At 64.7% G+C, this 114,782-nt stretch carries 103 protein-coding genes and 1 tRNA gene (2 of these 104 cut by a window edge); 55 read left to right on the top strand and 49 right to left on the bottom strand.

The features are described 5' to 3' along the window. The 4 genes from AC1DSD_RS01770 to AC1DSD_RS01755 all read left to right on the top strand — a co-directional run. A protein-coding gene (locus AC1DSD_RS01770) for an O-antigen ligase family protein (RefSeq protein ID WP_478027985.1) crosses the window boundary here: on the top strand, positions 1-1,368 show its 3' portion. Its footprint begins 105 nt before the window's first position; only the last 1,368 of its 1,473 coding nucleotides appear in the window; its start codon lies beyond the left edge, outside the window; its stop codon occupies positions 1,366-1,368. Positions 1,369-1,435: 67 nt separating this feature from the next. Further along, positions 1,436-2,062: a polysaccharide biosynthesis/export family protein gene (locus tag AC1DSD_RS01765; RefSeq protein ID WP_478027983.1), complete on the top strand. Its 627-nt coding sequence runs from the start codon at positions 1,436-1,438 to the stop codon at positions 2,060-2,062. A 9-nt stretch (positions 2,063-2,071) separates the two neighbouring features. Continuing rightward, positions 2,072-4,300 (top strand): GumC family protein, encoded by a 2,229-nt coding sequence (locus AC1DSD_RS01760; protein WP_478027981.1) that lies wholly within the window; start codon positions 2,072-2,074, stop codon positions 4,298-4,300. A gap of 19 nt (positions 4,301-4,319) precedes the next feature. Then, a complete protein-coding gene (locus tag AC1DSD_RS01755; protein WP_478027980.1) occupies positions 4,320-5,567 on the top strand; it encodes a hypothetical protein in 1,248 nt (415 codons plus the stop codon). A 33-nt stretch (positions 5,568-5,600) separates the two neighbouring features. Here the strand turns inward: AC1DSD_RS01755 and AC1DSD_RS01750 are convergent, their stop codons facing one another. Together AC1DSD_RS01750 and AC1DSD_RS01745 are read right to left on the bottom strand one after the other, a co-directional pair. Further along, positions 5,601-6,299 carry a class I SAM-dependent methyltransferase gene (locus tag AC1DSD_RS01750; RefSeq protein ID WP_478027978.1) on the bottom strand — a complete coding sequence of 233 codons (699 nt, stop codon included), beginning with the start codon at positions 6,297-6,299 and terminating at the stop codon, positions 5,601-5,603. Between the two features lie 207 nt (positions 6,300-6,506). Further along, on the bottom strand, positions 6,507-6,758 hold the full coding sequence (locus tag AC1DSD_RS01745) for a hypothetical protein (RefSeq protein ID WP_478027976.1): 252 nt from the start codon (positions 6,756-6,758) through the stop codon (positions 6,507-6,509). A 365-nt stretch (positions 6,759-7,123) separates the two neighbouring features. Between AC1DSD_RS01745 and wecB the strand changes: the two genes are divergently transcribed. Continuing rightward, the gene (gene wecB / locus AC1DSD_RS01740) at positions 7,124-8,257 is read left to right on the top strand and encodes a non-hydrolyzing UDP-N-acetylglucosamine 2-epimerase (RefSeq protein WP_478027974.1); all 1,134 of its coding nucleotides are present in this window, start codon (positions 7,124-7,126) and stop codon (positions 8,255-8,257) included. Further along, the gene (gene wecC, locus AC1DSD_RS01735; RefSeq protein ID WP_478028251.1) at positions 8,244-9,497 is read left to right on the top strand and encodes a UDP-N-acetyl-D-mannosamine dehydrogenase; all 1,254 of its coding nucleotides are present in this window, start codon (positions 8,244-8,246) and stop codon (positions 9,495-9,497) included. Before wecB ends, wecC begins: the two co-directional genes overlap by 14 nt. 22 nt (positions 9,498-9,519) lie before the next feature. On the opposite strand, the gene AC1DSD_RS01730 is transcribed toward wecC, so the two are convergent. Beyond that, the gene (locus AC1DSD_RS01730) at positions 9,520-10,818 is read right to left on the bottom strand and encodes a sugar transferase (protein WP_478027972.1); all 1,299 of its coding nucleotides are present in this window, start codon (positions 10,816-10,818) and stop codon (positions 9,520-9,522) included. 92 nt (positions 10,819-10,910) lie between these two features. Beyond that, a complete protein-coding gene (locus AC1DSD_RS01725; RefSeq protein WP_478027971.1) occupies positions 10,911-11,849 on the bottom strand; it encodes a M48 family metalloprotease in 939 nt (312 codons plus the stop codon). Between the two features lie 132 nt (positions 11,850-11,981). Between AC1DSD_RS01725 and AC1DSD_RS01720 the strand changes: the two genes are divergently transcribed. Beyond that, on the top strand, positions 11,982-13,229 hold the full coding sequence (locus AC1DSD_RS01720; protein WP_478027970.1) for a nucleotide sugar dehydrogenase: 1,248 nt from the start codon (positions 11,982-11,984) through the stop codon (positions 13,227-13,229). 10 nt (positions 13,230-13,239) lie between these two features. Beyond that, positions 13,240-14,238, top strand: coding sequence for an NAD-dependent epimerase/dehydratase family protein (locus AC1DSD_RS01715; protein ID WP_478027968.1), 999 nt, complete (start codon positions 13,240-13,242; stop codon positions 14,236-14,238). 3 nt (positions 14,239-14,241) lie between these two features. Here AC1DSD_RS01715 and AC1DSD_RS01710 read toward each other — a convergent pair whose 3' ends face one another. Then, the gene (locus AC1DSD_RS01710) at positions 14,242-15,045 is read right to left on the bottom strand and encodes an FkbM family methyltransferase (RefSeq protein ID WP_478027967.1); all 804 of its coding nucleotides are present in this window, start codon (positions 15,043-15,045) and stop codon (positions 14,242-14,244) included. Further along, a complete protein-coding gene (locus AC1DSD_RS01705; protein ID WP_478027965.1) occupies positions 15,042-15,698 on the bottom strand; it encodes an aspartyl/asparaginyl beta-hydroxylase domain-containing protein in 657 nt (218 codons plus the stop codon). The genes AC1DSD_RS01710 and AC1DSD_RS01705 overlap by 4 nt, the downstream gene beginning before the upstream one ends. 54 nt (positions 15,699-15,752) lie before the next feature. On the opposite strand from AC1DSD_RS01705, the gene AC1DSD_RS01700 reads away from it, so the two are divergent. The 9 genes from AC1DSD_RS01700 (at position 15,753) to AC1DSD_RS01660 (ending at position 23,707) form a co-directional block, all read left to right on the top strand. Then, the gene (locus tag AC1DSD_RS01700) at positions 15,753-16,907 is read left to right on the top strand and encodes a sulfotransferase (protein WP_478027964.1); all 1,155 of its coding nucleotides are present in this window, start codon (positions 15,753-15,755) and stop codon (positions 16,905-16,907) included. A 62-nt stretch (positions 16,908-16,969) separates the two neighbouring features. After that, positions 16,970-17,884 (top strand): HPr kinase/phosphorylase, encoded by a 915-nt coding sequence (locus tag AC1DSD_RS01695; RefSeq protein WP_478027962.1) that lies wholly within the window; start codon positions 16,970-16,972, stop codon positions 17,882-17,884. Between the two features lie 5 nt (positions 17,885-17,889). Beyond that, positions 17,890-18,786 carry a sulfotransferase domain-containing protein gene (locus tag AC1DSD_RS01690; RefSeq protein ID WP_478027960.1) on the top strand — a complete coding sequence of 299 codons (897 nt, stop codon included), beginning with the start codon at positions 17,890-17,892 and terminating at the stop codon, positions 18,784-18,786. Beyond that, positions 18,786-19,052: a PqqD family peptide modification chaperone gene (locus AC1DSD_RS01685; RefSeq protein WP_478027959.1), complete on the top strand. Its 267-nt coding sequence runs from the start codon at positions 18,786-18,788 to the stop codon at positions 19,050-19,052. The genes AC1DSD_RS01690 and AC1DSD_RS01685 overlap by 1 nt, the downstream gene beginning before the upstream one ends. 47 nt (positions 19,053-19,099) lie before the next feature. After that, positions 19,100-21,004, top strand: a complete 1,905-nt coding sequence (locus AC1DSD_RS01680) for an asparagine synthase-related protein (protein WP_478027957.1) — start codon at positions 19,100-19,102, stop codon at positions 21,002-21,004. A gap of 465 nt (positions 21,005-21,469) precedes the next feature. After that, on the top strand, positions 21,470-22,009 hold the full coding sequence (locus tag AC1DSD_RS01675) for a phage tail protein (protein WP_478027956.1): 540 nt from the start codon (positions 21,470-21,472) through the stop codon (positions 22,007-22,009). Between the two features lie 35 nt (positions 22,010-22,044). Then, positions 22,045-22,602 (top strand): phage tail protein, encoded by a 558-nt coding sequence (locus AC1DSD_RS01670; protein WP_478027954.1) that lies wholly within the window; start codon positions 22,045-22,047, stop codon positions 22,600-22,602. A 29-nt stretch (positions 22,603-22,631) separates the two neighbouring features. Beyond that, complete coding sequence (locus tag AC1DSD_RS01665; protein ID WP_478027953.1) at positions 22,632-23,165, top strand: phage tail protein; 534 nt, start codon at positions 22,632-22,634, stop codon at positions 23,163-23,165. Between the two features lie 11 nt (positions 23,166-23,176). Beyond that, complete coding sequence (locus tag AC1DSD_RS01660; protein WP_478027951.1) at positions 23,177-23,707, top strand: GNAT family N-acetyltransferase; 531 nt, start codon at positions 23,177-23,179, stop codon at positions 23,705-23,707. Here the strand turns inward: AC1DSD_RS01660 and AC1DSD_RS01655 are convergent. Genes AC1DSD_RS01655 through AC1DSD_RS01640 form a run of 4 tightly spaced genes read right to left on the bottom strand, consistent with a single transcriptional unit; the run spans position 23,700 to position 26,662 of the window. Next, positions 23,700-24,005 (bottom strand): DUF6916 family protein, encoded by a 306-nt coding sequence (locus AC1DSD_RS01655; protein WP_478027949.1) that lies wholly within the window; start codon positions 24,003-24,005, stop codon positions 23,700-23,702. The two genes, AC1DSD_RS01660 and AC1DSD_RS01655, sit on opposite strands and share 8 nt — an antisense overlap. 49 nt (positions 24,006-24,054) lie before the next feature. After that, the gene (locus AC1DSD_RS01650; RefSeq protein WP_478027948.1) at positions 24,055-24,174 is read right to left on the bottom strand and encodes a DUF2474 family protein; all 120 of its coding nucleotides are present in this window, start codon (positions 24,172-24,174) and stop codon (positions 24,055-24,057) included. Continuing rightward, a complete protein-coding gene (gene cydB, locus AC1DSD_RS01645; RefSeq protein ID WP_478027946.1) occupies positions 24,174-25,184 on the bottom strand; it encodes a cytochrome d ubiquinol oxidase subunit II in 1,011 nt (336 codons plus the stop codon). Before cydB ends, AC1DSD_RS01650 begins: the two co-directional genes overlap by 1 nt. Then, positions 25,181-26,662: a cytochrome ubiquinol oxidase subunit I gene (locus AC1DSD_RS01640; protein ID WP_478027945.1), complete on the bottom strand. Its 1,482-nt coding sequence runs from the start codon at positions 26,660-26,662 to the stop codon at positions 25,181-25,183. Before AC1DSD_RS01640 ends, cydB begins: the two co-directional genes overlap by 4 nt. 207 nt (positions 26,663-26,869) lie before the next feature. On the opposite strand from AC1DSD_RS01640, the gene AC1DSD_RS01635 reads away from it, so the two are divergent. Next, positions 26,870-28,066, top strand: a complete 1,197-nt coding sequence (locus AC1DSD_RS01635) for an MFS transporter (protein ID WP_478027943.1) — start codon at positions 26,870-26,872, stop codon at positions 28,064-28,066. Positions 28,067-28,139: 73 nt separating this feature from the next. On the opposite strand, the gene AC1DSD_RS01630 is transcribed toward AC1DSD_RS01635, so the two are convergent. The 4 genes from AC1DSD_RS01630 to rpsU form a co-directional block, all read right to left on the bottom strand. Beyond that, the gene (locus tag AC1DSD_RS01630) at positions 28,140-28,682 is read right to left on the bottom strand and encodes an FKBP-type peptidyl-prolyl cis-trans isomerase (protein ID WP_478027941.1); all 543 of its coding nucleotides are present in this window, start codon (positions 28,680-28,682) and stop codon (positions 28,140-28,142) included. 11 nt (positions 28,683-28,693) lie between these two features. Further along, a complete protein-coding gene (locus AC1DSD_RS01625; protein WP_478027940.1) occupies positions 28,694-29,371 on the bottom strand; it encodes an FKBP-type peptidyl-prolyl cis-trans isomerase in 678 nt (225 codons plus the stop codon). 11 nt (positions 29,372-29,382) lie between these two features. Beyond that, positions 29,383-30,000, bottom strand: a complete 618-nt coding sequence (locus AC1DSD_RS01620) for an FKBP-type peptidyl-prolyl cis-trans isomerase (RefSeq protein WP_478027938.1) — start codon at positions 29,998-30,000, stop codon at positions 29,383-29,385. 112 nt (positions 30,001-30,112) lie between these two features. Next, on the bottom strand, positions 30,113-30,319 hold the full coding sequence (rpsU, locus tag AC1DSD_RS01615; RefSeq protein WP_056428702.1) for a 30S ribosomal protein S21: 207 nt from the start codon (positions 30,317-30,319) through the stop codon (positions 30,113-30,115). A 195-nt stretch (positions 30,320-30,514) separates the two neighbouring features. On the opposite strand from rpsU, the gene AC1DSD_RS01610 reads away from it, so the two are divergent. The 3 genes from AC1DSD_RS01610 (at position 30,515) to AC1DSD_RS01600 (ending at position 33,545) form a co-directional block, all read left to right on the top strand. Then, positions 30,515-31,252 carry a response regulator gene (locus AC1DSD_RS01610; protein ID WP_478027936.1) on the top strand — a complete coding sequence of 246 codons (738 nt, stop codon included), beginning with the start codon at positions 30,515-30,517 and terminating at the stop codon, positions 31,250-31,252. After that, positions 31,236-32,537, top strand: coding sequence for a sensor histidine kinase (locus tag AC1DSD_RS01605; protein WP_478027934.1), 1,302 nt, complete (start codon positions 31,236-31,238; stop codon positions 32,535-32,537). Before AC1DSD_RS01610 ends, AC1DSD_RS01605 begins: the two co-directional genes overlap by 17 nt. Before the next feature lie 87 nt (positions 32,538-32,624). Further along, entirely contained in the window at positions 32,625-33,545 is a 921-nt protein-coding gene (locus tag AC1DSD_RS01600) for a peptidase associated/transthyretin-like domain-containing protein (protein WP_478027932.1), read from the top strand. Positions 33,546-33,643: 98 nt separating this feature from the next. On the opposite strand, the gene AC1DSD_RS01595 is transcribed toward AC1DSD_RS01600, so the two are convergent. The 4 genes from AC1DSD_RS01595 to AC1DSD_RS01580 all read right to left on the bottom strand — a co-directional run bounded on the left by AC1DSD_RS01595 (position 33,644) and on the right by AC1DSD_RS01580 (position 39,757). Then, entirely contained in the window at positions 33,644-33,910 is a 267-nt protein-coding gene (locus AC1DSD_RS01595) for a hypothetical protein (protein ID WP_066807197.1), read from the bottom strand. A 72-nt stretch (positions 33,911-33,982) separates the two neighbouring features. Continuing rightward, on the bottom strand, positions 33,983-35,410 hold the full coding sequence (locus AC1DSD_RS01590) for an efflux transporter outer membrane subunit (protein WP_478027930.1): 1,428 nt from the start codon (positions 35,408-35,410) through the stop codon (positions 33,983-33,985). A 3-nt stretch (positions 35,411-35,413) separates the two neighbouring features. After that, a complete protein-coding gene (locus tag AC1DSD_RS01585) occupies positions 35,414-38,581 on the bottom strand; it encodes an efflux RND transporter permease subunit (protein ID WP_478027928.1) in 3,168 nt (1,055 codons plus the stop codon). A gap of 6 nt (positions 38,582-38,587) precedes the next feature. Next, a complete protein-coding gene (locus tag AC1DSD_RS01580) occupies positions 38,588-39,757 on the bottom strand; it encodes an efflux RND transporter periplasmic adaptor subunit (protein ID WP_478027926.1) in 1,170 nt (389 codons plus the stop codon). A 96-nt stretch (positions 39,758-39,853) separates the two neighbouring features. Between AC1DSD_RS01580 and AC1DSD_RS01575 the strand changes: the two genes are divergently transcribed. The 5 genes from AC1DSD_RS01575 to AC1DSD_RS01555 all read left to right on the top strand — a co-directional run bounded on the left by AC1DSD_RS01575 (position 39,854) and on the right by AC1DSD_RS01555 (position 44,551). Next, positions 39,854-40,516 (top strand): TetR/AcrR family transcriptional regulator, encoded by a 663-nt coding sequence (locus tag AC1DSD_RS01575; RefSeq protein ID WP_478027924.1) that lies wholly within the window; start codon positions 39,854-39,856, stop codon positions 40,514-40,516. 109 nt (positions 40,517-40,625) lie between these two features. After that, positions 40,626-41,483, top strand: a complete 858-nt coding sequence (locus AC1DSD_RS01570; protein ID WP_478027922.1) for a hypothetical protein — start codon at positions 40,626-40,628, stop codon at positions 41,481-41,483. 173 nt (positions 41,484-41,656) lie between these two features. Continuing rightward, a complete protein-coding gene (gene cysS / locus AC1DSD_RS01565) occupies positions 41,657-43,093 on the top strand; it encodes a cysteine--tRNA ligase (RefSeq protein ID WP_478027920.1) in 1,437 nt (478 codons plus the stop codon). A 56-nt stretch (positions 43,094-43,149) separates the two neighbouring features. Continuing rightward, a complete protein-coding gene (locus AC1DSD_RS01560; RefSeq protein ID WP_478027918.1) occupies positions 43,150-43,611 on the top strand; it encodes a TM2 domain-containing protein in 462 nt (153 codons plus the stop codon). Between the two features lie 4 nt (positions 43,612-43,615). After that, positions 43,616-44,551 (top strand): D-2-hydroxyacid dehydrogenase, encoded by a 936-nt coding sequence (locus AC1DSD_RS01555; RefSeq protein WP_478027916.1) that lies wholly within the window; start codon positions 43,616-43,618, stop codon positions 44,549-44,551. A gap of 4 nt (positions 44,552-44,555) precedes the next feature. Here AC1DSD_RS01555 and AC1DSD_RS01550 read toward each other — a convergent pair whose 3' ends face one another. The 5 genes from AC1DSD_RS01550 to AC1DSD_RS01530 are packed head-to-tail and all read right to left on the bottom strand — an operon-like array spanning position 44,556 to position 49,552. Beyond that, positions 44,556-45,509: a WxcM-like domain-containing protein gene (locus tag AC1DSD_RS01550; protein ID WP_478027914.1), complete on the bottom strand. Its 954-nt coding sequence runs from the start codon at positions 45,507-45,509 to the stop codon at positions 44,556-44,558. After that, positions 45,506-46,492 carry a glycosyltransferase family 2 protein gene (locus AC1DSD_RS01545; protein ID WP_478027912.1) on the bottom strand — a complete coding sequence of 329 codons (987 nt, stop codon included), beginning with the start codon at positions 46,490-46,492 and terminating at the stop codon, positions 45,506-45,508. The genes AC1DSD_RS01550 and AC1DSD_RS01545 overlap by 4 nt, the downstream gene beginning before the upstream one ends. Then, positions 46,489-47,604 (bottom strand): DegT/DnrJ/EryC1/StrS family aminotransferase, encoded by a 1,116-nt coding sequence (locus AC1DSD_RS01540; protein WP_478027910.1) that lies wholly within the window; start codon positions 47,602-47,604, stop codon positions 46,489-46,491. The genes AC1DSD_RS01545 and AC1DSD_RS01540 overlap by 4 nt, the downstream gene beginning before the upstream one ends. Beyond that, on the bottom strand, positions 47,601-49,145 hold the full coding sequence (locus AC1DSD_RS01535; RefSeq protein ID WP_478027908.1) for a hypothetical protein: 1,545 nt from the start codon (positions 49,143-49,145) through the stop codon (positions 47,601-47,603). Before AC1DSD_RS01535 ends, AC1DSD_RS01540 begins: the two co-directional genes overlap by 4 nt. Then, a complete protein-coding gene (locus tag AC1DSD_RS01530) occupies positions 49,142-49,552 on the bottom strand; it encodes a GtrA family protein (RefSeq protein WP_478027906.1) in 411 nt (136 codons plus the stop codon). The genes AC1DSD_RS01535 and AC1DSD_RS01530 overlap by 4 nt, the downstream gene beginning before the upstream one ends. A gap of 321 nt (positions 49,553-49,873) precedes the next feature. On the opposite strand from AC1DSD_RS01530, the gene rfbA reads away from it, so the two are divergent. Together rfbA and rfbB are read left to right on the top strand one after the other, a co-directional pair. After that, positions 49,874-50,749, top strand: coding sequence for a glucose-1-phosphate thymidylyltransferase RfbA (rfbA, locus tag AC1DSD_RS01525; RefSeq protein ID WP_478027905.1), 876 nt, complete (start codon positions 49,874-49,876; stop codon positions 50,747-50,749). Beyond that, positions 50,743-51,801 (top strand): dTDP-glucose 4,6-dehydratase, encoded by a 1,059-nt coding sequence (gene rfbB, locus AC1DSD_RS01520; protein ID WP_478027903.1) that lies wholly within the window; start codon positions 50,743-50,745, stop codon positions 51,799-51,801. Before rfbA ends, rfbB begins: the two co-directional genes overlap by 7 nt. Before the next feature lie 15 nt (positions 51,802-51,816). On the opposite strand, the gene AC1DSD_RS01515 is transcribed toward rfbB, so the two are convergent. Further along, positions 51,817-52,707, bottom strand: coding sequence for an alpha/beta fold hydrolase (locus tag AC1DSD_RS01515; protein ID WP_478027901.1), 891 nt, complete (start codon positions 52,705-52,707; stop codon positions 51,817-51,819). After that, the gene (locus AC1DSD_RS01510; RefSeq protein WP_478027899.1) at positions 52,704-53,285 is read right to left on the bottom strand and encodes a TetR/AcrR family transcriptional regulator; all 582 of its coding nucleotides are present in this window, start codon (positions 53,283-53,285) and stop codon (positions 52,704-52,706) included. The genes AC1DSD_RS01515 and AC1DSD_RS01510 overlap by 4 nt, the downstream gene beginning before the upstream one ends. Before the next feature lie 95 nt (positions 53,286-53,380). On the opposite strand from AC1DSD_RS01510, the gene AC1DSD_RS01505 reads away from it, so the two are divergent. Continuing rightward, positions 53,381-54,808 carry an 8'-apo-carotenoid 13,14-cleaving dioxygenase gene (locus AC1DSD_RS01505; protein ID WP_478027897.1) on the top strand — a complete coding sequence of 476 codons (1,428 nt, stop codon included), beginning with the start codon at positions 53,381-53,383 and terminating at the stop codon, positions 54,806-54,808. Between the two features lie 92 nt (positions 54,809-54,900). On the opposite strand, the gene AC1DSD_RS01500 is transcribed toward AC1DSD_RS01505, so the two are convergent. Continuing rightward, the gene (locus AC1DSD_RS01500) at positions 54,901-55,413 is read right to left on the bottom strand and encodes a MarR family transcriptional regulator (RefSeq protein ID WP_478027895.1); all 513 of its coding nucleotides are present in this window, start codon (positions 55,411-55,413) and stop codon (positions 54,901-54,903) included. An 86-nt stretch (positions 55,414-55,499) separates the two neighbouring features. Here AC1DSD_RS01500 and AC1DSD_RS01495 point away from each other — a divergent pair, with 86 nt between their 5' ends. Continuing rightward, complete coding sequence (locus tag AC1DSD_RS01495) at positions 55,500-57,008, top strand: alpha/beta hydrolase (RefSeq protein ID WP_478027893.1); 1,509 nt, start codon at positions 55,500-55,502, stop codon at positions 57,006-57,008. A 98-nt stretch (positions 57,009-57,106) separates the two neighbouring features. Here the strand turns inward: AC1DSD_RS01495 and AC1DSD_RS01490 are convergent, their stop codons facing one another. Next, positions 57,107-57,841: an SDR family NAD(P)-dependent oxidoreductase gene (locus AC1DSD_RS01490; RefSeq protein WP_478027891.1), complete on the bottom strand. Its 735-nt coding sequence runs from the start codon at positions 57,839-57,841 to the stop codon at positions 57,107-57,109. Positions 57,842-57,928: 87 nt separating this feature from the next. Between AC1DSD_RS01490 and AC1DSD_RS01485 the strand changes: the two genes are divergently transcribed. Further along, positions 57,929-58,309, top strand: coding sequence for a winged helix-turn-helix transcriptional regulator (locus tag AC1DSD_RS01485; protein WP_478027889.1), 381 nt, complete (start codon positions 57,929-57,931; stop codon positions 58,307-58,309). A 27-nt stretch (positions 58,310-58,336) separates the two neighbouring features. On the opposite strand, the gene AC1DSD_RS01480 is transcribed toward AC1DSD_RS01485, so the two are convergent. Next, positions 58,337-58,975 carry a DUF2490 domain-containing protein gene (locus tag AC1DSD_RS01480; protein ID WP_478027887.1) on the bottom strand — a complete coding sequence of 213 codons (639 nt, stop codon included), beginning with the start codon at positions 58,973-58,975 and terminating at the stop codon, positions 58,337-58,339. 76 nt (positions 58,976-59,051) lie between these two features. Further along, positions 59,052-59,636: an alpha-ketoglutarate-dependent dioxygenase AlkB gene (locus AC1DSD_RS01475; RefSeq protein WP_478027886.1), complete on the bottom strand. Its 585-nt coding sequence runs from the start codon at positions 59,634-59,636 to the stop codon at positions 59,052-59,054. Positions 59,637-59,887: 251 nt separating this feature from the next. On the opposite strand from AC1DSD_RS01475, the gene AC1DSD_RS01470 reads away from it, so the two are divergent. From AC1DSD_RS01470 to AC1DSD_RS01450, 5 genes are all read left to right on the top strand, one after another. Further along, positions 59,888-61,261, top strand: coding sequence for a class II 3-deoxy-7-phosphoheptulonate synthase (locus AC1DSD_RS01470; protein WP_478027885.1), 1,374 nt, complete (start codon positions 59,888-59,890; stop codon positions 61,259-61,261). Between the two features lie 384 nt (positions 61,262-61,645). Next, positions 61,646-62,098, top strand: a complete 453-nt coding sequence (locus AC1DSD_RS01465) for a (2Fe-2S)-binding protein (protein ID WP_478027884.1) — start codon at positions 61,646-61,648, stop codon at positions 62,096-62,098. Then, the gene (locus AC1DSD_RS01460) at positions 62,082-64,271 is read left to right on the top strand and encodes a xanthine dehydrogenase family protein molybdopterin-binding subunit (protein WP_478027882.1); all 2,190 of its coding nucleotides are present in this window, start codon (positions 62,082-62,084) and stop codon (positions 64,269-64,271) included. The genes AC1DSD_RS01465 and AC1DSD_RS01460 overlap by 17 nt, the downstream gene beginning before the upstream one ends. A 2-nt stretch (positions 64,272-64,273) precedes the next feature. Further along, positions 64,274-65,599, top strand: a complete 1,326-nt coding sequence (locus AC1DSD_RS01455; RefSeq protein ID WP_478027881.1) for a c-type cytochrome — start codon at positions 64,274-64,276, stop codon at positions 65,597-65,599. 235 nt (positions 65,600-65,834) lie between these two features. Further along, positions 65,835-66,677, top strand: coding sequence for a DUF485 domain-containing protein (locus AC1DSD_RS01450; RefSeq protein WP_478027880.1), 843 nt, complete (start codon positions 65,835-65,837; stop codon positions 66,675-66,677). Positions 66,678-66,749: 72 nt separating this feature from the next. On the opposite strand, the gene AC1DSD_RS01445 is transcribed toward AC1DSD_RS01450, so the two are convergent. Further along, a complete protein-coding gene (locus tag AC1DSD_RS01445; RefSeq protein ID WP_478027879.1) occupies positions 66,750-67,415 on the bottom strand; it encodes an O-methyltransferase in 666 nt (221 codons plus the stop codon). Between the two features lie 109 nt (positions 67,416-67,524). Here AC1DSD_RS01445 and AC1DSD_RS01440 point away from each other — a divergent pair, with 109 nt between their 5' ends. Further along, positions 67,525-68,175 (top strand): TetR/AcrR family transcriptional regulator, encoded by a 651-nt coding sequence (locus AC1DSD_RS01440; RefSeq protein WP_478027878.1) that lies wholly within the window; start codon positions 67,525-67,527, stop codon positions 68,173-68,175. A gap of 24 nt (positions 68,176-68,199) precedes the next feature. Here the strand turns inward: AC1DSD_RS01440 and AC1DSD_RS01435 are convergent, their stop codons facing one another. From AC1DSD_RS01435 to AC1DSD_RS01420, 4 genes are all read right to left on the bottom strand, one after another. Continuing rightward, entirely contained in the window at positions 68,200-68,898 is a 699-nt protein-coding gene (locus tag AC1DSD_RS01435; protein WP_478027877.1) for a hypothetical protein, read from the bottom strand. Positions 68,899-69,021: 123 nt separating this feature from the next. Further along, positions 69,022-69,324 carry a hypothetical protein gene (locus AC1DSD_RS01430; RefSeq protein WP_478027876.1) on the bottom strand — a complete coding sequence of 101 codons (303 nt, stop codon included), beginning with the start codon at positions 69,322-69,324 and terminating at the stop codon, positions 69,022-69,024. A 128-nt stretch (positions 69,325-69,452) separates the two neighbouring features. Next, a complete protein-coding gene (locus AC1DSD_RS01425; protein ID WP_478027875.1) occupies positions 69,453-69,776 on the bottom strand; it encodes a hypothetical protein in 324 nt (107 codons plus the stop codon). A 457-nt stretch (positions 69,777-70,233) separates the two neighbouring features. Next, the gene (locus AC1DSD_RS01420; protein ID WP_478027874.1) at positions 70,234-71,388 is read right to left on the bottom strand and encodes a winged helix-turn-helix domain-containing protein; all 1,155 of its coding nucleotides are present in this window, start codon (positions 71,386-71,388) and stop codon (positions 70,234-70,236) included. Positions 71,389-71,402: 14 nt separating this feature from the next. On the opposite strand from AC1DSD_RS01420, the gene AC1DSD_RS01415 reads away from it, so the two are divergent. Both AC1DSD_RS01415 and AC1DSD_RS01410 read left to right on the top strand, forming a co-directional pair. Beyond that, entirely contained in the window at positions 71,403-71,669 is a 267-nt protein-coding gene (locus AC1DSD_RS01415; protein ID WP_478027872.1) for a hypothetical protein, read from the top strand. A gap of 272 nt (positions 71,670-71,941) precedes the next feature. Next, positions 71,942-72,358, top strand: a complete 417-nt coding sequence (locus tag AC1DSD_RS01410; protein ID WP_478027870.1) for a response regulator — start codon at positions 71,942-71,944, stop codon at positions 72,356-72,358. A 51-nt stretch (positions 72,359-72,409) separates the two neighbouring features. On the opposite strand, the gene AC1DSD_RS01405 is transcribed toward AC1DSD_RS01410, so the two are convergent. Together AC1DSD_RS01405 and AC1DSD_RS01400 are read right to left on the bottom strand one after the other, a co-directional pair. Beyond that, positions 72,410-72,691 carry a hypothetical protein gene (locus AC1DSD_RS01405; protein WP_478027868.1) on the bottom strand — a complete coding sequence of 94 codons (282 nt, stop codon included), beginning with the start codon at positions 72,689-72,691 and terminating at the stop codon, positions 72,410-72,412. A 339-nt stretch (positions 72,692-73,030) separates the two neighbouring features. Next, positions 73,031-73,177, bottom strand: coding sequence for a lmo0937 family membrane protein (locus AC1DSD_RS01400; RefSeq protein ID WP_157082372.1), 147 nt, complete (start codon positions 73,175-73,177; stop codon positions 73,031-73,033). Between the two features lie 245 nt (positions 73,178-73,422). Between AC1DSD_RS01400 and AC1DSD_RS01395 the strand changes: the two genes are divergently transcribed. From AC1DSD_RS01395 to AC1DSD_RS01360, 8 genes are all read left to right on the top strand, one after another. Beyond that, positions 73,423-73,498: transfer RNA gene (locus tag AC1DSD_RS01395), tRNA-Glu, on the top strand. Positions 73,499-73,948: 450 nt separating this feature from the next. After that, a complete protein-coding gene (locus AC1DSD_RS01390) occupies positions 73,949-75,601 on the top strand; it encodes a B12-binding domain-containing radical SAM protein (RefSeq protein WP_478027865.1) in 1,653 nt (550 codons plus the stop codon). Continuing rightward, the gene (locus AC1DSD_RS01385; protein WP_478027863.1) at positions 75,598-77,247 is read left to right on the top strand and encodes an AMP-binding protein; all 1,650 of its coding nucleotides are present in this window, start codon (positions 75,598-75,600) and stop codon (positions 77,245-77,247) included. The genes AC1DSD_RS01390 and AC1DSD_RS01385 overlap by 4 nt, the downstream gene beginning before the upstream one ends. Next, the gene (locus AC1DSD_RS01380; RefSeq protein ID WP_478027861.1) at positions 77,247-79,451 is read left to right on the top strand and encodes a cytochrome P450; all 2,205 of its coding nucleotides are present in this window, start codon (positions 77,247-77,249) and stop codon (positions 79,449-79,451) included. Before AC1DSD_RS01385 ends, AC1DSD_RS01380 begins: the two co-directional genes overlap by 1 nt. Next, positions 79,448-79,702, top strand: a complete 255-nt coding sequence (locus AC1DSD_RS01375) for an acyl carrier protein (RefSeq protein ID WP_478027859.1) — start codon at positions 79,448-79,450, stop codon at positions 79,700-79,702. The genes AC1DSD_RS01380 and AC1DSD_RS01375 overlap by 4 nt, the downstream gene beginning before the upstream one ends. Beyond that, the gene (locus AC1DSD_RS01370) at positions 79,699-81,399 is read left to right on the top strand and encodes a carbamoyltransferase family protein (RefSeq protein WP_478027858.1); all 1,701 of its coding nucleotides are present in this window, start codon (positions 79,699-79,701) and stop codon (positions 81,397-81,399) included. The genes AC1DSD_RS01375 and AC1DSD_RS01370 overlap by 4 nt, the downstream gene beginning before the upstream one ends. Before the next feature lie 45 nt (positions 81,400-81,444). After that, the gene (locus AC1DSD_RS01365) at positions 81,445-82,944 is read left to right on the top strand and encodes an MBOAT family O-acyltransferase (protein ID WP_478028239.1); all 1,500 of its coding nucleotides are present in this window, start codon (positions 81,445-81,447) and stop codon (positions 82,942-82,944) included. A gap of 97 nt (positions 82,945-83,041) precedes the next feature. Beyond that, positions 83,042-83,935 (top strand): hypothetical protein, encoded by an 894-nt coding sequence (locus AC1DSD_RS01360; RefSeq protein ID WP_478027856.1) that lies wholly within the window; start codon positions 83,042-83,044, stop codon positions 83,933-83,935. Between the two features lies 1 nt (position 83,936). Here AC1DSD_RS01360 and AC1DSD_RS01355 read toward each other — a convergent pair whose 3' ends face one another. Continuing rightward, the gene (locus AC1DSD_RS01355; protein WP_478027854.1) at positions 83,937-84,746 is read right to left on the bottom strand and encodes an amidohydrolase family protein; all 810 of its coding nucleotides are present in this window, start codon (positions 84,744-84,746) and stop codon (positions 83,937-83,939) included. Further along, positions 84,743-86,008, bottom strand: a complete 1,266-nt coding sequence (gene fucP, locus AC1DSD_RS01350; RefSeq protein ID WP_478027852.1) for an L-fucose:H+ symporter permease — start codon at positions 86,006-86,008, stop codon at positions 84,743-84,745. The genes AC1DSD_RS01355 and fucP overlap by 4 nt, the downstream gene beginning before the upstream one ends. A gap of 173 nt (positions 86,009-86,181) precedes the next feature. On the opposite strand from fucP, the gene AC1DSD_RS01345 reads away from it, so the two are divergent. Next, positions 86,182-86,967 carry an IclR family transcriptional regulator gene (locus AC1DSD_RS01345; protein WP_478027850.1) on the top strand — a complete coding sequence of 262 codons (786 nt, stop codon included), beginning with the start codon at positions 86,182-86,184 and terminating at the stop codon, positions 86,965-86,967. A 34-nt stretch (positions 86,968-87,001) separates the two neighbouring features. On the opposite strand, the gene AC1DSD_RS01340 is transcribed toward AC1DSD_RS01345, so the two are convergent. After that, positions 87,002-87,997, bottom strand: coding sequence for an aldo/keto reductase (locus AC1DSD_RS01340; protein WP_478027848.1), 996 nt, complete (start codon positions 87,995-87,997; stop codon positions 87,002-87,004). Then, positions 87,994-88,362: an L-rhamnose mutarotase gene (locus AC1DSD_RS01335; protein WP_478027847.1), complete on the bottom strand. Its 369-nt coding sequence runs from the start codon at positions 88,360-88,362 to the stop codon at positions 87,994-87,996. The genes AC1DSD_RS01340 and AC1DSD_RS01335 overlap by 4 nt, the downstream gene beginning before the upstream one ends. A 137-nt stretch (positions 88,363-88,499) precedes the next feature. Between AC1DSD_RS01335 and AC1DSD_RS01330 the strand changes: the two genes are divergently transcribed. Beyond that, on the top strand, positions 88,500-89,792 hold the full coding sequence (locus AC1DSD_RS01330) for an L-fuconate dehydratase (protein ID WP_478027845.1): 1,293 nt from the start codon (positions 88,500-88,502) through the stop codon (positions 89,790-89,792). Here AC1DSD_RS01330 and AC1DSD_RS01325 read toward each other — a convergent pair whose 3' ends face one another. From AC1DSD_RS01325 to AC1DSD_RS01300, 6 genes are all read right to left on the bottom strand, one after another. Further along, complete coding sequence (locus AC1DSD_RS01325) at positions 89,793-91,982, bottom strand: WD40/YVTN/BNR-like repeat-containing protein (RefSeq protein WP_478027843.1); 2,190 nt, start codon at positions 91,980-91,982, stop codon at positions 89,793-89,795. A gap of 3 nt (positions 91,983-91,985) precedes the next feature. Further along, on the bottom strand, positions 91,986-92,828 hold the full coding sequence (locus AC1DSD_RS01320) for an aldose 1-epimerase (RefSeq protein WP_478027841.1): 843 nt from the start codon (positions 92,826-92,828) through the stop codon (positions 91,986-91,988). 21 nt (positions 92,829-92,849) lie between these two features. Continuing rightward, positions 92,850-93,503 (bottom strand): hypothetical protein, encoded by a 654-nt coding sequence (locus AC1DSD_RS01315; RefSeq protein WP_478027839.1) that lies wholly within the window; start codon positions 93,501-93,503, stop codon positions 92,850-92,852. Between the two features lie 13 nt (positions 93,504-93,516). Further along, positions 93,517-95,037 carry a tryptophan halogenase family protein gene (locus AC1DSD_RS01310; RefSeq protein WP_478027837.1) on the bottom strand — a complete coding sequence of 507 codons (1,521 nt, stop codon included), beginning with the start codon at positions 95,035-95,037 and terminating at the stop codon, positions 93,517-93,519. Next, positions 95,034-96,539 carry a tryptophan halogenase family protein gene (locus AC1DSD_RS01305; RefSeq protein WP_478027836.1) on the bottom strand — a complete coding sequence of 502 codons (1,506 nt, stop codon included), beginning with the start codon at positions 96,537-96,539 and terminating at the stop codon, positions 95,034-95,036. The genes AC1DSD_RS01310 and AC1DSD_RS01305 overlap by 4 nt, the downstream gene beginning before the upstream one ends. A 93-nt stretch (positions 96,540-96,632) precedes the next feature. Further along, the gene (locus AC1DSD_RS01300) at positions 96,633-99,713 is read right to left on the bottom strand and encodes a TonB-dependent receptor (RefSeq protein ID WP_478027834.1); all 3,081 of its coding nucleotides are present in this window, start codon (positions 99,711-99,713) and stop codon (positions 96,633-96,635) included. A 317-nt stretch (positions 99,714-100,030) separates the two neighbouring features. Here AC1DSD_RS01300 and AC1DSD_RS01295 point away from each other — a divergent pair, with 317 nt between their 5' ends. Both AC1DSD_RS01295 and AC1DSD_RS01290 read left to right on the top strand, forming a co-directional pair. Next, positions 100,031-101,047 carry a cupin-like domain-containing protein gene (locus tag AC1DSD_RS01295; protein ID WP_478027833.1) on the top strand — a complete coding sequence of 339 codons (1,017 nt, stop codon included), beginning with the start codon at positions 100,031-100,033 and terminating at the stop codon, positions 101,045-101,047. 14 nt (positions 101,048-101,061) lie between these two features. Then, entirely contained in the window at positions 101,062-102,951 is a 1,890-nt protein-coding gene (locus AC1DSD_RS01290; RefSeq protein ID WP_478027832.1) for a sialate O-acetylesterase, read from the top strand. 10 nt (positions 102,952-102,961) lie between these two features. Here AC1DSD_RS01290 and AC1DSD_RS01285 read toward each other — a convergent pair whose 3' ends face one another. Continuing rightward, positions 102,962-104,023, bottom strand: a complete 1,062-nt coding sequence (locus AC1DSD_RS01285; protein WP_478028235.1) for a LacI family DNA-binding transcriptional regulator — start codon at positions 104,021-104,023, stop codon at positions 102,962-102,964. A 146-nt stretch (positions 104,024-104,169) separates the two neighbouring features. Here AC1DSD_RS01285 and AC1DSD_RS01280 point away from each other — a divergent pair, with 146 nt between their 5' ends. Genes AC1DSD_RS01280 through AC1DSD_RS01265 form a run of 4 tightly spaced genes read left to right on the top strand, consistent with a single transcriptional unit; the run spans position 104,170 to position 113,127 of the window. Continuing rightward, positions 104,170-106,131, top strand: coding sequence for a hypothetical protein (locus AC1DSD_RS01280; RefSeq protein WP_478027830.1), 1,962 nt, complete (start codon positions 104,170-104,172; stop codon positions 106,129-106,131). A gap of 35 nt (positions 106,132-106,166) precedes the next feature. Continuing rightward, a complete protein-coding gene (locus AC1DSD_RS01275) occupies positions 106,167-108,611 on the top strand; it encodes a glycoside hydrolase family 3 protein (RefSeq protein WP_478027829.1) in 2,445 nt (814 codons plus the stop codon). After that, positions 108,608-110,221, top strand: a complete 1,614-nt coding sequence (locus AC1DSD_RS01270) for a DUF5597 domain-containing protein (protein ID WP_478027827.1) — start codon at positions 108,608-108,610, stop codon at positions 110,219-110,221. The genes AC1DSD_RS01275 and AC1DSD_RS01270 overlap by 4 nt, the downstream gene beginning before the upstream one ends. Continuing rightward, on the top strand, positions 110,218-113,127 hold the full coding sequence (locus tag AC1DSD_RS01265) for a glycoside hydrolase family 31 protein (protein ID WP_478027826.1): 2,910 nt from the start codon (positions 110,218-110,220) through the stop codon (positions 113,125-113,127). Before AC1DSD_RS01270 ends, AC1DSD_RS01265 begins: the two co-directional genes overlap by 4 nt. A 72-nt stretch (positions 113,128-113,199) precedes the next feature. Here the strand turns inward: AC1DSD_RS01265 and AC1DSD_RS01260 are convergent, their stop codons facing one another. Next, positions 113,200-114,603 (bottom strand): sugar porter family MFS transporter, encoded by a 1,404-nt coding sequence (locus tag AC1DSD_RS01260; RefSeq protein ID WP_478027824.1) that lies wholly within the window; start codon positions 114,601-114,603, stop codon positions 113,200-113,202. A 24-nt stretch (positions 114,604-114,627) separates the two neighbouring features. Beyond that, on the bottom strand, positions 114,628-114,782 hold the end of the coding sequence (locus AC1DSD_RS01255) for an SMP-30/gluconolactonase/LRE family protein (protein WP_478027822.1). 709 nt of this gene lie beyond the right edge of the window; 155 of the gene's 864 nt are visible here — the last part of the coding sequence; the start codon falls outside the window, past its right edge; its stop codon occupies positions 114,628-114,630.

The following is a 114,782-nucleotide window of genomic DNA, read 5'->3' as shown; positions in this document are numbered from 1 at the left end:
ACGACGATCCTGCCCCGCCTCGCGGCACTGGCAGCGATCGTCTACCTGTTCTGGCCGCGCAATCGCTCGCCGCTTCGCGTCGAACGCGGTGCGTTGTTCTTCTGGGCGGCGCTGTTCGCGTTGCCGCTGGTCCAGCTCATTCCGCTCCCATGGTCGGTTTGGACCGCGCTGCCAGGCCGCGGGCTCGCACAACAGGTCTATACCGCGCTGGGCGACAAGCCATGGCTGCCGATCAGCCTGTCGCCCAGCCGTACACTCGACTTTCTGCTCGCACTGGTCGTGCCGCTGGCCGCCTGGCTGCTCGGCAAGCATCTCGATTATGCCGGCCGTGTCGTGGTGTTGCGAGCGATGCTGCTGCTCGCGCTCGCCAGCGCGACCCTCGGGCTCATCCAGCTGACGATGGGGGCCGACAGCCCGGCCTATTTCTATCATGTGACCAACGACGATTCGAGCGTCGGCTTCTTTTCCAACGCCAACCATCTGGCGCTGTTTCTGGCGGGCGCTATCGTCATCGCGCTTGCCTGGCTGGCCGACGCGATGACGGTAAGCGGTCGCATCCCGGCCCCGGCGGCGGTCGTCTGCGGACTGGCGATCGGCGTATTGCTGTTCGGCATCGCCGGAACAAGTTCGCGCGCGGGAGCGATCTTTTCCGTGGCCGGCCTGCTCGGCGGGCTGGCGATGCTCCCGCTCGAACGGATCGGCCTGAAGCGCAGCTACGTGCTGGGTGGCTCCGCCGTCGTGACGTTGGCGCTCGCCGGCGGCCTGGGCCTGGTGCTCAGCGGCCGCGTCTTGTCGGATCGTTTTCAGATCGACGACGGCACGCACGAACGGATCGGGCTTTTGCCGAAGTTTGCCCATGTCGCGCACGATTTCTTTCCATTCGGTTCCGGCCTGGGCAGCTTCGAGCCGGTGTACAAGAGCTATGAACGGGCCAGCGAGCTGAGCTTCGGCTATTGGAACCAGGCGCACCAGGATTACTTGCAGGTCGCGATCGAAGGCGGCCTGGTCGGGATGCTGTTGATCCTGGCGTTCCTCGTCTGGTTCGTGATCCGCGTCGTGCGCATCTGGTATCGTGGCGACGATTCCTCGCGCATGCGGCGGCAACAAGCGACGGCGGCGCTGTTCATGACGATGATCATGGCGCACGGCATGGGCGATTATCCGATGCGGACGGGAACGATCGCCTGCATATTCGGTTTTCTCGCCGCGTTCCTGACCGTCCCGGAGGAAGCCGGTGCGAGCCGCTCAAGATCGCGCAGCGATTTGGGCGAGGACGCTTTTGGGGTATATGGGCAAAATCAGGATGTGGTACCCGTCAGGGCAATCGACCGCGGACTCGCGGCGCAGGGAGGCGAACATTACTCGTAAGCTTATCGTAGCGTGCGCGCTCGCGGCTGGCCTGGGCGCATGCGCAGGCCCCAATTACAAGCCCGACGTGGCAACCGCGGCTACTCCCCAGACGACGCTGCCCGTCCCGTCGGTCGAGGATATGACGCGCGACCAGGCCGATTACCGCATCGGCCCGCTCGACAAGCTGACCGTCACGGTGTTCGGCGTGCCGGATTTGACGACGAACGGCCAGGTCGACGGCGCGGGCAATCTCGCCATGCCGCTGATCGGCCAGGTCAAGGCGATTGGCGAGACGCCCAATTCACTGTCGTCCAAGATCGCGGCCGCGCTCGACCAGCGCTACGTCCGCAATCCGCAGGTATCGGTCAGCGTGACCGAAGCGGTGAGCGCGATGGTCACGGTCGAAGGCAGTGTGATGAAGCCCGGCCAATATGCGGTCGTCGGCCGCACCACCCTGCTGCGCATGCTCGCAGCCGCTGGTGGCCCGTCCGACTATGCGCGGCTGAGCGAGGCGGTAGTATTCCGCACAATCAACGGGCAGAAGATGGTCGCCCGGTTCAATATCAAGGATATCCGTGGCGCACGCACGGTCGATCCCGAAATCTACGGCAACGACGTGATCGTGATCGGCAACAACGCTGGGCGTGCGCTGTTCAAGGACATCATCTCCGTCGCGCCGGTCCTCGGCATCTTCTATCAGATCACAAGATAAGGCTTTCCCTTGGCAACCAATACCCTTCCGCTCGATCTCGGCGGCCCCGCGGCGGACCGCGGCCCCGATTCGCGGCTGGCGCTCGAACATTTCCTGCAGCAGCAGGACGCGGAAAGCCCGCTGACCCAGTATCTTCAGATACTGATTCGGCAGCGCTGGATCGTCCTGGCGATCATCGCCGCGGGCGTGCTGGCGGCGGTGTTCGTCAACGCGACGACGGTAAAACTGTATCGCTCGACTGGGTCGATGGAGATTGCGCGCGAGGCGGCACGGGTAGTCAATACCGACGATGCCCAACCTCGCCAAGCGGCGGCTGCCCAGGAATTCTACCAGACGCAATATGGCCTGCTGCGCAGCCGCGCTCTGGCCGAACAGACGGTTGCGTCGCTGCGCCTCGCCGACAACCCGACCTTCCTCTACGGCTATACCGGCAAGAAAGCGCCGGCCGATGCACTTGGTGGCGATCGCAAACGTCGCGAATTGACTGCCGCTCGACTGCTGATGGGACATTTGACGGTCGAACCGGTCCGCGGCTCGAGCCTGGTCCAACTTAGCTTCGATAGTCCGGATCCGGCGTTGTCGGCCACGATCGTCAATTCGATCGCCAAGAACTTCATCGCATCCAATCTCAATCGCCGGTTCCAGGCGACCGCTTATGCGCGCCAGTTCCTGCAGCAGCAGATCGAAAACACCCGCCAGAAGCTCGAGGCGTCCGAACGCGCGCTGGTCGCTTATGCCGGCCAGCAGCGGATCATCAACTACGAGAACGGCACGTCGGGCAAGGATCAGGACGCATCGAACGGTGCGTCGGTCGAATCGACCGACCTGCGCGCGCTTAACGACGCGCTCAACGCCGCCAAGATCGATCGCGCTCAAGCCGAATCGCACTATCAGCAAGCCGCGCGCAGCCAGGGGTTGAACGCGCCCGAGAGCTTGCAAGACGGCACCGTCGCCGCACTGCGCAGCCAGCGCTCGCAGTTGCAGGCCGAATATCAGCGCCTGTCGGCGCAATTCCGCTCGGACTATCCGCAGATGGTCGCGCTTCGCCAGCAGATCAGCGAACTCGACAGGCAGCTCGGCAAGCAGGGTGCGGTGGTGCTCGATTCACTCCGCGCCGCTTATCAGGCGGCGGCCCAGCGCCAGGGCGAACTTCAAGGACAAGTCGACAAGCTCAAGACCAATGTGATCGACCTGCGCGGCCGTACCGTCCAGTACAACACGCTGCAGCGCGACGCCGACACCAACCGCGCGCTCTATGACGCGCTGCTCCAGCGCTACAAGGAGATCGGCATCGCCGGCGGCGTCGGGACCAACAACGTTTCGGTGGTCGACACCGCGCTCCCGTCGGGCAGCCCGGTAACGCCGCGCACCTCGATGAATCTCCTGCTCGGGCTGTTGCTCGGCACGCTGGTCGGTGGCGCGGTCGCGTTCATCCTCGAACAGCTCGACGAGTCGATCATCGCGCCGCACGATCTCGAACGGAAGCTGGGCGTGCCGCTGTTGGGCAGCGTACCACGCGTGCCCGATTCCGACGTCTCGATCGACCTGCTCGAGGATAGCAAGACGCCACTCGCCGAAGCCTATCTTTCACTCCAGACAGCGCTCCGGCTCACCACCAGCAAGGGTGCGCCGCGCGTCCTGTTCGTGACGAGTTCGCGGCCGTCCGAAGGCAAGTCGACCACGGCGATGGCGGTGGCGCGCAACTTCGCGTCGCTCGGCAAGAAGACGATCCTGATCGACGCCGATTTGCGCAACCCGTCGGTGCACAAGATGATGGGCTTCGCCAATACGGGCGGGCTCACCAACATCCTTGCCGGTGCGACCGACATCGACACTTATATCCGCAAGGGCCCAGTCGATCGCCTGTGGATCATGAGCTCGGGGCCGATCCCGCCCAACCCGGCCGAATTGCTGGCGGGCTCCAACCTGTCGCAGACCTTCGATCGACTGCTCAAAGAGGGCTATGACCATATCGTCGTCGACGGCCCGCCGGTGCTCGGCCTCGCCGACGCGCCGCTGATCGCGAGCTATGCCGAAGCGACAATGTTCGTGATCGCCGCGCGCAACACCCATACTCGGACCGCACGCGTGTCGCTGCGCCGCCTTGCCGACGTCCATGCCAATATCCTCGGCGCGGTGCTGACCAAGTTCGACGCCAAGAAGATCGGCTACGATTACGGCTATAATTACGATTATGGCGACAAGCGGATCGGCTTCATGAAACGCGTGACGGGCTGAGCCCCGAGGCGGGCGCGTAATGGCAATGATCGCCCTGCGCCGTGGCACGGTGACCGTTCGGGTCGTCGTGCTGACGCTCGCGCTCGTCGCCGGCGTCTTCACGCTGCGGTCGGGGCTGGCGTTCCTGCTCGCCACGCCGACTACCGCCCGACTCGCGCTCCGCATCGATCCGACCAATACCAACGCGCTCAGCACGGATGCCAATGAACGGCTGAAGACGGTCGAACTCGGTGCGCCGGCAGCAAAGCTCGCCGCCGACAGCAAGAGGCTCCTCGAACATTCGCCCTATGAGGTCGTGGCACTCCGCAACATCGGCATCATCGCCGCGTCGAACGACGATGAGAAAGGCGCGGCCAAGCTGCTCGACATCGCCGCGCGGCTGTCGTTGCGCGATTACCTGACTCATGCCTGGCTGCTTGACTATCGGTTCCGCACGAACCAGGTCGCGCCGGCCGTGACCGAAGCGGACATCCTGCTCCGCCAGGACGACCAGAACTGGCCGGTCATCCTTCCCGCGTTGATCGCGCTGACCCGCGACCCCAGGATCATCGATCCACTGGCAAGGGTGCTCGCCACGCGGCCCTATTGGAGGAGTACGTTCCTCACCCGGCTCGGCAGCGACAATCCCTATCCCGATGCGACCTTGGCGCTGTTGACCCGACTGAAGGCGATCGGCTCGCCGGCCGCCAAGGAAGAGCTCGATCCCTATTTCATCAAGATGGCCGATCGCCTGTCGCCGACCCAGCTGTTCGCGCAATGGGTCGCTTTGCTGCCACCCAGCGCGCAATCGGCGGGTAAGGGCTTGCTGCGCGAAGGGGACTTTACCGGGCTCGATGCGTCGCCGCCGTTCGGATGGCGGCTTTACCCCGCCGACGGCGTCTACGCGGAGCGGAGCACCGGCCCGGCGGGTATGGGCAGCGCGCTGTATGTCTCCTATTCGGGCGAGCGCGAGACGGTCTTCGCCAACCAGGAACTGGTGCTCCCGGCCGGTCGCTATCGATTCGTGGGGCGTGCCTATGCCGAGGACGCGATCGACGCGGGGGTCTTTCGCTGGTCGATCGTCTGCATGACCAAGGGCGCAACAGGGGTGCTCGCTACCGCGCCGGTCAATCCAGTGCCCGGCCAACTCGGCCGTTATGCGGTCGAATTCGATGTGCCGTCGAAATGCGACCAGCAACAGCTGGCGTTGACGGGGACCGCACGCGACACGACGTTCGACACGCTCGCGCTTTATATCGACGGGCTCGACATCACGCGGCTGCGCTGAATATCCGTTCGTCCCGAGGTTTAACCCGGTCGATCAATCGCGCGCTGCGACCATCGCGAACATGGTCTTGCGATAGCGTGGACCGCCGGCCAGACGGTTGACGAAACGCGGCAATGGCGGATCGGCGTAATAGACCGTCTCCAGCACATTAAGGCCGAGGCCTCGCAGGATCTCGCGGACCTCGGTCGAGGCCGGAACATGGCGGACATGCCGATAGTAACGCGGCCGCCCGGTCAGTCGCCAGGCAAGCGCTTCGAATCGGCGATAGTGCGACCGTCCGTTGGGCAGCGACAAGATCAGTCGACCGCCCGGGCGGAGCAAGGCCGCCAGTCGAGCTATCTCGGTCGCGAGGTCGGGGAGATATTCGAGCACGCTGGAACACAATGCCAAATCATATCGCCCCGCGCGATCGGACAATGTTTCGAACAACGCCACCTGGAACGACACATTCGTAATCCCCCGCTCGTCGGCACCAGCGCGCGCCAGGTCGATCATCCGTTCCGCGCCATCGATGCCGTCGACATAAGCGGCGATCCTAGCCGCCTCGAACGACAAGGTGCCGGCCCCGCACCCCGCATCGACCACTTGGTCGCCTGGCCGGGCATAACGTTCAATGAGCGTGCCCCAGGCGCGCAGGCGATCGCGAAAGCCGCGCGACCGGACATACCCGTCGCGAAATGCAGGCGCGATCGAATCGTGCCAGCTGATGGCGGTTTCGGATCCGTCGGCCACTGTCGCTTCCTTGGCAATCGCCCGGGTCCTTCGGGCACGTGTCGGTATGGGCCTAGCGTGGCAGGACCCTGGATGCACCACGCGATGGTCGGCTCAGCGCACTAAAAAACCCGGCTCGGCGCACCGCCGTCCGGGAAGTTCAGCACAAATAAGAAGGGCGCGAAGTCCGAAAAACTCCGCGCCCCGCAATATCCGGTTAGAAACCGATCACGGGCTCTTCGGCTTCGAGCTACCCGAGGTGGCGGCAACGATGCCGCCGATGATGGCAATCACCGCGAGGACCGCAACGATGGTGCCGCTGCCATTGAGGTGATTGGCATCCTTGGCATCGGCGCCAGCGCGCACGGTGCTGACCTTGGCCATGACCGTACCCTTGGCGGGCGCAGCCTGAGCCAGCGCCGGGGTCGCCGCGAGCGCCACCGACGCGAGCGCCGCAACAGCGGACTTAAACAGCACCATTAGCAAACTCCCTTGGTTATCTGTTCCAATTTCTCAACGCGCTTGCCACACAAACGCGCCAACTGTCAACCATAGTGCCGATCGTTCCGGGATCGTTCCCAGCCCCAATTCGGCCTCACCGCCAACACTCCGCAAACGTCGATAGGCGGGATTCGTTGCGTTGCGAAAGCCTTTTTATCCGACTGTGGCTTCTATGCACCGCCTTCACCCCGAACGGTTAAATTTTGATGACGATAGGCCAGGATTTTTTGGCGCAATCGGGACGGATCGCCGCTTCCTCTTGATGATCCGTATCACTGTGGCGCCATAGGCACACCAAACGAATGGGGCTTGTCTGGCGTCACCCAATCCGGGAAAGGGCGTTCATGCCTTCTGCCGCTCGTCCCCGTATCCTAGTGGTCTTCGGGACGCGCCCCGAAGCGATCAAGCTCTTTCCCTTGGTCCATGCGCTTCGCCGCACCGATGCCGAGGTGCGCGTGTGCGTCACCGGACAGCACCGCGAGATGCTCGACCAGGTCCTTGAGATAGCGCGCATTACGCCCGAACACGATCTCGACCTGATGCTGCCCAACCAGTCGCTCGACACGCTCAGCGCGCGACTGCTGACCGAGCTGGGCAAGGTCATGGACGCCGACCGGCCCGACCGCGTCATCGTCCAGGGCGACACCGCGACAGCAATGATCGGCGCGCTGACCGCTTATTATCGCAAGATCCCGGTCGGCCATGTCGAGGCCGGCTTGCGCAGCGGCAACATCTATCACCCCTGGCCCGAAGAGGTGAATCGCAAGGTCGTAGGCGCGATCGCCGACCTGCATTTTGCGCCCACCGAAACCTCACGCGACGCCTTGCTCGCCGAAAATGTTCCGGCCGAGCGGATCCATGTCACCGGCAACACCGTGATCGACGCATTGATCGAGACGCGCGCGCGAGTCGATTCGGATCCCGCGCTTGCTTCGACGATCGCGCCGATCGCCGCGCGCTTTGCCGGCAAACGCATAGTTGCCGTAACGACACACCGACGGGAAAATTTCGGCGATGGGCTGAAATCGGTGGCCCAGGCGGTCCGCCGAATCGCCGATCGCCCGGACGTCGCGGTGATCTTCCCGGTCCATCCCAATCCCAATGTCCGCGCACCGATGGCCGAGGTGCTTGGAGGCATCGACAACGTGGCGATGATCGACCCGCTCGATTATCCCAATTTCGTCCGCCTGCTGTCGCTGTGCCATTTCGTGATGACCGACAGCGGGGGCGTACAGGAAGAAGCGCCGGCGCTCGCGAAGCCGGTGCTGGTGATGCGCGAGACGACCGAGCGGCCGGAAGGTGTCGCCGCCGGCACCGCCAAATTGGTCGGCAATGATGAGGAAGTCATCGTTACCGAAGCTTCACGCCTTTTGGACGATAAGGCCGCCTATGAAGCAATGGCCCGCGCCCACAACCCGTTCGGGGATGGCAAAAGCAGCGAGCGGATCGCCCGCATCATCCTCGATTCGGCCGCCTGACGTGGCGACAGTCTGCGTCGTCGGTCTCGGCTATATCGGCCTGCCCACTGCCGCGGTGATCGCGCGCAGCGGCGCGTCGGTGCTCGGCATCGATATCAGCCCGCATGTCGTCGAGACGATCAATGCCGGCCGCATCCATATCGAGGAAGCCAATCTAGAATCTTTGGTGCACGAGATGGTCGCCAGCGGCTCGCTGCGCGCGGCGCTCGCGCCAGAACCCAGCGACGTGTTCGTGATCGCAGTGCCGACGCCGTTCACCGATCATCATGCGCCCGACATCAAATATGTGCTCGCCGCAACGCGCTCGATCGCCCCGGCAGTGCGCAAGGGCAGCCTGGTGATCGTCGAATCGACGTGCCCGGTCGGCACCACCGAGGCGGTGCGCGACGTGCTCAAGGAAGCGCGCCCCGATCTCAGCTTCCCCGACGGTGGCGATGCAGCGACCGACGTCTGCGTCGCTTATTGCCCTGAACGCGTGCTACCCGGAAAGATCCTCGAGGAATTGGTCAGCAACGACCGGTCGATCGGCGGCCTCAGCGCCATTTGTGCCGAACGCGCGGTGGACTTCTACAAGGGCTTCGTCGCCGGCGAGTGTATCGCGACCACCGCGCGCGCCGCCGAAATGTGCAAATTGGTCGAAAACTCGTTCCGCGACGTCAACATCGCGTTCGCCAACGAATTGTCGATCGTCTGCGACACGCTCAACCTCGACGTCTGGGAAGTCATCCGGCTGGCCAATCGCCATCCCCGCGTCAACATCCTCCAGCCCGGCCCCGGTGTCGGCGGGCATTGCATCGCGGTCGATCCCTGGTTCATCGTCGATAGCGACCCTGAGAATGCTCGGCTGATCCGCACCGCGCGCGAGGTCAATGACGGCAAGGCGCATTACGTCTTCGCGCGCACGACGGCACTCGCGGACGCGCACCCGGACGCCGCGATCGCGTGTCTAGGCCTGTCGTTCAAAGCCAATATCGACGATCTGCGCGAAAGCCCCGCGCTCGAAATCGCGATCGAACTGGCAAAGAAATATGGCGACCGCGTCCGCGTCGTCGAGCCGCATGTCGACGCACTGCCGCCGGCGTTCGACGGCACCGGTGCGACCAAGGTGACGCTCGACCAGGCACTCGACGACTGCGAGGTGCTCGTCGTGCTGGTCGATCATCATGAATTCCGTGGGGTCGCCGCCAGCCGGCGGGCAGGCAAGGCGATCTACGACACGCGCGGGCTCTGGCCGGCCTAGGGTCTGTACTCGCTAGCGGCGGCTATTTCGCCCCGAACCCGCTGACCACGGTCCCGACCGTCTTCAACAGGATCAGCAGGTCGAGCCAGCCCGAAAAATGCTTGATGTAGAAGAAGTCGTAATTGAGCTTGTAATGGACCGAGGCAAGGTCGGCGACATGCCCCTGGTTGACCTGCGCCCAGCCGCTGATCCCCGGCCGCACGATGTGGCGATATGAATAGAACGGGATTTCCTGCTCGTACCAGGTCGATAGCGCTACGGCTTCGGGGCGCGGGCCGATCCAGCTCATCTCGCCCTTGATGATGTTCCACATCTGCGGCAGCTCGTCGATCCGCGTCCGGCGCAGGAAGCGACCCAGGCGGGTCACGCGCTGATCGTCATCGGTGGTGATGAAGCCGTCGCGCGCCGCTTCCTCGGGCGTGCATTCACGCATCGTGCGGAACTTCCACACCATGAACGGCCGGCCACGATAGCCCATTCGTTCCTGTTTGAAGAGCACCGGCCCCTTCGAGTCGATCTTCACCAGCAACGCGATCAACAGCATCGGCACGATCAGGACCGGGAGGGCGACGAGCGTCAGCAACAGATCGAAACCCCGCTTCATCTTGCGATAGGCGAGATTGGGGAGCAGCGACCCGAAGCTGTTTTCCGACAGATGCTCGATCGATACGCGCCCGGTCAGTGATTCGCGGATCTGCTTGACGTGATAGACAGGATGGCCGTTGACCGCGGCCTCGGCGAGCATGCGTTCCCAATCGTCGTCATGGTCGTACCGCAGATCGGCGACGATCACCGTCTCGCGCCCCGGCGGCATGACCGGCTCGGTCAGCGGAATCCATTCGACATTGGGCAATTCGGTCAGCGCCGAGGTCTTGCCGAACGGGACGATGTAAAAGGGTTTGGTCGTGGCGCGCAGCAGATAGAAATGGATCGTGTAGGAGGTTACCGCCGCCAGCGCGGCGGAAGTACCTAGGTAGGCGCGGCTATAGTCGAGTCGGAGAAAGAAGAAGGCCGCGAACACCAGCCCATACGACGTCGCATAAGTCGGAATGATATAGCTGAACACGCGTGACCCGGGGAACGCGGTCACCCGACGCAACAGGAACAGCCCGAGGATGGCGCCGATCGCCGCGCCGAGAATGACATTGTCGACTCCCCCCACCAGCGTTGCCGCATTGGGATTGTCGAGCAGGATCGGACGGCTGATCAGCATGCTGGGCACGAGCACGGCGAGCACCAGCACCGCGAAAGCTTCGACGCGGAAGGACTCGAAGATGCTCGATCGCGGGCGCGTCGCTGCCTTGGCCCGGCTCATCAGCATGTGACCAAATTCCCCTTAAAGTCGCTGCGGCACGGTTGTTACAGCGCGTTACACCCAGACAGCGGCCCGAGTCTATTGATCTGGCGCAACATTCATCGCGACTTCAAATCGTCCGGTGGAACGATCGTATCGCCTCGGGACACCAGGCCGGTGATCCGCGCGCGTTCGATTTCGACTGCGCGCACGCGGTCCGACCATGAAGGGTGCGTCACACTCGGAAACAAGCCGCCCAGCCGCTGCGCCTGAAATCGTCGCCACAGCACGACAGCCGCACCGGGATCGAACCCCGCCCGCGCCATTAGATAGGGCATCAGCCGGTCGGCCTGAAGCTCTTGCAAACGCTGGACTTTCGCCTTGGCCTTGCGATGTCCGAGGGCGTTGTGTGCGAGTTCATGCGCGAGGATCGCAGCCAGTTCGTCGGGTGTCTTTGCGAACCCCGCCATCCGCGTCGACAATTGCACCCATGTGCCGTTCGCCACGGCATCGGCATAGTCGCCCGGCACCAATTGAAACCGTGCCTTGCAGGCCGCGACGCCGATCAGGTCGACCGTCATCCGCTGCCCATTGCGCACGATCGTCAGCCGCGCTTTGCCGTCGGCCAGCGCCGTATCGAGCGCGGTCATCGCCGCCTCGACGCCAGCGAATCGCCCGTCGGCCGAGCTAGGCGGTGCCGCCGCGAACGGCACGCCGTCGGCATCGACGAGCACGTCTCCCGGCTTGAGCCCAGCGCGCTCGGCGGGTGATCCCGCCACGACCAGCGCGACGGTCGGGCCATCGCTCAGCCCCAGCACCTGTCGTGCGGCGGGCCGGAACGTCGCGCCATACTGACCCAAAGTCTCGATCAGCATGCCGCTCTCGACCATGTGCTCGACGCACAGATCGACATTGGCGGTCGCCAACCGATAGCCGATCGTCGCCACCGCTACGTCCTGCTGCAGTAAGGCACGGACGACCAGGGTCGCCTGGTCGTCGGCGGACGGCCCGGCGGCGATCAGGGCAAAAGCAAGCAATGGCCTTAACGACTTGATCATCCTCGGGTCGCTAGCCGAGACGCGGGAGTCAAGCCAGCTTGGCCGTTGTCGGCTTCGCCGCTAAGGGCCGGTGGTCCGGGGGAGGCGGGTGCCGGGCGCGCCCATCCGATCCGGCGTTACGAAGGAGCGCGTGTGAAGCTTGTCGTCGTCGGCCTGGGGTATGTCGGCCTGCCTTTGGCCATCGCGCTCGCCCGCCATTTCGAAGTCTGGGGCGTCGACATCGACGCCGGCCGCATCGCCGAGCTGACTCAAGGCCATGACCGGACCGGCGAAATCGACCAGGCCACGCTCGGCGCCTCAACCCTCAATTACACGTCCGACCCATCGGCCTGCCCCGCGGCGAGCGCCTATATCGTCACCGTCCCCACCCCGATCGACGCCAACAAACGTCCCGATCTCGGCGCGGTGATGGGCGCGACGCGGATGGTCGCCAGGATGATCGACGCCGCCGAACGCCCGACGATCATTTACGAGAGCACTGTTTATCCCGGCGTCACCGAACAGATTTGCGGACCGGAGATTGAAAAGGTCTCCGGCCTCGCGCGCGGCCGCGACTTCACGCTCGGTTATTCGCCCGAGCGGATCAATCCCGGCGACCGCGAACATACCGTCGACCGTATCGTCAAGGTCATCGCCGGCGAGGACGAGGCGACTACCGACCGGCTTGAGGCGATCTACGGCAAGGTCACCTCGGCCGGCGTGTTCCGCGCCGCGTCGATCAAGGCCGCCGAGGCCGCCAAGGCGATCGAGAACGCGCAGCGCGACATCAACATCGCCTTCATGAACGAGATCGCGCGAATCTTCGGCGCGATCGATCTGTCGGTATGGGACGTGCTGGCCGCAGCACAAACCAAGTGGAATTTCCTGCCCTTTCAGCCCGGGCTGGTCGGCGGTCACTGTATCGGCGTCGACCCCTATTATCTCAGCCACCTGGCGGAAGAGGTCGGCCACGATCCGCGCGTCATCCTGGCGGGGCGCGGCACCAATGACGGCATGTCGAGCTGGATCGCCGGGCAAATTCACGCTCGCGCCGGCAAGACGGGTTCGGCCTTGGTGCTTGGCCTGACCTTCAAGGAAAATGTCCCCGATCTGCGCAACTCCAAGGTCGCCGAACTGGTGACTGCGCTCGATGCGCACGGTCATGACGTCACCGTCCACGACCCGATGGCCGACCCCGCCGAGGCGACGCACGAATATGGCATCACGCTCGACGGCGACGCGCTGAGTCGCAGCTATGACCTCGTCGTGCTCGCGGTGCCGCATCAGGCCTATCTCGACATGGACGGCGGATTGGCTCGACTGGTCGCCCCAGGCGGTCTGTTCGCCGATATCAAGAATGGCGTTCCCGAAATGACCGGCACAGCGCGCTGGACGCTTTAGGAGTAATTTGATGCGCGTACTCGTGACCGGCGCGGCCGGATTCATCGGCAGTTGGGTGATCCGGCGATTGCTCGACCGCGGCGACATCGTGATCGGCATCGACAACCTCAACGATTATTATTCGGTCGACCTCAAGCGTGACCGCATCGCGCTGATCCACGGGCTCAATACCAACCGATTCGAGTTCATCCAGGTGGACTTCGCCGATCACGAAGCGCTCGAGGCGTCGCTGGCGAGCAAGGAGTTCGACCGCATCGTCCACCTGGGCGCACAAGCGGGCGTCCGTTATTCAATCGACAACCCCCGCGCCTATGTCCAGTCGAACCTGGTCGGGCATCTCAACGTGATGGAGATCGCGCGGCATCGAAAGCTCCAGCACCTCGTCTACGCCTCGTCCTCGTCAGTCTATGGCGGCAACGACCAACTCCCCTTCCGGGTCGAGGACCGCGTCGACCATCCGCTGTCGCTCTATGCCGCGACCAAGAAGGCCGACGAGCTGATGAGCGAGACCTATGCCAGCCTCTACCGGTTGCCGCAGACCGGCCTGCGCTTCTTCACCGTCTATGGCCCCTGGGGCCGCCCCGACATGGCGATGTGGATCTTCACCAAGGCGATCCTCGAAGGCCGCCCGATTCCGGTGTTCAACAATGGCGATATGCGCCGCGACTTCACCTATATCGACGACATCGTCACCGGCGTGGTGTCGTGCCTCGATTCGGCGCCCAAGGACGATGGCGAGGAAAAGGCCGGTGGCAGCCGCACCCCGCACGCCATCTACAATATCGGCAACCATCGCTCCGAAGAGCTCGGCAAGATGATCGACCTGATCGAGAATGCCTGCGGGGTGAAGGCGATCCGCGACTATCAGCCGATGCAGCCCGGCGACGTCCCCGCCACCTATGCCGATATCAGCGCGATCGAACGCGATTTGGGGTTCAGCCCGGCGACGCCGATCGAGGTTGGCGTACCCAATTTCGTGTCATGGTACCGCGAATATCACGGGGTCTGACGATCAGCCCTCGCGGCGGATGGCGAACAGCGCGCGGCAGCGGGGGGCGAACGCGTTAAGGCGCGATGGTGCCATCAGGTCGAATCCATATCCGGAGAGGAAATCGAGCACCGCCTCTTTGTCGTCGAACTCGTCGAGATAGACGGCCGCGACTCGCCCCGCCACGAACAGTCCGCGGGCGCCTTCGAGCACCTCCAACTCCATTTGCTCGACGTCGATCTTGATCACCAACTTGCCCGGCAGATCGAAACTGTCCAGCCGCCGCGCCGCGACGGCGAAGCCGCGCCCGGCGATATGCGCGCGGCCCGCACGGTCGCGGCGCGTCGCGATCCCCGACACCGCGCCGGTCGCGAAGTCGAGCTCGCCCGTTTCCGCCGCCAGCGCGACGTTGACCGCGTCGAACCCGAAGCGTTCGGCATTGACCGCGAGCCGCGCGAACGTTGCAGGGTCGGCCTCGAAGGCGACCACGCGAAAATCGCGGAACAGTCGCTGCGCATCGGCAATGACCGCGGAGAAAATGCCGATATTGGCGCCGACATCGACAAAGGTGACACCGTCGCCCAGCATCATGCTGACCCGCTGCATCACCAATGTCTCATCGCGTAACAGGCTGTTGGCATGCGCCAGCCGCGCGGCGCGGTAATAGCCATTCTCGCGCAACGCGTTGATCCTGAGCTTGCGCTTGAACAGCACGACGTCCACGTCGCGCGCGCCGTGGCGCAGCCACGTCAGCCATTCGCGCAGCCGCGGCCGCTCGTTAATCTGTGTCTGGATCAGCCGCAGCCGGTCGAAGCGGTGCCGCGTCACGCCGCGATCTGCTCGATCAGCCAATCGTTCGTCGCGCAATCGATCACCAGATGGACGCGGTCGGTCTCGCCGTCATTGGTCACCGCGTGCGGATCGGACAAACGCAGATACCAGGCCTCGCCGGGCGCCATCGCAACGGGCACGCGGTTGAGCAGGAATGTGACGCCGGCATTGGTCGTGATCGGGATATGCAACCGTGCCTGGCCCCAATCGGCGGCAAGGTCGTGGTCCGCATGCTCCTTGATCCTCGATCCCGGTGTGAGGCGCATCAGCCGGACCGCTTTCAGCGGGCAGGGAATCGTTGCCAGTACGTCACGGAAATAGGGCGTCCGGTCCAGGATGGCGGCATCGACGAAGTCGGTCACCTCGGGCGGGGTATAAGCCTGCATGATGGGATGCGTTGCCCCTGCCTGATGCCTGAGCGGCAGGACGTCCCATTGGCCCTCGTAATTCTGCCGGACGAAATGGTCGGTCCAGGTCATCGCCTCGACCGCCGCCAGATCGGCCTGCAACCGCGCCGGATCGAACGCCAGTGCCAACCGGGCGCGGTCGGGCAGCGTCAAGGCCGGTTGTTGCGTCCATTCGGTCAGGATAAGGCTCCCCTCGGCCGCGTGTTCCTGCGCGGCCGGTATCGATCCTATTCCTCCTCCCATCCGATTGCCAAGCGCCCGATGTCCGATCCCGACGCCCTAGCCCGCCTCCGAGCGATGATTCTGGCCGACGAAGCGCTCGCCGACCGACTGGCATTGATCCTCGGCGCCGATGCCTTTGCGGTGGCAGCTGCCAGCGTCGCGGCAGGCAGAGGCATCACGATCACGCCCGAGGCGATCCTTGCCGGCAGCAAGCGCGATCCGTTGGGAATCGAGCGCTTTACCGGGCAGCAAATAACGACGGCTGATTGGCCCGGCCGCAACTGGCTACCCGCCGCACTGGTCCCCGCACCCGGTCAGCTCGCAATCGACTGGGTCCATTTCGGGGACGCCCCGCTCCACGAGTCATTCTTCGAGGACTCGCTGCGTCGCGCCAAGCGCCGGCCGATCAACGCGCTGCTCAAAGTCTGCACCCCCCTTGGCATTCTCGGCAAACTGGCTCCGCCGGACGCTGCGACGGCACCCGATGGCCTGATCTTCCACATGTCGCGTTGCGGCTCCACCCTGGTGTCGCAGATGCTCGCGGCGATGGCGGACGGCATCGTGGTGTCAGAGGCCCCGCCGCTGGATGCGATCGTGCAAATGACGCACAGCCATCCCGAGGCTCCGCTCGAACAACGCGTCGCGCTGTTGCGCGGCATGGCCGCGGCGCTCGGCCGCGACCGCTTCGGCAATCGCCGTCATTACGTCATCAAGACCGACAGCTGGCACAGCCTGGCACTGCCGCTGTTCCGCGCCGCCTTTCCCGACACGCCGTGGGTCTTCCTGTTCCGCGATCCCACCGAGGTGATGGTATCGCAAATGCGCATCCGCGGATCGCAGACAGTGCCGGGCACAGAGCTCGATCCGGTTTTCGCGATTCCGGATCCGCTCAGCCACTCGAGAGAGGATTATATCGCCCGCGTGCTCAATCGGGTGACCCAGGCGGCGATCGACCACGCCGAAATCGGTGGGGGGCTGTTCGTCGATTATGCCGACCTGCCCCATGCCGTCGAACGGCGAATCCTGCCCCATTTCGGGATCGCGCCCGATGCCGATGCTCTCACCGCTGCTCGCATGGCATCGCAGTGGGACGCCAAATCTCCGTCTTTCGCCTTTGAACCCGATGCCGAGAACAAGCGTCGCGAGGCGGGGGACGCCGTCCGGGCCGCCAGTGCAGTGCACCTCGACGCGGTCCATCGTAAGCTTACGGTATTGGCGGCACGCGGCTAATGACTTGAACGGGTTCCTGGTCCTTCGTATGCCCTGACCGCAATCGCCGGGGGGATGTCGGGGTGTATTCGTATCGCGTATCGGGCCTCGAAGTCGCCAGTGAAGTGGACCTTCCCGGTCTGATTCCGGGCGACCCGGACGGCACCCCTGACGTGACGATTCGCCGCGCAGCCGTACCCAGGTCACTCGATGGCGCGAGCGCGATCGGTCCGACCTGGCAGCGCGCCGACGGGCGTTTCCTGATGCATGTCCCACATGTCGCGCGCTTCCTGCTGGAGGGCGGGCATTCGATCGCTTTCGAGGCGGAGGAGGATGCCGAATTGCAGGATGTGGCGGTGTTCCTTTCGGGCAGCGTGTTCGGCGTGCTCCTCCACCAGCGCAACCATATCGTCCTCCATGCCAGCGCAGTGCTGGTCGGCGGCAAGGCGGTGCTGTTTTGTGGGCAGTCCGGTGCGGGCAAGTCAACACTGGCCGCGGCGCTGGGCGAGCACGGCTATTCGCTCATTGCCGATGACCAATGCGCGATCGAGGTCGGCAATGACGGCATCCCGCGGATCCAGGCCGACGGCCGCCAGCTTCGACTGTGGGAAAAGAGTATCAACGAGCTCGGACTCGACGATCGGCGCGGCGATCCGATGCGCAATCGACTGCGCAAATTCTATGTCGAGCCCGTTACGGCGAGCGATGCCGCGGTGCCGATCGGCGCGGTCTACGCGCTGCTCGAGATACGCGGGCAGCAGCAGCCCGATATCGAGCGGCCCAATGTCGTCGATGCGACCAGATTGCTTGTCGCCAACGCTTATCGACCGTTGCTCGTCCATAAGCTGGATCAGCGGGAAATCTATTTCCGCGCCGCCGCTGCCCTCGCCGCGACCTCGGGCATTTTCCGGCTGAAGCGGCAATTCGAGTTCGATGAGATGTCGGCGACGATCGCGATGCTGCGGACGCACTGGGCGGATATCGGATTGGGGGACTAGGCACCGTGATCCCGACCATCTGGCTGGCTTCCTATCCGAAGTCGGGCAACACCTGGTTCCGCATTCTGGTCGCGAATTTGTGGTCGAACAGCGATAGTCCGGTCGACATCAATCTGATTGAAAGCACCGATCCAATTGCCAGCGCTCGCAATCCCTTCGACCAGCAGACGCTGATCGATTCGTCGCTGATGACGAACGACGAGATCGACCGGCTACGTCCCACCACCTACGCCTATGCCGCTTCGGGCGAAACCTTGGCCGACCCCGACGAGCCGTGTTTTCCGGTGCGCTTCGTCAAAACGCACGACGCCTACACGCTAACCGATGACGGCGAGCCGGTCATGGCAGGCGCGCGGGGTGGGGCCGGTGCGATCTTGTTCGTCCGCGATCCGCGCGATGTCGCCCCCTCCTTCGCTCACCACATGCACTGTTCGATCGACCAGGCGATCAGCCGCATGGGAGACGTCGATTTCTGCTTGGCCTCGTCGTCGGACCAACTCGACCGCCAATTTCGTCAGCGCTTGCTTGGCTGGAGCGGTTTTGTCCGTAGCTGGCTCGACCAGCATGACATCCCCATCCATCTGATCCGCTACGAGGACATGCTCTCCGATACCGCGGCGACCTTACTCGCCGCGCTTCGCTTTGCCGGCGCCGAACCCAACCAGGCGCAGATCGACCGTGCGATCGCATTCGCGTCGATCGACGAGTTGCGGCGTCAGGAAGCAGAAAGCGGCTTTCGCGAAGCGCCACGCAAGGTCAGCAGCTTTTTCCGCCGCGGGACCGCCGGAGGATGGCGCGACGACCTTTCACATAATCAGGTCGCCCAAATCGAACGCGATCATGGCATCATGATGGACCGACTGGGCTATAGCCGGTCGGCCGTCCAAACGGAGAAGGAATGATGATCCATCGCGACGGCGATTGGCTCGCCGCCAAGGTCGGCGACGAGCTTGTAATGATGAGCGCTGCCCAAGGCAATTATATCGGCCTGTCGGCGGTCGGCGCGCGGATCTGGGAATTGATCGAAACCCCACACACGGTCGAATCACTGTGCGCCGCCCTGGTCGCCGAATATGACGTCGACCCCGCGACCTGTCGTGCGGAGGTCGACTCCTTCCTCGCCACGCTCGGCCAGCACAATGCGATCCGCATCGACGAAGGCGCATAGCCGATGGTCGCCGACAGCGCCGGGCGCACAATGATAGCAGCCGCCGCATGAGTGCGATCTGCGGCATCGTGCGATTCGACGGCGCCGACGTCGCGCCGCGCAGCATCGATCGCATGGCGCAGGCGATGAAGCATCGCGGTGCCGACGGCATCGAGACCGTCGAGCTCGGCCGTCTCGTGCTCGGTCATTGCCTGATGCGGGTCAACCGCGAGGACGTGCACGAGGCGCAGCCGATCATCGCCCGTGACGCCGTGCTCGTCGCCGACCTGCGGCTGGACAATCGCGAGGAACTCGCCGCCGCGCTCGGCATCGCCGACGCCGATCTTGCGGAGCTTCCCGACAGCGAATTATTGCTCGCCGCCTGGCGCCGCTGGGGTGACGATTGCGCGCGCCACCTGCTCGGCGATTTCGCTTTTGCGATCTGGGATCGTGCGAGGGGTACCCTATTGCTCGGCCGCGATCACATGGGCCAGCGCGTGATCCATTATCACCTGGGAGATGGCTTCCTGGCGTTCGCAACCGAACTTGGCGGACTATTCGCAGCGGACGACGTTCCGCGTCGGCTGAACGAGGACGAGCTGGCTCGCCGACTGTTGATGTCGACGGAGCGAATCGAAGGCGAACTAATCTACACCGACATCCACGTGCTTCCCGGCGGCACGACGCTGTCTCTGACCGCTGACGGTAGTGTCACGCTCGACCGTTACTGGGAGCCGCACGCCGCCCCCATACATCTCGACCGTGACGACGCATATTATCTCGCGACCTATCGCGCGACGATCGAGGAGGCAGTGGCGTGCCGGCTAAGGCGGCTGACCGACGCACCATCTTTGCTGTTCAGCGGCGGCTTCGACAGCGGCATCATCGCCGCGATTGCCGGGCCGATCGTCGCAGCTCGCGGATGGATGCTCACGTGCATCGCGTCGGTCCTCAAGGAAGACGACCCGCGGCGCGATGCCCGCCCTGCGGTGGAGGCTTTTCGAGGGCTGCCGGGCCTCGATCTGCGCTTCTACGTGCGAGGCGAGGAAACCAGCTACGACGATCTCGAAGCGACCTTCGGCCGGACCTTTCGTCACCAACCGCCGAGTGTCGTTCGGTGCCGGATGGGCGAGATGGCGCGGGCCGCGGGGTCTCGTCTAATCCTCGACGGCCATGGTGGCGACTACACGGTCAATGCCTATGATGTCGCAATGCTCGGCGCCATTCTTCGTGGCGGTAACATCCGCCGCTTCGTGCGCGAATATCGCGCGCGAATGCGTTTCACCGGTTGGTCGGCCTTGCGCGTATTTGGCCGCGATGTGCTCAGTGCGTTGGTGCCGCAATGGGTCCGCCGGCCATGGCGAGTTGCGGTTAACGGCTTTCGTCCGGCTTGGCAGCGACGCGGAGTACAGCGCGACTTTGCATTGCGAGCTTTCGCCAGCGGTGTCGTCAGCCGCCGCCGGTTGCGGGACGGGTTTCGCCCCGGTCCTCGCTGGCGCGGGCTATGGTTGGAAATCTGCAAATGGATCTCGGCCGAAGGTGGCGGCAATTACATCGCCATGACACCGGATCTCGATTTGACCCGCCCGTTCCACGACAAGCGCATCGTAGAACTGGGCTGTGCCCTCCCCGATCATTTGCTGTTTCGCGACGGTCGCGAAAGATGGCTTGCGCGCACTGCCTTCGCCGACCGGCTTCCCGCCACTTTGATCCGACGGATGCCGGGCAATGATCGCGAGCAACCCGATTTGCTGTCAATGGATTTTCAGGCCGTCCCCGCGATGCTCGCGGCGCTCAATGAAGTTCGGCATAATGACGCAGTCGCGCGTTACATCGACGTGGATGCGCTCGCCGCATTGGTGCGCGACGAGGTATCGGAAGAACGGCTAAGCGAGCGTATCCGGCTGGGCTTTGCGATGAAGGCGCTGACGACGGCGCGGTTCTTGGCGTGGCTCGACCGCAGCAATCGCTGACGTCAAGTCCGCGCCGTTACGATCCCTGGCTCGCCGATGTAGCGGACGCATCTGGGATGGCGGTGTTGAAGCTCGTCAATGTTTCGCGTGCTGCCGCGGCGAGGATCACCACCGGCGTCTCCCACCGCTTGCGCTCGTTTGAGGGCGCCAGATCGAAAGAAGGTGAGTCGACAGACGACATCGCAAAAGTCCCCCGAATAATGCGCATGGCGGTAACGCCATGTTCAGCTGGCATTCTTCGCCGAATGGAGCCGGCTGGTCAAGTCGGATGACATTTCGGCGAAGAAATTACATGCCATTTTGAACCAAATTTAAGATCGCCGCCGTTCCGGAGGCAATTTTTTTGCTTGGTCAGCTAGAAATCCCCGAAAAATCCCCCTAGTGATTGCAACAGATGCCGCCGGGGGGGAAAGAGCATCGACTCGTTTGCCCCCCGCGTACCGAATAAAAGCGAGAGGCTGGAACATGTCGGACCAATACCTTGCGGAAATCCGGATCTTCGGATTCAACTTCGCGCCGAAGGGCTGGGCGACGTGCAGCGGTCAGATCGTGTCGATTGCGCAGAATACCGCATTATTCTCGCTTCTCGGCACAACTTATGGTGGCAACGGGCAGACGACCTTCGCCCTTCCCGACCTGCGGGGACGTGCGCCGATTCATTGGGGAACGGGTTCCGGCCTACCTCCCGTGAATCAGGGCCAGACTGGCGGCGAGGAAAACCACCTGCTGCTCCAGACTGAAATGCCGAGCCATAACCACACTTTCAGCGCGACGACGGCGGCGGCGACCAAGAGGGCGGTCCTTGGCGACGTTTTCGCGGACGATGTCGACGCGCAGCAGGTCGATTATTTCGCGGCGTTCAACGCGCCCAATTCGTCCTACGTCAATCTCAACCCGCTCAGCATGCCGCCGGCGGGCGGCTCGCAGCCGCACAACAATATGCAGCCCTATCTGGTGGTCAATATCTGTATCGCCATGTCCGGCCTTTACCCGTCGCGCAACTGATCAGCTCCACGGACCATCGCTATTGAGAGGCTAATATGTCGAACCCCTATCTCGGCGAAATCAAAATGTTCGGCGGCAACTTCGCGCCGGCCGGCTTTGCGATGTGTAATGGGCAGTTGGTATCGATCGCGCAGGAAACCGCGCTGTTCTCGCTGCTCGGCACCACTTATGGCGGCGACGGCGTCAACACGTTCGCGCTTCCCAACCTGCAAGGCCGCATTCCGCTCAACCAGGGCCAAGGCCCTGGGCTGACCAACCGCGTGATCGGCGAGTCGTCGGGCACCAACAGTGTGACGCTGACGACGAACACGATGCCGCAGCACCAGCACCTGCCGGTCGCCAACAATGTCGATCCGACCAACGACGCGCCGGCGACGAACACGATGCCGTGCCGGCCGAAACAGGCCGTAGGCGGCAATTCGGCACAGCTTTATACCGATCCGACCAAGACTCCGGTCGCAGGCGATCTGAAGCCGATGCTCGCGGGTATCATCGGCAACGTGGGCAACAACCTGCCGCACGACAATATGATGCCCTATCTGGTTATAACGTTCATCATCTCGCTGCAGGGGATCTTCCCCTCCCGGAATTGATGCTCAATTTGATTCAGGAAGGATGAGAGATGGCGACACCCTACATCGCCGAAATCAAGATGTTCGGCGGCAACTTCGCCCCCAAGGGCTACGCCCTGTGCAACGGCCAGATCGTGGCGATCTCGCAGAACACGGCGTTGTTCTCGCTGCTCGGCACGACCTATGGCGGCAATGGTACAACGACTTTCGCGCTTCCCAACATGCAAGGGCGCGCGCCGGTGCATCAGGGCAATGGAGCCGGTATCGACCCCGTGTCCCTGGGAGAGATGGCGGGCGGGCCCAGCGTCACGCTGACTACGGGTAATCTGCCGCAACATACCCATCCTATCTCGGGCGCGATAATCGCCAACTCGAACCCGGGTGAGACGCCGGCAAGCAACACATTGTTCACCAATTCGGCGCCTAACCAGCTTTATGCCGCCGCGCTGGGTACCGGCGGACTCAACCTCGCGCCGCAAACGATCACGATGGCCGGCGGGTCACTGCCGCACAACAACATGCAGCCCTATCTCGCGGTAAGCTTCATCATCGCGCTGCAGGGCGTTTTCCCGGCACGCAACTGACCGAGCCTTCCATGACCGATATCCAAGGGCCTCCGGCATTCGTGCTGCCGGAGGCTTTGCTGTCCCGAGGCCTCGCGCTGCGTCCGGAAACCGATGCTGACCTCCCCTTTCTGATGCAAGTCTTTGCCGCCAGTCGTGCCGATGAACTGGCCCTCGTGCCATGGACCGAGGATCAGAAGCGCGGCTTCCTGATCCACCAGTTCGGCGCGCAGCGTAAACATTATTACAGCCATTTCCCCGACACCGCGTTCGACATCATTGAACTCGACGGCAAGCCGATCGGGCGCCTCTATCTCGACGAACGCGAGACCCGCGTTCACATCATCGACATCGCGTTGATGCCTGGCAGCCGCGACGGCGGTATCGGCACCGCGTTGCTCACCGCGATCCAGGATTATGCCCGCGCGCGGGGCAAGGGCGTCGATATCTTCGTCGAACGCATCAATCCGGCCAAATCGCTCTACGACCGGCTGGGCTTCACGGTGGTCCGCGAAGAGGATGTCTATCTGGAAATGGACTGGGCGCCCGACGGCGTCAGTTGAAGGTCGCGCAATAATCGACCCCCGCATCGGTGCTGGCTGCAGGCACCAGGAAAATGTCGTGCTCACCCATCGTTGGATGGGTCAGGCGATACGTGCCTTGCGGATAGACGTCCTGCGCCGCGACCCGGAAAAACAGCTGGAACGGTGCGCGGACTTGTCCCGGATAAGCGCGGTTGCTGAGCGCCGTCGCCCCGGTCAGCGTGAAGTCGATCGGTGCCGATTCCTCGCTCCCCGGGAGCGTGAAGGCTGTGCCGACATGCGGCGCGAAATCCTCGAGAACCAGTATTCCGTCCGGCATTGTCACCTCTCCGCTACCCGGCTTTCACTGGCCCAAGCGCGACTGGCGATCAAGCGTGCAGAACACTACGAATCGCCATCGCCACCACGGCCAACGCCGCGACGCTAGCCGCCCAGATCGCCGCCATCCAGCCGAGACGTTTCCATAATGGACCGGCTTCGTCAGGCATCAATGATAACCCGCCGAGTCGCCAACCTTGCCGCGGAACACCCAATAGGACCAGGCGGTGTAGGTCAGGATCAGCGGCACCATGATCGCGGTGCCGATCAGCATGAAGGTCTGGCTGATCGCTGGCGACGCCGCCTGCACGATCGACACCGATCCGGGCACGATGTCGGGAAACATGCTGATCCCCAACCCGATGAAGCAGAGCAGATAGAGACCGAGTGTCAGCAGGAACGGCAGCAATTCCTTCCTCCTGAGCAATGCCCACCAGAAAGCAAGCGACAGGACGGCTACCACCAACGGCACTTGTGCTGCGACCAGCACGTTCGGAAAGGTGAACCAGCGCTGGTAATAGCGATGCTCTAGGAACGGCGTGGCCGCGCTCACCGCGATCACCGCCAGCGCCGCCGCGACTCCGGCGATTTTCGCCAGCCGATAGGCATGCGCTTGCGTCCCGCCCTCGGTCTTGAAGATCAGCCAGCAACTGCCGAGCAGCGCATAAGCCGCGACCGTCCCGACGCCGGTCAGCAGCGAGAAGGGCGACAGCCAGTCGAGCCAGCCGCCGCCATAAGCGCGGCCAGTTACCTGCACGCCCTGGAGCAGCGCACCGAGCACGATCCCCTGCGCCATCGCCGCGGTGACCGATCCCGCGGTAAACGCGAAATCCCAAAAGGCGCGGTGCCGCGGATCGCGCCAGCGGAACTCGAACGCGACACCGCGAAATACCAGGCCGAGCAGCATCGCGATGATCGGCGGATACATTGCCGGCATCAGGATCGCGAAGGCGAGCGGGAACGCCGCCATCAGCCCGCCGCCGCCCAGCACCAGCCAGGTTTCGTTACCGTCCCATACCGGCGCGATCGCGTTCATTGCCTGATCGCGCTCCTCGCCGACGCCGAACGCCGGGAACAGGATGCCAATGCCCAGGTCGAATCCGTCCATCACGACGTACATGAACACCGCGAACGCGATGACGAACGCCCAGATATAAGCGAGCGTGGGATCGACGGTCATGATTCGCCTCCCATCTGCGCGGCGGGGGTGATCCCGGCGGTCCTGATCGGCGCGTCGGGCAATTCGGGTTCGTGCGCCTCGGGGCCCTTCTGCATCAGCTTCAGGATGTACCAGACGCCGATCCCGAACACCGCGAAATAGACGATGACGAACGCCGCCAGCGACGTCGCGACGGCGGGAGTCGCCAGCGGCGATGCCGACTGGCTGGTCCTGAGCAGGCCATAGATCGTCCAGGGCTGGCGCCCGACCTCGGTCGTGATCCAGCCCGCTATCACCGCGACGAAGCCGGAAGGCCCCATCACCAGCGCCGCCCGGTGGAGCCACGTCCAATCGTACAGCTTGCGCCGCATCCGCGCGACCAGGCTCCACAGCCCCAACCCGAGCATGGCGAGGCCCAGCCCGACCATCACCCGGAACGACCAGAACACCACCGCCACCGGCGCCCATTGATCGCGCGGGAAATCCTTCAGCCCCTGCAGCGGCGCATGGGGATCATGCTTCAGGATCAGCGAGCCCGCATAGGGGATCTCGACCTTGTAATGGACCTTGCCATCGGCGTTGGAGGGTAGGCCGAACAGCACCAATGGCGCGCCGTTCGGGCTCGGATCGAAATCGCCTTCCATCGCCAGCACCTTGGCCGGCTGGTGCTCGAGCGTGTTGAGACCCTGTTGGTCGCCGGCCAAAATCTGTACCGGCGCGACGAGCGCAGCCATCCACATCGCCATACTAAACATGGTGCGAGCAGCCTGGAGCGACGAAGTCGCTCCAGGACTCGCTGCGGCGGCCGGCGAGCCGCCAGGCTCGTCCGACGGCGCGGCTTTGCCGCGGCGTCCGGCAGCGTCCCGCAGCAAATGCCAGGCCCCGCACGCCCCCACCACCAACGACGTCGTCAGATACGCCGCGATCACCGTATGCACCAACCGGTACGGAAAGCTCGGGTTGAAGATCACCGCCGCCCAGGATCCGGCAACGACGAACTGCCCTTGCGCGTTCATCGCGAACCCGGTCGGCGTCTGCATCCAGCTGTTGACGCTGAGGATCCAGAAGGCGGAGATGAAGGTACCGAGCGCGACCATGCAGGTCGCGGCGAAGTGCAGCGTCTTGCCCACGCGCTTCATCCCGAACAGCATCACACCCAGGAAGCCGGCTTCGAGGAAGAAGGCGGTCAGCACTTCATAAGCCATCAGCGGTCCGATCACCGGCCCTGCTCTGTCCGAGAAGACCGACCAGTTGGTCCCGAACTGGTAGGACATGACGATTCCCGACACGACGCCCATGGCGAACGCGACGGCGAAGATCTTCACCCAGAACCGGAACAGGTCGAGATAGACCGGCTTTCCCGTGCGCAGCCACAGCCCTTCGAGCACCATCAGGTAACTCGCCAGACCGATCGAGAAACTGGGGAAAATGAAATGAAAGCTGACGGTGAACCCGAACTGGATCCGGGCAAGCAGCAAGGCAGTCTCAGCGGCAGTCATCGCCACCTCCTTGCCCGCCGCCGATGCTCCCGGATCGATCGCAATGCAAGTGCGCGATATGCAGGTGCGACTGCGCGGGATAGTAAGAACCCGATCAAGTCGAAGGGGAAAAAGGAGGCTCGCGCCGCACGACGCGAGCCTCTTCCCTGCTCCTTGAAGGTTTCGAACGACTCGGGAAGCGATGCCGCCGATGGGAAGATTTCAACCATGACCAATCCCTACGGAGCGATCTTTCGCGTTCGCGGAACGAAGGGCTTCGCCGCGGCCGCGTTCATCGCCCGGCTCCCGGTGGCCATGGTTCCGATCGGCATCGTCACGATGCTGTCCGAACTGCGCGGCGAATATTGGCTGGCCGGCGCAGTCGCGGCGACGGTAACGCTCACCAACGCCGCCATCGCACCGCAAATTTCGCGACTGGTCGACCGGCTCGGGCAATTCCGCCTGATCGTCCCGACCACGACGATATCGGTCCTGGCCTTCGTCGTGCTGATGATCGCCGCGCATCGGAACTGGCCGGCCTGGACCCTGTTCGCCGCTGCATTGCCAGCCGCCGTCATGCCCAGCATGTCGGCGATGGTCCGCGCCCGATGGACCGAATTGTTCCGCGACCGCCCTGAGCTCAACACCGCCTTCGCGTTCGAGTCGGCGGCCGACGAACTGGTTTATATCGCCGGAGCATCGCTGTCGGTGGGGTTGAGCGTCGCGCTGTTTCCCGAAGCCGGCATCCTGGTCTCGACCCTGCTTCTCGCTGTCGGGACGACGGCATTCGTCCTGCAACGGCGCACCGAACCGCCGGCGCGCTCCGCCGATTCCGGTCGAAACGTTTCCGCGATCTTCTTGCCGCCCGTACAGATCATCACCCTGATCCTGGTCTTCGTCGGCGCGATCTTCGCGACCGCGGAGGTTAGCACCGTCGCGCTTACCCGCGACCTCGGCCAACCCGGCGCCGCCAGCCTGGTCATCGGCCTGTATGCGGCGGGGTCATTCGTCGTCGGGGTCGTCATCGGCGCATTGAAGCGCACGCTGCCGCTGCACAGGCAGCTGCTCGTGGTGCTGGTCGCACTATTGGTCACGACATTGCCGTTGCTGCTGGCGAATTCCGTACCGACGCTGGCCGCGGCGATCCTATTGAGTGGTGTTGCGGTTTCGCCGACCTTCATCACGGCGTTCGGTCTGGTCGAGCGGCGCGTTCCACCGGGAGTTCTGACCGAAGGCGTGACCTGGGTGACGACGGGCATCGGCATCGGGATGGCGCTCGGCGCTTTCCTGTCGGGCTGGGTGGTCGATGCGTTCGGCGCCCGCAGCGGCTTTCTGGTGTCGGCAGGCGCAGCGACTGCCGCTTTGTCGATCGCGCTTGTCGGCCAGCGAGTGTTGGCTCGGCGCATCGCGCCTGTGGAGGCTTGACCGCCACGTCTTGCGGAAAGAAACCGGGAAACAACGCGCACTCACCGAGCCTTGGCTCGGGCTGCTGCCGCGATCAGGATTGCGGCTGGAAGTCGATCAGTTCGATGTCGAACACCAGGGTCGACTTGCCGGGAATTACCACCTTCCCCTGCTCGTCGCGCTGATCCTCAGGGCCATAAGCCAGGCGCGACGGGATCCACACGCGCAGCGTCTCGCCCTTGGCCATCAGCTTCAGCGCTTCGCTGAAGCCCGGCACCACCCCCGAAACCGGCATCGGCGTCGGCTGGGTCGATTTGTCGAAACTCGTGCCGTCGACCAGCTTGCCCTCGTAATTGACCAAAGCGACATCCGTATCGGTCGGGTGCGCGCCGGTCGCCGGCTTGATCACGCGATATTGCACGCCCGACGCAGTCTGGATCACGCCGCGCAGCTTGCGGTTCTTGGCGAGAAAGGCGTCCTCGGGCGAGAGCGGGGCCACCGGCGCCTTGGCGGCAGCAGCCCGCTTGGCGGCTGTCGCCCGTTTGGCAACCGGCACCTTCTTTGCGAGCACGGGCATGGCGCCGATAGTGATCGCCGTCGCGCCGATCAGGCAAGCCGCCGCAACCTTCAGGCCCATGGCGCTGTCGCCTACTTGCCCGTCGGCGCGGCAGGCGCCGGGGCGGGCTCGCCGCCCGGAACCGTGCCACCAGCTCCCGGAGGACCACCGGCTCCCGAAGGGCCGCCCGCGCCGCCAGCACCGCCCATGCTCTGCATCATCTGCTGCTGCTGCATCATGATCTGCTGATATTGTGCAAGCGGGATGAAATCGATCAGTTCGATGTCGAACACCAAAGTCGCATTGGCCGGGATCGGCCCCGCGCCCTTGTCGCCATAACCGAGCTTGGCCGGGATCCAGACGCGGAACTTCGCGCCCTTGCTCATCAGCTTGAGCGCTTCGCTGAAGCCCGGGACGACGCCCTTGATCGGCATCGGGGTCGGCTGCTGCGACTTGTCGAAGGTCGTGCCGTCGAGCAATTTGCCTTCGTAATTGACCAGCGCGACGTCCGTGTCGGTCGGGTTCTTGCCCTTGCCCGGGGTCAGCACCTTGTACTGCAGCCCCGACGCGGTGGTCTTCACCCCCGGTGACCACGAATTGAACGTCATCGACAGCGAGTCGCGCGCGCTGCCGCCCCACCACATGAACATGCTGAACAGCAACGCGCCGGCGCCCAGCACAGCGAGCACGATGCCCAGCCACAGGACGCGCTTCGCGCGCGGATCGAGCGGCGCCTTTGCGGGCGCCTTGGGAGCAATCGTGTCAGCCATGTTTTATCTTTTCACTGTCCTGGAGGAGGGACGAGGCTCTCGCCGCCGCCCGGGGGCGGACCACCGGCACCGCCAGGCGCACCGCCGGGCCCGCCCATGCCGCCGGCGCCGCCGCCGTTCATCATCTGCATCTGCCGCTGATATTGTTCGACCACCGATTGCGGCAAGAAATCGATCAGCTCGATGTCGAACGCCAGGGTCGCGTTGGCCGGGATCGGTCCAGCACCCTTCTCGCCATAGCCGAGCTTGGCAGGAATCCAGACGTGATATTTCGCGCCCTTGCTCATCAGCTTCAACGCTTCGCTGAAGCCAGGCACGACGCCCTTGATCGGCATCGGAGTAGGCTGCTGGGATTTGTCGAACGTCTTCCCGTCGAGCAGCTTGCCTTCGTAATTGACTAGCGCCACGTCGGCATCGGTCGGGTGCGCACCCTTGCCGGGCGTGATCACTTTGTACTGCAACCCGGACGCTGTCGTGATCACACCGGAAGCCCGCGCGTTGCGCGCCAGGAAATCATCGCCCTGTCGCGCGAGCAGGAACGCGCCGATTACGGCGACGGCAATGCCGATCCACAGCAGCCAGATATAGCTGCGCTTGACGGGCTGCAGGGGAACGGCGGTCACGGACATGGGAGCAAGCCTCGACGGGAAGGCCGCGTACGACCGCGGCCGGGACACGCTGTTCTCGGTAGGTCCGGGGGCCGCGGCTCGCAAGCCCCCATGCAACACGACGATAAAGGCCTTACTTGGCCCCGTCGCGCTCCATCCGCTTACGCTCGAGCTTACGCGCGCGGCGGACGGCGGCGGCACGCTCGCGCGCACGCTTCTCGCTGGGCTTCTCGTAATGGCGGCGCAGCTTCATCTCGCGATACACGCCTTCGCGCTGGAGCTTCTTCTTGAGAGCCCGAAGCGCCTGATCGACATTGTTATCGCGCACGATGATTTGCATAAAACCCGTCAACTCCAGATCAAATGATTATGGCCGCCCCAGACAAAGTCCGGGCGTGAAGGCGCGGCTCCTAACAGCGGGTCGGGCAAAACGCAAGCCAATCGCGCTGTTGCATCTGCGTCACAGGTCGCCGCCAATCCGCCAATGTTGCAGCGATGCAATGTGGCGGATACGCTTCGCCCGCACCCGAGACGAATGCTTTTGACCGCGCCCAGAGTGGATTTGCAGACCCGCCTTCTCATCGTCGACGACGATCCCGGCATTCGCGAGCTGACCGCCGCGTTCCTGTCGGGGCACGGCTATGTCGTCGACACTGCGGGCAATGGCGCGGAAATGCGCGCGGCGATGGCCGTCGGCGATTATGGCCTGGTCGTGCTCGACGTGATGATGCCGGGAGAGGACGGGCTTACCATCCTGCGCAGCCTCGACCCCGCGACCGCGCCGCCGGTGATCATCGTCTCGGTGGTCGGCACCGACATCGACCGCGTCGTCGGTCTCGAAATGGGCGCGGACGACTATCTCGCCAAGCCAGCCAATCCGCGTGAATTGCTGGCGCGCGTGCGCTCGGTGCTCCGGCGGAAGGCGCAAGGAGGCGAAATACGGCCGCGCGACGGGCGCACGCTTTACCGATTCGCAGGATGGCAGCTCGATCCAGTGGCGCGCGAACTGGTCGATCCCGAGAATGTGTTGATCAACCTGTCCGATGGCGAGTTCCGCCTGCTACTGACCTTTGTCGAGCGCCCGCGTCGCGTGCTGACCCGCGATCAGCTGCTCGATCTGTCGCGCGGAGTGAATGCCGAGCATTTCGACCGGGCGATCGACGTCCAGATCAGCCGTCTGCGCCGCAAGCTGTCGCGCACGAACGAGGACGAGTTGATCCGCACCGTCCGCAACGAAGGCTATCTGTTCGGCGCCGATGTCGACCGCCGTTAGCCTCGAGTCCGCCAGGCGCCAATCGATCGTCGTCCCCATCCTCGCTCTGGTCGTGGCGTCGGTTGCGGTCGCGACGATCGCGCTGTTCGCGGTCACTTTTTCCGGCCCGCCCGCCAGGCCGGCGCCTCAGCCCGTTGCCTCGATCGCCGCCTTGCTGCGCGGCGGCAATGCGCCCGCCGCGATGGCCGAATGGCAGCTCAACGTCGTGACCAGCCAGGAACCGCCGCGCCCGCATGCGCGCGAGCAGCGCGATCCGATCTTCTCGCATCAGCTCGCACGGGAACTCGGCGTGCCGGAGAGCGACGCAGTGATCTATCGTGATCCTGGTCACGACGCCCCACCCGACGGCATATCCGCTCCCTTCGTCGCGGGCGCGCGGCTGAACGGCGTCTGGCGGATTGCGCTCACCCCGCCGCCGTCATTCCTCAGCCGCTGGCATTGGGTCACGCTGGCGACGATGGCGGGGCTGCTCGCCGGCCTGTCGGTGTTGGGCTGGCTGATCGCGCGCGCCATCTCGCGGCCCCTGCGCGAGCTCGCCACCGCGGCATCCCGAGCGCACGCCGGTGCTCCGCTGGCGGCACTTCCCGCTCGGGCGCCACGCGAAGTGGCCCAGCTTGGCGAGGCGCTGACGGCGATGCACGCACGGCTTGCCGGCCACGCCGAAGGGCGCACCGCGATGCTCGCGGCGATCGCCCACGACCTCGGCACGCCCTTGTCGCGACTCGCTTTCTGGGTCGAGCAATTGCCCGACGATGCGCGCGCGCGCGCCGAAAGCGACGTCGACGAAATGCGCGCGATGATCGCCGCCGCGATCGGCTATGCCCGCGACGAGATGCATATGCGCGCCGATGCGCGGGTCGATCTTGGCAGCCTGCTCGACAGCCTGGTCGAGGACATGGCAGTCGCCGGCGTTCCGGTGACGGTCGCTTCCGGCCCGCGCGCGGTCGTGCGCGGGGACCCAAGCGCGTTACGGCGGTTGTTCGCCAATCTGATCGACAACGCCGCCCGCTACGGTACCAGCGCTGCGCTCGACTGGAGCATTATCGGCGATATGGCGATCATCCATATCGACGATCGCGGGCCGGGCGTCGACCCGAGCCAGGCCGAATGGCTGTTCGAGCCGTTCGTCCGCGGCGACCCGTCGCGCAACCGCGCCACCGGAGGCAGCGGGCTCGGCCTCGCCATCGTACGGTCGATCGCACGGCGGCATGGCGGCGATGCAACGCTCGCCAATCGCGCCGACGGTGGCGCGCGTGCCACGGTGACGCTTCCCGTCGACCGCTGAAACACGCCGAAACAATTCCGCGACGCGGCGACATATCGCGGCGAGGCGGGCAGCGCATCCGGGCCCAATCTTATGGGGAGTTCACCGATGCCCGCTCACGACGACCATTACCACGATCATGGCCACAGCCTGGCCGAAGACCTGAAGGCGATGGAGGCACTGGTCGCGCGCCGCCGCGCGCTCAAATGGTTCGCCGGTGCCAGCATGGCGGGGATCGTCGCCGCCTGCGGAGAAGGCAGCGGATCGTCGAGTACGACGACCACGACGTCCACTCCCACACCGACGCCGACCGCGACCGCCACTGCGACACCCACGCCGACGCCGACCGCGACGGCGACCGCCAGCGGCAGCTGCATCGTCGACCCGACCGAAACCAACGGCCCCTACCCGGCCGACGGCACCAACACTTCGTCAGGGTCGACCAGCAACGTCCTGACCTCGAGCGGCATCGTCAGGAGCGACATCCGCTCGAGCTTCCTCGGCTCGAGCACCACCACCGCGACCGGCGTCCAACTCACGCTCACGCTCACCGTGGTCAACGTCAACGCGGCGTGCGCGGCGCTCGCCGGCTATGCCGTCTACATCTGGTGTTGCGACCGCCAGGGCAATTACTCGCTCTACACAGCACCGGCGGAGAGCTATCAGCGCGGCGTCCAGGTTACCGACAGCAGCGGTCAGGTCACCTTCACGCTGATCTTCCCCGGCTGTTATTCAGGGCGCTGGCCGCACATCCATTTCGAGATCTTCTCGTCGCTGTCGAATGCGATCGGTGGCAATTACGCCTCGCTCGTCTCGCAGCTCGCGATGCCGACGGCGGCGTGCACTTCGGTCTATGCCGACACCACGACCTATCCGTCGAGCGCGACTAACTTCGCCAGTATCAGCCTGTCGTCGGACAATGTTTTCGGCGACAATAGCAGCAGCCAGATCGCGCAGCAGACTCCGGCGCTGACCGGCGGGCCCAGCTCAGGCTATGTCGCGACGGCGCTCATCGGACTCGCGCGGTAGAAGACCGCCCAACGCCTCCGGGGCGCACCGCGCGAGGCGGGGCACGGCGCGGGAGGGCGCTGTGCCCCGCTACCGTGATTGCGCGCTAGGGGCGCGAATCAATTCCGGCGGTGCTTCCCGCCATAGCGCCGGCCGATATAATCGCCGATCTTGCCCATCTCGTTCGCGGCTGCCAGCGCGCTCGCGTCGCAGCATGGCAGCGGATTTTGCGCGTGATCCGCGGCACTTGCCTGCACCTTGTCGCACAAATTCTCGATATCCGCGCGCGTCAGCAGGTTCTTTTCACGCAATACGCACAGCAGACTCTGCAGAATCAGCATGGTCTTGTCGCTGCTGTCGCCAGCAACAAACTCGACGTCTTTCATCGTCACTCTCTCCTTATCTTTGGAAAGAGGTTATGCTTATTGCGTCAAAAGGCAAGCGGACGATCTAATCGATCACTGAAGGCCGCCGCCGAGTGCCCGATATAACTCGATCAGGTTGCTCGATCGGGTCGTGCGGGTGGTAACCAGCTGCTGTTCCGCCCCGTAAGCGGTGCGTTGCGCGTCAAGCGCTACCAGGAAGCTGTCGACGCCTGCGCGATAGCGCGCGTCGGACAATTTGGCGGCCACTTGCGCGGCATTGGCGCGCGCGGTCTGGGCGGAAACCTGCTCGTCGATCGTGCCACGCTGCGCCAGCGCGTCGGCGACTTCGCGGAAAGCGGTCTGAATGGTCTTTTCGTACGTCGCCACGGCCGCCTTTTGCGACGCCTTGGCATAATCGAGATTGCCCTTGTTGCGGCCGGCGTCGAACAGCGGCAGCGCGACCGATGGAGCAACATTATAGGTGCCGGTCCCCGCCCCGAACAGTCCGGTCAACCCGCTGCTGATCGTGCCCAGCGCCGCGGTCAGCGAAATGCGCGGGAAAAAGGCCGCCCGTGCCGCACCGATATTGGCATTCTGCGCGATCAACTGATGCTCGGCCTGGAGCACGTCCGGACGCCGCAGCAGCACCTCCGACGACAGGTTGGCGGGCAAGGCGTCGCGAGTCACGCGGCCTTCGCCGAGCGCCACCGGCAACAGATCGGCCGAGACGGTCGTCCCGGCGAGCAGGTTGAGCGCGTTCTGATCCTGCGCGATCCTGGTCTGGAGCGTGGCGATATCATTGCGCGCCGCCTGGTAATTGGTCTCGGCCTGCCGCGATTCGAGTTCGGACGCGACGCCGATGCGGAATTGCGCGCGCGTCAGCTCGAGCGTCTGTTCGAAAGTCTTGAGCGTGCTCTGCGACAGCCGCAATTGCTCCTGATCGGACGCCAGCGTCAGCCATGCCGTGGCGATTTCCGAGATCAGGCTGATCCGCGTCGTGCGCTGCGCTTCCTCGGTCGCGAAATATTGTTCGAGCGCGGCTTTGGACAGATTGCGCAACCGCCCGAACAAATCGAGCTCGAACGCCGAGAAACCGACATTGGCCTGGAAGTACTGGATGTCGGTCGACGAACCACCGCCGGCCGCGCCTGCTCCGCCAGCCCCGGCGCCCAGGCTGTTGGTATAGGTGGCCGAGCCGTTGGCGCTGATGCTCGGCAGAATGTCGGCACGCTGGACGCGATATTGCGCGCGCGCCTGGAGCACGTTGGCCGCCGCCACCCGCAAGTCACGATTGTTGTCGAGGCCGAGCTGGATCACCTGGCGCAGGCGGTCGTCAGTGAAGAAGTCGCGCCAGCCGATCGCGGTCACATCCGGCGCGTCGGTCGCGGCCCGCGGATAGACACCGCCTTCGGGAAGCGCGGTCGGGACAGCGCCCGAAGGCCGGACATATTTAGGAGCGAGGTTGCAGGCCGACAGCGCACTGCCGGCAAGCAGGAGGACAAGGATGGGACGAACGGTCACGGATCAGGCTCCCTGCGGCGCGGCCGCATCGGTATCACGGTCGGTCGATGCATCGCGCTCGCCGTGCCGGCCGAACAGGCGCAGCACCACGACGAAGAACATCGGCACGAAGAAGATGGCGAGGATGGTGGCCGACAGCATGCCGCCCACGACCGCGCGGCCGATGGCGTGCTGCCCGCCCGCCCCCGCGCCCGCCGCGATCGCCAGCGGGAACACGCCGAAGATGAAGGCGAAGCTGGTCATCAGGATCGGACGCAGGCGCAGCTTGGCCGCCGCGACCGCTGCCTCGAACGCATTGAGCCCGTCGCGCATCTTCTCCTCGGCGAACTCGACGATCAGGATCGCGTTCTTCGCCGACACGCCGATCGTCGTGATCAACCCGACCTGAAGATAGATGTCGTTGTTGAGCCCGGTTGCGGTCGCGGCAAGCAAGGCGCCGACAACGCCCAGCGGAACGACCAGCAGGACCGAGATCGGTACCGACCAGCTTTCATAAAGCGCGGCGAGGCACAGGAACACGATCAGCAGCGACAGCCCATAGAGTGCGGGCGCCTGTCCGCCGGACAACCGCTCCTCATAGGACAGGCCTGTCCATTCGAGCGCGGTGCCGGGTGGGAGTTTGGCGTGGATATCCTCCATCGCCTTCATCGCGGCTCCGGACGCCACGCCTGGCGCGGGCGCCCCCTGGATTTCGATCGCCGGCTGGCCGTTATAGCGAGTCAGCTGCACCGGGGCCTGCGCCCAGCTCAGCGTCGAGAAAGCGGTATAGGGCGCCATCTGACCATTGCTCGAGCGCACGTAGAAGCTGCCGATATCATCGGGTTTGAGCCGATACGGTTCGTCGGCCTGAATGTAGACGCGCTTGACGCGGCCGCGGTCGATGAAGTCGTTGATATAAGAGCCGCCCCACGCCGCGGCCATGGTGGAGTTCACGTCGCCGAGATCGAGCCCGAGCGCGCGCGCCTTATCCTGATCGATATCGACCTTGAGCTGCGGTGCGTCCTCCAGCGAGTTTGGCCGCACGCCGACCAGACTTTTGTCCTGAGACGCCATGCCCAGCATCATGTTGCGGGCCTGGATCAGCCGATCATGTCCAATCGCGCCGGTATCGACCAATTGCAGATCAAAGCCGGTCGCATTGCCGAGTTCGGAGACCGCGGGCGGCACGACCGCGAAGATCAGACCGTCCTTATATTGCGAAAAGGTCCCCATCGCCCGGCCGGAGATAGCCGCCGCGCTGTTCTGACCGCCCTTGCGTTCCGACCAGGGCTTGAGCGGAATCCAGGCGATGCCGCTATTCTGGCCGGCGCCCGCGAAGCTGAATCCATTGACAGTGAAGACGCCGTCGACGTTCGCCTTCTCCTCCTGCAGGAAATGATCCCGGACAAGATCCAGCCCCTTGGCGGTGCGGCTGGCGGTGGCACCCGACGGCCCCTGGACAATGGCAATGACATAGCCCTGATCTTCATCGGGCAGGAAGCCGGTCGGCAAACGCCAGAACAGCAGCCCCATGCCGATTACGACCAAGGCGTAGATCAGGATCGAGCGCTTCCAGCTGCGCGCGGTCGACCGCACACCTTTTTCGTATCGGACCTGGCCACGTTCGAACTTGTCGTTGAACCAACGGAAGAAGCGCGCCAGCAGGCCATTGCCCTTTTCCTTGTTCGGATCATGCGGCTTCAAAATGGTGGCGCAGAGAGCGGGCGTCAGGATCAACGCGACCATCACCGACAACGCCATCGCCGACACGATCGTGAGCGAGAATTGGCGATAGATCACGCCGGTCGATCCGCCAAAGAACGCCATCGGCAGGAACACCGCCGACAGGACCAGGCCGATCCCGACCAGCGCGCTGCTGATCTCATCCATCGACTTGCGCGCGGCGTCCTTGGGACTCAATCCCTCGGTGGTGATCAGGCGTTCGACATTCTCGACCACGACGATCGCGTCGTCGACCAACAGGCCGATCGCCAGCACCATGCCAAACAGGGTCAGCGTGTTGATGCTGAACCCGGTCAGCGCCATCACCCCGAACGTCCCCAGCAGCACCACCGGAACGGCGATCGTCGGGATCAATGTGGCCCGGAAGTTCTGGAGGAACAGGAACATCACCAGGAAGACGAGGACGACCGCCTCGATCAGCGTCTCGACGACATGCTCCACCGACAGACGCACGAACGGCGTGGTGTCATAGGGGTAGATGACCTTGACGTCGGACGGGAATTGCTTGGCGACGGCATCGACCTGCTCCTTGACGGCGGTCACCGTGCTCAGCGCATTGGCGCCCGGCGCCAGCTTGATGCCGATACCGGTCGCCGGCTTGCCATTATATTCCGCGTTGAAGCCGTAATTCTCCGCGCCCAGTTCGACCCGCGCGACGTCGCCCAGCCGCACCACCGAGCCATCGGCGCCGCTCTTCAGCCGGATCTGCGCGAATTGCTCGGGCGTGTTCAGGCGGGACTGCACCGAAACGGTCGCGTTGAGCATCTGCTCCTTGGGCGCCGGCAACCCGCCGACCTGGCCGGCCGAGACCTGCGCGTTCTGCGCGCGGACCGCGGTCATCACGTCGGTCATCGTCAGCGCGTAATTGTTGAGCTTGAGCGGATCGACCCAGATGCGCATCGCATATTGCGAGCCGAACAATTGCGTATCGCCGACGCCGTTAACCCGGCTGAGCGGATCCTGCACCTTCGAGGCGACGATATCGGCAAGGTCCTTGCCGTCATGCGCGCCATTTTCCGAATAGAGACCGATGAACATCAGGAAATTCTGGGTCGCCTTGGCGACCTGGATGCCCTGCTGCTGAACTTCCTGCGGAAGGAGCGGCGTTGCCGCCTGCAGCTTGTTCTGGACCTGGACCTGCGCGATGTCCGGGTTGGTACCCTGTTCGAAGGTCAGCGTGATGGTCACGGTGCCGGCCGACGAGGACGAGGACGAGAAGTAGCGAAGGTGGTCCAACCCCTTCATCTGCTGCTCGATGATCTGGGTCGTCGTATTCTCGAGCGTCTGCGCGTCCGCACCCGGATAGGTCGCGGTGATCGAGATCGAGGGCGGCGCGATGCTCGGAAATTGCGCGATCGGCAATGAGCGGATCGCGATGACGCCGGCCAGCATCAGGACGATCGCGATCACCCAGGCGAAGATCGGCCGGTCGATGAAGAAACGTGACATGGACGGTTACTTCGCCTGAGCCTGGCCCGGCTGCTGCGGCGCAGCGGGCTTGGCGTTTGGATTCCATGGCTGCGGCGTGACCGGCATGCCGGGGCGCAGCATCATCGCGCCTTCGACGATCACCTTGTCGCCGGGTTTGAGTCCGCTGGTGACCAGCCAGGCATCGCCGACGACACGCTCGGTCTTGATCACCCGCGGCTCGACCTTGTTGCCCTGACCAACGACCAGCGCGGTCGCGTTGCCGCGCTCGTCACGGCCGACCCCGCGCTGCGGCACCAGCATGCCCTGAAGCTGCGTTCCCTGCGCCAGTTGCGCGCGGACATACATGCCCGGCTGCAACAGCCCGTTGGGATTGGCGAATTGCGCGCGGATCGTCTGCGACCCCGTATTGGGATCGACCGTGACGTCGGCGAACCGCAGCGTGCCTTCGGGTCCGTAGGTCGACCCGTCCTCCAGCTTCAATTTGACGCGCGCCAGTCCTTCGCTCGCCACCTGGCCCGACAGGATCTGCTGCCTGAGCTTGAGCAGGTCGGAGCTCGATTGCTGGATGTCGACATACATTGGATCGAGCCGCTGGATCGTGGTCAGCGCATTCGCCTGCGACGCGGTGACCAGCGCACCAATGGTGTAGACCGATCGGCCGATCCGCCCGCTGATCGGCGCGCGAATGGTGGTGCGGCCAAGATCGATCGTGGCGCTGCGCAGCGCGGCCTGCTGGGCGGCGACATCGGCGCGCGCCTGTTCGGCACTGGTCAGCGCATTCTCGTAATCCTGGCGTGAAATCGCATTGATCTTGACGAGCTCGCCATAACGACGCGCGAGCGCCGCGCTCGACGCGATCGCCGCCTGGGCCCGGGCCAGCGCTGCCCGCGCATTCGCCACTTGAGCCTGATAGGGCGCGGGGTCGATCCGGTAGAGCGCCTGACCCTTGGCGACCATGTCGCCTTCCTGGAACAACCGGGCGAGGATGATTCCGTTGACCTGCGGCCGCACGTCGGAGGTTTCGTAGGCCGTGGTCCGGCCGGGAAGCTCGGTGGTCAGCGTCACCGGCTGCTCCTTCACGATCACATATCCGACCGGCGGCGCGCCTGGGCCCGGCGGCTGTTGCCCGCCCTGCCCGCAGGCGGCAAGCGACACGAGAGCAAGCGCGGGAAGCGCGTTACGAAGAAATGACATGCTAATCTCGCCGGGCTATGATATGTGAGTGAACGCTCACTCACAGAAATGCTGCTACTGCGAACAACTGATACAAGTCAAGCCAAGGATTGAGGAATGTCGACGATGTTAGACTGTTGGGGGCTGTTGCCAACCCTCCCCGCCGGACGGGCGGCGGAGCGCCGACAGCACATTCTCGACACGTCGCGCCGCCTCTTCATCCAGAATGGATTCCACGGAACGGGCGTGGCCCAGATCGCCGTCGCCTCGGGAATCAAGGTCGGCCAGATCTATCGCGATTTCTCCTCGAAAGAGGATATCATCGCCGCGATCGCCTTTCGCGACCTCTCGCAATTCCTCGACGAAGCCACGCTGCAACGCGCGATCGATGCCGGCGACATGGCGGCGATCCGCCAGTGGATTCTGGCCTTCGTGACGTATGACGAGGACGTCGAAGGCTATCGGCTGATGCCCGAAATCATGGCCGAATCGTCGCGCAATCCCCGCGTCGCGCGGCTGCAGGAAGACATCAGCGCGAGCGTGAAGAGCGCGCTGGTGGCGGCGTTGACGGCATGGGCACCGGGCGCCGACCGTGAGGCCGCGCGCGCGGAACTGGCCGATCTGATCCTGACGCTGGGCGGTGGCCTGTGCCAGTCGATCGTGATGGAGGCACTGCGCGGGCGCGATTATCTTCCCCTGTGCGAGCGGTTGCAATCGATCGTCAGCCGCGAGCTCGATCTGATCCGAGACTCGGAAAGCTGGCCGCGCCCGTCGGTCTAGCAACGTCCCCGTTTGGTCGGCGGGATAATATGAAGATTCCTGGCACGCTTCGGCCGCAGAAAAAAATTCGCGCCGATGTCGATTTTCGACTCCTTCACTCGTCGTTCGAATGCCGCTCCCCAAGAGACGGCGTCAACGAGGAGGCAGGACGATGCGTGCAATGAGGTTCCCGAAAAGCGCTGGCGGCAATGAAAGCTCCTTCCGTGCGGCATGGAACAGGACGGCGAGGTTGCTGGCCAAGCTTTCCGCCAGGCTGATGGTTACCGCGCCCGCCTTGTTCGCCATATCGGCCGGCAGCGCCGCGGATCAGACCGCATCCTATCCCCGCATGGCTCCTGTCGGCGCCTACATGATGGACCGCGGCCAGGAAATCGCGCTGGCAAGAAGCGCCGCGCCCGTGTCCATTTCCAGACACGCCACCATCCTGGTCCTCACCCGCACCGGCTATGAAACCGCCGTCACGGGCAGCAACGGCTTCGTCTGCATGGTGTCCCGCGGTTTCAGCGGCGCGCCGGATTGGCCCGAACGGTGGAACCCGAAGATCCGCGCCGCCGAATGCCAGAACCCGCAGGCGGCGCAGTCGATGGCGCCGCTCGCCAAACTGCGCACCGCCATGACGCTTGCCGGCCGGACCGATGCGGAGATCATGGAGCGCATCAAGACCGCGCTACGCACCAAGGAGATTCCGCCGCTGGCGCCGGGCGCGATGTCGTACATGATGTCGAAATCCTCTTACCTGTCCGATGAGGGAGATCACGACATGCCGCACGTCATGTTCTTCATCCCGTTCAAGGATGGCAACAATTGGGGCGCCAACGCGGCTGGATCGCCGATCTTCGGCGGCAATTACTGGTTCGCGACGCCGGATCACGCGGCCGAAACCGCTGCCCTCCCGCCTTTGTCGGTCCTCCTGCTGGGAGCCTGCACCTGGTCCGACGGCACGCCAGCGCCGACGCACCCGATGTAGGCGCCTCGACGGACGCTGTTGGCATGCTAGGCAGTCGGTTGGCCATGGCGCGCGGTTTGAGCACCCCATGGCCAACCGGTTTCTGGAGAGGGAGGTCTCGGCGGCCGTTGGACTTCCCTCTGTGCCACGCCCCTCCGGTTGCGGCCCTCTGCCCGCGCCGCTAAGCCCCGCGCATGTCGCATGGCGCCCCGCTCACCCTCTACAACAGCCTGTCGCGCTCGCTCGAGCGTTTCGAGCCGATCGATCCCGCGAACGTCCGCGTCTATTCGTGCGGGCCGACGGTCTATAATTACGCGCATATCGGCAATCTGCGCGCTTATGTCTTCACCGACACGCTAAGCCGCGTGCTGACGTGGAAGGGTTTCCCCCTGACGCACGTCATCAACATCACCGATGTCGGCCATCTGACCAGCGACGCCGATGCCGGCGACGACAAGATGGAAGCCGCGGCACGCAAGAACGCGACGAGCATCTGGGATATCGCCGCGCATTACACCGCGGCGTTCAAACAGAATCTCAAGGACCTCAACATCCGCGAGCCGTCGCGCTGGTCGGTCGCCACCGACCACATCCAGGAGATGATCGCGTACGGCGAGAAGATCGCCCCCAAACATTGCTATCAGCTCGATAGCGGTCTCTATTTCGACGTCTCGACGGTGCCCGATTACGGTCGGCTTGCCGGCGCGCAGGATGATGTCCGAGAGGGTCGGATCGAAACGGTCGAGGGCAAGCGCCACCCGCAGGACTTCGCGATCTGGCGCGCGTCGGCGCCGGGCGAGAACCGCCAGATGGAATGGGATTCGCCCTGGGGCCGCGGCGCACCGGGCTGGCATCTCGAATGTTCGGTGATGAGTGAGAAATATCTGGGCTCGCCATTCGACATCCATACCGGGGGGATCGACCATCGCGAGATCCACCATCCCAATGAGATCGCGCAGAACCAGGCCTATTGCGATTGTGACGACACCGGCGCGCGCTGGTGGATGCACAACAATTTCCTGGTCGAGCGTGCCGGCAAGATGTCCAAGTCGTCGGGCGACTTCCGCACGCTGCAAAAGCTGATCGACGCCGGCGTCCATCCGCTCGCCTATCGGCTGATGTGCCTGTCGGCGCATTACCGCTCCGAACTCGAGTTCAGCGAGGAGAATCTCGCCGCGGCACTCACCCGGCTCAAGCGGCTGGCGATCACCGTCGGCCAGCTTCGCGACCGCCCGCCCACGCCCTCGGCGGGGTCGGCATTGGCTTATCGCGAGCGGCTCGACCAGGCGGTGTCGGACGACCTCAACACGCCCAAGGCCTTGGTCGTGCTCGACGACTTGCTCGGCGACAAGAAAGTCGCACCGGCCGATCGCCTCGCCGCGCTCGCCGATTTCGATGCGGTACTGGGGCTCGATCTTGCCGGCCTCAGGCGCGAAGACCTGCGCGTGCGACCAGCCACCGCAACCGTGACCGAGGCCGACATCGCCGCGCGGCTCGCCGAACGCCGCGACGCGCGCGCGGCCAAGGACTTCGCCCGCTCCGACGCGATTCGCGACGAGCTCGCCGCTCGCGGGGTCGAAGTGATGGACGGCGACCCGCTCGGCTGGGACTGGCGACCGACGCTCGCTTGAAAGCCCGCGCCAGGTGGCTAAGCTCCGGCGCCGAAGGATAGAATAGGGGGAGTGAAATGCACGGACGCGTATTGGGATGGGATAATACGGCCAGCCAGGGACAGATCTCCGGCGACGACGGTCAGCGCTACACCTTTACCCGGCCAGATTGGCGCGAAACCTATTGGCCCGCGCGCGGGCAATTGGTCGATTTCGAAGCCAATATGGGCAATGCCGGGAATATCTATGTGCTGCAGGGCGCCGCGGCCGGCGCGGCCGGTACGCCAGGGCACAAGGACAAGATCGCCGCCGCCTTGCTCGCTTTCTTCCTCGGCGCATTCGGCGCCCACAAATTCTATCTCAACAAGACCGGCGCCGGGGTGACGATGCTCCTGCTGTCGACCGTCGGCTGCATCTTGCTGTTCATCCCGCCGATGATCATGGGGCTGATCGCGTTCATCGAATTCATCATCTATCTCGTGACTGACGATGCCGAGTTTCAACGCAAGTACGTCCAGGGCAATCAGTCTTGGTTCTGATGGCGTGAAGGCCCTTTTGCCCGCGCTGGCGCGCCCGCTGCTCGAGCCGCACTTGCCGGCCGGGCTGGACGTTGCGTGGTTCGCAACACCGGCCGAGGCCAATGCGATGATCGCCGATGCTGACATCGCCTGGGCCGACATGCAGCCGACCAGCCTGACCGCGGAAGCGATCCGCAAAGGCGAGCGGCTCAAATGGGTATCGACCATCTATGCCGGGCTCGACGCTTTCCCGCTCGACCTGATGCGAGAGCGCGGCACGATGCTGACCAACGGCGTCGGGATCAACGCCATCACGGTCGCCGAATATGCCGTAATGGGCGTGCTCGTCGCCGCCAAGCGCTTCGACGAGGTGGTCCGTGCACATGATCGCCACGAATGGCCGAAGGACGCCCCGGGCAAGGTCGAGTTGTTTGATACCCGCGCGCTGATCGTCGGCATGGGCGCGATCGGCAAATTGATCGCGACGCGGCTGGAGGCGTTCGGCGTCGAGATCACCGGCGTCACCCGATCCGGCCGCGACGGCACGCTGACGCCCGACCAATGGCAGGAGAGGCTCGGCGACTTCGACTGGGTGATCCTCGCCGCGCCATCGACCGACGAAACCAAGGCGATGGTCGGCGCCGCCGAACTCGCGCGAATGAAGCCGTCGGCCTGGCTGATCAATATCGCGCGCGGCGACATGATCGACGAGGAGGCACTGCTCGCCGCACTTCACGGACGCAAAATCGCCGGCGCGTTCCTTGATCCCACGCATCCCGAGCCGCTGCCCGCCGATCATCCCTTGTGGTCGGCGCCCAATTGCATGGTCACGATGCATCTGTCGGGCCGCAGCCAGACCAAGATGTTCCCGCGCGCCGCCGCTTTGTTCCTGCGCAACCTCGACGCGTTCGTGAACGGTCGGCCAATGGAGAACGTGGTCGATCTGATGCTGGGGTATTGAGCGCTCAGCGTTCCGCCACTTCGCTCCTGAAAAGGTCGTGGTCGCGGATGTAATCTTCGGCGTCATAGCCGTGTGATGCCGCGACCAGCAGCACGCCGTCAGCGCTGAAATCGTATTGCGTCCCCCATGTCATCGGCGCGAGGTACAGGCCGATGGTCGGGTCCTCGAGACGGATCTCGGCACGGGTCCCGCCATCGTCGATCGACACCGACAGCGCGCCATGCGCGGCGATCAGGAATTGCTCGCAGGCGCGGTGCGCATGCTCGCCACGCACGCCGTCGCCGGGGACGTTGTGGACCAGGAATATCCGCTGCGGAGCGAACGGCACGCCTTTGCCCGCCTCGAACGGCACCAGACTACCGCGCGGATCGACGAAATGCGGCAACCGTTCGATAAAGCAACCCTTCACCGGAAGATCGAGCCGCGACCCGATCGCCTGACCCACTGCGTCGCCGGGCATTATCGTATCGGAAGCGGGTTGTACCTCGCCCCGTTTGACCACTCTCGCGGGATTGCCGACCACCGTCGCATGCGCCGGAACGTCCCGCGTCACCACGGCCCCTGCCCCGACCATCGCGCCGCGGCCGATTCGGATACCGGGAAGGATCGTCGCATTGGCACCGATTGACGCGCCGTCCTCGATTACCGTCTCCACGAATGCCTCGGGATATTGCTTCGATCTTGGGTGAAGGTCGTTGGTGAAAGTCGCGTTGGGGCCGATGAACACGTTGTCGCCGACCCTCAGCCCGTCCCACAGTTGAACGCCGCACTTTATCGTCACGGCATCGCCGACGACGACGTCATTCTCGATGAAAACATGGTCGCAGACGTTACAGTCACGGCCGATCTTGGCCCCGGGCAATATGTGCGCGAACGCCCAGACGCGCGTGCCGCTGCCCACATTCCTGCTCTCGCACAGGCCGGCAGAATGGACGAAAAGAGGCGTATCGCTGGTCATAGTTCTTTCCCGCCGCCATCGACGATTCGCGCAACAATGCGCAGCGGCCGGCGCTTGGTGTTCTCGAACGTCCGCCATAGATAGGACCCGATGATCCCCTGCACGGCCAGGATCGCCGATCCGAAGAACGTTATCAGCAGGGCCAGCGTCGTGTAGCCCGGTTCGGTGATTTCTCCCGTCAATCGCGCGATCGCCACGCCGATGCCGAATACCAGGCTGATCAGCACTCCGACAACGCCGACCCACAGGACCAGGATGAGCGGCAAGTCGGTGAACGAGAAGATGCTGTCCATCATGTAGCGCAGCCGGCGACCAACCCCCCACGCGCTAGTGCCGATCTCGCGCGGGCGGCGCTCATAGGTGACGAATGACCGACGAAAGCCGATCCAGAACAATTGCGCGATCAGCGAACTGTTAGGCTCCTCGATGGCGAGCAGTTCTTCGCGTGCGGCAAGGTTGCACGCGAAAATGTCTACGCCGCCGCGCGGCACGCCCGAGATCACCAGCTTGCGATACAGCCACCAGAAGGTGCGCGACAATGCGTCGCGCAGCGGCGCATCGTTGCGTTTAACGCGCTGGCCGAACACGATGTCGCATTCGTCGGCTTCCAGCGTCGCGAAGAATCGCGCGATCAGTTCGGGGGGTTCCTGAAGATCGGCCGCCATCACGGCGAACAGCCGTCCCGACGCGTGTTCGAGCCCAGTCCGGATCGCGGTGAACGACCCAAAATTGCGGCTGTGGAAGACGATGCGCGAGGGAAAAGACAGGCCCGCTTGCGCGCGGGCCAGCACTTCGCCCGAAGCGTCGGGCGAACCGTCGATGACGAAGACAACCTCGAGATCGCCGTCGAGCGTGCGATGCAATTCGGTCAGCGCCACCAGCAGCGGCGGGATGTTGAGCTCATTGAGATAGACGGGGATAATCAGCGAGCGCGACGGTGCCGCGATCCCCGAGGCGTCGTCAGCAGCGCGAACCGAGCTCATGCCGAATAGGACCTTAGGGCGTCGCACACCTGTGCGACTTCGTCGTCGGTCATTTCCGGGAAGCACGGCACGCTCAGGATGCGCTTGACGGACCTACGGCTGATATCTAGCCCTCCTGGACCGATCCGCTGGTCGCCGGTCGCCCAACCGGTTTGGTCGCAGTCGAGAATTGGAAAATGGATGTCGGTCGACACGCCCCGTTCCCTGAGATGCGTTTCCAGGCGATCGCGATCGTCGGTGAGCATTACGGCAAGGTGACCGACGGTTCCGTGCGGGCTCGACACGATCGCGGTGCCGGCGACGGCCGCCGCCGCGTAGCGAGCGATGATCTCCCGCCGCCGCTCATTGTCGGCGTCGACATGAGGGAGCAGCGCCGACAGCAACGCCGCCTGCAGCTCGTCGAGCCGCGAGTTGCGACCGCCGGCGGTCACCACGTCGTATTTGCCGCCCCAGCCGTACATGCGCAATTGCGCGACCCGGGCGGCCAGCTCGGCATCGCCGGTTACGATCGCCCCGCCATCGCCAAGCGCGCCGAGATTCTTGGTCGGGTAGAAGCTGAACGTCGCCAGCTCGCCGAATGCGCCCGCTCCAGCCCCGCAGCCGCGCAGGCCGTGCGCTTGGGCGCAATCCTCGATGACCGGCACATCGGCATGCCCGGCGGTATCCAACGCGGCGCGCAAGGCGGGGACATCGACCAGGCCGCCGTAAAGATGTGTGACGACGACCGCGCCCGTCGCCGGCCCGACCCCTGCCACGGCATGGTCGATATCGATCAGCTGGGACCGCTCCTCGATATCGACATAGACCGGCGTCAACCCGATCAGCCGGCAGGCCGTTGTCGTGTAACCACCGGCATTGGCAACGGTCACTACCTCGCGCCGCGCCGGATTGGTGACCAGGCAGCGCAACGCGATCTCCAACGCATCGCTGCCATTCGCCACGCCGACGCAATGCGCGACACCGGTCGCTGCGGCGAAGTCGCGGCAGAAGGCGGCGGTGCGGGGCCCGTTGATCCAATAGCCCGACGCGAGCACGTCGAGCGCGACCGACGACAGCTCCGCCTCGTGACGCGCATAGCGCCGGCGCAGATCGTTCATCGGAATCGACGTCATCGGGCAACTCCGAAGGAACCGTTCGCTTCGCTACTCGGCGGCACCACGACGGCGGGCGTCGCGGCGTCGCGCGAGAACCGCGCGATTGTCGCGCGATAGCCCAGCGCGGCCAGCACGATCAGGCACGGCCATGTCTCGATCACATAGCGCGATTCCATCACCGCGCTGGCATAGATTAGGTTAAGGACCAACATTTCGGCCGCCCGGCCGAGCAACGCCGCCAGCGACAGAATGCCAAGGGCCTGCGGCCAATCGAGAACGGCGCTGAGGGCGAAGCGCGACGCGACGACCTGCCGAGCGAGTGCCCACGACCCGATCAGCGTAAAAAGGATCAAGACGATCTTGAGGAGCACGACGGTGGCCGCCACCAATCGCGACACGAGAGGCGGGGGTGACAGGCCGAAGATAGTAGTGAGCGCGGCGCCGCCATCCGCGCTGCCCCACAATTGCACCGTCCGCGCGGCCGGTGCGGTGACGAACGCCTGGAGCGGCCGCGCCGCACGCAACTGCTCGGCAGCCGCCGCAAAACGTGCGTCCACCGCCGGCGTGTAGCCGCCCGTCTGCCATGCCTGGAGCGCCGCAGCGATGTCGGCGCGACCGGCAGTGTCGGCAAAGGCGCGCGCTGGATAATTCTCCACGGCGAACCCATGCCAGCCCGCATTGCCCTCGGCAAAGGCGAAATCGTGAAATTCACCTGGTGTAAGCAGCCAGGCGCGGGTCCAGGTAAAATAGCCGGGCCGGGCGTTATTCGGATTATCCTTGGCGCCCGAATTCACATACCGGGGTTCGCCTTGGCTGGCATATTGCAGCGCCATCATGCCCAGGATTGGAGCGGCAAATAACGCGAGCGCGAGCGCGGTCCCGGCGATCACCTTGCGCCCTCCACGGCGCACCAGCAGCAAGCACCACGGCACGAGCAACAGGACGAGTAACGGCAGAAGGTCGATCCGCAAGAAAGCGGCTACTCCCGCCAGCAGCCCGCCAAGGGCAAGACGCCACACCGCCCCGTCGATCGCCGCCGCCGCCAGCAGATACAACCCGACGAACAGTCCGAACGTCGCCAGCGAGTCGGGAACGACGAAATTGGTCCAGGATGCGGTAATCGGCTGAAGCGCGATCACCCCCATACCGATGAGATAGGCCCAGCGATTGCGCGGGCCGACCTGGCGATAGAAGTGCATCAGCAATGCCACGAGCGCCACGTCAAACGCAATTTGCACGACGTGCATCGCGTCGGCGATGGGCTGTCCCAACCGTCTGAACGGCACCGGATTCCAGATCGCGTCGTGCCCCAGGAACGCGATCACCGGCGCCAGGACGACGGAAAAGGATCGCGACTGCGCGGTGGCCGGTGGCATCTGGCCGTGTTGCAGGAGGTGCTGGGCAGCGCTTACATACAGGAAACCGTCACCGTTCAGGACGCCGGGACCGAGTAGCAGGATAGCCGCGCGCAACGCGAGCAGCGCCACCATCAGCCAGCCGCCCGCAAGCCACGTCTGCCGCGTGGACGCCGGCGCGGTGTCGCGGATAACCCCGCTCACCGGAACACCAGGAAACGCATCAGCACGAAGGTCAGGCTGACCGTCACCGGCAAGCATGCGAGCTGCGCCACCAACGGGCCGACGCCTGCCCCTTCCCACAGCCTCAGCAGCATCAGGTTCACGATATAGGTCAGCGCATATACCCCCACGAAACGCGGCAAGCGCGTCGGATCGCGGCTATCGAATACCAGGCGGCCCAAGGTGAAAAAATTGAAGATCACGCCGATCACCATCGCGATCGCCAGCGCGATCCCGCTCGACAGGCCCGCGAGGATTCCGGCCGCGAAGACTACGTATCCGAACGCCGTATTGAGCACGCCGACCGCCAGGAAGCGGACGATCTGCCAGATATCGGCCTTTCGCAACTGCAGGCCGGGCGCGCCGACATCGCCTTTATCCTGTGACATGCTATCCGGCTCTAGGAATGGTGCAGCGTGGACGGGCCCACGAAAGGTGGTAGGCTAAAAATCGATCTTCACGGCGCCACCTAGGTGGCCGCCGTGCCGGACGAACAGCGCGAACGGCGAGCCCGAAAATAGCATGATGATTTTCGTCCCCTCGTCTCGCGGGCCTGCTCGGCACCGATGGTACTTGCGACGGCGGGTAAAGCCAATCCGAGCGCCGCGCAACGGTCGCGTGGCCGCGTGGCGCGGCGGCTTTGCGCAGCTCCTCGAGCCGAACCGCCGATCAGCTTGTATCTCCCTCCCCCGCCCGATATCGCCCGGCATATGAAGGGAATCATTCTCGCGGGGGGTTCGGGCTCCCGGCTGTATCCCGCCACATTGGCCGTCTCGAAACAGATGCTGCCGGTGTTCGACAAGCCGATGATCTATCATCCGATCTCGACGCTGATGATCGGTGGCATCCGCGACATCCTGATCATCTCGACACCGCGAGATCTGCCGTTGTTCCGGCAGTTGCTCGGCGACGGTTCGGCGTTCGGCATCAATCTCGATTATGCCGAACAGCCTGAGCCGAACGGCCTGGCCGAAGCCTTCATCATCGGGGCCGATTTTGTCGGCGGTGGCCCGGCGGCGTTGATCCTGGGCGACAATATCTTCCATGGCTCGGGCCTGGGCGCCTTGTGCAAGTCCGCCAGCGAGCGCGAGCGCGGCGCGACCGTGTTCGCCTATCAGGTCGAGGATCCCGAACGTTATGGCGTGGTCACCTTCGATCCGGCGACCAGGCGCGCCACCAGCATCGAGGAAAAGCCGGCCAAGCCGCAATCGCGCTGGGCAGTGACCGGGCTCTATTATTACGACAGTGACATTACCGAGATCGCGCGGTCGATCCGCCCGTCGCCTCGCGGCGAACTCGAGATCACCGATGTGAACACGATCTATCTCGAGCGTGGCGACCTGTCGGTTGTCCAACTGGGCCGTGGCTACGCCTGGCTCGACACCGGGACGCATGACAGCCTGCACGACGCCGGGTCGTTCGTCAGGACGATCGAGCATCGCCAGGGAATCAAGATCGCCTGCCCCGAGGAGATCGCGTTCGACATGGGCTGGATCGATGCCGAAGCGATGCTGAAGCGCGCCGACCTGCTCGGCAAGACCGACTACGCGACCTATCTTCGCCGCCGCGCGAGCACCGATTGGTGAGAACCGTCCTGGTCACCGGCGGTGCCGGATTTATCGGATCCGCGGTGGTGCGGCTGTTGGTCGGCTCCGGCACGCGCGTCGTCAATCTCGACAAGCTGACCTATGCCGGCAACCTCGCTTCGCTGTCCTCGGTAGAGCAGGCGCCCAATTACCGCTTCGTCCACGGCGATATCGCCGATCGCGAGCTGGTTGGCGTGCTGCTGCGCGAGGAGAATGTCGACAGCGTCATGCATCTCGCCGCCGAGAGCCATGTCGACCGCTCGATCGACGGGCCCGAGATATTCGTCACGACCAACGTGCTTGGCACGGTCCGGCTGTTGGCGACGGTGACGGATTATTGGCAAGTTCTGCCCGCCGATCGCCGCGCCCACTTCCGGTTCCACCATATTTCTACCGACGAAGTGTTCGGCGACCTTCCGTTCGACAGCGGCGTGTTCACCGAGACCACACCCTATGCGCCCTCCTCGCCTTATTCGGCGTCGAAGGCCGCGTCGGACCATTTCGTTCGCGCCTGGCACGAAACCTATGGGCTGCCCGTCGTGCTGTCGAACTGCTCGAACAATTACGGGCCGTTCCATTTTCCCGAGAAACTGGTCCCGCTGACGATCCTCAACGCGATCGATCGCAAGCCGCTGCCGGTCTATGGCCGCGGCGAGAATGTCCGCGACTGGCTGCATGTCGAGGATCACGCCCGCGCGCTCGACCTGGTGCTGACCAAGGGGCGCATCGGCGAAAGCTACAATATCGGCGGGCGTGAGGAGCGCACCAACCTGCAAGTGGTCGAGGCGATCTGCGATCTGGTCGACGAGCGCCTGGGCACCCACGGACAGCCGCCGCGGCGCTCGCTGATCAGCTTCGTCGCCGACCGTCCCGGACACGACCGCCGCTACGCAATCGACCCCGACAAGGCCGAGCGCGAGCTAGGCTGGCGCGTCCAGCACGACTTCAAGGACGGGCTGGCGCAGACGATCGACTGGTATCTCGCCAATCGCTGGTGGTGGGAGCCGATCCGCAGCGGCCGCTATGCCGGCGAGCGGCTCGGGCGAGCCTGACTCCGCTTCCCCGGCTCAGGCCGGAGCGGTCTGCTTGGCTACCTTCTCGAACGCGTCGAGCACGGTCGGGATCAGCGCCTCGGGCAGATTGTGGCCCATCCCCGGCACTTCGGTGATCTGCGCGCCCGCGATCGTCGTGGCGGTGTCGCGCCCGGCCTCGACCGGTACGAGCGGGTCGTCGGCGCCGTGGATCACCATCGTCGGCACCTTGATCGTCGCGATCGCCGCACGGCGGTCGCCATTCGCGACCACCGCGGCGAGTTGCCGACCAGGCCCGGCGGGATAGTGCATGCGATCGAAATCGCGTTCGACGCGTGCCCGCATCACGTCCTCCGAGACCGGATAGCCCGGGCTGCCAATGATCTTTTCGGCGCGCAGGCCGTGCGCGATCATCGTCTCGCGGTCGTTGCCGGTCGGGCGTGAGGTCAGCACCGCCATCGCCTCGGGCTTGGACGGCGGCAGGCCGGGATTGCCGGTCGACGACATGATCGAGGTCAGTGACAACACCCGGTCGGGATATTCCGCCGCAACCAATTGCGCGATCATCCCGCCCATCGACGCGCCCATGATGTGCGCGCGCCGGATGTCGAGCGCGTCGAGCAGACCGACCGCATCGGCGGCCATGTCGTTGAGCGAATAGGGCACGTCGGGCTTTCGTCCGGCGATCATCGCGCCGATCAGCGCCGGCAGTTCGGGCACCGGGGCGCCGTCGAACTTAGTCGACAGGCCGATATCGCGATTATCATAGCGGATCGCGAAATAGCCGCGCGCGACCAGGTCCTCGACGAACGGTAACGGCCAGCGCGTCAGCTGCGCCCCCAGACCCATGATCAGCAGCACCGCCGGATCAGTCGGTTCGCCGAAGGTCTCGTATTCGATCTCGATACCGTTCGCCTGGGCCTTCATCCGGATTTCCTCTCGTCGCTCACTGCCATCATATGCGCATCGATCACCGCGTCGATGGTCTTGTCGTCGACATGCAATTGCCCATCGATGATCAGCATGGCGAGACCGTGTGCCACCGACCAGGATTGCAGCGCGAAGATGCGCGCCTCCATCCCCGGCGGGGCGAGCCTCGCGGCATTCTCCATCAGAAAGCGCATCGCATTGTCGGGGGAGTCGGCGAGCTCGACCCTTTTGCCGGTCGGCGGGTTGGCGAAGATCAGACGGAACAAGGCAGTGTGGAGCAGCGCGAAACGGACATAGGCCGCGCCGGTCGCGTTGAATCCGGCAACCCCACCGCCCGCCGCGTCATAGGCGGCGTGCTGCACTTGACTCAGCATGTCGAGCCCCTGGGCGGCGAGCGCGGCCATCAACGCCGCCTTGTCGGGGAAATGGCGATAGACCGCGGTAGCGCTGACCCCGACGCCGCGCGCGACCTCGCGCAGCGACAGATCCTCTGCGTCGCGTGCCGCGAGCAGGCGCAACCCCTCGGCGATCAGCGCCGCGCGCAGGTCGCCATGATGATAGGAGGTTTTCGCCACTAACCCGTGCTTCTTCTGTTCAAGACCAAATCCATGTTGACACTGTTACCATGATCGATATGTTGACGCCATAAACATCGAGTCGGAGACCAGTCATGGCGAGCGTGATCGAAAATGCAATCCGGGGCACCGTCACCAAGGGCATCGGCGTGGTCGCCGAATTCAACCGTAAGCGCATGCCCGACCAGGACCATCCGTTTCTGACCGGCATCCACAAGCCGATGGATCGCGAAGTCACGCTGGAGGATCTGCCGGTCTCCGGCACGATCCCGACGGAGCTCGATGGCCGCTATCTGCGGATCGGTCCGAACCCCGCCAAGCCCGAGGCCAAGGGTTATCACTGGTTTGTCGGCGACGGCATGATCCACGGCATCGCGCTCAAACAGGGCAAGGCCTTGTGGTATCGCAATCGCTGGATCCGGTCGAAGCAGGTCGCGGCGGAAACCGGCATGCCGTCGGCACCCGGCCCGCGCCACGCGAGCTTCGACACCGTCAACACCAACGTCCTGGGCATCGCCGGCCGCACCTGGGCTTTGGTCGAGGCGGGCAGCTATCCGGTCGAACTGTCCGACACGCTGGAGGAGCAAACCTACAATCCGTTCGATGACACGCTGCTGGGTAGCTTCACCGCGCACCCGCATCTCGATCCCAGGACGGGCGAGAACCATGCCATCTGCTATGAAGCGACCCAGCCCGACATCGTCCGCCACGTCGTGATCGATCGCGACGGCAGGGTCGTCCGCGAACTGCCGATCAAGGTCCAGCACGGCCCCTCGATCCATGATTGCGCGATCACCAATCGCTATGCGCTGATCCTCGATCTGCCCGTCACTTTTTCGATGAAGGCGCTGATCGGCGGGCACGGTTTTCCCTATCGCTGGAATCCCGATCACCAAGCGCGGGTCGGCCTGTTGCCGCGCAATGGCGGCGAGGACGAGATCGTCTGGGTCGATTGCCCGCAGACCTATATCTTCCACGTCGCCAATGCCTATGACACCGCCGACGGACGGGTGGTGCTCGACGCGTGCGTCTATGACACGATGTTTGCCGAGGCGACCGGCGGGCCGTCGGGCACGTCGCTGGGGCTGGAACGCTGGACGATCGACCCGGTCGCGAAGACGATCGACCGCCGCACGATCGATGCCAGCCCGCAGGAATTCCCCCGCCCCGACGAGCGCTTCTTCGGTCAGCCCTATCGCTACGCCTATACGATGGCGCTACCCGAAGGCGAATGGGCGGTCGGCGCGACCAAGCTCTACAAGCAAGACCTGGAAGCCGGGACGCGTGAAGTCCACGAGTTCGGCGAGGGCCGCTATCCGGGCGAATTCGTGTTCGTGCCGCGCAGCGAGGATGCGCCTGAAGGCGACGGCTGGATGGTCGGGCTGGTGATCGACCTGCCGCACGAGACCACTGATCTCGTGATCCTCGACGCGACGCGCTTCGGGGAACCGCCGGTCGCCACCATCCGCATCCCGCACCGCGTGCCGCCGGGCTTCCACGGCAATTGGGTGGCGAACGGGTGAGGTAGCTTAGGCGCTGGTTCCTAGCGATTGGAGGGGCGGCGGGTCTACCGATCCGCTCCACGTTCAAGGGACGAGACGGGCCCCGCTGACAATCATTCGAGTTGAAGTCTCAATTTTCGCAGCAAACGCGCCAGTTCCGCGCGCTCGTTTCGATCGAGCCCATTCACCGTCCGCTGGGCCGCGCTGAAATGAGAGGCGATCGCTTGGTCGATCAGTTGTACGCCCTGGTCGGTAAGCATCGCCACGAGCGATCGGCGGTCGGTCTCGTCCGGGGTTCGGGAAATCAATCCGCGTTGTTCCAGCCTGTTGAGACATGCCGTCATCGCGCCGGAGGTCAGCAATACGGATTTCCTGAGCGCCGTCGGGCTCAAGCGATAAGGTGCACCCGACCGCCGCAGCGTGGCCAGCACGTCGAGTTCGGTATAGCCGATTCCATGCTCGCGAAGCCGTTCGCCCGCCCGCGCCTGAAGCAGTCCGCCCAGATGCAGCAGGCGGCCGACCACCGCCATCGCCGATACGTCCAGGTCCGGTCGCTCGCGCGCCCAGTCGCGGAGCAATTGGTCGACGATATCCTCCTCCGCGAGAACGGATGCTTGCTCAGCCATACACAACAATCTTCATATCAAGTATCTTGACATGAAGATATATATTGGAGTGCAATCGACCGCAAGCCGTCCTGCGGGGAACTGTCATGCGATCGATTCGAATGCTCGCCTTGTTAGCGTTGGCGCCGTTCTTTCAGGTGATGCCCGCTTCGGCGCAGCAGGCGACGAGCGATCGGATCGTGATCGAACAGGGACATGTGACGCTCCCGACCGGCGAGACCGTCCGCTATGAGATCGGCACGCTCTATGTGCCCGAGAATCGCGGCAAGCCGACGAGCCGCCGCATCGGCATCGGCTTCGCGCGGATTAAGGCACCCCATCCGACTGGCGCGCCGCCGATTTTCTGGCTTCCCGGCGGCCCCGGCCTGAGCGTGCTCGGCGCCTTCACGGACAAGAGCGAAGGCGCGCAAAGCCGCTTGCGGTCGTGGTTGACCTTCGGCGCGGCGGGCGACCTCGTCGTGATCGAGCAGCGCGGCTATACCAGCCGCGGCGAGATGCTCGTCGAAACGGCCGACGCTTCCCCACTCGACCAGCCGGCCTCGGTCCAGGCCGACAGCCGCGCGATGCAGGCGCTCGCCCGGCGGGCGGTCGCGTATAATCCCGACAAGGACCTGTCCGGCTACACGATCGACGCGTTCGCGGCGGATGTCGACGATCTGCGGCGAGCGCTCGGCTATGACAAGATCAACCTGTTCGGCGGCAGTTTCGGCTCGCAATGGTCGCTCGCGGTGATGCGCTTCCATCCCGAGATCGTCGCCCGCGCCGTGCTCTCGTCGGTCGAGCCGCTGAACAACGGATTCGACATGCCATCGCACGTCTTCGCCGCGCTCCAGCGCATCGCCTATGACGCCGATCGCGATCCTGGCCTGGCGCCTTATCTGCCCGATGGCGGGATGATGGCGGCGGTACGCGCCCTGCACCAGCGCTTCGCCACGGCGCCGATCCGGGTGACTATCCGCGACGATGCCGGCAAGGCGCAGACGGTCGTGCTCGGCGCGGAAGATTTGCAGCTCGCCCTGTTGGCGCGCACCGATGAGGCTGAGCATTGGCCTGCCTTCATCCTGTCGCTCTATTATGGCCATTACGACGCATGGGCGCGCCAGACGATGGAGGACCGGCGGGCGGGCCCGGTCAAATTGATCGGCCCGCTCGCCGACAGCAGCCTGGGCGTCACGGCGGATCGCGAGCATCAGATGCGCACCGATCCCGCGCTGGACCTGCTGGGCAGCTGGAATTTCGAGGCAAACCTGGTGTCAGCGCCCGACTGGCCGACGCCCGACATGGGCGACGCGGTGCGGTGTCCGCGCGTGACGCCGATCCCGGTCGTCTTCGTACATGGCGACTGGGACACTTCGACGCCGGTCGAGAACACGCTCGGTCTGTTGCCCTATTTCCCCAATGGCCATGCCATCCTCGTGCACCGCGCCGGGCATGACGGCGCCTTTTACCAATTGCGCGAGAGCCCCGGCGCCAAGCAGGCGATCTACGATTTCCTGCGCACCGGAAACACGCGGGAGTTGCCGACAGAGGTGTCGCTGGCTGCGCCCAGGTTCGAAGTTCCCGCCTTCGCGCCGCCTAGCCGGTCGTCGCGCTGAAACTTGCGTGCATTCCCATCCCACTGCCGCACACACATACCGAAGGCCGGCGCCCCGTTTTCCGGGGGCGCCGGCCGAGTAGCCACCGCCAGGGTGCGTCAGATCTGCGCGAATCCACCATCGGCGAACACTTCGCCGCCGGTCATGAAGCTGCTGTCCGAGGACGCCAGGAAGGCCGCTACCGCACCGATCTCCGATGGATCGCCGACATGGCCGATCGGCGTGCCCGATCCCATCTCGATCATCGCGTCGCGACCGACCGCCTCTTCGGCAAGCTCGGTCAGGGTCGGTCCGGGCGACAATACGTTCACGCGAATGCCGGTGCCGCGCAGATCCTGCGCCCAGCCGCGGGCGAAGTTGCGCACGGCTGCCTTAGTCGCACTGTAAACGCTGAACGCCGGCGTGCCCATTACACCGGCGGTCGAACCGGTCAGAATGATCGAACCGCCCGGACCCATCAGGGGTAGCCCGGTCTGAACCGTGAACAGCACGCCTTTGACGTTGATGTCGAACGCCGCATCATATTGGTCTCGGGTGATCTGCCCGAGCGGTACCAGTTCGCCGAAGCCGGCATTGGCCATCAGGATGTCGAGGCCGCCGCGCTCGGCCTTCACCGTCTCGAACAACCCGTCGAGATCGGCCTGATCGGTGACCGACCCCTGCACCGCGCGGGCATTCGGACCCAGTTCCGCAGCAGCCTTGTCGAGTGCCTCCTGCCGGCGTCCAAAGATATAGACGAAGGCGCCTTCCTCGATGAAGCGTCGTGCGCTGCCCAGACCGATACCCGTGCCGCCACCCGTCACGACTGCCGTCTTGCCATTCAGTCTTTTCATGTCTCGTGCCTTTCATCTTAGCGCTGGCACGTAGCTGGCGAAGCACCCACCTATCGACAAGTATGCACCTTTTGGTAAGTATCGATTATGTCTACCATTCCATCCTGCGTCCCCGGCTTCTCCTGCGGTCTCGACGCCACGCTTCGTGTGATCGCGGGCAAGTGGAAGCCGCTGATCATCTATTTCCTGATCCAGGGCCCAAACCGCTATGGCGAGCTCAAGCGCGCAGTCCGCGGCGTCAGCGACAAGATGCTGATCCAGCAACTGAAGGAGTTGGAAGCCGACGGCATCGTCACGCGCAACGATTACCGGGAAGTGCCGCCGCGGGTCGACTATACGCTTACCCCGCTTGGCCACAGCCTGGCCGAAGCACTGACGCCGCTCTGCAACTGGGGCAGCGAAAACATGGACACGGTCGCGCAGATTTTTGCCGAGCGCGCAACGTGGGACGAGCAGCAGCGCGCGTGATGCGCCAGTTCCGACGACGAATTCGCCCTACCAGCGCCACCCCAGGGTGAACGCCGCAGCGCCGACGGTACGCGCGCCCCGGGTCCATTGATTGAGATAGCCGATCTCGACGCCGACTCGCTTGGCCAGCGGCACGCCGATGCCGAGGAAGTTGCGCGTGCGGTCGTAACCGCCACGCTGGCCGGCGCCGGCGCCCAGATTGACGAAACTCTCATGGCTGGCGAGCAGGTTCAATTTGCCGGTGACCGGCAAGGTCAGCCGGACGAACGGCCTGATCCGAACGCCCGTGCCGCTCGATCCCTCGCGCCAGCGCTCTTCGGCGCGCAACCGCGCCCCAATGACCAGCGGCCCGATCCTGGCGAGATGATCGACGCTGAAATCCTGACGCGCGCGCTGTTCGATCGTCGCACTACCGCCATGATAGACAATGTCGCGAACATACCCCGCGGCCAGGGTCGCCCGGTCGAAACGAAGCCCGAGCATGGCGATGTTCTCGCTTTCGTACAGGCCGCCTTCCCCGTCGCGGCCGAACCGCTCGTTCGTCTCGACGCCTAGTTCAACTCGGCCGGCAACCGGACCACGGGCATTGGCGCTCAGCCAGACTTGGCCGTCATCGGCCTCGGCGGATGAGGGAAGCACCGCGAGCAAGAAGGCGCCGATCGTCACATGACATTTCCATGACATTTTTGTGTCATGGCAGAAGTGGAAGCCGCGTGCATCCCTCGTATTCGAGTCAGCGAAATCAGGCCGCTGCGGCTACCCTCAAGCCTTGAGCCGAGAAGGATCGGAACGTGATCGACCAACGAGTCTGGTCGATCGGAGCGATGCTGTGCTCCCAATCATGCCGAACCTCTCCCGACAAATGGTAGAGTCCGCGCGGCTCGAGGGGCACGTTGACGCGGCGCCAGCGCTCGTCTTGCTTGCGGCGGAAGCGCATCGTCGCCGGCGCGCCGAGCGAGAGGCCGACGACCTGGTCGTAGATCGGACGGTCGCGGTGCCAGCCGATCCCCGCGCCGGGATCGTAGCGCAGCAGCAGCGCCTGGACGAGCGCGTCGGGTGCCAGTCCGGCGGCAGTAGCGGCGCGATCGCGGATCGGCAGAAGCCAGTCGGGCATCGGTTCGCCCCGGCCGAGCTCGCCCGACTGGAAATTATATTGCCAACCGAAACTGTGGGTGAGGCGCTTGCCGGTCCATTGCTGGAAGCGGAACGGGGCGAGCTCGACAGCGTCGATCGCGGCAATCAGCGCGCCTTCCTCCGCCGGGGTGAAGAAGTCGGAGCGGCTGTGAAGGCCGGGGACCGGCGGCATGTCGAACAGATCTCGGGTCACGGGTGCGATATGTGAACAATCAGGGAACATGCAAGGCAAGTTGGCGTCAAGGCGCGTGGCTCTCCCCCCAACCTTCCGCGCCTTTACCGATCACCTGAATAGCACCGGACGCTATTTCGCCGACGCTCTCACGAAGGGATCCGGTCGGACGCAAAGCCGTGCGATCAGCGTGATCGACTTTTCCTTTGTTGCGACAAAAGTTGATTCGGCGCATGGGACTTGCCCCTTTACCGACAAGCAAAGTGACGATCATGGCCGCCAAATGGGCCCCCGATAGCTGGACCTCGCATGAGGCACGCCAGTTGCCCAATTATCCCGACGCCGCAGCGCTCGCCGCCGCGACGAAGCAATTGACCAGCTATCCGCCGCTGGTCTTTGCCGGAGAGGCGCGCAACCTGACGACCGATCTCGCGCGCGTGGTCGAGGGCAAGGCGTTCCTGCTCCAGGGCGGCGATTGCGCCGAGAGCTTCGCCGAATTCCACCCCAACAACATCCGCGACACGTTCCGCGTGATCCTGCAGATGGCGGTGGTGCTGACCTTCGCGTCGAAGCTGCCGGTGGTGAAGCTCGGCCGCATGGCAGGCCAGTTCGCCAAGCCGCGCTCGGCCGATACCGAGATCATCGATGGCGTCGAGCTGCCGAGCTATCGCGGCGACAATGTCAACGACATCGCCTTCACGCCCGAAAGCCGCATCCCCGACCCGCAGCGGATGATCCAGGGCTATTCGCAATCGGCGGCGACGCTCAACCTGCTGCGCGCCTTCGCGCAGGGCGGCTATGCGAACCTGCACCAAGTGCATCGCTGGACGCACGATTTCCTCGGTTCAAGCCCCTGGGCGAAGAAGTACGCCGAGACCGCCGACCGGATCGGCGAGGCGCTCGAGTTCATGGAAGCGTGCGGGATCAACCCCGACACCGTGCCGCAGCTCGGCCAGACGCAATTCTACACCAGCCACGAAGCGCTGTTGCTCCAGTACGAGCAGGCGATGACGCGGCAGGACAGCCTGACCGGCGACTGGTACGATACCAGCGCGCATTTCCTGTGGATCGGCGACCGCACCCGGTTCGACGGATCGGCGCATGTCGAATACCTGCGCGGGATCGGCAACCCGATCGGCCTGAAATGCGGGCCGAGCCTGGAGCCCGACGTCCTGCTGCGGCTGCTCGATACGCTCAACCCGGGCCGCGTGCCCGGCCGCATGACCCTGATCACCCGCTATGGCCATGACAAGATCGAGGCCGGCCTGCCCAAATTGGTCCGCGCGGTGAAACGCGAAGGCCATCCGGTGATCTGGAGCTGCGACCCGATGCACGGCAACGTCATCAAGGCCGCCAATGGCTACAAGACGCGCCCGTTCGAGCGCATCCTGGCTGAGGTTCGCGGCTTCTTCGCCGTCCACCGCGCCGAGGGCACCTTCGCCGGCGGCATCCATGCCGAGATGACCGGGCAGAACGTCACCGAATGCACCGGCGGCGCCGTCGACGTGACCGAGCAGAGCCTGGCCGATCGCTACCACACGCATTGCGACCCGCGGTTGAATGCGGGGCAGAGCCTGGAGCTGGCATTCCTGCTGGCCGAGATGCTGAATGACGAACTCAGACAGCGGCGGGCCGAGGCGGCTTAAAAGAGGACCGCTATGAGATCGATTCCGCATGGCGGCTTTTGGGAAAGCCGTCATCGGGATCGGACGTTCTGACTGGCTGGATTGAGCCGCCAGAACTCCACGGAGTCCGTCGACACAAGCATATTGGACGTCGCCCCTGGCCAAGGTCAGACAAGAATCGACCGCCGCTCATCCAGGCAATTGAGCGGCGTGCCGTGCAGGTCTGGTCGTCGACATGGCGAATCTTCTCGTGCGTCGAGCGGCGGAATGGCCTATCGCTACACCCGGCCAGGGGTAATGAATCCCCTGCATAGTGTTCGTGCTGGAGTTGTGTGCGTGCCCGGAACCAGGGCGGCTCCTGATCTGGGTATTTCGCATCCACCAGGATAAGCGAAAGGCAGGTCGATGCCAGAGTTCACGATCAACGGCGAAAAGCGCGACGTCGATGCTCCGCCAGATATGCCATTATTGTGGATGTTGCGCGACCTGCTGGGAATGACCGGCACGAAGTTCGGCTGCGGGATCGCCCAATGCGGCGCGTGCACGGTTCATCTCGACGGTGTCGCCGTCCGGTCTTGCCAGCTCCCGGTGGGGCGCGTCGGCAACCGTGCGATCACGACGATCGAAGGCGTCGGCAACACCCCCGCAGGGGCGAAGATCCAGAAAGCATGGATTGATCTGGAGGTCATCCAGTGCGGTTATTGCCAGCCGGGACAGATTATGTCGGCTGCCGCGCTGCTGGCCGGCAATCCCGCTCCCGACGATGCCGATATCGATGCGGCGATGGCCGGCAATCTCTGCCGCTGCGGTACCTATGTGCGCATTCGCGAGGGGATCAAGCATGCCGCCCGCTCCTGAGGCCGCCAACGGCCTGTCGCGCCGCGCGGTGCTCCAGGGCGGCGCGCTTGTCGCCGGGCTGCTTGTCGCGATCGAGCTGCCATGGAGCGCCGCGCGCGCCGCCATGACGAGTGCGCCCGAGCCGGTGCCGACCGGCCAGCGCTTCAACGCCTTCATTCACATCGCGCCCGACGACCGGGTGACCTTCACGCTGCCGGCAGTGGAAATGGGCCAGGGAGTCTATACCTCGCAGAGCCAGTGCATCGCCGAGGAACTCGACGTCGCGCTCGACAAGGTGGTCGCCGCGCACGCACCGCCCGATCAGGCCAATTACGGCAGCCCGGTGTTCGTCGTGCAGGCCACCGGCGGATCGACCACGACCATGGCGTGGAGCGGACCACTGCGTAAGGCAGGCGCGACCGCGCGTGCGCTCCTGGTGGCGGCCGCCGCTGCGCGGTTACGGGTCGACGCCGCCAGCCTCACCACCGAAAACGGCGTGATCACGCATACCGCGAGCAGCCGCTCGTTGCGCTATGGCGAGGTGGCCGACGCCGCCTCGCGATTGAAGCCGCCGGCCGAGGTCGCGCTCAAGGATCCGGCCCGGTTCCGTCTGATCGGCAAGCCAGTGCATCGCATCGATACGCCGGACAAGGCGATCGGCAAGACGGTCTACGGCATCGACGTGATGCTGCCGGGCATGAAATTCGCGACGTTGCGATCGCCGCCCGTGCTCGGCGGCAAGGTCGGCAAGGTCGATCAGGCGCCGGCGCTCGCCGTCCCCGGCGTCAGGCAGGTGGTCGTGCTCGACGATCTCGTCGCGGTCGTCGCGGACAGCACCTGGTCGGCGATGCAGGGGCTGGACGCGCTGGCGATCGACTGGGCGTCCGGGGCCAATGCCGGACTCGATCAGGCGAAATTGTGGTCCGATCTGGAAAAGGCATCGCAGGGGCCCGGGGTCGTCGCCAAGAAGGAAGGCGACGCGCTCGCCAAGCTCAAAGACGGTACCTTGTTCGAAGCGAGCTACGAACTTCCCTATCTTGCCCATGCGCCGATGGAGATGACCAATTGCACGGTGCACGTGCAGGGTGGCGCCTGCGAATTGTGGACCGGGACGCAAGTGCCCGGTTTCGCCCAGGCCGGTGCCGCCACGGCACTGGGCATCACGCCCGACAAGGTGACGGTCAACAATCACCTGATCGGCGGCGGCTTCGGCCGCCGGCTCGAGGTCGACGGCGTGGTCAAGGCCGTGCGGATCGCCGCCAAGGTCGACGGACCAGTCAAGGTGATCTGGTCGCGCGAAGAGGATATCCGCCAGCAACTCTATCGTCCGCTCTATCACGAGCATCTGAAGGCCCGGCTGGAAAACGGACGGATCACGGCCTGGCATCACCGCGTCACTGGCGGATCGGTCATGGCGCACTGGCTGCCGCCGGCGTTCAAGGACGGCATCGATGCCGATGCGGTCGATGGGGCGGCCGAGGTGCCCTATGCGGTCGGCGACCGGCTGGTCGAATTTATCCGCCACGAAAGCGCGGTGCCGGTCGCTTTCTGGCGCGGTGTCGGTCCGAACGGCAGCATCTTCGCGATCGAATGCTTCATGGATCTGATCGCGCGCAAGAACGGCGTCGATCCGCTCGCTTTCCGACGCGGTCTGCTCGAAAAGAATGCGCGCGCGCTGGGCGTGTTGAACCTCGCGGCCGACAAGGCCGGCTGGGGTACGCTGGCGCCATCCCTTCCATCCGGGGCGCGGCGCGGACGCGGGATCGCGCTGATGAACGCCTTTGGCAGCTTTCTCGCCGCGATCGCGGACGTGGCGGTGAGCGACGAGGGAGATGTGAGCGTCACGCGCCTGGTGATCGCCGCCGATGTCGGCAAGGTCATCAACCCCGATATCCTCGAAGCGCAGATCCAGGGCGGCGCAACCTTTGGCTTGTCGGCGGTGCTATTCGGCAAGATCACCTTTGCGGGGGGCGCCGTCGAGCAGGGCAATTTCAACGACTATCGCATCATCCGCATCGACGAGATGCCGGCGATCGAAGTGCATGTCGTGCCGAGCAGCGAGAATTCGGGCGGGATCGGCGAGCCGGGAACCGTGGTCACGCAGCCCGCCGTCGCCAACGCCGTCTATGCGGCAACCGGCGTGCAGCTCACGCGCATGCCGATCGACCGCGCACTCATCGCGAAGGGGGCTTGAGGATGCGGCGGAACCTGTTGCTTCTGGCGGGCGCGATCGTCGTGCTCGTGGCGGCGATCATCGGCCGCATGGTCTTTCAGCCCGGTCCCTATAGCTTTGCGGGGGGCACGCAGGTGGAGCTGGCCAGCTATCCGGACAAGACGCTGACCGGGTTGCCGGCGGAGCTCGCGACCGCCGACCCACGGACGCGCGCGGACTATGTCACCCGGATGGCCGATTGCGAGGCGTGCCATACGGCCAAAGGCGGGAGGCCGTTCGCGGGCGGGCGGCCGTTCGTCCTCCCGTTCGGGACGATCTATACCCCGAATATCACGCCGGATCCGGAAACCGGGATCGGCAAATGGACCGACGCGCAATTCCTCGATGCCGTGCACAAGGGTGTCGCGCCCGATGGATCACGTTTCTATCCAGCCTTTCCCTACGCGTCCTACACGATGCTGACCGACGCCGACGTGCTGGCGATCAAGGCCTATCTGTTCTCGCTTCCGCCGGTGAAGCAGGCGAACAAACCCAACACGTTCGGCTTCCCGTTCAATCAGCGCTGGCTGATGGGAATCTGGTCGGCCTTCTTCAACAGCGACCGGCGCTTCCGTCCGGTCAGCGAGCGCAGCGCGGCGTGGAATCGCGGCGCCTATCTCGTCGAAGCCGCCGGTCATTGCGGCGAATGCCATACGCCGCGAAACCTGATGCAGGCGCTCGACCAGCGCAACAAATTCGCGGGCGGCGTGGCCGAAGGCTGGAACGCCTATAACATCACCGGCGACCGCGTCAGCGGCATTGGCGGCTGGAGCGATGCCGAGCTTGCATCCTATCTGTCGACCGGTCACGCACAGGGACGCGGAGGCGCATCCGGCCCGATGGGCGAAGCGGTAGCGTTGAGCCTGTCGAAACTGACCCCTTCCGATCTCGCCGCGATCATCACCTATCTGAAGACGGTGCCTGCCATTCGCAGCGATCGCTCGCCGCAACCCGCCGGCCCGGCTCCGGCCTCGCCCAAGCTTGCATCGATCGACAACCCGGTCGGCAAACGGGTGTTCGAGGGCAGTTGCGCCAGTTGCCATGCCTGGACGGGCGCCGGGGCCATCGTCGAGGAGGCCCGGCTGACCGGCGTGCGCGCGGTCAACGATCCGACGGCGGCGAACGTGGCGGCGATGATCCTCAACGGCGCCGGGAAGCCCGGTTCCGGCCGCCCCTATATGCCGAGCTTTGCCGCATCCTATTCCGACACGGAAATCGCGTCCGCCGCCAACTATGTGACGGCTCGTTTCGGCGCCGCAAAGTCGAACATCACGCCAAAGGAAGTCGCTCGTTTGCGGCAGCAAAACTGAACGACGACGGGACGTTGCCTTTAGAATTACGGTGACTGGCGAAATCGCGATGGCGGCGCCGGCAGAGTCGGCAAGCGATTGTTACCGGTGAATGCTGCCGGCGATTATTGCTGGTTCCAACCGGCGACGTCGGTTAGGCTGTTCGCGAACAAGGTCTTGAAGACGCTGCGCGAGGTGGCCCAGGTTTCCCGACCGCTGCCCGCCGTGTCGAAGGTCGATAAGGGGGGTTCTGAACATGCCTGACACCAATCCTGGCGCAGACGTCGACGTCACCAAAGACTGGCAAGCGTCACAGGGCCAGCAATCTGCCGCCAAGCGACTTCGCCTGTTCGCCGCGCTCGCCTGGGTTGTTGCCATCGGCACCGAGATCGCCGGTATCGTCATGCTCAAGCAGCACAAGTTTGACCATGGCAACCTTGCGTTGCTGATCGGCCTTCTGGTGGTGATCGCAGTGTTCGCGATTGCCGGCAGCCTGATGTGGAAAGCGGCCAACAGGCAGGATCCGGCCACCAGAGCGGACGCATTCCGGTTCTTCGTCCAGAACCAGCTCGGCGCGATCATTACGGTGATCGCCTTTCTCCCGCTGATTGCCCTGATCTTCCTGGACAAGGACATGGATCCGAAGAACAAGAAGATCGCCGGCGGCATCGGGGTCGTTCTGGCGCTGGTCGCCACCGTGATCGGCGTGGACTTCAAGCCGCCGTCGACCGAGCAATATACCCAGGACATGAACAAGTGCGCGGCCCAGATCAAAGCCGGCGAGCCGACCACGGCCTGTTCGCCCGAGGTTGCCGATCAGGCGAAGGATATCGCCAGGGACTCCAATGCGGTGGCCGAGGCGACCAAGGATGCCGCCCACCCGGCCGGCCAGGACCTCGTCTATTGGATCGCTCCGGAGAACGGCGCCAAGAAGTCCTCGACACCGCACGTCTTCCACCTCTGCCAAGGCGTGAGTCCGCTGCGTGGCAAGACCGTCAACAGTGGTTCGGTGACCGAGGCCTATGCCGAGAACGCCACCCGCATCACCAAGCAGATTCCGATGGAACAGAAGCAGTGCGGGGTCAGCACCGCGAAATAAGCATGAAGCGCATGGCGGCCCGGTTCCTCACGGCAACCGGGCCGCCAATCGCGTCGATAACGTAGCCGCGGATCAGCCGAGCCGGATTGTAAACTCCACCTCGTCGCTGAACGGCATCGACATATAGCCATTGGCGATATTGCCGACCCGCTCGAGATATTCGGGGCAATAATCGGCATTGTCGGCGATCAGGATCGCGCCCGGCCGCAACCGGCTCTCCACCCGGTCGAGAATATCCGAGTACAGCGCCTTGGCGCCGTCCAGCAGCATGAGGTCGATCGTCTCGGGCAGGTCGACCGCCAGCGTCTCCAGCGCATCGCCTTCGCGAAACTCGACCAAGTCGACCAGCCCGCCCTCGGCCAGATTAGCCTTGGCCGTCGCCAGCTTGCCGGGCTCGAACTCGCTGGTGATCAGCCGCCCGCCGCCATTGTCGCGCAGCGCCGCCGCCAGATGGAGCGTCGACAGGCCGAACGAGGTACCGAACTCGACGATCGAACGGGCATTAGTGGCGCGGGCCAGCATGTAGAGCAGGCCGCCGACTTCACGCGACACCGGCAGCGCGAAGTCGCTGAGCTGGGCGTAGAAATCGCGATAATCGGTCTTGCTGCGCATCATTCGGCCGCGGTCTTCGCTGGTCACGCCGGCAAAGGCCGGGCTTCGTGCCGGCGGATTGGCATCGGCGTCGGCGAACAGGCGCGCGAGAAGAGGCGCCACAGGGGCGCTCGAAAGCGTGGTCATTTGGGTTTTCTCCAGGTGCGATCTTGGCTGTGCAGCAGGACTTGCCTGCCGGAACGGAAAATACGACTAGTTCGTCAGCTTTGACTATTCGCATTGGCAGGATGCCCGCATGACCGCCGCTCGCAGCACCTTCATTACCTCGCGCAAACAGCCCCAGCAGACACGCTCGAACCAGTTGGTCGAGGCCGTGCTCGATGCGGCTGTTCAGGTTTTGATGAGGGAAGGCGCCCGGCGTTTCACCACCGCGCGAGTCGCCGAGCGCGCCGGCGTGAGCGTCGGCTCGCTGTACCAATATTTCCCGAACAAGGCTGCGATATTGTTCCGCCTGCAGAGCGACGAGTGGCAGCGAACCTCGGCGCTGCTGCGGGGCATCCTCGAAGACCGGACCACCCCACCGCACGTCCGCGTTCGCCGTCTGGTCCACGCCTTCATCCGGTCCGAATGCGAGGAAGCGGCGATCCGTACCGCCTTGAGCGACGCGGCACCGCTCTACCGCGATGCGCCGGAAGCAATCGAAGCGAAGAAGGAAAACGCCAAGATCTTCCGCACGTTCTTGCAAGAGGCGCTGCCGGACGTGCCCGACCATAAACGGATGCTTGCCGGGGATCTCATCAAGATGACACTCAGCGGCGTAGGCAGCAGCTTTTCCGAGACGCAGCGGACGGAGACCGAGATTGTCGACTGGTCGGAGGCGCTGGCCGACATGCTATGTGCCTATCTCGAGCGACTGACGGCCCAGCCTTCCTCCTGGCCGACGTAACGACGACGCCCGCCAGAGCGACGATCAGTGCGAACCGCCGCTCGCGACCGCCTGCCCCAGCAAGAGCGGAAAGACCGCCTCGAGCGACTTGGTGTCGGGCAGGATATAAACATAGCCGCCCTTCTTGCGGAACAAGGGCTGCACGCTCTTAGTGTAGAAGGTCGAGGGCACGTTGATGCACCCGAACGTAATGCGGTTGTCGTCGGACGTCGGCGACGCCATGCGCTGGCGACGGCGTTCCTTGGGATTGTATCCTGTCGGGATCGGATGGAGCGCGACCGACGTGGCGTAATCCACCCACAGCACCTTTTGCCTGCCCGCGGCCAGTCCGTATCTGGCGAGGAAACGCCCTGCCGGTGTGGTCTTCTCAGCGGGGCCGATCTCGGCCAGCTTTTTGCTGCCGATGCCCGGCGTCGCCTCGTCGCCGACGGCCACCCCGATCAGAACGGGCGCCTTGCCGAGCAGTTGCCCCTTCGCGTCGAACAGGAACAAGGCGGCATTGTTCTTGTCGATGACGATATAGGGCAGCGCGCCATTGTCTCCCGACGCGGCGATCCAGTCGAAAACGCGTGTCGCCGCCGCCGACTGGGTCACCTCGATTTTGGCCGTATCGCCCGCCCGCGGCGCCGGTTTGGTTGCCGGCGGCCGAGCGTGCTTCGCCGCCGGGGCGGACGCGGGAACGGTGAGCGCAAGACCAGCGAGCGCCAGCAGGATACCGATCATCGCTGGAGGCGCTCAACACGAAACGGGCGCCGCCCCGAAGAAAGGGGCGACGCTCGACATTGCGATCCGATCGGAATTCGGCCGATCAGCACCGGGCCGATCGGCATATGCGGCCGTGCGGCATCAATTGCGCGGTTTCTTCTTCTGGCTCTCCGCCATCCGCTGTTCGATGCCATCGACCCGGGCATTGAGCTGGTCGAGACGCTGACCGTTGTTCTGCGCCTGGCCGGACGCGGCCTGCGCCTGCGACAATGCCGATTTCGCGGTGCCGTCGGTCTCGTTCAACTTCGCCTCGAGCGCATCGACGCGCTGGCTCACCGGAGCGATCTGCTCCCGTACATAGCTCTTGGTGGCACAGCCGCTCAACCCCATCGCACCAAGCAAAATCACGGCCGCGGGGACCATTTTTGTTACAGACGCCGACATCACACACTCTTCCCAATGGTTAACGAGCCCATCGACCCAAGCCGAGCATTGCGGCTCCAACAATCCCGATTCTGTCCGGCTGTGCGTCGGGCGGGATGAGTGGACAATGCTAGGGTGATGTCGCCTCGTTAGGTCAGGGCGGGCGCAGTGAAGGCGTTCAAATCGGCGAGACCGAGCCGGCGTTCGATATCGGCGATTTTGTCGATCGCGATGTCGAAACCGTCGCCGCCGAAGGTGCGCCGCTCGATATCCTCGAACTGGTCGCCGAGTTCATCATAGCCTTTGGGACCGACTGCCTTTTTGAACGCGGGAACACGATCGTGTCCTCGCGCGCCGCGTGCGGTTCGTACATGCGCGCAAACGCGGTCAGCGTGCGTGCCAGCGGTTGGGCATCTGCAATGCCGACGCGGCCCGATTCGTCCGGTCGAGGACATAGGCAGTGCGATATGCACCCCTGATCCGTTCGGCGTCACGGCGGCGATGAGGAGGCATCGCGGCCGTGACGTCGTTCCATTGCGGACCTGGAACTTTCAACCTCTGTCGACCGTCTATCGATCGAGGTCCGATTCCGGGCCGAAAGGATTCCACATGAAATCTCTATTGATTGCCGCCGGCTTGGCGACGGCGCTGATCGGCTTGACTGCCCCGGCCGCTGCGCAGGACAGGCGTGAGGGCGTGACGCGTACGACCACGACGACCGAAAGGGTTCGCGACGGCGGACGCATCGAGCGCCATGTCGAGACGAGACGCGTGACCAGCCGTAGCGTTCGGCACAGGGGTTGGGGGGCTCGCCACTGCCACAATGTGAAACGGCACCATCGTTGGGTGCGCGTCTGCCATCGGCGCTGAATGTAACGAGGGGATGGCTCGTGATGGGCCATCCCTTTTGTGCGGGGACTCTCGGAGGCGTCAGCGCATCGTGACTCGGTCGAGCTGCAACCATGTTGCCATTTCGTCGAGCGTGGCCCGCAATCTTTCCCTGCTATCCGGCAGTGCGTCCGGTTCGAAATGCGCCTTCGCCAGCAACGTCCCGTGCTGTCGATCCGCCTTCAGATCGACGCGCGCTACCAATTGCTCGTCCATCAAAAACGGCAGCACGTAATAGCCATGCACCCGGCTCGCCGCCGGGGTGTAAATCTCGATGCGATAGCGCAGGCCGAACAATCGCTCGGTGCGGTCGCGGTGCCAGATCAGCGGATCGAACGGCGCCAGGAGCGCGCTGGCAGCGATGCGGCGCGGCGATCGTGCATCGCGATGCAGGAAAGCGGGCTGGCTCCATCCCTCTACCCGGACCGGCTGCAAGACGCCCGCATCGATCAGGTCGGCGATCGCGTTGTCCTTCTCCACCGGCTTGAGCCGGAAGTAATCGCGCAGTTCGGCCGCGGTGGCGACACCCAGCGCGCGCGCCGCGCGATCGATCAGCTGGCGCCGGGCGTCGCGTTCCTCTGGCGCCGGCAGTGCGAGGATCGCCGCAGGGATGACCCGATCGGTCAAATCATAGACGCGCTCGAAGCTCCGCCGCCGGGTCGCGGTGGTCAGGTGGCCGGCATAGAACAGCCATTCGAGCGCACGCTTGGTGTCGCCCCATTCCCACCATCCTGACCGGCTTTTGCCGTGCGGGAAGTCGGACGCGGCGAGCGGCCCCTCCGCCGCGATCCTGGCGAGGATGGCGTCGGCTTGCGGGCGCTGTTCGGTCGCGAAGCGGCGCAGCGCACCATAACCCACCTCCCCGCGATCGGCGCGCGCCATGCGCCAGCGCATCAGCGGAAACAGGTCCAGCGGAAGCAGCGAGGCTTCGTGCGCCCAATATTCGAACAATCGGCGGTCGCGCCTGCCACCCCACGCCGCTCTGTCGAGCAGGTCGCGATCATAGCATCCCAGCCGCGAGAAGGCGGGCAGATAATGCGCCCGGGCGACCACGTTGACGCTGTCGATCTGGTGGAGGTTCAGCCGATCGATCAGGCGCCCCAGCTGCGCGCGGCCGACCGAAGACCCACGGCGCGCACCGAAGCCCTGAGCGGCGAGGACGATACGTCGCGCCTGGGCAAGGGAGATGTCGGACATATGCGCGCCTATCGATGCCCGATCTGCTGAATGCCGAGCCGGAGCGCCCGTATGGGCATTCGGGTCAATGCGTGTCGACCGGCGGGATGTCCGATCCCTGGACGGTGAACAATCCCGTCACCCCGCCGTTCGCGGCGAACACGGCCAGGCTGATGACGACGACCAAAGCGGCCGACGCGATGACGATCTTGCGCCGCCTGATCTTTGCCGAATGCGACCGACGCCGTCCCCGTGTTCTGCCGCCCATCGTGATTCTGCGCTCCCCTGACGATCAATATTGAGTCCGGGTCTTAATCGCGACAACCAGCCCGATGATCAATCGCCTGATCGCCCGTCCCTGCCCACGGGGCAACCGCTATCGCGCGTGGTGACCCGAGCGCCCTCTGCTCGCCTCTCCAACACCCCAAGTTGTATATCTACGGAGGGCGTCCTGAACCTCCATGCAATAACGGCGTCCGCATAGAACGGGAACCGGCAAGGAGGAAAAGGTGATCGATTTCCGTGTCTTCTCGTCCCGCCCACTCCTTGTCGGACCACCTGAGGAGCTGACGCCATGGCGTTCAACATTCTGGTCGTCGATGATTCGCTGACAGTCAGGGCGATCATCGAGGAATTGCTGGCGACGCAGAAGGATATGCAGATCGTCGGTTCGGCGGGGAGCGTGCAAGCGGCGCGCGACCTGATAGGCCAGTTCGTGCCCAGCGTCATCATCCTCGATCTGGCGATGCCCGGGATCGACGGGTTCGCCTTTCTGGACGAGCTTGCGGGCCATCCGCATGCACCGGTGCTGGTCGTGTCGTCGCATACCGTCGCGGGGTCGGCGAGCGAGGCGGAAGCGGTCGAACGCGGCGCCTTTGCCTGCTTCGACAAGGCGCTGCTGTTGCGCCAGGGAAGTCGGTTCACCGCTTTGGTACGGAAAGCCCTTGCCAGCACGACCGCGCTAGCTCGAACCGAGCGCGCGGCCGCCTGACGTCGGGATGGGCGGCGAAGGAGGAAGCGCCCTCCACCGCCCGAACCGATCTTACTTCTTCTTCGCGTCGATCGCGTCGGCCTTGTTCTCCCCCGCGTCGCGGACGGCATCGGCCTTGTTGTTCAACGCGTCCGCCGCATTGTCCGCGGCTGCCTTGTCGTCGGCGGCGATGTTGCTGCCCTCGTCGCGAATCGCGGAGGCATTGGCATCCATCGCATCGGCGGTGTTGTCGGCGGCGGCCTGGACGTTGTCGGCGGCGTCAGTCTTGTGACCGCAGGCGCCGAGCGGCAACAGCGTGAGGGCCGCAGCGGCGGCGAGGAACTTCTTGATCATGCGCATCCCCTTCTAGGAACGGTTCGAGTATCGGCCCGGCGCACTGTTCCGTCGGAACAATGACCATCACCGATCGGGGTCGAAACACCCATGTCGCCCGGTTGTTTCATGAGAACATCATTTTTCGGAAACGAAGCGCGTTGCGGAAACTCTCTTGGAGAGGGCCGATCCACGCGAGAACCCGTTGCCGGTGAGCGCCGACCGCCTGTCATGCGATGCGAACCCCGCAATGTTGCCCGGCGGCGTTCGTCCGCCGGGCTTTTCGTGCACTCTCATCTTGGCACTGTCGTGCACGCACGACGTCCGAGATCGACGTCGCCAGGTGAGGGTGCCCTCAGCCTAGATGGCGCGACGCCCCTGGATCAGGCGAACCACCACCACGACCAGCGCGATCACCAGCAACAGGTGAATGAGGCTGCCGACGTGGAGCACGGTGAAACCGAGCAGCCACAGCACCAGCAGGATGACGACGATTGTCCAGAGCATTTTTTATCCTTCCTGTTTTGGCCGGGCGGAAAGGCTCGTACCCGACCATCCTGCCCCGCAGGGTGAAAGACGTTCGTTACGGCTTCGGGTTCCGTCGAGCCCGCGCTGGGCAAACGAGATCGGGGCGTGATCGCGCCTGACTCGGGCGGGATTTGATCGAACCCGCAACCGCCCTCGCTCAGTCCGCTCAATCACCTTGACGCATCCGGACAACGCCCCTAGAGGCCCCGCTTCGCGTTACCGCCGGCCCCTTCGTCTAGCGGTCTAGGACGTCGCCCTCTCACGGCGAAAACACGGGTTCGATTCCCGTAGGGGTCACCAGCAGGCCGGGCGTGCCCGTTTTCCCGCGAATTCCGGCAGGTCTACGCAATTATACTCCCAATTCGGCCCACACTTTGTGGCGGCCTTGATGGGCTCCTCCGAGCACTGACAAGCCTTTCGACCGTATGGCTACCGCGCATCCAACTTCCGGACGTTCGGACGCGATCGGTACGATCCCGACAGCTATTGCCGTTCGGAATGTGTCAGACGACCGTTATTGTTGGAAAGTTGCCGTTACCGCCAGCGCGATTGCCATATTTGAATCTCGCCGACCGGAGCTGCCAACACGCCGGCGCCCACAATTACTTCAATATCGAACGCCATTTTGTTGATCGCCGAGCTACTGTTCGACCAACCAGAATTTGGTCCGTTCGAGTCGAGTATCGGGAGCGCCGGTACTGACGGAAATATTTTGCAAAATCTGCCCGCACCCCCCAAGCTGGCGGGCACATGACACGATTTCTCCTCATCGCTCCCAAACCGCCATGGGAGGTGGACTTCCGCGGTTTGGGCAGTGCCGGGATGGGGATGACACGAGTGCCGTCACTGGCGGCCGCAACCGTCGCCGCACTCGCACCGGTGGGGATCGTTCCCAAGATCGTCGATGAAGCAGTCGAACCGGTAGACTTCGGCCTGGCGGCCGACTTCGTTGGCATCACCGCCAATATCTCGCAGGCGGAGCGCGCAATCGCGATCGCGCGTGGCTTTCGGGCGCGCGGCCGCACCGTTGTGATTGGCGGACCGCACGTGTCGCTCGATCCAAGCGCCTTCGCGGAAGAATGCGATGTGATGGTGATCGGCGAGTTCGAGCCTGTCGCAGATGAATTCTATCGGGATATGCTGAAAGGGACGCTCAAGCCCGTCTACCGAGGCGACAGGGCCGAAATGTCGAACTCGCCGATTCCGGCCTGGCAGTTGATCGACCCCGACCGCGCGCTGATCGGCATCGCCCAGACCAGCCGCGGCTGCCCCTTCGAGTGCAATTTTTGCGACGTGATCCAGTATTTGGGTCGCCGACAGCGTCATAAGAACGATGCGCAAGTCGTGGCGGAGTTGCAAACCCTCTATGATCTTGGCTTCAACCAGATCCAGCTCGCCGACGATAATCTCACTGTATACCGCAAGCGCGCGACGTCGCTGTTGACGTCGATTCGGGATTGGAACGGTGGGGACGGCCGCGACCATGTCTCGTTCAGCACGCAAGTGTCGATCGACATCGCTCGGGACGATGAGATGCTGCAGCTTTGCGCCGAAGCAGGGCTGAACTCGGTGTTTATCGGCGTGGAGACGATCAACCAGGAGAGCCTGCGGGCAAGCAACAAGCGGCAGAATCTGAACGTTGATCTCGCCGCCCAGGTCAGCCACGTCGTGTCGCACGGCGTCCAGGTCGATCCTGGCTTGATGGTCGGCTTCGATGCGGACACGCTTCGCATCTTCGAGCAGCAATTCGAATTTGCGATGCAATTGCCAGTGGCAACCCTGAAGGTTTCGGTGCTGGTCGCCCCCGTCGCAACACCACTTTATGAGCAGATGCGCGCCACCGGGCGTCTGGCCGCGGGATCGCCGCTCGACATGTTCCCCGGGACCGACAGCATGTCGAACATCCTGCCGGCACAGATGTCGCGCGAGCAATTGCAGATCGGGGCACGCTGGCTCGTGAGCCGGCTCCACAGCCCCGCCGCTTTCAGCCACCGGCTGCGGCATATTGCGCGCTTAATCCCACCTAACCCGCTGCGGCATCGCGGATCAGGCAAGCTCCACAACCCGCCAGGTCGGAACCGAAGTAACCGTCTGTATGCGCGATTGATGATCGCGGTCGCCAAGAGCGGGCCGGACGCGGCGCGGGTAATCGACGAAGCCACCGGGCTCATGCGGCTCCGCCCCGACATCGCCGATGGCATCGGACGCGCGCTCGGATCATGGGCCCTGAACTATTATAGTTTCGTGCAGAAACGAGCATATGACGACGAGTGGGCACGACTGCCGGCACCGCCGTTTGACACCGCCCTGAGAACGCCGAACCTCGTCGGCTTGCCGCAGCCCGTGCCCCAGAACGCCCGGACCTTGGCGGCGCGCAACAATTCTGGTGCCGTGGCCCGATGAACGACCTCGCTGACGCCATCTGGCGCCGTCTAGCCACCAACGACAAGACAATGTTGACGGTCTGCGGCCAGCGCGAAGCGGACGAGAGTCAATTCTTTACCGGTCGCGATTTGCATGACACCTCGGCTCGATGGGCTGCGGTCTTTAGTGAAATATTCCCGGTCGGTTCAGGGCCTGTCGTTCTGGCAATGCCGCAGGGCAGCGAATTCACCACTGCCTTGCTCGGCGCGGTCTATGCCGGTCTGACGGTCGTTCCCCTCGCGATTCCCCGCAACCCGACCCAACGGGAGCGTTTCGCGGCTATCGTCGCCGACTGCGCGGCAGAAGGAATAATCTGCACAGCTTCGGTCCGCGCGGCGATCGATGCTGCCCTGGCGGAATCGCCAGGTCCTCGCTTCGGCATCATGGAAGTCGATGACTTACCCGCCATGGCGCCATTGGCGGCGGCGCGCTCTTGCGCAGGCGGTCCGGCCGTAATTCAATACACCTCCGGCACCAGCCGCTTTCCGCGCGGCGTGAAGGTGGGCGGAGCCGCCATCCTCGCCAACGCTGCGCATTGCTTTGCCGCCTGGGGCTTCGATGAGCGGCAAGTCGTGGTGAATTGGCTGCCGCATTTCCATGACATGGGACTGCTCGGTGGGAACATCTATCCGATCTTGGTCGGCGCCAGCAGCGTTCAACTTGACCCTTTTCGGGTCATCCAGCGACCCTCGCGTTGGCTCAGGGCGATATCCGATCATGGCGGCACATTCAGCGGCGGACCCGCCTTTGCCTTTGCGCAGTGCGTGCAAAACATACGCGACGACGAGTGTGAGGGCCTCGACCTTTCGCGGTGGTCGGCCGCATATTGCGGCGCCGAGCCGGTGCCGGCAGCGCTGATCACCGCATTTCGCTCTCGATTTGCGCGCTTTGGGTTACAGACAAGAGCTGTCTTCGCTTGTTACGGCCTCGCCGAGTACAGCCTGATGGCTGCTGGCGCGCACGCCCTGAAGGCCGCGATCGAGCCGGTGCCACCACCGATCTGCGCTGGCGTGGCGCCCTGCCGCCTGACCGAGGCCGTGGCTCGCACCATCCGTATCATTGACCCGGCCCAAGGCGCAGTTCTGCGCGATGGCGAGATGGGCGAAATCTGCTTGCACGGACCATCGGTCGCCGGTGGTTATGTCGGCCAATCAGCCGAAAGCGAGGAGACGTTCCGCCACGTCATCCCGGGGCAGGACGAGACTTGGCTTCGCACCGGCGACATAGGCGTGATCAGCGATCGCAATCTCTACGTCGTCGGGCGTCTGAAGGACGTCTTGACAGTAAATGGCCGCAAAGTCGCGGCATCCGAAATCGAGTGGTTGGCAGCGCAAATGGAACCCGCGCTCAACCCGATGGCAGCGGCGGCGTTCATGCCGGACGAAATGCGGTCCGGCGAAGCGGCGTTGCTGATAGAGATGCGTGCCGCGCGAACCGTGCTCCCCGACCCGGACAAGGTCCGCCAGCAAATCGCGCAGGCTGTTGCCGGCACCTTTGGGATCAAACTGCTCGACGTCGAACTGGTCGATCGTGGGACGCTGCCCCGGACGAGCAGCGGAAAGATCCGCCGCCGCGAAGCCGCTGCGCTGTATCGCCAGGGTGCGGCGAACGCGGCGTGCGCCTGATGAGGTCGACCAACGAACAATCGGCCCCGCGACCGGGCCGATCGCCTGCTCTGTGGCGCATCGATGACGGCGCCGCGGCGAGTGCAGTGCTGCGTGACCGCTCGTGGACCGTAATCGACCTCGGCAGCCACATCGCGCGGCTACAGGCGGAAACAGGAGAAGATTTCTCCTTGCTGATCGCGATCGCCCGTAGCTCGTTGATCTATCAATCCGGCAAGGATCATCTCCGCACCCGGCGCGCCATCGCAAAATTCTTCGGTATCTCCGGTGTCGAGCAATGGCGCGGCGTCATAGAAGAAGAAGTTCGCCGAGCTATGGACCGGTTGGCGTCGAGCGGAGCGCCGGACCTTGTTCGCGATTTCGTCGATCCGGTGTTCGTCGCCTGTATCGGCAGGATAACGGGGTTGCGGGCCGGCGACGAACGCGGGGTGCTCGACAGCATCGCGGCCACCCGAGAATTGACAGAGCCTTTATTGCCGATCCGCAGACTGCGCGCCGCGCAGGCCGGTTTCCAATTTCTGTCGGACTTGCTGCAGCCGGCGGGCGCGTTCGCTTTCGACGACGGGCCGGCGCCGTTGCGCGACGTTCTTGCCGGCAGTGCCCTGCCCGACGGCGTCTCCGCGGAAGCACTCACAATTTCGCTCATTGTCGCCGCGCACACCGCAGCGGAAAGCCTGGGGCTTGCCCTAGCCGGGATTTTGCGCCGTGGTTCGACCGCGTGGCGCGCGGCTGCCGACTTGGAATGGTCGGATCTGGAACTCGACAGCCTCTTTCGGGAGCATTCTTCCACGCTCATGCTGTATCGTGTTGCTGATCGCGACGCTCGGGTGATGGGCTGTCCAGTGCACAGCGGCGATATCGCAGCGATCGACGTTCGCTCGATCAACGCCGCCACCGCGCTGCAGCCGCAGCGGCAATTGTCATTCGGGGAAGGCGCCCACCGCTGCCCCGGAGCGGAGCTTGCGCGGCTTATTTACCGCATTGCCGTGCCCGCGCTCGCCGGCCGATTTTCCGCATTACAGCTCGATGAGTCGGGAGTCCGAGTCGAACGCACTACGATGGTCCGGTCTCCCGTCGCACTGCCCTGTACTGGCACCGGGTTGCGTCGGCGCAGTGCCAAGATGTGGGAGATCGGCGACCACGATCTTGCGCGTCGCATCGCCGCCGACGACACGTTGTTCGGACCACCGGACATGACCGAGCATCTTCGGTCACTGCAGGCGGCAAGTGGAAAGGACTTGTCGGTTGCGATCCGAATCGCGCGCAATGCGCCGTTCTTTCTATCCGGCGAAAGGCACCAGGCCATTCGGCTGCTGACCCTGGACGTCCTCGGCAACAATCGATTGCCGGCATGGACGCCGTTCATCGACGAAACCGTCGAGCAACTGCTTGATGCGCTTCCGTCGGGCGGACAAGCCGATCTGATCCGAGACTTTTGCGAGCCGTTGTTCCGCGCGGTAACGCAAAAGGTGCTGGGTCTTCATCCCACCGATCCGGCGCGGTTCGACGCCATCGCACCAAAATTGCAGGAATTGCTCGAACCTTTGCTGTCGCTGCGAAACATCGTTCGGCTACAGGGCGTGTGCACGGAACTGCTTGATTTAACGGCAGCGGGACAGGGCCAACCGCGTCCGGACCTGCCGCCCTCACTGCTGGCCAAGCTGATCGCGCAAGCGCCCGAAGGTTTCGACCAGGACGACTGCCATGCTTTGGCGCTCGTACTTTACGGAGCGAGCTTCAATATCGCCTACACCCTGGGAAATGCGTTGTGGCGGCTGGCGGACATTGCGCCGGATCGGCGCGTCGAATTTCTTGAGCCGAGCAACGCGGGCTGGCTGGATCGCGACGTGCTTCCAAACGCCGCTTCGCCCCGCTTCATCTACCGTACCGCTCGCATCGACGGCGAAATCGGCGGCGTTAGGTTCGCAAGCGGCGATACGATGCAGCTTCACCTCGATCAGGTTAACGCCGGCCGCGGAGCGGGCCATCTCGCGCTCGGGCACGGCTTGCATCGCTGCTTGGGTGCATCGCTCGCGCGGTTGCTCATGCGGCGTGCGCTGCCCGCTTTCGTCGGCCGATTTCCCAATTTTACGCTGACCAGCAAGCCGTCATGGATCCCCAATTCTCAAACGCGTGTGCTCGGGGGCCTTGCGGCGAACCTGACGACCGCACCCACTCCTGTCCAACTGCAGAAAGCATTATGAGCCAAGTCGACATTGCGGAGGTCAGCGACTTCCTGGCATCCGAAATCAGCCGCCGCACCGGCGTACCTCAGTCGGCGCTCGGCCCATCGACCGTCCTGGTGGATATTGGGCTGCAATCGCTCGATGCAGTCATGATCTGCGGTGAGATCGAGGACAAATACGCGATCGAGGTCGAACCGACGATGATGTTCGAGTACCGCACCTTTGGCGAAGTCCTGCAGGCGGTCGGGGAGCTTCTGGCCACCGTATGAGCAAATGGTATTTGGGGCTGTCCACCTCAGGACACGATCCAGCCCTGGCCCTGGTCGACGAAAGCGGACGAGTCGCGTTCGCCGAGGCGACTGAGCGATACCTCCAGGACAAGCGCGCTTGGGGGGCTGCGCCGGACCATGTCGGTCACCTCGAGAGTGCGTTGGCGGCCATCGGCTTCGATCCGGCTGCGGACGAACTGGTGGTGGCGTCGAGTTGGGCGCGAGTGAAGGCAAATTTGCCAGTCCGCGTATCCAATGCGCTGCTTCCCGCCAGCGACGGCTTGTGGCTGCGCGGGTTGCAAGCGCATGCCGTAGAGGCGGCCGGTGCTTCATTGCTTCGACTGGGCCTCGCTGCGGAGCAGCCCGAGGTGCTGCGTTTCGACCACCACGAATGTCATGCCGCCGCCGCATGCTACAGCGCGCCTTTCGCCGACGGATTGTGCTTGGTGATCGATGGGGAAGGAGAGGTCGGTGCTGCAAGCCTGTACAGAGTACGGGCAGGGCGAGCGGAGCGCCTCTGGCGGTCTTGGGGCCCGGGAAGTCTCGGCACTTTCTATGCCTGGCTCACCGGACAATGCGGCTTCGACTGGCGCGCGGGCGAGGAATGGAAGGTCATGGGCCTGGCTGCTTTCGGAACGCCCGACCCCATGCTGGTCGAGGCGCTCCAAGCCATGCTGACGATGGACAAGGGCCGGCCGCAGCTCGGATCGGCGGACGCGATTGCTCGCGCGGTGCGCGCCGCCGGCGCTTATCGGCGCAACGCCGGCGATCCTGCAGAGAAAGGCGCGGACCTCGCCGCCAGCGGCCAGTTGGCTTATGCGATGTTGGTCGATCAGATGCTTGCGGCGTGTGTACCGCTCGGCGAGACAAACTTGATCCTGACCGGCGGATGTGCGCTCAATTCATCCTATAACGGCACCATAAGAGGGCGTTTCGGGTTCGAGCGCGTGCACGTGCCGCCAGCGCCCGCCGACGACGGCAACGCTATCGGAGCCGCGTTGCTCGCTTGGCGGCAGGACCATCCCGCTGCGGCAATACCGTTCGCTCGGACGTCGCCCTTCCTGGGCACGGCGATCCCGCGGCGAGCAATCGATCTGGCGGCCCAGGCCCAAGGTCTAGCGAGCGTGACGCAAAGCGCACAGCCCGCGGCATTGCTCGCCAAGCGGTTGGCCGCGGGATCGATCATCGGCGTCATGCGAGGCGCCGCTGAATTCGGGCCACGTGCGCTGGGCCACCGCTCGATCTTGGCCGATCCGCGCCCGCGGGACATGAAGGAGCGCATCAATAATCGCGTGAAGGGCCGCGAAACCTATCGCCCATTTGCCCCCGTGATCGCCGCCACCCAGACCCATGAATGGTTCGATCGCGCACAGCCGTCGCCCTATATGGGTTTTACGCTCCCTTGGCAGGCGGAAAAGCGCGATCGGGTGCCAGCGGTCGTGCATCACGACGGAACCGGGCGCTTGCAGACGGTCGACCAGGAAAGCAATCCGTGGATGGCCGAGCTGCTTTCAGCGTTTGAACGCGAGACCGGGGTGCCGATCGTGCTCAACACCAGCTTCAACGTCATGGGCAAGCCGATCGTTCACACCGTACAGGATGCGATGGCGGTCCTCGCGACGACCGGCTTGGACGGCGTGCTGCTGGACGACGTCTTGATCGAAAAGAGCACCTCTCCCGCCGCGCCCTTGCAATAGGGGCGCACCATAGCTTTTGTCGCGCCTGCTTTCGTCTTGCTGTTCGTGCCGATTACGATCGGCACGTTCCTGCTCCTGTGCAGGCGGTGTCCTCCGCTCGCCGTTGCGGCGCTGCTGATCGCTGCCGCGCTATACTGCTGGATCACCGACCTCCGGACGCTGGTCTGGTTGAGCATATCGCTGGTCGCGAATTACATGCTGATGACGGTGATCCGGGCGAGACCAAGCGAGCGGGAGCGCCGCTGGCTGACTGCGCTCGGGATCGTGGCGAACCTGGCACCGCTCGTTGCGTACAAATGGCTGGCGGCGCATCCGGATCAGATTGGCGCAGCGGCAGCGGTGGGACCGGATCGCCTCTTGGTCATCCAGTCGGCGGTCGTCCCGCTGGGAATGGCGTTCTTCACCTTGCAGCAGATCACTTTTCTGATCGACGCAGGAAATCGGGCACGCCAGCCGCTCGGCTTCGCGCGGTATGCGGCCTGGGGTTCGTTATTCGCCCAACTCCCGGCCGGACCAATCGCGCCCTACCGGACAATGGCAGAGCAATATGCCAGGCTGGGGCGTTCGGTGCCGTCACGCGAGATGGTATTTCGCGGAGCGACGTTATTTCTGGCCGGCCTCGTCAAGAAGGCATGGATCGCCGATCCGCTCGGGAATGCGGTGGAAGCCGCATCGAACGCGGTCCAGTCGGGACACTTTCAAGCGACCGATGCCTGGACGTTGAGCTGGGGCTTCCTCCTGCAATTATATTTCGATTTTTCGGCTTACTCGGACATCGCGATCGGGCTGGCGCTGTGTGTCGGCATTAAACTGCCGATCAATTTCAATTCGCCGCTAAAGGCATCTTCGCCTGGTGACTATGTCATGCGCTGGCATGTCAGCCTGATGATGTTCGTACGCTTTTATGTCTTCGAGCCAGTGTTCAAGCTTGCACGACGGTTGCCGGTGCGACCTACCGCGCGCCGCTATGCGGTCGCTTGGTCGCTGGCGATGGTGACGGCGTTCGTCGCGGTCGGGCTTTGGCACACGCTGGCACTCACGAATGTTCTGGAGGCGGTCGTGTTGGGCCTGCTGCTCGTTGTCATACAAACACTTCGCCTGCGTTGGCGGACACGACCGCGGACGCTGCGCCCCGCCGGCAAGATCGCGGTGCACCTGGTCACCCGGGTCGGAATACTATTCGCCGCGGCGATCTTCGCGTTATTGTTGCGCACGAATGGCGGCGCAACGTCCATGCGTGTGATAGGCAGCATGCTCGATTTCGGCTCACTCCTACGGCAAGCGGCCGAGATCGGATTTGATCCGGGGGCATTGCGCCATGCAACTGCCGGCAACCGAGCACTGCTGGTCGCCACCCTGGTCGCGCTGCTATCGCCCAACACCATGCAGATCTTCGGAATTGGCGACGTTCCGGGATGCCCCCGTTGGATACGATGGCGTCCATCGCTGCGCTGGGGGTTCGCAAGTGGAATGTTGCTAGTAGCGGCTTTGGCCGGCATCGCCGCTCCCGTCGTCCCGCGCACGTTCATCTATGCCGATATCTGATAGAGCGGAGTGGCGACGGCATTGGGCCGGACTGCTGCTGGCGATCGTCTGCATTTTGCCGGTCGTATCGCTCAATTACTATGTCAATCCGGTCGGGTTGTTCGGCCCGCCTCGCCATCGTGCCATCAACCGTTTCACGCCGCTTTACGCCAGCGGTATCGTCAGCGAATTTGCGCGTCCCTCCTTTTATGATGATACGGTCGCCGATCAGGCGACCGACGTCTTCCTCTTCGGTAATTCACGCGCCGCTCACGGCCTGGATACGTGCGGCCATCCCGTCGCTCGGGTCACTGGCGCGGGTTGGGGCTTTGCCGAATTTGCCCCGCTGATCCGCCAGGCGCTGACGCGACGCAAACGCAAGGCCACCATTTTGCTGGAGTTGCCGCTGGTCGAAAGCTCCGCCTTCGCAGAGCCGCGCGCCGGGCTCGACGATCTGATATACGCCGCGCTCGCCCCCCGCGTCACCCGGGCATCGATCGAGACCGTACTCGCGAACCTGCCGTATCGCGGCCAGTCTCGGACTAGCGTGGCGGCGAACTGCGCCGCCGACAAAATAGCTGGGCCGGTCGCGCCGACCTCCGCGGATCCTGCGACCGAGCGGTCGGCCTACACGCATCCCGACCCGGTCGCCTATGCGCGCAACCTGGCCGGCTTAAGGCGAACCGTCGAGGGCGCGGACGAAGAATGCAGACGGAGCGGGATCCAGCACTCGATCATATTCTACCGTATGCCGCCGACCTGGTACGTGACGGCTGACGTGTTGGCAGTGAATCGACGGTCGGCAGCTGATATCCAGTCGGTGATCACGCCACGACGGCGCGGCACCGCCTGCGAGATCCGCTTCGCGGACTTTGTCGAGCGTCCTCCCGGTTCCGCGGTTGACCGCGCAAAATGGTCCGACCCTTCGTTGTGGTTGGACACCAGCCATCCGTCGCCAGCGCTCGGAAAGCTGATATTGCCCGCTTTATTGGCGGGGTCCGGCGCCGAGTGACTTAGACGAGCCGGACTCCACGTCCCGCAGAATCGTCACCGCCGGAAAGAGCGTAGATACGCCGTGCATTCCCGCCGAACACCGCGTCCCGCACGCTGGGGGCGATCTGGTCCTGCGCCTGCGCGAGCCAGGACGCATAATCCCCGACCAGGGTGAGGACGGGCCAATCGCTCCCCCAGATCAAGCGGTCGGTGCCGAATGCGTCGAGCAGTATCGCCGCGACCTCGGCGATGCGCGGCGTCAGTCCGGGTTCGGTGAGCAGCCCCGACAGCTTGCACGCGACATTGGGCCGATCGGCGATCGCGCGCATCTCGGCCTCCCAGCCGGGAAGATCGCCGGCATCGGGTTTGGCGGCATGGTCGATGACGATCGACAGCGCCGGATGCCGTGCGGCGAGGCGATGCAATGCGGCCAGGTGTCGCGGGCGGATCAGCGCGTCGAGCACCAGCCCGCTGTCGGCCATCGCGGCGAGGCCAGCGTCGATCGCGGGATCGTCATACCAGTCGGCGGGGCGATCCTGCACCATCGGGCGCAGCCCCTTGAGGATCGGGTGCAACGGCAACGTGCCGCGCAGATCGCTCCAGCCGACTATTCCCAGCACCAGCGGATCGTCGGCTAGCGACAGCAGCCAGTCGGTATCGGCGGCATTGTCCTGGCTCTGGACCAGCACCACGCCGTCAATCCCGTTGGACGCCGCCAGCGCGCGCAGCTCGGGCAGTTCGACATCGCGATGGATCGCATCGAGATCGGAAGGCGGCCAGGTGCAGCCATGCTCGCCGATCCGCCAGAGATGGACATGGGCATCGATCACGCCGGCTTCCGCACCGTCAATGCGAAGACGAGCACGACGAGGAAGCAGCAAGCGGGTACGGCCATCGCATTGACCATCGACCCGGTGCGGTCCGATACCAGACCCATCACCGCTGGAAAGACGGCGCCGCCGACGATCGCCATCACCAGTAGGGCGGCGGCCGACTTCGTCCGCGCTCCGAGGCCATCGACCGTCTCGGCGAAGATCGTCGGGTACATGATCGACATGAAGAAGCTCGAGGCGATCAACGCGATGATGCCGGTCATGCCTCCCGCGATCGTAGCGACGAGGCACAGCAAGGCGCCGGCGACCGCGAAAATAGCGAGCAGTGATGGCGCGCGCACCACGCCCATCAGCGCCGAGCCGACGAACCGCCCCGCCATGAAGGTGACGAGCGAGATGGTGAGATAGCCCGCCGCGACGCGCTCGGGCGTGCCGGGCACGGCGACCTCGGCGTAGCGGATGAGGAAACTCCACACGCCGACCTGCGCACCGACATAGAAGAATTGCGCTAGGACGCCGAGCAGGACCCGGCGATCGCGGAGCAGCGTGCGAAAATCGTCGAGCGCGCCGACATCTTCCTCGACGTCGCGCTGCGTCGCGATCGCGGGAAAGGCGGTCAACCGGATCAGCACCGCCCAAGCGAGCACGCCGAGGCCGATCAGCAGATAGGGTAACTGCACCGCGGCGGCTTCGCTCGCGCGCCATTGCGCCAATACCTCCGGAGACATTGCGGCGATCTCGGCGGGGCCGTGCGCCACGCCCGACAGGATGAACTGGCTGCCGATCACGATCCCGGTGATCGAGCCGAGCGGGTTGAACGCCTGAGCGAGATTGAGCCGCCGCGACGCGCTCTCCGGCGGTCCGAGCCGCGCGATGAGCGGGTTGGCCGACGTCTCGAGGAACGAAAGCCCGCTGGCGATGATGAACAAGGCGGCGAGGAAGAACGGATAGCTTTGCTGGCTCGCTGCCGGCCAGAACAGCAACGCACCGGCGCCGTAGAAGCAGAGGCCGAGCAATACCGCGGCGCGATAGCCGTAAGCACGCATGAACAAGGCGGCCGGAATGGCGAGGCAGAAATAGCCGAGATAGAAAGCCGATTGGACGAGCCCGGCCTGCAGGTCGCCGAGAACGAACAGCTTCTTGAAGTGTGCGATCAGGATATCGTTGAGATTGTTCGCGATTCCCCACAGGAAGAACAGTGCGACAATCAGCACAAACGGCAACAGCCGCGTCTTCGGCACCGGCGGTTCCTCGGTCATATCAATCCCTCCCGTCGATCCGGAGCACCGGCACGACCTCTCTCCGATTATGCTGGCGAGCCTAGAGCAATTTTTCTCCTGGCAAAGCTGTTTTTTACCAGTGAACAAAGTTAGATGGATCGACGCGGGAGGGCCATCATGCCAAAGACAGGATGAAGGCGAGGACGTTATCGATGGCTGACGATGAGGATCGCGGCGGGGATTCGCGGTATCGCGCGCCGGCGCTCGAAAAGGGGCTGGACGTGCTGGAATTGCTGGCGGCGCAGGCTGACGCGATGACGCTGACGGAAATCGTCCACGCGCTCGGCCGGTCGCACGGCGAGCTGTTCCGCATGGTCCAGGTGCTCGAACAGCGCGGCTATATCGAACAGTATCCGTCCGATGACGGCTATCGCCTGACCGATAGGCTGTTCTCGCTCGGCATGCAGCAGCCGCGCACCGCCAATCTGATCGAAATCGCCTTGCCGGTGATGCGTCAACTCGCGCTCGACCTCGGCCAGTCATGCCATCTCGCGCTGCATACGCGCGGGCAAATGGTGGTGGTGGCGCGGATGGAATCGGCCGAGCAACTCGGTTTCTCGGTACGGGTCGGCTATCGCCGCCCGCTGATGCAGACCGCGTCGGGCGTGATCCTCTACGCGCATCAGCCCGAGGAGGTTCGCCGCCGGTGGGAAAAGATGTTCGATCCGCCGATCCCCGAAGCCGAGATGGCGGCGCTGCGCGCACGCGCCGACGAGATTGCCGAACGCCATGTCGAACACACGCCCAGCCAATTCGTCGCCGGGATCACCGACATTTCCGCACCGGTGATGCGGGGCGGCAGCGCGGCCGCGGCGCTGACCGTCCCCTATCTGAAGAAGATCCAGCCATCGGTGTCCGCGCGCGACACCGCGGCGTTGGTACGCAAGGCGGCGGAGGCGATTTCCGATCAACTCGTCGAGGGCGACAGCCGCGCCTAGAGTTTGTTTTGGCGGTGCCTGCCCGCTCCCACTCCTATTCCGTCCTGGCCGGAACGGGCACATCGGCCCGCAGCAAACCCGCCGTCTTCAGATCACTCCACAGACTGTCCGGGACGGGCGCGGCGATATTGGCCATCGTCGCCCGCACCTCGTCGGGACTAGCGAGACCGACGATCACGCTCGCTGCCTGGGGGTGCGCGAGGACGAATTGCAACGCGGCGACCGGCAAGGCCACATCGTGCGCCGCGCATATCCGTTCGATCGCACGCGTCCGCTGGCAGATCGCCTCGGGCACGTCGGCATAATCGTAATGCGCGGCAGCCGCGTCCGCCCCCAGCGCCAGGATCCCCGAATTGTAGACACCGGCCAGGACCAGCGCGGTTCCCGTGGCGGCACAGCGTGGGAAAAGGTCGTCGACCGGGCTTTGCTCGAGCAAAGTGTAGCGGCCGGCGAGCAGGATGATATCGAGCGATACGCGCTCCATCAGTTCGAGGCACACCGCGGTCTCGTTGACGCCGACGCCGATCGCCGACACCGCCCCTTCGTCGCGAAGCTCCTCGAGCGCGGCGAAGCCGCCCTTGTCCAGCAATTCGCTCATCCGGGCGTCATGTGCCGCCCCATGGACGCGGCGCCCGATGTCATGGACATAGAGGATATCGACGCGGTCGCGGCCCAGCCGCTTCAAGCTGGCCTCATGCGATCGCAATATTCCGTCGCGCGAATAGTCATAGACCGGCGCGAAGGCCGGCGCGTCGACAAAACCGTGGCGGTCGCGCTCGGCGGTCGCAAGCGGTTCCAGCACCCGACCTACCTTGGTCGAGACGACGACGTCGCGACTACCGGCGATCGCCCGGCCCAATCGCGTCTCCGCCAGTCCGAAGCCGTAATAAGGGGCGGTATCGGCATAAAGCAGCCCAGCCTCGAGCGCGGCAGTGATCGTCGCCTCGGCAGTCTGGTCGTCAACCGCCCGATAGAGATTGCCGAGCGGAGCGGTGCCGAAGCCGATCGGGGGCAAATTCAGGCCGATCATTGCGCGTCGAGGTCGAAAATCTGCGTCATCTGCACCCATTTTTCTCCGGCCGGCGCGAATGGCAAAGGTCGCTGGAAACGCCACATCAACTCTTCCCAGCGGTCGATCTCGGGCGGAGCCGGAACCGGCCGCGGATAGTCGTTCGCCGCTTCGACGATCATCATCAGACGGTCGCCCGCACGCCAGATCTCCATATGCTCGGCGCCTTGCGCGCGAATATGCGCGACGACTTCCGGCCAGGCCGATCCGGGCGCATGGCGTGCCTCATATTCGGCGATCAGCGCCGCGTCGTCGATCAGGTCGAGCGCGTAGCAAAAGCGCCGGATAGCCGCCGCAGACGCTTCGGATGGATCGGCATTTCCCACATTTCCCTCCTGTCGGCAGGTCCGGCGACGGCCTGCACCCTAAAGCGCGCTTGCACCGGCGGCAATCAGCACATATGAAAATACACTACACCAGCGAAATACCATTCGACCGGTACCGGGGGCATAACGCGAACGCCATGACCAGCATCGTCAAGCTTCGTGTGCTCGACATCCGCTTCCCGACCTCGGCGCGGCTCGACGGCTCGGATGCGATGAACCCGGATCCCGATTATTCGGCCGCTTATTGCATCCTCGAGACCGACCAGCCCGGCCTCACCGGGCACGGCCTGACCTTCACGATCGGCCGCGGCAACGATATCTGCTGCGCCGCGATCGAGGCACTGGCGCCGCTGATCGAAGGACTGGACCTCGACTGGATCCGGGCAGACGGCGCGCGCTTCTGGCGGCACGTGACGGGCGACAGCCAGCTCCGCTGGATCGGACCGGAAAAGGGCGTGATCCATCTCGCGACCGGCGCCGTGGTCAATGCGGTATGGGATCTGCTGGCGAAGCAGGCCGGCAAGCCCCTGTGGCGGCTGATCGGCGAGATGAGCGCCGAGGAGATCGTCGGGCTGATCGATTTCCGCTATATCACTGACTGCATCACGCCCGAGGAAGCGGTGGCGCTGCTGACCGAGCGCGCGGCGGGAAAGGCGATGCGGGTCGCCGATCTCGAGGCGAACGGCTATCCCTGCTACACGACGTCGGCAGGCTGGCTGGGCTATTCGGACGACAAATTGGTCCGGCTCTGCCACGAAGCGGTCGCCGAGGGGTTCAATCACGTCAAGCTCAAGGTCGGGCGCTCGCTGGAGGAGGACATCCGCCGCGTGACTCTGGCACGTGAGGCGATCGGACCGGATCGCCAATTGATGATCGACGCCAATCAGGTGTGGGAAGTCGGGGAGGCGATCGCGCATGTCCGCGAGCTTGCTTTCGCCAACCCCTGGTTCATCGAGGAACCGACCAGCCCCGACGATATCGAGGGGCACCGGCGCATTCGCGAAGGGATCGCGCCGGTCAAGGTCGCGACCGGGGAGATGTGCCAGAACCGTATCCTGTTCAAGCAATTCATCATGCGCGGCGCGATCGATGTGGTACAGCTCGACGCGTGCCGGCTGGGCGGCGTCAACGAAGTGCTGGCAGTGCTGTTGATGGCGGCGAAATACGACCTGCCGGTCTGTCCGCATGCCGGCGGCGTGGGCTTGTGCGAATATGTCCAGCATCTGGCGATGATCGATTATCTCTGCTTCTCGGGGACGAAAGAGGGGCGCGTCGCCGAATATGTCGATCACCTCCACGAGCATTTCGTGGAGCCGTGCGTGGTGGCGGGCGGCGCCTATCGCGTGCCCGAGGCGCCCGGTTATTCGATCGAGATGCAGCCCGCGACACTCGCCGCCTTTACCTTTCGCAAGGCTGAAGCAGCAGGCTGATCAGCCGGCGGGGTCGCCATAAAGAATGCCCCGTCCGTCGGTCCCGATATAGACTCGGCCGCGGCGGCGGGGATCGCCCGAAATCACGCGGAAGCGGCCGCCCCAGCGATGCCCGGCATCGTCGATCCGAACCCAGCGAGCGCCGCCACCCGACGATCGCCAGATGCCGGTCTCTCCGGCTCGCCTGGCGACGGCATAGACAGCAGGATCCGCCGGCGAGCTGCCGAGCCCCAAGCCGAACAAGGCGATGTCGAGGTCGGGCGCGAGCCGCTGGAAGGTCGGGCCGCCGTCGCGACTGCGGTAAAGCTCTGTGCCGCACAGCAGGAACAGGTCGCCCGGCGCAAAGGGCGAAGCGACCAGGGCGGGCTGGCTTTCGCGGTTGCGGGGACGAGCCAGCGACAGATCCGTGCACAGGCCCCGTGTCGCCATCGACGCGAAATGCTCGCCGCCATCGACGCTGGCGAAGATCCGGCGCGTATCGGGGTCGACCGCCCAGGCGAGCCGGGCATCGACCTTGTCGGCGACGATACGGAGATTGCCGGGCAGCCCGGCGATCTCAACCCAGTTCTTGCCGCGATCGCGCGTCAGTAGCGGACGTTCGGCAGCGACGAAGAAACGTTGACCGTCGGCCGAGACGGTGATCGGCGCCTTGCCTTGCGCCTCGAGGCCGTGCCCGTCGTTCCACAATGGCGTCCGCAACGGATGCCAGTTAGCGCCGCCATCGTCGCTCCAGCCGAACCCCGCCTCGATCTTCTGCCCGTCATGGACATTGCCGCTGCGCACCAGCACGAGCCCAGCGCGACCGGCATAATCGAGCGTGTTGGTATTGGTGTTGCGCGGCGACAGGAACATGCCCGGCGGTGAGCGCCCGAAATCGCGGTGCACGAACCCGCCGAGGTCGCCGAAGCCGGAGACCAGCGACGCGCCGGCGGTCGGGCTGGTCAGCGTGATGATCGCGGTCTGCTCGACGCCTTTGGTCCAGGGAGTCCAGAGCAACGCAGACTTGGGGGCATCGTTGGTGACATAGACGGTGTCGCCCGTCGTATAGGCCAGCCGCCGGGGATCGAACGGGTCGAGCGCCAGCCCGGCCATCCAATGGCCGAGAGCGGCTTCCGGGCGGCCCCAGTTGAGGAAGGGCGTGGCGCGGGTGTCACGATTGCTGAGCGGACCGAGATCGGTCCAATGCCGGCCGCCATCGGTGGTGCGCCACAAGGTATCGCCCGGCTTCCAGCGGTTGAAGGTCGAGGCATAGGCCACACCGTCGCGCGCGGGATCGGCGGCGATGCCGATATAGCCGCCGGGCGGCGCGGCGGCGCCGCGATCGGGTGAGATGTCGTGGAACGCGCCCGATCGCTCCAAGGCCCATATCGCGCCGCGCGTCACCCCGCTCGGGCCGATGCCGTCGGCCCAGGTGACGTAGAGCCGGCCGACGCCGTCGAGTGCCGCCTTGACCGGCGCCAGTCCGGAGGGGCCACCCGCGAGCCGCGTCCAATGCGCGCCGTCGTCATCCGATTGGAGCAATCCGGCCTCACCAGGATCGGCGATTCCGGCGAATATGCGCGGCGATTTGGGGTCGAACAGCACGAACGCGATGCCGGGATGCGTCGCCCTGGGCGCGGCGGGGCCGGCACCGGCATAGGGGAAGGCGTAGTCTCGCCGCCAGTGCGCGCCGGCATCCTCGCTCCGCCACAATCCGTCGTGGCGCGAGCCGAACAACAGGCGGCTCGGGTGACGCGGATCAATCGCGAGCCGCTCGCCGAGACCGCGCCCCGGCTCATTGCCGCCCATGCGGAAAGGCACCGGCACGATCGTCCAATGCCCGCCGCGATCGTCAGAGCGCAGGATCGCCGCGGGGTCACGCGCGGACATGCCGACCGCGGCATAGACGCGGTTGGCGTCGACCGGGTCCGGGGCGATGCTCTCGACACCGAAAAAGCTGCCTTGTGCAAAGCCGTCCATCAGCGGCACCCACATGCCAGCGCGATCCTCCCAGCGATACGCGCCGCCCATATCGGTGCGCAGATAGGCAAGCCCGCGCTCGACCGGGCTGAACACGATCCCCGGCGCGAAGCCCCCTCCCCCCACCGTCACGTTGGTCCAGCGATAGGGAGCAGCGGGCCCTCGCGCCGCAGCGGGCGCCAGCGAGGCAAGCGCCAGCGCGGCGCCGAGAACGATCGGTCGCAACGCCATTGCTCAGCTCGTGATACGCATCTTCAGCACGAGCATCTCGCCTGGATCCAGCGTGTCGATCGCGAAGTCCTGGTTGAGCGCATCGGGCAGATGCGACACCGGTTCGACGCACAGGAAGGTTTCACCAGGCGGCGCGTAGAGATGGACGGTCCGCGCGCCGATCGCGCTGACCCGGGTGACGCCGTCCGCGCCGTCGATCCTCGCCTGACCCGTCCAGCCATCGAAACTGTTGTCGATCAGGCGATCGGGAAAGCCCGCGCCCGCGCTCCAGTCGCCGAACGCGTCGGCCGCGACAGGCCGGGTCGGGATCATCGTCTCGTCGCCCTCCCACATCCGCTGCGTGGCCATCGTCAGCCGCGTCGATGCGTCGCGCGGGAAATAGGGATGAAGGCCAAGACCGCCGGGCATCGTCCGGTCGCTCTCATTCGCGAGCAGCAAGCTGATGGTCAGCCCGTCATCGTGCAGTGTCAGGCGCTGCTCGGCGCGGAACGCCCAGGGCCAGCCGCCACCGCCGGCATGCCGCAATTCCATCACCGCCTCGGCCTCCCCAGCCATGCTCATCGTCCAGGGCGACTGCCAGCCGATGCCGTGCAGGCTGTGCGGGTGGTCGCCGAAATTGAGCGGCAGCCGATGCGCCTCGCCGGCGAAGAAGAAGCGCCCGTGCGCGATGCGGTTGGCATAGGGGACGAGCGGGAAGCACCCGGTCGCGAGCGGATCATCGACACCCTCCGGCGCACGCCGCAGCACGTCACGGCCATTGTGCGTCAGATAGGCGATCGCGCCGCCCAGCTCGGGCAGCAGCCCCGTTTCCCAACGGCCCGCGCGAAGCAATGCCGGTTCCCGCATGCCGATTCTTCCTAGTTCTTCCTAATTCTTCGGTGCGGGCAAGCGGACGATGTGATTTTCGCCGGCGAAAGTCACGGTCACCACCACGACCCGGTCGCCGCGCAGTTTGAGCTTGTCGCTGACGACCTGTCCGCCCTCGACCGCGCCCGGCTTCACCTCGACCGGCTTGAGCAATACTTCATCGAGCTTGGCGACGTTGACCTTGGACGGCGCTGCCCGGGTCCGATCGAGCGTATCCTGGGGCACGCCGCTCGACGATATCCCACCCATCCCGCCGGTATAGCCGGTTGTGTCGAGCTGACCGGCGCCGTTGGTAGACAGGGTCGGCGCGGCATAGCCGGACGAGGCGGTGCTGCTGCCGGCCACCGGTCCGGGCGCGCCGGCCTCCGCGAGCAGTCTCTCGCGCGGAAGGAGCACGATCGCGCTGCCGTCGGCGGCAGCGAGCGAGATGTTTTCCGGCCCGAACGGCGCGCCTGCCTTGCCGCGATTGACCGCGACGACATGGAGCACGAGCCGGCCTTTCGCCAGGGTGGTCTCGGCGACCACATGGACGTCGCCGACCTTGCCGGCGGAGACGATGTCGGTGCCGGGCTTGCCGTCGACCGGCGCGGCATCCTGCGCAAGAGCGGGGGCAGCGATTGCGAGCAACGCCGCAAGTGGAAGTGCGATCCTCATCTCCAGTCTCCTTTCACGCGTGATCCGCCGGCATCCGGCAATGGCGATCGATATGCGCGGCATGTGTCGGCATTTGCGTCACGGTGTCGCCAATCACCTTGCGCATCGCTTCAAGGACGCGCCGCGCCTGGTTCTCGGGCACCGCGAGCGTCATCGGATCATAACCGCGCGGCGTGACGCCCTGCCCGAGCAGCACGGCAAGCCAGCTCGGCGCCTCGAACAAATCCTTGCCGCGTTCGAGCAGCCGCCCGTTCCGCTCGAACGCGTCGATCTTGGCGGCGAGCGTGTCGGGGACCTCCATCGCGCGGCACATCCGCCAGAACTCCGAATCGTCGCGCTCGACGCGATTGTAGTGGAGCACCAGGAAGTCGCGCACGCTCTCATATTCGGCGCCGACCTGGCGGTTATATTCGGCGCGACTGACGGGGTCGAACCCGCGATCGGGAAACCAGGCGAGCAATTTGGTGATGCCGGTCTGGATCATGTGAATGCTGGTCGATTCGAGCGGCTCGAGAAAGCCCGACGCGAGCCCGAGCGATACGCAATTGCCGACCCAGGTGTTGCGCCGGCGGCCAGTGGTGAAGCGCAACGGACGCGGATCGCCGGTGGCGGCGGCGCCGATATCCTCGGTCAGAACGCGCGCGGCCTCGTCGTCGGAGATGAAATCGCTGCAATAGACATGGCCGTTGCCGGTGCGGTGCTGGAGCGGAATGCGCCATTGCCAGCCGGCGCTGCGCGCGGTCGACCGGGTAAAGGGTGGCAGATCGGCGAGCCGCTCGCTCGGCAGGGCCAGCGCGCGGTTGCACGGCAGCCAGCGGCTCCAATCCTCATAAGGTTCGCCCAGCGTCTGGCCGATCAGCAGTCCGCGAAATCCGGTGCAGTCGATGAACAGTTCGCCTACGACCTCACGCCCGTCGTCGAGCGTCAATCGTTCGATCAGTCCGCTTTCGGCTCCGATCGCGACGTCGGCGATCTTGCCTTCGATCCGCGCGACTCCCCGCGCTTCCGCATAGCGCCGCAGGAAGCGCGCGTAGAGCGAGGCGTCGAAATGATAAGCGTGCGAAAAGGTCGAAAAGACCCCGGGCGATCCCGGCGGCCGGTCGAACTTGCCCGCCAAGGCCGCCTGCTCGGTCAGCGAGAAAGCCGAGAGCGGTATCTCGTTCCCCGCGGCGCGGCAGCGCAGCCATTGCTGGTGGAACGGGGTCATGCCGAAATCGTCGCCATAACGCCCGAACGGGTGGAAATACCGATGCCCAAGCCGCGTCCAGTCGACGAACTCGATCGCGAGCTTGAACGTGCCGCCGGTCGCGCGGACAAACTCGTTCTCGTCGATCCCGAGCATGGCGTTGAACAGGCGGATCGGTGGGATCGTCGCCTCGCCGACACCGACCGTGCCGATCTCCTCGGATTCGACCAGCGTGATCGTGCAGCCGCTCGCGCCCATCGCCAGCGACAGAGCGGAGGCTGCCATCCAGCCCGCCGTGCCGCCACCAGCGATGACGATCGAGCGGATCGGACCGGGCGCGCCGCTCATGCTGCCTGCGCCGCGCAGCAGCTGGCGATGAACGCCCGCTGCTCGGGCATCCGCTCGGCGGCGCGTGCGATCGCGTTCGCGCGTTGGTTCATGCCGCCCTGGAGGTGTTCGAGTGGCAGCCGGTCGACCAGCGGATCGTAGCGACGCGGGAGCATGTTGTTGCCCAGGAAGATCGCCACCCAGCTGGGCTCCTGGTATGATTCCTCGGAGAACAAGGCGACCCGACCACAACTTTCGAACACCGCGATCTTGTAAGCGAGCGTGTCGGGGATCGGCAGCTGCGCGCAATGCCGCCAGAACGGCTCGGGCCGCCGGGTCGGACAGTAATGCAGGATCAGGAAATCGCGGATCCGCTCCCACTCGGCTTGGGTGACGCGGTTATATTCCTCGATCATCACCGGGTCGAACCGACGATCCGGAAGCAACTCGATCACGCGCGCGAGCGCGGTCTGGATCAGCTGGATACTGGTCGATTCGAGCGGTTCCATGAACCCGGCGGCAAGCCCGACCGCGACCACGTTCTTTTCCCAGAAACGTTGCCGATGCCCGGTCTTGAACCTGAGCAGGCGCGGCTCGCCCAGGGCCGGCGCGTCGAGCCCGTCGAGCAGCGTCGCCACCGCCTCGTCATCGGAGATGAAATCGCTGCAATAGACGTGGCCGTTGCCGGTGCGATGCTGCAGCGGGATGCGCCACTGCCAGCCCGCCGTCTTGGCGGTCGAGCGCGTGAACGGCGTGAGGTGCTCGACCGGTTCGGACCCCACCGCGACCGCGCGGTCACAGGGCAACAAGCTCGACCAGTCGCGAAAGCCGATGCCGAGCGCCTTGTCGATCAGCAGCCCGACGAAACCCGAGCAATCGATGAAGAAATCGCCGTCGATCGCCTCGCCGTCGGCCATCGTTACGCTTTGCACGAAGCCGGTCTCGGGATCGAGGTTTACTGCCGTGATACGGCCCTCACGGCGGCGCACGCCGCGCGCTTCCGAATGGGTGCGCAGGAAGCGGGCATAGAGACCGGCGTCGAAATGATAGGCGTGCTTGAAGAACGCGTCCTCGGCCGGCAGCGTCTCGGCCGGAGCGAAGCGGCCCCGCCGGGCGGCGGCATAAGGCATTGACCAATCCTCGATCGGTCGCGGGTCGCCCAGGCGATGGAGCTTGAGCCAGTGATGGTGCGGCGAGATCCCCTCGATCGTGTCGCCATAATCGCCGAAGCCGTTGAAATGCGAATTGCCGACCTCGCCCCAGTCGCGAAACTCCACGCCGAGCTTGAACGAACCGTTGGTGGCCGCGACGAAATCGCGCTCGTCGATCCCGAGCAGCCCGTTGAAATGGGTCATCAAGGGCACCGTGCCCTCGCCGACGCCGATGATCCCGATCTCGTCGGATTCGATCAGCACGATCTCACAGGCAGGCGGGGGAAGAAACCGGGCGAACGTCGCGGCCGCCATCCATCCCGCGGAGCCCCCGCCGACGATGACGATCTTCCTGAGCGCCGCTTGGTTCATTTCATCTTGTCGCCGGCTGGTTACCCTTGATGGGCGAAGAAAGAGGTCCCCGCAAGGATGCGGAGACCTCTAGTTGCTTCTTCGCAAGGAAGCTCAGAACGAGCCGCGGACGATGAACGCGAACCGCCGGTCGGTATCGGTCCAGCTGTAGCGCGGCCTGAGGTTGGTATCGCCGACATCCAGGAACGTCCGCGAATTGAGCAGGTTGGTGCCCTGCACACCAACCTTGATGTGCTTGTTCAACGATACGAGCACCGATCCGTCGAGCTGGCCATAGGCTTCCGACCAGACCGGATAATTGATATTCGCCGCCGACGTGGTCAGCAGATAATGCGATCGCCAGTTATAGGCGAGTCGCGCCGAGACGCCGTATTTCTCGTAGATCGCCGCGACGTTGTAGGACCATTTCGACAGGCCTTCGAGCGGCAGGTTGGAGATCTTGGCGTTGGTGGTCTGGTTGGCGTCGAACACGTTGACGGCAGTGTTGGCGCCGCCGCTCGAGTCGACAAAGGTCAAATTGCCCTGGAAGCCAAGGCCGCCGAGCGCGCCGGGCAGTCCGTCGAAGAACTGCGTGTAAGCGAGCTCGAAACCCTTGATCTTGCCATGCGCGCCGTTGGTCTGCCGCGTCACGTCGAAGGTGAGCGTCTGACCGCCGCTGGTGTAGGTTTGCGAGGCGACGCCGGCGAAGATGTAGTTACTGATATCCTTGTAGAACGCCGCCAAGGTCAGGCTGTTCGATTTCCCAAAATACCATTCGAGGCTGGCGTCGAACTGGTTCGCCCGGGTCGGTTTGAGATCCGGGTTGCCCGCCGTGCCGGTGAACGGCGTCACCCTGCCGCCGACTCCGACGCCATTCGGAGCACCGGTGGCCGAATTGAAGCTGAAACCGAGCGACGTGAAGGGATTGAGTTGCGCGAAGGTCGGCCGCACAATCGCCTTGGCCGCGGCGAGGCGCAACTGGACCTGGTCGGTCAGGAAGAAGCGCAGGTTGAGGCTGGGCAGCACGTCCGTGTAAGACCCGCTCGACGCTTGCGTCAGTCCTCCGATATTTCCCGCCGCAAACGCCCGAGCCTGGTTGATCAGGGCGCAATTCGCCGGGCTGACGCCCTGAGGGTCGTTCGGATCGCAAGCGAGCGTCGGTCCGGCGACGCGAACCGCCGATCCCGTCGCACCGGTTTCGGTGCGGACGATGCGCACGCCGACATTACCGTCGAAGTGGAAGCCGCTGCCCTGGTCCTGCCCGAACCGCAGCAAAGCATAGCCGGCATAAGTGCGCTCGGTCTGGTTGTTGATGCCGCCGCTGACATTGTCGGCACCGGGAGCCGCCGCCGCATAATTATCGGTCAGCGGCACCCAGCCCCAGCCGGCGGATTCGGTATTGCTGAGATAATTATAGGCATTGGCGGTGCCGTTCTGGACCAACGCCGCGGTGGGGAACCAATATCCGCCGACCGACGGCACCTTGCCACGGAAGAAGTTGTTGTAATTGAATAGGTTCGATTGCTGCGGCAGCAAAGCGTTCTGATGCGTCGCGTCGAAGCCGGTCTGGTTCAGCGTGACCGGCGTACCGCCGCCCCAATATTGCGCCGACAGCAAGGCCCAATTGTAGCCGGTCTGGCGCGTGATCGCGTTGCGGTCGGTGACCCGGCCGCCAAGCCGAAACGACTTGAGGAACGGCGAGTCGGTAAAGGTATATTCGACGTCGGCGCGCTCAGCCCATTCATGCGCCTCATTGTCCTCGATGTGATCCATTGCGGCCGCCCACCAATAGGCGCTCTTGTTGCTGTAACTGCCGCCCGCGGTCGGCGCGATGGTCATCGAGGGATCGTCGCCGCTGAAGTCGAACTTGATCGTCGAGGGGATGCCGACCTGGGTGAAGGCGGTCATGCTGTAAACCTGGGCCGTCGACTTCACATATTGGACATCGGCGCTGACCGCCCAATTGGCATTGGGAGTCCAACGCAGGTTGAGCGAATAATCCTGCGTCTTCTTGGTCTGCTTGCCGGCGCGCGTATCGAAGTTGAGATTGCGGTTAGCGAGCGTACCGGATTGCAACTGGCCTTGCGGGCCATAGCTCAGGTTGGTGTTATTGCCTGTGTTATTGACATCAGGCGTATCATAATCGCCGACCGCATTTTCGATGTCCTGTGGCGTCGCCTTGGCGATCAATCCCTCGAGAGTGATGAGCAATGTGTCGCTCGGTTTCCACTGGAACGCCGCGTCGATAGCGGTGCGGCGCTGCTGCCAGTCGACCCGGCGGAACCCCATTCCGGCGGGAACATACACATTGGTGCCCGCGGCGAACCCACCTTGGGAAGAGGTCAGCTTTTCGGGGTCATAGCGCCCGCCGCTGATGCTGTCGGTGCGGTTGCCGACATTGCCGAGGCTGTAGGAAACCAGCAGGCCCATTTCGCCAAGCGGCGACTGCCAGCGGTCGCTGGCAAGGATATTGCCCGAGAAGAAGGTCTTCTTGCGCAAATCGGCATAATTGGCGTCGCCCGAAAAGGCGATGACCAGGCCCTTCGCGTCGAACGGCTTGCGCGTGCGCAGATTGATGATGCCGCCGATCCCGCCTTCGACCAATTCGGCCGAGGGGTTCTTGTAGACGTCGACGCCGGCGAGCAGGTCGGAGGAGACGTCCTCGAACGACAGGCCGCGGCCGTTATTCGCCGAGAAGACGTCACGGCCGTTGAGTTCCGAACGAACGAAGGAAAGTCCGCGAATGAACACGCCGCCGCCTTCGGACGACAGGCGCGCCGGGTCGCGATTCTCGTTGGTGCGCTGGAGGGTGACGCCGGCGATACGCTGCAGCGCCTCGGACACCGAGCGATCGGGCAGCGCGCCGATATCGGTCGCGGTGATCGAGTCGATGATCTGTTCCGAATTCTTCTTGCGCTGAGTCGCGCTCTGCACCGACGCGCGAATGCCGGTGACGATGATATCGCCCTTGCTCTGGGTGTTGATCGTCGATTGGTCGTTGGTCGCCTGCCCGTCGGCGGGCTTGTCGGCCGCAGGCGTATCCGCCGGCGCGCTGGCATTGGCAGTAGTTTGCGCGTGTGCCGGAACGGCGAGCATCGCCGCGAACGCCAAAGCGAGGACCGAGCTGCCCCCGCGCAAGGTGCGGCGATCGGCGGTCGGCTGCGTCGCGCCTTCGAGCATATTCGACTGGAACATTAAACTTCCCTTCCTGAACGCAGGCCAGGGAAGCGCGTGAACGACAGGCCGGATAGTATCCGGTTTCCCCTCCACGAGCACCTCCCAGGGTGCTTTCTGCCGCCGTGGTCTGGTGCCTCGGCTGATTGTGTGAATACCACCGTGATAACGCTACCTCAACCAAAAATGTTTGCGCTACCAATTTTTTTTATCCACCCTTGCTGCTAGGCGTTTCTGGCGCCGGCACAGCAGAATCGGCATTTCCTTTTTAAACAACGCGATGGGGAGGAGTCGGCCATGGACGGCAGCATCGAACGGCGTCGCGGCGGGCGGAACGGGTGACGGCCGCCATTCGAGAGATCGTGCTGGACCGCGACGACAGCGGCGCGCCTGAACGGTTCGCCGACCTGATCGCGACGGCCGAGCCGGTGGTGTTGCGCGGGCTGGTGCGCGATTGGCCGGTCGTGGCGGCGGCCGGCGACGGTATGGCGGCGCTGGTCGCTTTCCTGAAGGCGTTCGATCGCGGCGGCCTTGCCAGCTGCATCGCCGGCCACCCGTCGATCAATGGCCGCTTCTTCTATACGCGCGACATGACCGGCCTCAACTTCGGGCGCCGTGACGCGACCGTCGCCGATCTGCTCGACCAGTTGGTGCACCAGGCGGACCAAGCCCATCCGCTCGCGATCGCGATGCAATCGGCGCCGGTACGCGAGGTGCTACCCGGATTCGCCGAACGGCATCCGATGGCGCTGCTCGACCCGTCGGTGGCGGCGCGGATCTGGATCGGCAACGCCATCTCGGTCGCCACGCATTACGATTCGAACGACAATATCGCCTGCGTCGTCGCCGGCCGCCGGCGGTTCACCTTGTTTCCGCCGGATCAGGCGGCGAATCTCTATCTCGGGCCATTCGAACTGACTCCGGCAGGCACTCCGGTCAGCATGGTCGATGTCGATGCGCCCGATCGCGATCTTTATCCGCTCTACGCCGAAGCGGAAAAGCAGGCGCGGACGGCCGAGCTCGGCCCGGGCGACGCGATCTTTATTCCCTATCTGTGGTGGCATGCGGTCCGGTCGCTCGATCCGGTCAGCATCCTGATCAATTACTGGTGGAGCGATCACGCTGTGCCGACCGCGCCGGTCCAGGCGATGCTGCATGCCTTGCTCGCGTTCCGCGATCTGCCGCCGGCACGGCGGGCGGCGTGGCGCGCGCTGCTCGACCATCTCGTTTTCGCCGACGATGCCGGACAAGCGGCGCACTTGCCCGAGCATGCACGCGGGGTAATGGGCCCGATCTCGCCCGAGATGCGGCGTGAGTTGCACCGCGTGATCGCCGCGGTGCTGCAATCGAAATAATCAGGAGAGGGAAGATGATGCGGTGGATGATCGTGGCATTCGGCATGTTGGCGTCCGCGCCGGCCGCGGCACAGGTGACGTTCGACGCGCCGTTCACCGACCATGCGGTGCTGCAGCGTGATCGTGCGATTGCGGTGCACGGCCATGCCGCGCCCAAGGCGGAAATCGTGCTGAGCTTCGCAGGCGCGACCGTCCGTGCGGCCGCCGACGCCAATGGCGCGTGGCGCGCGACCTTACCGGCGAGGCCCGCCGGCGGCCCCTACTCCCTCGTCGCATCGAGCGCTGGCGCAAACGCGACGCTCGGCGATGTCATGGTCGGCGACGTGTGGCTGTGCTCGGGCCAGTCGAACATGGAATTCACGCTGCGCCACGTGACCAATGCCGATACCGAGGTGCAGCAGTCGGGACATCCGTTGCTGCGCCTGTTCAACGTGCCGCGCCAGTCGAGCGCGACGCCGCAAGCGAGCTTCGGCGCCGCGGTCGGCTGGCAGGTCTCGGCGCCGGCCAGCGCGGCGGATTTCTCGGCGGCCTGCTATTTCATGGGGCGCGAGCTTCAGCAGCGGCAGGGGATCGCGGTCGGGCTGATCTCCTCGGCCTGGGGCGGCTCGGTGATCGAGGACTGGATCAGCCGCGAATCATTGGCGACGCTGCCGCGCTATCGCGCGGCGCTCGACTTGCTGGGTCTCTACGGGCGCGATCCGGCGGCGGCATCGCTGCAATGGCGCAATATGGTGGAAAAGTGGCTCGGCGCGCGCGCGTCGGCGCCGGCCAATGCCGCCTGGCGTCCGGTACCCTCTACCGCGGCCTGGGAGAATTGGGGCGACCCCGCGCTCGCGAGTTTCGACGGCATCGGCTATTATCGCGCGCATGTGACGCTCACCGCCGCGCAGGCGGGCAAGGCCGAACTGGCGATCGGCGCGGTCGATGACATCGACCTGACACGCGTCAACGGAACCACGGTCGGCGCGCTCCAGGGATGGGACGCGCAACGCCGCTATCCCGTCGCGCCCGGCCTGCTCCATGCGGGAGACAATGTGATCGAGGTCGCCGCGATCGATACCGGTGGCGGTGGCGGTCTGTGGGGCACCGCGCCGCGCACGCTCACTTTGGCCGACGGCACGGTCCTTGCGCTGAAGGACTGGCAGTTCACGCGCGGCGACGCGCTCGCGGCCATCGGCGTGCCGCCCGGCCTGCCCTGGCTCGGCGGCAGTGGGCGGACCACGCTCTACAATGGCATGATCGCGCCGCTGGATGGTTATCCGGTCAAAGGGTTCGCCTGGTATCAGGGCGAGGCGAATGTCGCCGATGCCACTGGTTATGCCGAGCTGATGCCGCTGCTGATCGCCGACTGGCGCAAGCGCTTCGGCGCCCAGCCGTTCCTGATGGTCCAACTCGCCGGATTCGGACCGCTGACCTCGCGGCCGGTTGATGACGTCTGGGCGCAATTGCGCGACGTCCAGCGCCGCGTCGCCGATGCCGACCCGAAGGTCGGCATGGCCAGCGCGATCGATATCGGCCAGGTCGCCGACATCCACCCGACCAACAAGCAGGGCGTGGGCTATCGCCTAGCGCTCGGCGCGCGCGCTATCGCCTTGGCGGAAAAGGTCGAGGCGCGGGGACCTGCCCCTGCCGCGGCCGTCCGGCGCGATGGCAAGATCGCGATCCGCTTCGCGCATGGCCCGCTGGTGACGGTCGGTGGCGGCCAGGTCATCGGATTCGAACTGTGCGACGCAGGCGGGCAATGCCATTATGCCGACGCCGTCGCGAGCGGCGATACGGTGCTGGTACCCGACGACGGCAAGGCGAGCGAAGTCCGCTATCTGTGGCAGGCCAGCCCGATCGTGAACCTCTACAATCCGGACGGGCTGCCGGCGACCGGGTTCCGTTTACCGATCGGGCGGTAGCGCCGACAGTCTACGCCCCAAGGTGTCCGTCCGACTCGCGCTCGACCAATGTGAAATCGAGCACCAGCCGGCGCGGGTCCGGCGTCTTGCCCTGGCGCCGCGCATTGACCTCGGCGACGAGCATCTCGATCGCGGCGCGCGACATCGCCGCGATCGGCTGGCGCACGGTGGTGAGCTCGGGCCAGATCGCGGTGGCCAGCGCGGTGTCGTCGAACCCGCACACGCTGACGTCTCCCGGTACGTCCAGCCCGCGGCGATGCGCGACGGCGACCGCGGCGGCCGCCATGTCGTCGTTGCTGGCGAAGATGGCGGTCGGGGGTTGGGGCAGATCGAGCAACGCCTCGCTCGCCTCGAGCCCCGAGCGGTAAGTGAACAGCCCCTGCTTGATCAGCGCTTCGTCGATCGCGATCCCCGCCTCGGCCAGCGCCGACTTATAGCCTTCGAGCCGCCGCTCGCTCGCTGTCTGGTCGGGGTTGCCGATGATGAAGCCGATCCGCCGGTGGCCCTGCGCGACGATGTGCCGCGTCATCGCCTCGGCCGCGGCGAAATCGTCGATCGACACGGTCGAGACCCCATCCGCCATCCGGGCGGTGGCGACCGCGACCGCGGTCACGTTCTCCGCCGCGAGCAGATCGATCAGCGGTTGCGAATCGCACAAGGGCGGGGGCAGCAGGATGCCGTCGATCCCGCTCCTGATCAGGTGGCGCGCACTGGTCTCCTCGCCCTCTCCCCGGTCACATTTCTCGACCACCAACTGGACGTCGGAGCGGCTCGCCTGATCCAGGCTGCCGACCAGAAACTCGCTGAGATAGGCAGCGCTGGGATTACTGTAGAGCAGCCCGAGACGCACCTGACCGCCGCCGGCGAGGCTGCGCGCCGCGCGATTGGGGGCGTAATTGAGGGCGGCGATCGCCTCGTTGACCGCGTCGCGGGCAGCCTGGCGGACATGGCTCGCGCCGTTGATCACGCGCGACACCGTCATCGGTGAGACGCCGGCCCGCTTGGCGACGTCTTCGATTCTCGGCGCATCGCCGCCACGGCCTTTGCGCTTTTGTGGTGTTCCCCCGTTCATCCGCGTGCGTGTAGCGCAGCATTGCGCGTCAAGCCCAGCCAAAATCCTTTCGCCACATTCCGACACGACCCGATTGCCATCGGCGCAACTCTTATGGTAGCGCTCACAATGACTCGGGAACAACCCGGCATCGAGGGGAGACATGCGTGCCTGAAATTGCCCGCCGGCGACGTTCTGGATCGATTGCGCGTGCCGTCTTGCTCGCCGCGATCGCAGGACTGACCACGACGCCGGCCGCCGCGGCACCTCCGCTGTTGCAGGCGGCCGCTGCCTCCTCCCCTGCCCCGTATCGCAACTTCAAGGTCGCGATCTATGTCGTCGTCGGCAATGTCCGCGCGCTGGCCGACCGCGCGACGTTCGACCGCGAATATGCCCGCGTCGCCGGCCAGCTCCATTTCGACAAGGTCTATATCGAGGCCTATCGCGACCACCAATTCGCGACCGATGACGAACTGGCCAAGGTGTCGTCCTATTTCCGCGAGAAGGGCGTGGCGGTGGCCGGCGGCATCACGCTCGCGGCGGGCGGCAAGAACGGACAATTCGGTACGTTCGATTACGAGGATCGTGACGACCGCGCCGAATGCGAGCGCGCGGTGCGGCTCGCGGCGCGGCATTTCGATCAGGTCATCCTGGACGACTTCTTCTTCTTCACCTCGAAGAGCGACGCCAACATCGCCGCCAAGGGCAAACGCAGCTGGACGCAATACCGGCTCGACACGATGCGCGGCGTCGCGCGCGATCTCGTGCTGCGCCCGGCCAAGGCGGAGAATTCCAAGGTCCGGATGATCATCAAATATCCGAACTGGTACGAGCATTTTCAGGGGTTGGGCTACGACCTCGACCAGGAAGCCAAAGCGTTCGACGGCATCTATACCGGAACCGAGACCCGCGACCCGGTGATCACCGACCAATTGCTCCAGCAATATGAGAGCTATTCGGTCTATCGCTATTACGCGAACATCCGTCCGGGCGCGAATGGCGGCGGCTGGGTCGATACGTTCAGCACGCGTTATCTCGATCGCTATGCCGAGCAATTGTGGGACACGGTTCTCGCCAAGGCGCCGGAGATCACGTTGTTCAACTGGAGCCCGATGGCGTCCGACGCGGGCGCCGATGAGGGCGAGCGGCCCTGGGCCACGATGGGGACCAGCTTCAACTGGTCGGCCGCCATGCATGCCTGGCGACAATCGGGATCGCGCGCGCCGGCCGGCKGGGCGCGCGCCGCGGGACTGTCGCTCGACGCGGTTGATTCGGTGCTCGGGTCGCTCGGCAAGCCGATCGGCGTGGCGAGCTACAAGCCATATCAGTCGAGCGGCGACGACTTCCTGCATAATTATCTCGGCAATATCGGCATCCCGATCGAACTGGCGCCGACCTATCCCGCCGACGCCCGGACGATCCTGCTGACCGAGGCTGCCGCGGCTGATCCGGGAATCGTCGCGAAAGTACAAGCGAGCCTGAAAGGCGGCGCGACGGTGATCGTCACCTCGGGCTTCGTGTCCGCGCTCGGCACGCGCTTCGCCGATCTCGCGGAATGGACGCCGACCGGACGGACCGTCGCGGTCGATCATTTCATCGAGGGATACGGCGCGGGCAATGGCCGCCTGCTCGACGATCCGGGCGGTTCGGCACGGCCGATCCTGTTCCCCGATCTGCGCTTCTACACCAATGACAGCTGGGCGGTCGTGCGCGGCGTGTCGGGGCAGAAGGGATTCCCGATCCTGCTGATGAACAGATATTCGCAAGGCACGCTGATGATGCTGGCGACGCCCGAAAATCCCAGCGACCTCTACAATTTGCCGACCGCGGCGCTCGACCATATCCGCGCGATGACGATGCAGGACTTTCCCGCCCATCTCGCGGCGCCAGCTAACGTCGCACTCTTTGCCTATGACAACGGATCCTATGTCGTGGAGAATTTCCGCGACCAGCCGGCGACGGCGGCGCTGGTGATCAAGGGCGAGGACGTCAAAGCGGTCGGGCTGTCCGACAACACGCCGATCGCCGCCGCACCGGTGCCCGGCGGCAAGGACGTCCAGCCTGGCTGGACGCGCTTCGTACTCGATCTGCCGCCGCATTCGTTCCGGGCGATCGCGACCAGCAGATGATTTCAAGGAAAGAAAAGTCGGTGGGGAAAATCACGATGAGAGCAAGGATCGGGTTGGTGGCATTGTTATCCGCGACGATGATCGGCGCGACCGCGGTGGCTGGCACGCCGGCCGCGCCAGGCATTGCCAACCCGGCATTATGGCCGGCCGCGAAGAGCCGCGGCCTGGTGACTCCCGCGACCGAGGCGAAGATCACCGCGCTGATGGCGAAGATGACGATCGAGGAGAAGGTCGGGCAGATGATCCAGGCCGATATCGGCTCGATCAAGCCCGAGGATCTCCGGAAATATCCGCTTGGCAGCATCCTCGCCGGCGGCAGTTCGCCACCCCTCGGCAGCCCCGATCGCTCGCCACAGGCGCCGTGGGTCGCGACCTCCAGGGCGTTCGCCGCGGTCGCGAACGAGGCGCGGCCTGACCATGTCGCGATCCCGCTGATGTTCGGCATCGACGCGGTTCACGGCAATTCGAACGTGGTCGGCGCGACGCTGTTTCCGCACAATATCGGTCTCGGTGCTGCTAACGACCCCGCGCTGATGACCCGGATCGGTCGCGCGACCGCCGAGGAGACCGCCGCGACGGGGATCGACTGGGCGTTCGGGCCGACGCTGGCGGTACCGCAGGACGACCGTTGGGGCCGCACCTATGAAGGCTATTCGGAAAACCCCTCGATCACCGCGCGTTACGCCGGCGCGATGATCCGCGGACTGCAGGGCAACCCCGGCAAGGGCCGCATCCAGCTAGGCAATGTCGCGGCGAGCGCCAAGCATTTCCTGGGCGACGGCGGCACCAAGGACGGGGTCGACCAGGGCGACGACCAGATCGACGAGGCGACGCTGATCCGCCTCCACGCGCAAGGCTATCCGCCCGCGATCAACGCCGGCACGATGACCGTGATGGCATCCTATTCGAGCTGGAACGGGCAGAAGATGCACGGCAACAAATCGTTGCTGACCGATGTCCTGAAAGGACGGATGGGCTTTGCCGGATTCGTCGTTGGCGACTGGAACGGCCATGGCCAGGTCCCCGGCTGCAGCAACACCGACTGCGCGATCGCGTTCAACGCCGGGCTCGACATGGCGATGGCGCCGGACAGCTGGCGCGACTTGTTCGACAACACGCTGAAGGAAGCGAAATCGGGCGTGATCCCGATGACCCGGATCGACGATGCGGTGCGCCGTATCCTGCGCGTCAAATTCGCGCTCGGCCTGTTCGACGCCGCGCGGCCATGGGAAGGGCGCGCCGACGTGCTTGGCTCGCCCGCGCATCGCGCGCTTGCCCGCGAAGCCGTGGCCAAGACCCTGGTGCTGCTCAAGAATGACGGCGTGCTGCCGCTCAAGGCGAGCGCCAATGTGCTCGTTACGGGCCCGGGCGCGGATTCGATCTCGATGCAGTCGGGCGGTTGGACCTTGAGCTGGCAAGGCGACGGCAACAGTAACGCCGATTTCCCCAATGCACAGTCAATCTATTCGGGCATCGCCGCGGCGATGAAGGCGGGCGGCGGCTCGGCGACGCTGTCGGCGGACGGTAGCTTCGCCAACAAGCCCGATGCCGCGATCGTCGTGTTCGGCGAGACGCCCTATGCCGAGATGCGCGGCGACGTCAGGACGCTCGAGTTCCAGCCGGGCGACAAGGAGGCGCTGGCCTTGCTCAAGAAGCTCCGCGCGGCCGGCATCCCGACCGTGTCGGTGTTCCTGTCGGGCCGGCCGCTCTGGGTGAATCCCGAACTCAACCAGTCGGACGCGTTCGTCGCCGCCTGGCTACCCGGAAGCGAGGGCGCGGGGATCGCCGACGTCATCGTCGGCACGCGCGCCGGCAAGCCGCGCAAGGATTTCACCGGCCGACTGTCCTACAGTTGGCCGAAGACCGCGGGCCAGTTCACTCTCAACACCGGACAAACGGGCTACGATCCGCTATTCGCGTTCGGTTATGGGCTGAGCTACGCCAAACCGGGCAAGGTCGGCGCGCTTGGCGAAGTGGCCGGTGTCGATCCCGGGCTGGCCAATACCAACCTGTTCTTCGCCAAGGGCAAGGTCCCGGCGCCGTATGCCTGGGCGCCGGACTCGGGCGTGACGCGCGCGGCCGTTGACGGGCCGCATATCCAGGAAGGCGCGGCACGATTGACCTGGCCGGCCGGGCGTGAGGCGACGATCGCGATAAACGGCGTGCCGCTCAACCTAACGCGCGAGACCAATGCCGAGCTGGTGCTCGAAATGACCTATCGCGTCGATGCTGCGCCGTCGGGGCCGGTAACGCTCGGCTTCGGCGCCGCGAAGATCGACGCGACCACTTTGTTCGCCGCCGGGCCGCAATGGCGGACGGTGCGCATCGGCCTCAAATGCCTGCGCGAGCGGGGCGCCGACATGACCGGCGTGACGACCCCGTGGTCGCTGACCGCGAGCGCTCCGTTCGCGCTGTCGGTCGCCGATATCCACCTCGCGACCGATCCCAGCGGCGCGGTGTGCCCGGCGGCGGCACGATGAGCCGGCGCCTGATTTCCATCCTGCCATTGCTGCTGGCGGGGCTCGGGCTGCCGGCGCACGCCACGGGCGAATTGCCGCGCGTCGTTACCAAGGACGGGCGCTCGGCGCTGTTCGTCGACGGCGCACCCTATCTGATGCTGGGCGCGCAAGCGAACAATTCGAGCAATTACCCCAGCCAATTGCCCAAAGTGTGGCCGATGCTCGAGCGGCTGCACGCCAATACGCTCGAAATCCCGATCGCCTGGGAACAGATCGAGCCGGTCGAGGGCAAGTTCGACTTCTCCTATCTCGATGCGCTGCTGAAAGGCGCGCGCGAGCACAATGTCCGCATCGTGCTGTTGTGGTTCGGCGCGTGGAAGAACACCTCTTCCAATTATGCCCCGGCTTGGGTGCGCAGCGATAATACGCGCTTTCCGCGGATGCGGACCAGCGACGGCAAGGCGCATTACGCGTTGAGCCCGCATGCCCGCACCACACTCGATGCCGACAAGCGCGCGTTCACCGCCTTGATGCAGCGGCTGAAGGCCGACGATCCGCAGAACAGCGTGATCATGGTCCAGGTCGAGAATGAGAGCGGCAGTTATCGCTCGGCGCGCGATTTCTCGCCCGAGGCGCAGAAACTGTTCGCGCAGCCGATCCCGCAGCCGCTCGCCGCCAAGACCGGCAAGTCGGGGACCTGGACCCAGGCGTTCGGCAAGCTCGCCGATACCGCGTTCAACGCCTGGTACGTCGCGCGCTATGTTGACGAAGTCGCCGCCGCCGGCCAGGCGATCAAGAACCTGCCGATGTATTGCAACGCTGCGCTGAGCGATCCGTTCGGACCGGCCGTGTCGGGCGGCGCCAGCGGCGGCCCGGACTGGCCGGTGATCGACGTGTGGCGCGCTGCCGCCCCGCACATCGCCCTGGTCGCGCCCGATATCTACAATCGCGACCCCAAGGCCTATGCCAAGTATCTCGATCTTTATGCGCGGCCCGACAATCCGCTGATGGTGCCCGAAACCGGCAACGCCGCCGAATATGCACGCTTCCTGTGGCCGGTGCTGGGCAAGGGCGCGATCGGCTTCTCGCCGTTCGGCTTCGACGACACCGGCTATGTCAATTATCCGCTTGGCGCCAAGGAACTCGACGACGCGACGATCGATGCCTTTGCGGCCAAATATCGCCTGCTCGCGCCCGCGGCCCGCAGCTGGGCGCGCATCGCGTTCGAGCATCCGGTCTGGGGCGCGGCCAAGATGGACGACGCCGCCGACCAGACGATGACCTTCGGCCGATGGAAAATCACCGTTCAATATGATCAGTGGCAGTTCGCCGAACGCGACGCGACCTGGATCAAGATCGACCCTAGGCCAACCAAAGGCAAGCCGGTGGGCGGCGCGCTGGTTGCCCAGCTCGGCCCCGATCAATTCCTATTGACCGGATCCGATGTCCGACTGCGCGTCGATGATGCCAGCGGCGGCAACGGCATGATGCTGCGGGTCGAGGAAGGTCATTTCGATGCGCAGGGCAATTGGGTGTTCGAGCGCGTCTGGAACGGCGATCAGACCGATTACGGGCTTAACTTCACCGCCACACCGGTGTGGCTCAAAGTGACAATGGGGACGTGGAAATGACGGCGATGCGATGGTTGATGCTGGGCTCTGCGGCGATCGCGCTGGCGGGTGCCGGGGGCGTAGCGGCGCTAGCGGCTGACACGGCCGCGGAGGCACCCGCGGCGGATGGATCGGTAGCGAAGATCGACCACGGCGTGGTGGTCACGCCGCTGTCCGGCCCGGCAAAGCGCGTTCGCGTGCTCGCTTATGGCGACGCGAGCTTCCGGGTGACCGCGGTGCCCGGAACCGATTTCGACGACGTACCCGACAGCTTGATGGTGATCGCCAAGGCCGACGGCGATCCGATCGTCACCAAGGCCAACGGCTATGTCTCGCTCAAGCTGCCCAAGGCCAGCGCGCGCATCCGCCTGGCCGATGGCTCGGTCAGCTTTCTCGACGCCACGGGTAAGCCGCTACTCGCCGAGGCGCCGCGTACGGCGTTCCGGCCGGTATCGGTCGAGGGCAAGCCCTATTTTTCGGCCAGCCAGCAATTCAACCGCGGCACCGATGAGGGCTTTTACGGGCTCGGCCAGCACCAGAACCGGCAAATGAATTACAATGGCGAGGACGTCGAACTCGCCCAGCACAATATGGACATCGCCATCCCGTTCGTGGTCTCGACGCGCGGCTACGGCCTGCTCTGGGACAATGACGGAATCACCCGGTTCGGCAATCCGCGGCCTTATGCTTTGGTCGGCGACGATGCCCTCAAGGTGACGAGCGCCGGCAAGCCGGGCTGGAAGGCCGATTATTATCTCGGCGGCAAGCTGGCGGTCAGCCGCCAGGAAGCGACGATCGACTATCAATTTATCCGCGACCAGAAGAAATGGCCGGCCGCGGCCAAGGCGGCGACCAAGGCCTCGGGCGAGAGTGGGCAGAACACCGCCGGGGTCAACACCCAGGAGCAGCGGGTCGTCTGGACCGGCAACGTCACGGCCGACAAGAGCGGCATGCACAAGTTCCGGCTCTACGCGTCGAGCTACATGAAGGTCTATGCCGACGGGAAATTGGTGATGTCGCACTGGCGGCAGAACTGGAATCCGTGGTTCCACAATTTCGACCTGCCGATGACCGCCGGCAAATCCGTCGCGATCCGGGTCGAGTGGGATCCGAACGCCGGCTATATCGGATTGGTCCACAACGATCCCTTGCCCGCCGCCGATCGCCATTCGCTGTGGATGACGTCGGACGTCGCCAAGGACGTGGATTACTATTTCATCGGCGGCCGCGGCAGCGTCGATGGCGCGATCGCGGGCTATCGCGCGCTCACCGGCAAGGCCACGCTGATGCCCAAATGGGCCTATGGCTTCTGGCAGAGCCGCCAACGCTACGAGACACAGGACCAGTTGGTCGGCGTGGTGCGCGAATATCGCAAGCGCGGCATCCCGCTCGACAATATCGTGCTCGACTGGCGCTATTGGGTCGACGACCAATGGGGCAGCCACGATTTCGATACGAGCCGCTTCCCCGATGCCAAGAAAATGGTCGATGACGTCCACGGCCTCGACGCGCACATCATGATCTCGGTGTGGGGGAAATTCTATCCGACCACCGCCAACGGCAAGGCGCTCGACGCCAAGGGCTATCTCTACCGCCGCCCGCTCGAGGCGGGGCAGAAGGACTGGGTCGGCCCGGGCTATGCCAACACCTTCTACAATCCCTACACCAAGGGTGCCCGCGACCTGTTCTTCAACCAGGTCAACGAGAAACTGGTGTCGAAGGGGTTTGACGGCTGGTGGCTCGATTCGGACGAGCCCGACTGGCATTCGAATCTGTCGATCGAGGAACGCGCCTTCCAGATGGGCCCGACCGTGCGCGGCCCGGGCGCCGCGGAGTTCAACACCTATCCGCTCGTCCATGTCGAGGGCGTCGCCGACAATCTGCGCCGCGTCGAGCCGGGGCGGCGGCCGTTCATTCTGACGCGCTCGGCGTTCGGCGGCATCCAGCGGTCGAGCGCGGCGGTCTGGTCAGGCGACGTCGCGGCGCGCTGGGACAATCTGCGCGACCAGATCTCGGCCGGGGTCAATCTGTCGATGTCGGGGCTGCCCAATTGGAGCCAGGATATCGGCGGCTTCGCGGTCGAAGACCGCTATACGCAGCAGCGTCCCGCCGATCAGCCCGAATGGCGCGAGCTCAACCTGCGCTGGTTCCAGTTCGGCGCCTTCTCGCCGCTGTTCCGCAGTCACGGCGAATTCCCGTATCGCGAAATCTACGAGATCTCGGCCAAGGATCCGGCGATGCAGGCGTCGATGATCTGGTACGACAAGCTCCGCTACCGCCTGATGCCGTATATCTACACCAGCGCGGCGGACACCTGGTTCGCCGACGGCAGCATCATGCGCGGACTGGTGATGGATTTCGGCAGCGACCGGCGCACCTGGGGGATCAACGACGAATATATGTTCGGTCCGTCGTTCCTCGTCGCCCCGGTCTCCGAATTCAAGGCACGCAGCCGCCAGGTCTACCTGCCCGCCGGGACCGGCTGGTACGACTTCAACCGCGGTACTTATTATGCCGGCGGCCAGTCGATCACCGCGGCGGCGCCGTACGAGCGCATGCCGCTGTTCGTCCGGGCGGGCGCGATCGTCCCGACCGGTCCCGACGTACAGACGACCAGCGAACAGCCCGGCGGGCCGATCGTGCTCCAGGTCTTCACCGGTGCGAACGGAAGCTATTCGCTCTACGAGGATGACGGCCTGAGCGACGGCTATGCCAAGGGCAAATATGCCCGCATCCCGATCCGTTGGGACGATAAGAGCGGCACGCTGACGATCGGCGCGCGGACCGGCGGCTATGACGGGATGGCGGCGAAGCGGTCGATCTCGGTGCGCTTCTATGGGCCGCGCGCAGCCGCGGCGCCCGACTTCGGTGCCAACCCGGCGCGCAGCGTAACCTATGACGGCCGGCCGGTAACGATCCGCCGCTGATCACGCGCCATTACAGAAAGGGCGTGGGAAGCGATCGCCTCCCACGCCCTTTTTCTTTGAACGGCGCGATCGTCAGCCGGTCATTTCCTCGAGTTCCTTGCCCTTGGTCTCGTGGATGAACTTCTGGACCAGGAAGAAGCTGATCACCGCGCACACCGCGTAGAAAGTGTAGCTGGTCGCGAGCCCCAGCTTGGCGGCCATGACCGGGAAGCTCTGCGCGACGAGATAGTTCGCGAACCATTGCGCGAAGCCGCACACCGCCAGCGCGGAGCCGCGGATCTGGTTGGGGAACATCTCGCCCAGCATCACCCACATGACCGGACCCCAACTCAGGTTGAAGAAGATCACATAGAGGTTGGCGGCGACCACCGCGATGGTGCCGAGTTCCGGCGACAGCTGGAGTTTGCCGGCGGCGTCGAGCGAGCCCTGGCTGAATGCATACACGAGGCCGAACAACGTCACCGCCATTCCGGCCGAGCCGATCAGCAGCAGCGGCTTGCGCCCGATCCGGTCGACCAAGGCGACGGTGACCAGGCAAGCGCCGATCGACACCACGCCCGACACGATATTGATCAGCAGCGAGTCATTCTCGGTGAAGCCGGCGAGTTGCCACAAGGTCGAGCCGTAATAGAAAATCACGTTGATCCCGACCAGCTGCTGGAACACCGCGAGCAGCAGTCCGGCCCAGACCACCGGACGAATGCCGCCCTTCACCGGATCCAGTATGTCGCGCAGCTGCGGCCGGTGATCGGCACTGAAGCTGCCGCGGATCTCGGCGAGCTTGGTCGCGGCGGTATCGGCACCGAACAGCCGGGTGAGGACGACTTCCGCCTCGCCCTCGCGGCCCTTCGACACCAGATAGCGCGGGCTCTCCGGGATCAGGAACAAAGCGGCCAGAAAGACCGCCGCCGGGATTGCCTGCATCAGGTACATCCAGCGCCACGCCTCGAGCCCGCCGAGCTTTTCGGTCGACGCGCCGGCGGCGGCGGCAAGATAGTAATTGACCACGAATGCGGCGGTCAGGCCCGAGATGATCATGATCTGCTGCACCGTCGTCATCCGCCCGCGGATGTTGGCCGGCGCGACTTCGGAGATGTAAGCGGGCGACAGGACGCTCGCCGCGCCTACCGCCATGCCGCCGATGATCCGCGCGGTCACGAAGATCGGCTGGAGATGCGCGAAGCCCTGGACCAGCGCACCGCCCAGGAACAGCACAGCCGCGATCCGCATCACATTGCGGCGGCCCATCCGGTCGGCGAGCGTGCCGGCGAAGAATGCGCCGATGAAACAGCCGATCAGCAGCGACCCGACGGTGAAGCCGAGCCCGCTCTCGCTCAGGCCAAATGCCGCCTTCAGTCCCGGCTGGGTGCCGTTCACCGCACCGCTGTCATAGCCGAACAACAATCCGCCGATCGTCGCCACCGCGACGATCATGGCGATGAGGCCGCTATTGGCCCGCGTCGCTCCCCCGTTCATTCTGCTCTCCCATTATCGTTCTTGTCATGATGATATGGCGTTGACCGGCACGCCGGCGACTCCGGCGTCGAACGCGAAGAGGTGCCCTGCCAGCGGCTGCGCGTCGAGCGCGGCGGCGTCGAGCGCGAGCTTCGCGGTGGTCGCATAGGCAGTCCGCAGGTCGGCACCGCCGAACGCGA

The organism is Sphingomonas sp. P4_D12 (genome assembly GCF_056401895.1).
The sequence above is the reverse complement of the archived record's forward strand: the minus strand, read 5'-3'. Positions and strand labels throughout refer to the sequence as shown.

Excerpts from the sequence above, each read along its gene's own strand:
- AC1DSD_RS01755 (WP_478027980.1), top strand. The coding sequence starts at position 4,320 with ATGGCAATGATCGCCCTGCGCCGTGGCACGGTGACCGTTCGGGTCGTC.
- AC1DSD_RS01745 (WP_478027976.1), bottom strand. The coding sequence starts at position 6,758 with ATGGTGCTGTTTAAGTCCGCTGTTGCGGCGCTCGCGTCGGTGGCGCTC.
- wecB (WP_478027974.1), top strand. The coding sequence starts at position 7,124 with ATGCCTTCTGCCGCTCGTCCCCGTATCCTAGTGGTCTTCGGGACGCGC.
- AC1DSD_RS01730 (WP_478027972.1), bottom strand. The coding sequence starts at position 10,818 with ATGCTGATGAGCCGGGCCAAGGCAGCGACGCGCCCGCGATCGAGCATC.
- AC1DSD_RS01725 (WP_478027971.1), bottom strand. The coding sequence starts at position 11,849 with ATGATCAAGTCGTTAAGGCCATTGCTTGCTTTTGCCCTGATCGCCGCC.
- AC1DSD_RS01715 (WP_478027968.1), top strand. The coding sequence starts at position 13,240 with ATGCGCGTACTCGTGACCGGCGCGGCCGGATTCATCGGCAGTTGGGTG.
- AC1DSD_RS01705 (WP_478027965.1), bottom strand. The coding sequence starts at position 15,698 with ATGGGAGGAGGAATAGGATCGATACCGGCCGCGCAGGAACACGCGGCC.
- AC1DSD_RS01700 (WP_478027964.1), top strand. The coding sequence starts at position 15,753 with ATGATTCTGGCCGACGAAGCGCTCGCCGACCGACTGGCATTGATCCTC.
- AC1DSD_RS01685 (WP_478027959.1), top strand. The coding sequence starts at position 18,786 with ATGATCCATCGCGACGGCGATTGGCTCGCCGCCAAGGTCGGCGACGAG.
- AC1DSD_RS01680 (WP_478027957.1), top strand. The coding sequence starts at position 19,100 with ATGAGTGCGATCTGCGGCATCGTGCGATTCGACGGCGCCGACGTCGCG.
- AC1DSD_RS01675 (WP_478027956.1), top strand. The coding sequence starts at position 21,470 with ATGTCGGACCAATACCTTGCGGAAATCCGGATCTTCGGATTCAACTTC.
- AC1DSD_RS01670 (WP_478027954.1), top strand. The coding sequence starts at position 22,045 with ATGTCGAACCCCTATCTCGGCGAAATCAAAATGTTCGGCGGCAACTTC.
- AC1DSD_RS01665 (WP_478027953.1), top strand. The coding sequence starts at position 22,632 with ATGGCGACACCCTACATCGCCGAAATCAAGATGTTCGGCGGCAACTTC.
- AC1DSD_RS01660 (WP_478027951.1), top strand. The coding sequence starts at position 23,177 with ATGACCGATATCCAAGGGCCTCCGGCATTCGTGCTGCCGGAGGCTTTG.
- AC1DSD_RS01655 (WP_478027949.1), bottom strand. The coding sequence starts at position 24,005 with ATGCCGGACGGAATACTGGTTCTCGAGGATTTCGCGCCGCATGTCGGC.
- AC1DSD_RS01650 (WP_478027948.1), bottom strand. The coding sequence starts at position 24,174 with ATGCCTGACGAAGCCGGTCCATTATGGAAACGTCTCGGCTGGATGGCG.
- cydB (WP_478027946.1), bottom strand. The coding sequence starts at position 25,184 with ATGACCGTCGATCCCACGCTCGCTTATATCTGGGCGTTCGTCATCGCG.
- AC1DSD_RS01640 (WP_478027945.1), bottom strand. The coding sequence starts at position 26,662 with ATGACTGCCGCTGAGACTGCCTTGCTGCTTGCCCGGATCCAGTTCGGG.
- AC1DSD_RS01635 (WP_478027943.1), top strand. The coding sequence starts at position 26,870 with ATGACCAATCCCTACGGAGCGATCTTTCGCGTTCGCGGAACGAAGGGC.
- AC1DSD_RS01630 (WP_478027941.1), bottom strand. The coding sequence starts at position 28,682 with ATGGGCCTGAAGGTTGCGGCGGCTTGCCTGATCGGCGCGACGGCGATC.
- AC1DSD_RS01625 (WP_478027940.1), bottom strand. The coding sequence starts at position 29,371 with ATGGCTGACACGATTGCTCCCAAGGCGCCCGCAAAGGCGCCGCTCGAT.
- AC1DSD_RS01620 (WP_478027938.1), bottom strand. The coding sequence starts at position 30,000 with ATGTCCGTGACCGCCGTTCCCCTGCAGCCCGTCAAGCGCAGCTATATC.
- rpsU (WP_056428702.1), bottom strand. The coding sequence starts at position 30,319 with ATGCAAATCATCGTGCGCGATAACAATGTCGATCAGGCGCTTCGGGCT.
- AC1DSD_RS01610 (WP_478027936.1), top strand. The coding sequence starts at position 30,515 with ATGCTTTTGACCGCGCCCAGAGTGGATTTGCAGACCCGCCTTCTCATC.
- AC1DSD_RS01605 (WP_478027934.1), top strand. The coding sequence starts at position 31,236 with ATGTCGACCGCCGTTAGCCTCGAGTCCGCCAGGCGCCAATCGATCGTC.
- AC1DSD_RS01600 (WP_478027932.1), top strand. The coding sequence starts at position 32,625 with ATGCCCGCTCACGACGACCATTACCACGATCATGGCCACAGCCTGGCC.
- AC1DSD_RS01595 (WP_066807197.1), bottom strand. The coding sequence starts at position 33,910 with ATGAAAGACGTCGAGTTTGTTGCTGGCGACAGCAGCGACAAGACCATG.
- AC1DSD_RS01585 (WP_478027928.1), bottom strand. The coding sequence starts at position 38,581 with ATGTCACGTTTCTTCATCGACCGGCCGATCTTCGCCTGGGTGATCGCG.
- AC1DSD_RS01580 (WP_478027926.1), bottom strand. The coding sequence starts at position 39,757 with ATGTCATTTCTTCGTAACGCGCTTCCCGCGCTTGCTCTCGTGTCGCTT.
- AC1DSD_RS01575 (WP_478027924.1), top strand. The coding sequence starts at position 39,854 with ATGTCGACGATGTTAGACTGTTGGGGGCTGTTGCCAACCCTCCCCGCC.
- AC1DSD_RS01570 (WP_478027922.1), top strand. The coding sequence starts at position 40,626 with ATGCCGCTCCCCAAGAGACGGCGTCAACGAGGAGGCAGGACGATGCGT.
- cysS (WP_478027920.1), top strand. The coding sequence starts at position 41,657 with ATGTCGCATGGCGCCCCGCTCACCCTCTACAACAGCCTGTCGCGCTCG.
- AC1DSD_RS01560 (WP_478027918.1), top strand. The coding sequence starts at position 43,150 with ATGCACGGACGCGTATTGGGATGGGATAATACGGCCAGCCAGGGACAG.
- AC1DSD_RS01550 (WP_478027914.1), bottom strand. The coding sequence starts at position 45,509 with ATGACCAGCGATACGCCTCTTTTCGTCCATTCTGCCGGCCTGTGCGAG.
- AC1DSD_RS01545 (WP_478027912.1), bottom strand. The coding sequence starts at position 46,492 with ATGAGCTCGGTTCGCGCTGCTGACGACGCCTCGGGGATCGCGGCACCG.
- AC1DSD_RS01540 (WP_478027910.1), bottom strand. The coding sequence starts at position 47,604 with ATGACGTCGATTCCGATGAACGATCTGCGCCGGCGCTATGCGCGTCAC.
- AC1DSD_RS01530 (WP_478027906.1), bottom strand. The coding sequence starts at position 49,552 with ATGTCACAGGATAAAGGCGATGTCGGCGCGCCCGGCCTGCAGTTGCGA.
- rfbA (WP_478027905.1), top strand. The coding sequence starts at position 49,874 with ATGAAGGGAATCATTCTCGCGGGGGGTTCGGGCTCCCGGCTGTATCCC.
- AC1DSD_RS01515 (WP_478027901.1), bottom strand. The coding sequence starts at position 52,707 with ATGAAGGCCCAGGCGAACGGTATCGAGATCGAATACGAGACCTTCGGC.
- AC1DSD_RS01505 (WP_478027897.1), top strand. The coding sequence starts at position 53,381 with ATGGCGAGCGTGATCGAAAATGCAATCCGGGGCACCGTCACCAAGGGC.
- AC1DSD_RS01500 (WP_478027895.1), bottom strand. The coding sequence starts at position 55,413 with ATGGCTGAGCAAGCATCCGTTCTCGCGGAGGAGGATATCGTCGACCAA.
- AC1DSD_RS01495 (WP_478027893.1), top strand. The coding sequence starts at position 55,500 with ATGCGATCGATTCGAATGCTCGCCTTGTTAGCGTTGGCGCCGTTCTTT.
- AC1DSD_RS01490 (WP_478027891.1), bottom strand. The coding sequence starts at position 57,841 with ATGAAAAGACTGAATGGCAAGACGGCAGTCGTGACGGGTGGCGGCACG.
- AC1DSD_RS01485 (WP_478027889.1), top strand. The coding sequence starts at position 57,929 with ATGTCTACCATTCCATCCTGCGTCCCCGGCTTCTCCTGCGGTCTCGAC.
- AC1DSD_RS01470 (WP_478027885.1), top strand. The coding sequence starts at position 59,888 with ATGGCCGCCAAATGGGCCCCCGATAGCTGGACCTCGCATGAGGCACGC.
- AC1DSD_RS01465 (WP_478027884.1), top strand. The coding sequence starts at position 61,646 with ATGCCAGAGTTCACGATCAACGGCGAAAAGCGCGACGTCGATGCTCCG.
- AC1DSD_RS01460 (WP_478027882.1), top strand. The coding sequence starts at position 62,082 with ATGCCGCCCGCTCCTGAGGCCGCCAACGGCCTGTCGCGCCGCGCGGTG.
- AC1DSD_RS01455 (WP_478027881.1), top strand. The coding sequence starts at position 64,274 with ATGCGGCGGAACCTGTTGCTTCTGGCGGGCGCGATCGTCGTGCTCGTG.
- AC1DSD_RS01450 (WP_478027880.1), top strand. The coding sequence starts at position 65,835 with ATGCCTGACACCAATCCTGGCGCAGACGTCGACGTCACCAAAGACTGG.
- AC1DSD_RS01445 (WP_478027879.1), bottom strand. The coding sequence starts at position 67,415 with ATGACCACGCTTTCGAGCGCCCCTGTGGCGCCTCTTCTCGCGCGCCTG.
- AC1DSD_RS01440 (WP_478027878.1), top strand. The coding sequence starts at position 67,525 with ATGACCGCCGCTCGCAGCACCTTCATTACCTCGCGCAAACAGCCCCAG.
- AC1DSD_RS01435 (WP_478027877.1), bottom strand. The coding sequence starts at position 68,898 with ATGATCGGTATCCTGCTGGCGCTCGCTGGTCTTGCGCTCACCGTTCCC.
- AC1DSD_RS01430 (WP_478027876.1), bottom strand. The coding sequence starts at position 69,324 with ATGTCGGCGTCTGTAACAAAAATGGTCCCCGCGGCCGTGATTTTGCTT.
- AC1DSD_RS01420 (WP_478027874.1), bottom strand. The coding sequence starts at position 71,388 with ATGTCCGACATCTCCCTTGCCCAGGCGCGACGTATCGTCCTCGCCGCT.
- AC1DSD_RS01415 (WP_478027872.1), top strand. The coding sequence starts at position 71,403 with ATGCCCGATCTGCTGAATGCCGAGCCGGAGCGCCCGTATGGGCATTCG.
- AC1DSD_RS01410 (WP_478027870.1), top strand. The coding sequence starts at position 71,942 with ATGGCGTTCAACATTCTGGTCGTCGATGATTCGCTGACAGTCAGGGCG.
- AC1DSD_RS01405 (WP_478027868.1), bottom strand. The coding sequence starts at position 72,691 with ATGATCAAGAAGTTCCTCGCCGCCGCTGCGGCCCTCACGCTGTTGCCG.
- AC1DSD_RS01400 (WP_157082372.1), bottom strand. The coding sequence starts at position 73,177 with ATGCTCTGGACAATCGTCGTCATCCTGCTGGTGCTGTGGCTGCTCGGT.
- AC1DSD_RS01390 (WP_478027865.1), top strand. The coding sequence starts at position 73,949 with ATGACACGATTTCTCCTCATCGCTCCCAAACCGCCATGGGAGGTGGAC.
- AC1DSD_RS01385 (WP_478027863.1), top strand. The coding sequence starts at position 75,598 with ATGAACGACCTCGCTGACGCCATCTGGCGCCGTCTAGCCACCAACGAC.
- AC1DSD_RS01380 (WP_478027861.1), top strand. The coding sequence starts at position 77,247 with ATGAGGTCGACCAACGAACAATCGGCCCCGCGACCGGGCCGATCGCCT.
- AC1DSD_RS01375 (WP_478027859.1), top strand. The coding sequence starts at position 79,448 with ATGAGCCAAGTCGACATTGCGGAGGTCAGCGACTTCCTGGCATCCGAA.
- AC1DSD_RS01370 (WP_478027858.1), top strand. The coding sequence starts at position 79,699 with ATGAGCAAATGGTATTTGGGGCTGTCCACCTCAGGACACGATCCAGCC.
- fucP (WP_478027852.1), bottom strand. The coding sequence starts at position 86,008 with ATGACCGAGGAACCGCCGGTGCCGAAGACGCGGCTGTTGCCGTTTGTG.
- AC1DSD_RS01345 (WP_478027850.1), top strand. The coding sequence starts at position 86,182 with ATGGCTGACGATGAGGATCGCGGCGGGGATTCGCGGTATCGCGCGCCG.
- AC1DSD_RS01340 (WP_478027848.1), bottom strand. The coding sequence starts at position 87,997 with ATGATCGGCCTGAATTTGCCCCCGATCGGCTTCGGCACCGCTCCGCTC.
- AC1DSD_RS01330 (WP_478027845.1), top strand. The coding sequence starts at position 88,500 with ATGACCAGCATCGTCAAGCTTCGTGTGCTCGACATCCGCTTCCCGACC.
- AC1DSD_RS01325 (WP_478027843.1), bottom strand. The coding sequence starts at position 91,982 with ATGGCGTTGCGACCGATCGTTCTCGGCGCCGCGCTGGCGCTTGCCTCG.
- AC1DSD_RS01320 (WP_478027841.1), bottom strand. The coding sequence starts at position 92,828 with ATGCGGGAACCGGCATTGCTTCGCGCGGGCCGTTGGGAAACGGGGCTG.
- AC1DSD_RS01315 (WP_478027839.1), bottom strand. The coding sequence starts at position 93,503 with ATGAGGATCGCACTTCCACTTGCGGCGTTGCTCGCAATCGCTGCCCCC.
- AC1DSD_RS01310 (WP_478027837.1), bottom strand. The coding sequence starts at position 95,037 with ATGAGCGGCGCGCCCGGTCCGATCCGCTCGATCGTCATCGCTGGTGGC.
- AC1DSD_RS01305 (WP_478027836.1), bottom strand. The coding sequence starts at position 96,539 with ATGAACCAAGCGGCGCTCAGGAAGATCGTCATCGTCGGCGGGGGCTCC.
- AC1DSD_RS01300 (WP_478027834.1), bottom strand. The coding sequence starts at position 99,713 with ATGTTCCAGTCGAATATGCTCGAAGGCGCGACGCAGCCGACCGCCGAT.
- AC1DSD_RS01290 (WP_478027832.1), top strand. The coding sequence starts at position 101,062 with ATGATGCGGTGGATGATCGTGGCATTCGGCATGTTGGCGTCCGCGCCG.
- AC1DSD_RS01285 (WP_478028235.1), bottom strand. The coding sequence starts at position 104,023 with ATGAACGGGGGAACACCACAAAAGCGCAAAGGCCGTGGCGGCGATGCG.
- AC1DSD_RS01275 (WP_478027829.1), top strand. The coding sequence starts at position 106,167 with ATGAGAGCAAGGATCGGGTTGGTGGCATTGTTATCCGCGACGATGATC.
- AC1DSD_RS01270 (WP_478027827.1), top strand. The coding sequence starts at position 108,608 with ATGAGCCGGCGCCTGATTTCCATCCTGCCATTGCTGCTGGCGGGGCTC.
- AC1DSD_RS01265 (WP_478027826.1), top strand. The coding sequence starts at position 110,218 with ATGACGGCGATGCGATGGTTGATGCTGGGCTCTGCGGCGATCGCGCTG.
- AC1DSD_RS01260 (WP_478027824.1), bottom strand. The coding sequence starts at position 114,603 with ATGAACGGGGGAGCGACGCGGGCCAATAGCGGCCTCATCGCCATGATC.